Here is a 115,343-nt window from a genome sequence, read left to right on the forward strand (position 1 = left end):
AAAGAAATAGTACCGTTATGTGTTTCTACAATATTTTTTACCATAGCCAACCCAAGTCCCATACCACTTGTTTTGGTTGTAAATTTTGGCTCGAATACTTTATCTTTGTTTTCTTCGGCTACACCTGTACCATTATCGGCAACTGTAATAACCACATTACCATTACTTTTAGCCACATGAACTACAATTTTTGGTGTTCGGTTATCTGGCATGGCCTGAATAGCATTTTTAACCAGATTTGTAACCACACGTATAAGCTGTGTCCTGTCGAATTTAGCTATAATTTCTTCTGCATCGAAGGTAAACTCAATATAATACTCGTTAAAAATATCTAGTGCTAGCTTAATAATTTCAACCACATTAAGCGTTTCATTTTGTTGCGCTGGCATTTTTGCAAAATTTGAAAACGCCGATGCAATAGAACTCATGGTATCAATTTGCTGAATTAAGGTTTTACTATACTCATCGAGTTTAGAATGGATGTTTTCGTCCTCTGGATTAAACTTACGCTGAAAGTTTTGCACCGTTAGTCGCATGGGTGTTAACGGGTTTTTAATTTCGTGAGCAACCTGTTTTGCCATTTCTCTCCAGGCTTGTTCACGCTCGCTTTTTGCTAGTTGTATGGCACTTTCCTCTAACTCATCAATCATACTATTATACGAGGTTACAAGTGCCGAAATCTCTTCGCTAGTATCATCTACATTTATGCGTTCGTTTCGCTTTTCTAGTCGTGTAGTATTAATAATATCGCTAATAATCTTTAGGGACTTTGTTATATATTTTGATAACCAAAAGGCAATTGCTATGGCGGTTAGCAGGACCACCATAAATGCAAATACTAAACGTTTTAAAAACTCTTCGAGCTCTTTATCTAGAAAATCGTCTTTTTCTAAATACGGTATGTTTAATATGGCGACCGCTTTAGATTTATTATCGGTAATATAGGTGTATGATGACTGAAAGGTTTCTCCGTTTTCCTTATGAATATCCACATGCCTATGTTGTGCTATTTCTGAAGCATTATTAAAGGCTATATTTTGGGTTAAAGCATTCATTATTTCGGCAGAGATACATTTATCTACAAGCTCGGTTTGCAGCCCTGGTTTGGATGATATTAAAAGACCACCATCTAAATCGTACAAATTAATTTGTAGCTTATGTATATCTGCAATATTGTAAATTTCGTCCTTAAAAATTAAAGGAACGTTTTCTGTTTTAACTTCCCAGGTATTTTGGCGCCCGTTTAAATAGCGTTTTATATGGGTTTGTACATTTTCTTCTTTACGCTCTAAACGGCCTTCATGATAATCTTTACTTTGCTCGTTATACTGGTAAATAGCTACCGCCGAAATAAGTACAGATGCAAATATAACTAGCAGTATCATTGCTAAAAAGATGCGTGTACGTAAGGATAAGTTTTTTAATTTCATTGGTTTAAATATAGCAATAATCAAACCAAACAGTATAACGCTTGTTTAAAAAACTAGTTTTGGTTGTTAGTTGCGTTAGGGATTGCAACGGATAGCCCACAGCCCGACGTAGGAGGTGCGAGGACTTGTAGTGGAAAGCCCGACCCTTGGGGTAACGCCCAAATTAATTTAAGCTTCGGGATTTTTGTCTCTTATGTTCTTGTAGACTTTAAAACCTAACATAATTAGTACGCCAAGAATAAATATACCTACAACACCCCAAATCCAGTTTATGGCACTTTTTAAAATAACTAAAAAGATAACGGCAAATAAAATGAACGTAGCACCCTCGTTCCAGATGCGCATAAAACTAGATGTTTTGTTTACCACACCGTTTTGTAATTGCTTGAAATAGTGATGCGTTTTTAGATGGTAAATAAACAATAACACTATAAAGCCCAATTTTACTTGCATCCATGGTTGATAGGCTAAATATGGATTAATTGCAAATAGAGCTAAACCAAAAACCAAGGCTAAAATTGCCGATGGCCATGTAATGATAAACCACAGGCGTTTTGCCATGAGTTTTAGTTGTTTTCCTAAAATTTCTTTTTCGGGTGATGGCTTATGAAAGGCTTCTATTTGGTAAACAAACAAACGCGGAATATAAAATAAACCGGCAAACCAAGTGATTACAAAAATAAGATGAAAGGCCTTTATGTATTGGTAGTATTCCATAATATACGTGGTTTAAGATATTGGTTCGCTTTCTGGATTTAAATTCTTGATAATTTCTCCATTTAAAAAATAAGCTGTTACTATTGTAGCTAATACATCGGAAATTGGAAAAGCTATCCACACACCTAATTCGCCATAAAACATAGGTAAGATAAAAATTAGTGGAATAAAGAAGAAACCTTGTCTTAATAAAGTTAGCAATAAGGCTTGTTTTGCTTTACCAATAGCCTGAAAATAAGCTGCACCAATAAGTTGTAGTGCAATTATTGGTGTAGCCGCAAATACCCATCGCATGGCTGGAGGGGTTTGTAACATGACCTCGGCATTATCTGTAAAAAGCCGAGTTATAGCTTCGGGAAACACCATTAATAAAATAAAAACTAAAGTGGCTAAACCCGCTGCGTATTTAATGGCGGTATAAATACTTTCTTTAACTCTGGCATATTTAAACGCACCATAATTAAACCCTGCAATGGGTAAAAACCCTTGTGTAATGCCATAAACCGGAAACAAGGCAAACATTAACATACGCCCTACAATGGCATACGCGGTAACCGATGTTTCGCCACCAAGGTTGAACAAAATATTGTTCATAAACAAGTACGTAATACTCACTACGGCTTGTCTTGCTAAGGTTACAAAACCTAATGATGCGATTTCTAAAACGATTGGTTTTTGGAGTCCGAAATGGTGTTTTTTAATTTTTAACTCGGAGTTTTTAGATAAGAAAAACCAAAAAATAAAAGCAAAACAAAATACATAAGCTAAGGTAGTTGCCCAAGCAGCTCCTGCCATTCCTAAATCTAAAAGGTTTATAAATATATAATCTAAAAGCAGGTTGCTCACCGATGGAATCATCATGGCATACATGGCAAATTTTGGTTTTCCTTCTGCTCGAATTACCGTATTTCCCATCATGGATAGTGCTAAAAAGGGCACGCCATAGAGCACAATAGTATAATATATTTTGGCGGGCTCTAAAATATTGCCTTTTCCGCCAAAAGCAGGTAAAATACCATCTATAAACCACAACCCTGCAATAACCATAGAAATGGTTAACACTAGGGTTAATGTAATTTGATTACCAAAAGTTTTTAACGCTTTATCTGGATTGTTAGCACCTAAAGCTCTAGAGATTATTGAAGAACCACCGACACCGATAGACATACCTAAGGCTGCAATAAAAAAAGAAACTGGCAACACCACGTTAATAGCCGCAATAGCTGTTGAGCCTATCCATTGCCCAACAAAAATAGTGTCTACTAAAATGTTTAGAGACATGACTAAAATACCAATAGATGCAGGAATGGCTTGCTTAACTAAAAGTTTGCTTATGGGTAAAGTTCCTAAATCTTGTGATGCTGTTTTAGCCATTAAACGGTTAGCGATTTTTTAACAGGCGTCCATTCTTCAGCGATATTAGCAATAACCTGAGCAAAATCTTCACGATCGTTTAAGCAGGGAATAACGGTAAAATCTTTTCCGCCAACCTCATGGAATAACTCTTCGCCCTCCATGGCAATCTCCTCTAAAGTTTCTAAACAATCGCTAACAAATGCTGGAGTTACAATAGCCATTTTTTTAATACCTGCTTTCCCTAATCGCTCTATGGTACGATCGGTATAAGGTTGCAACCAAGGATCGAAACCTAGTCTAGATTGAAAAGATGTTGAATATGTGCCATTTTTCATGCCTAATGCTTTAGCCACATTAACCGTGGTAATTTCACATTGGTGTCGGTAACAAAACTCGTGTTGCTTACTTCCTTTTTTAAAGCAGCATTTACCATCCATTTTACAATTACCATTAGTAATATCACTTTTTCGAATATGGCGTTCTGGAACCCCATGATAACTAAAAAGGATATGTTCGTAATCTAGACCTTCTAGTTTTTCTGCTATACTTTTTGAAAGTACTTTTATATAATCTTCACGATGATAAAAAGCTGGCGTTCGGGTTATTTTTACTCCTGGAAAATGCTCTGAAACCAACTCATCGACCTTAACATCTATAGTTTCGGTTGTGGCCATGGCAAATTGCGGATATAACGGAATGGTTTTTATTTCTGTACAGCCTTTATCAACTAATTCTTGAAATCCTTTTTTTATGGTCATGCTACCATAACGCATGGCTAATGCAACAGGCATTTCTAGTTTTTCTTGAACTTTATCTTGAAGTTTTTCGGATAATACAATTAGTGGAGAACCCTCGTCCCACCATATTTTTTTGTAAGCTGCCGCCGATTGTTTTGGTCGTGTATTTAAAATAATACCTTTTACTAAAAGGGTTCTTGCCCATAACGGTACATCAATTACACGCTTGTCCATTAAAAACTCACCTAAATACTTTTTTACATCTTTAGGACTTGGACTATCAGGCGATCCAAGATTTACTAATAAGATTCCTTTTTTCATATTGCAAAAATACGATAGAAATAGCAATGAAAATGTATAGTATAAAATATTTTAACTGTTATACTATAAGTAAAAATTATAAATCCTAACTTTAGTATTACAAAATCTTATTTATCGTTCTGATGATATAACTTTGGGCGTTCCTCGTTATAATCTAAATCTTGAAAAATACCGCAAGACACATTTGTTCTTGCTAAAGATTTAGTAATTTCCATGTGCTTGGATAGCGCTTCAATTTCTGGACTTAGGTATTTCATAGTATTAAGGGCATTTGTTTTTATCTTAGTCTAAGATAAGAGAAAAAGCTTACAATAAAAAATCACCCCAATGACATCACGTATTTTTTAGGTGTTGTTCCATACTTCTTTTTAAATGCAGCAATAAAGTGACTAGATGTACTATAACCCACCTTAAGCCCAACTTCGTTTACATTATCGTTTCCAGCTTCCAATAATTTTCGTGCTACTTCCATTTTATAATCTAATAAAAAACTAAAAACCGAGTCGCCATATATTTGTTTAAAACCTTCCTTTAGCTTTTTAAGACTCAAACCTATTTCATCTGCTAGTTCCTGCAAACTTGGTGGTTCTGCCATACGAGAAATAACAATTTCTTTGGCTTTTCTAATTTTTATAACATTGGTTTCGTCTACTAAAAACGGGCATTGCTCAACATCGGCATCTTCGCTTCTATTAAAATATAAACTTAACAGCTCGTATGCCTTTCCTTTAAAATATAATGATTTTATAGACTGGTTAAGATTGTAATTTATGAGCTGATTTAACACTATAGCCATAGAGGGCGAAATCACACCATCTTTATAGTACTTTTTATCCTTATTATCATCACTTAAAAAAGTAATATAATCGGCTTCTTGCGAAAATAAGCCATGAAATTTCTTAATAGAAATTAATATAGAAACCATCCATGAATTAGCATTTAACTCCAAATGAATTGGAAGATCGCGTTGTGGGTTGTATAACAGCAAAGAGTTTTCTTCAAGAATATTTAAGCGATAGCGCCCTTCGTTAAATACAAACTGACTTGAGCCTTTTACACAAAAGTGAAATTGAATATACTCGCTATCTATTTCTTTAGCAAGAGATTGCGTTTGGCTATTATCATTTTTATATGTTAATACCAAAACACCATCATCAACCGTGGTTTCGTTAAAAGTACTTTTAGCGACACTTTTATCGTTATTTATTTCTTGATTCATATTCATTTTATTTAGATTGATTCTAAATTAAAGAGCAAAAACACCCCTGTTTCACTACAAAAATATGATATTTATCATGTTTTACTAAAAAACAACGTTAAAAAACCACAATCGATACTAAAAGTTCTTTAAGCGTTACTTTTTAACAATACATCGCTATATTTTTGCTTCACATTTTCAGGTACAGCAATGCAGAAATATAATATAAGTAAAAGTAGCTCCTTTTATGCTATTGGTTTAAGTTACAAAAAAGCCGATGCAGATATAAGAGGTCATTTTAGTTTAGACGAAGACTCTAAGCTTTCATTGCTTAAACAAGCAAAGGAAAATGGTATTGAAAGTTTAGTAGTTACTTCTACCTGCAACAGAACCGAAATTTACGGTTTTGCGCAACACCCTTTTCAACTTATTAAATTGCTTTGCGATAATACGCGTGGTACCGTTGAAGAATTTCAAAATGTCGCTTACGTTTATAAAAATAAAGAAGCCATATCGCACATGTTTCGCGTAGGTTCTGGTTTGGACAGTCAAATTCTTGGTGACTTCGAAATTATTAGCCAGTTAAAAATTAGCGCAAAATTATCTAGAAAACACGGTTTACTAAACCATTTTACAGAGCGCTTAGTTAATGCTGTAATACAAGCCAGCAAACGTATTAAAACAGAAACCGCTATATCATCGGGTGCAACCTCGGTATCTTTTGCCTCTGTGCAATATATTTTTAAAAATGTTGAAAATGTTTCAGAAAAAAACATTCTATTATTCGGAACAGGAAAAATAGGAAGAAACACTTGCGAAAACTTAGTAAAACACACCAAAAACGAGCACATTACTTTAATAAACAGAACTAAGGACAAGGCAGAACAAGTTGCCGGAAAATTTAATTTGTTAGTTAAAGATTATGCCAACTTACAAGAAGAAGTAAGCTCGTCTGATATTTTAATAGTAGCCACCGGTGCACAACGCCCTACTATTGATAAACACATTATACAAACAAAAAAACCGCTTTTAATTTTAGATTTATCTATTCCAAAGAATGTTAACGAAAACGTTCAAGAATTAGATAATGTATCCTTGGTGCATTTAGATCATTTATCTCAAATTACCGATGAAACTTTAGAAGCTAGAAAGGCACATATTCCTTCAGCGGAAGCGATTATAGAAGAAGTTAAAGCAGAATTTAATGGCTGGTTAGAAACTAGAAAATTTGCACCTACCATTAAAGCTTTAAAACATAAATTATCAGATTTCGCAAGTGCAGAATTAAATACACAACGCAAAAAAAATGCTGATTTTAATGAAGCGCAAGCCGAATTAATTAGCAATAATATCATTCAAAAAATCACCAATCATTTTGCACATCATTTAAAAGATGATGATGTCTCTACTGATGAAAGCCTGGAACTTATTAAAAAAGTATTCCAATTAGAACCGTCTACAAAAAATGTCTAAAACCATAAGAATTGGTACTCGCGATAGTGAATTAGCACTATGGCAAGCCAACATTGTTAAAAAATTACTTGAAGAAGCTGGCCATAAAACCGAACTCGTACCTGTAAAATCTACAGGCGATTTAGTTTTAGACAAACCCCTTTACGAGCTTGGAATTACTGGTATTTTTACAAGAACACTAGATATCGCTATGTTAAACCACGACATCGATATTGCTGTGCATTCTTTAAAAGATGTGCCAACAATTTTACCAAAAGGCATTATACAAGCTGCTGTTTTAAAACGTGGCAATGTTAACGACACCTTGGTTTTTAAAGACAATGAGGAGTTTTTAGGAGCAAAAGAAGCCGTTATTGCTACCGGTAGTTTACGCCGCCGTGCGCAATGGCTAAACCGTTTTCCAACGCACACTATTACCGATTTACGTGGTAATGTAAATTCCCGTTTACAAAAATTGGAAGATAACGACTGGAATGGTGCTATTTTTGCCGCTGCAGGTATTGGCAGAATTGGAATACGACCAGAAGAAGCTATTAATTTAGATTGGATGATTCCTGCTCCTGCACAAGGCGCAATTATGATTACGGCTTTAGATGAGGACGATTTTGTTAAAGAAGCCTGTGCCGCATTAAACCACGAAGAGACCGAAATTTGCACCACTATAGAGCGCGAATTTCTAAATAAACTAGAAGGTGGCTGTACAGCTCCTATTGGTGCATTAGCATACATTAAAGATGAAGAAATTAACTTTAAAGGTGTATTGTTAAGTCCAGACGGAACCAAAAGAATAGACGTTACCCGAGTTAAAAAACTAGGCGAACATCATGACATGGCTCAATACTGTGCCGATTTTGTAATTGAGCGTGGTGGTAAACGCTTAATGGATAACATTAAAAATTCAGACAGAAAAACAAACGTATATTCTACAAAGAGCTTTACCGAAGACCAACGTTTACTGTTTCATGAAAAAGTAGTTGCAGAAAGTTCAGATTTTATCAAAATAAGCCTAAATCGTATTGCGCCACGTTTATTAAAAAATGAAATCGAAAACGTAGTGATTACCAGCAAAAACGCGGTAGAATCTTTAACTACAAACTATTCGGCCATAGAGTTACAATTTAAAAATATTTACTGTGTGGGCCGCAAAACAAAACGTTTGGTCGAAAATAAAATAGGTAAGGTTAAGCATACCGAAAAGAATGCAAAAAAACTTGCCGAATATTTAGTAGATTATATTGAAGGTACCGAGGTAACTTACTTCTGTAGCGATTTAAGGTTAGACGATTTACCTAATATTCTTGAAGAAAACAACATTAAAGTTAACGAAATAGAAGCGTATCAAACCAAATACGATGGTGTAAAAGTTAACGACTTGGTAGAATCTGCTATGTTTTACAGTCCATCAACCGTTGAAAGTTTTGTTAAAGCTAATAATATAGAGGTTATTGCATTTTGTATTGGCGAAACCACAGCCAAAGAGGCTAAAAAACATTTTAAAGATGTTAGGGTTGCCAAAGTACCAACTGTAGAAAGTGTAATTGAATTAGTAAACGAACATTATATATAATGGTTACTAGTTGTTGGTTGTTGGTTAGTAGTCTTACCACAAACCTAAAACAACTAATAACCAACAACCAACAACTAGTAACGAACAACTAGCAACCATGTTAAAAAACGATTTATTTTTACGAGCATTAAAAGGAGAAACAGTTAATCGTCCACCCGTATGGATGATGCGTCAAGCAGGTCGTTACCTTCCAGAATTCATGGAAATAAAGGCTAAATACGATTTCTTTACACGTTGCCAAACGCCAGAGTTAGCAAGCGAAATTACAGTACAACCTATCCGTCGTTACGGCATGGATGCTGCCATTTTATTCAGCGATATTTTGGTAATACCTCAAGCCATGAATATTGAGGTACAAATGAAACCAAATTTTGGTCCGTATTTACCAAACCCTATTCGCTCTCAAAAAGATGTCGATAATGTTATTGTTCCAGATGTAACCGTAGCTCTAGATTACGTTTACCAAGCCATAAAAGCAACCAAAGAAAAACTTAACGACGAAATTCCGTTAATAGGTTTTGCAGGCTCACCATGGACCATTTTATGCTACTGCGTACAAGGTCAAGGCAGCAAAAATTTCGATAAAGCCAAAGAGTTTTGCTTTACAAACCCAATTGCAGCACACCAATTATTACAAAAAATTACAGATACAACTATAGCTTACCTTAAAGAAAAAGTAAAAGCAGGATGTAACGCTGTGCAAGTATTCGATTCTTGGGGCGGTATGCTGTCACCAGTCGATTATCAAGAATTCTCATGGCAATATATCCAACAAATTATCGATGCCCTAAAAGACGATGCTCCGGTAATCGCCTTTGGAAAAGGCTGTTGGTTCGCACTTGGCGAAATGGCCAAATCTGGTGCATCTGCCTTGGGAGTAGACTGGACCTGTTCTGCGCGTAATGCACGTTATTTAACCGGTGGAAACATTACATTACAAGGTAATTTCGACCCAACACGTTTATTTTCTCCACCAGCAGAAATTAAAAAACAAGTACACCAAATGATAACCGATTTTGGTAAAGATAAATACATTGTAAACCTTGGCCATGGTATTTTACCAAACATTCCGTTGGATAATGCCAAAGCGTTTATCGATGCCGTAAAAGAATACGGAAACTAAAATATTTTGGGCGTTACCTACTTTTTATGTAACATTAGGTTTTAAACATCTAATTATCGTTGTAAAAAAGTAGGTCGGGCTTTCGGCAGTCGCTTTTTTGTGTTGCATATGTGCAACAACACAAAAAGAGCTCCAACAAATGCCTTTATCCCTAACGCAAATGTTATACATTAAAACCATGATCAGGGCAAATAATTGTGTAAAAACAGATAATCATGCCAAACAAATTTAAACAGTTAACAAAAAAATACAACTTATTAAAAAAAGGTTGGACACCCCAACAAAACCTATTTTACGGGTTTTTTACATATATACTTCTAGGGTTTATATTATTATGCTTACCCATCTCTCAAAAAGGAGAAGCTACTATCCTAGACCACCTTTTTATATCCACCTCGGCAGTATCAACAACAGGGTTGGCGACTATTTCTATTTTCGATACTTATAATGTTTTTGGTCAGTTTGTTATCATGGTATTAATCCAGCTTGGAGGTATTGGTTACTTAACCTTTACCACCTTCATGTTGTTATCTACTACCAGAAAAATGACCCTTTGGCATAAAAAAATATTATCTACAGAATTTACACTTCCAAAAACTATAAAAATTAAAGACTTTCTAAAATCTGTAATTCTCTTTACACTTATTATGGAGTTTATAGGCGCCGTCTTGTTCTTTATAGCATTTAATTCAAAGGGTATGCCTATACTTGAAGCACTTTGGTCTTCAATTTTTCATAGTATAAGCACCTTTTGCACCGCAGGTTTCAGCTTATTTAATAATGGATTTACAGACTATGTAGACAATCATTTTATAAATTTCACCATTTCCATGTTAGCTATTTGTGGGTCATTAGGATTTATAGTTATAACAGACTTTGGTTTATTAATAAAAGATAAAACACATAAACTAAGTTTCACAACAAAAATAATTTTTTACGGATTTTTAATTCTACTAACGTTTGGTACATTATTCTTTTACTTTTTTGAGCCTTCAATAATAGAACTACCAGCAGAATCCCGTTTTCTAGCATCATTTTTTCAAACCATGACAGCTATGACAACCGTTGGTTTTAACACGGTAGATTTTGGAGCGTTTTCTCAAGCCATGATGCTTATTTGCATTTTCTTAATGTACATTGGAGCCTCGCCATCTGGTACAGCTGGAGGAATAAAAATAACAACCTTAACAGCCGTATTTGCCATTTTAAAAAGTCAACTAAAGGGAAGTAAACACATTACGTTCTTAGGACGCGTTATTCCCTACGAACGGTTATATACAGCCATGTCTGCATTTATTTTTTATACCATAATTATCTTACTTGGTACATTCCTAATTACTATTACAAACGACCTTAAATTTGAAAACATCCTATTTGAAGTAGCTTCTGCTCTCGGAACAGTAGGAATTAGCACAGGCATAACAGCCGAAATAAATACATTTGGACAAATTGTTATTATCTTTCTCATGTTTATTGGCCGCTTAGGTGTACTTACCTTTGGTTTAGCACTTTGGTCTAGAAACTTAAAAAACGACAAAGAACCCGCTTTAGTAGATGATATAGCAGTTTAGTTATGGTTAAAAACATCATTTCAGGAATTAAAGCATACTTCGGTGCTTTCAGTCTAATTTCAAAATTAAAACTCTGGAAATATTTTGCTATTCCTATGCTAATTAGCCTAATAACCGCAATTGCTGTTTTTGGTTCAGCTTACGGCTTATCGGATAATATTGGCGCATTCATATCAAAAATCTGGATTTGGGATTGGGGTAAAGAAACATTTTCATCTATTAGTAATTTTATTGGTGGCTTAATTATCGTGGTTATTGGGCTCATTCTTTTTAAACACATCATTATGGCATTATCAGCGCCATTTATGAGTCCCGTTTCCGAAAAAATTGAAGCTAATTTTACAGGTAATCCACCACATTCACATAGAAATACAAGCTTTTCAGAACAATTATGGCGAGGTATTCGAATAAACATAAGGAACCTGGTTAAAGAACTATTGTTTACCATTCCTATTCTACTTTTAAAATTTATTCCTGTAGTTAATATATTTTCAACCATTTTACTCTTTATGCTACAAGCATATTATGCCGGTTTTGGTAATATGGATTATACGTTAGAGCGTCATTATAACTATAAGGATAGCCTACAATTTGTTAGCAAGCACAAAGGTTTAGCAATAGGTAACGGTATTGTTTTTATCCTGTTTTTATTAATTCCGGTAATTGGTGTAATTTTAGTGCTACCCTTATCGGTAACAGCAGCTTCAACAAAAACGGTAGAAGCACTTCAAATTAAAAACAAACCCATACATGCAGCTTAATTTTGCATTTTATCGCATTACACCTATTCACCAAAAAGATGGATGGTCTTTATGCAACTTTGCTGTGGCTAACGAAGACCGATTAAAACGCTATTTCCCAAAAACTTTAGAACAGAATTTAACACCCGATTTATCAAATATTTTTGTTGCTAAAAAAGCAAAACATTTTGAATCCGAAGAAGAATTTTTATTCACTATTAAGGAAATTGAAACCCATAAATTAATTGGTTTAGTGTATATTAAAGAAGTTAATTGGACTACCAAACAAGGCGAATTCGCGTATTGCATCGACTACAATTTTGAAGGTAAAAGCATAATCACCGAAGCTGTAAAACAGTTATCAGATCACGCCTTTGAGAACTTAGGGTTACAAACGCTTCAAATTATAGCGCATAAAAGTAATATAGGTAGTTTAAAAGTTGCCAAAAACAACAATTTTACACATATTAAAACATTAAAAAACGAACACACACCTCCAGGAGAACAACCTTTAGATATGGAGTTGTATGAGCTTTATAAAGAGATTGAATAAATGAAAGTAAGACCTGCGAGGTTTCCAAAACCTTGTAGGTCTCTTATCTAAAAAGTAAAAATGATTTAGTAACGAAAACCTGCGGAGTTTATTCGACCTGCGAGGTTTACAAAACCTTGTAGGTCTCATATCTAAAAACACATTTACCAAGCATACTAAAACCCTATAGATTAAAAGTTACAATGAAACTCGAAATATTAGAAAAAGGTAATTATTATCACATCTTTAATCGAGGTGTAAATGGCGAAACCATTTTTAAAAGTGATGATAATAAAATTTATTTTTTAAATCTCGTTCAAAAACACTTAGACCATAAAGCAGCTATTTTAGCCTACTGCTTAATGGATAATCATTTTCATTTCTTATTAGAAATTATTTCCGAAACTAAGGTAGCACATCAATCTATTTCGAACCTGTTCAACGCCTATGCAAAAGCTTTTAATAAACAACAAAATAGAACAGGAAGTTTGTTCGAAAAACATTTCCGAAGAAAAAAAATAGATACCGAAGCTTATTTAAAAAATGTTATTCTATACATTCATACAAATCCTCAGCTTCATAAAATTAGTAATAATTACAAAAACTACGAGTTTTCATCATTTCGCATTTACAATAATAACACCTTAAAAAATATAGTATCCATTGATAAATCTTATGTCATTCAACAGTTTAATGACTTAAATAATTTTATTTTTGCTCATAATGAATATTTATCGTTACCTGATAATAATTTAGGCACAGACCTACAAGGTTTTAAAAACCTCGCAGGTCAAGAAACTTTTACCAAAAACGAGAAGCAAAACCAGCAAGATCTAAAAGACCTTGAAGGATTGAAAGGCAAACAATCAATGAAAGATAAATTCTACCAATACATACAAAACTTACAAGACAGCATAACCTCAAAACTAGAAGCTATTGATGGCAAAGCTAAATTTCAAGAAGACATTTGGAAACGACCAGAAGGTGGTGGCGGCCGCACGCGTGTTATTGAAAACGGTAATGTTTTTGAAAAAGGAGGCGTTAACATTTCTGGTGTTCATGGTAAATTACCAGACAGCATGCAAAAATATTTTGGCGTAGAAGATGCCGATTTTTTTGCCTGCGGATTAAGTTTGGTTTTGCATCCTAAAAACCCAATGGTGCCAACCGTACATGCCAATTGGCGTTATTTTGAAATGTATGATAAAACAGGAAACATTGTAGACCAATGGTTTGGCGGTGGACAAGATTTAACGCCATATTACTTGTTTGAAGACGATGCTAAACACTTTCACCAAACCTGTAAAACAGCTTGCGATAAGCATAATCCAGAATTCTACCCAAAATACAAAGCACGTTGCGACGAATATTTTTATAATGCACACCGAAATGAAGGCCGAGGTTTAGGCGGTTTATTTTTCGATTATTGTAAAGCTACCGATGATATGAGTATGCAAAACTGGTACAATTTTGTAACCGAAGTTGGTAATAGTTTCCTAGAAGCTTATGTTCCTATTGTTGAAAAACGCAAAGATTTACCATATACAGATGCCCAACGCAATTGGCAAGAAATTCGTCGCGGACGCTATGTAGAGTTTAATTTAGTACACGATAAAGGCACGCTTTTTGGCTTAAAAACTAACGGACGTATAGAAAGTATTTTAATGAGTTTACCACCGCATGTACAATGGGTTTACGACCACCATCCGGAAGCTGGGAGCGAAGAAGAAAAACTTATTAAAGTATTACAAAATCCCATAAACTGGGTTTAAAAACATTATTATGGACTGTTACTGCGGAAGTTTAAAAACCTACTCGAATTGCTGCCAAAAGGCTCATATAAACATAACTGATGCCAAAACCGCAGAGCAACTTATGCGCTCTAGATATGCGGCTTTTGTTAAAGCCGATGGCGATTATTTAATGGCAAGTCATCATGCTTCTACCCGACCAATAAAAGAAAAAGCGTCGATTGTAAAATGGGCAAAATATGTAGAATGGATAAAGCTAGAAGTTCTAGAAACAACAAAAGGCACCGAAACCGATACCCAAGGTACCGTAACCTTTCAAGCGTATTTTTATGAGAAAGGCAAAGTGGAAATCATTTACGAAAAATCGGCTTTTGTAAAAGAAAACAATACTTGGTTTTATTTAGGTTTGAGTAAATAACTACTTCCAAACAATCACCTCTTTAGACACCTCTTTAAACGCATTATAAGCATGAAATAATCGTGCCTTTAAAAGAAGTTTTCGGCCATCAACTTGTCGTGTAAACACCATTTTATTTCTACCCAAAAATTTTGTCCAATGCTTCTTAAAAACGAGTGCATTTTCCTTCTTGTTGCCAAAAATTTCAGGAACAGGATAAAAATTTTCAACATTAAGTCGTTTTCTAAAAAAACTGGTCTTTATAATTAAATATCGAGGCGAATCTACAGGAGCTAACATTTCGGTTAATGCACTAGAAAACAAAGCACTCTCATAATTATTAGCTCCAACTAGCATACATACCACATCTCCTTTATCTAAGCGTGCTGAAACAACTTCAATATTTTGAATATTAGTATTTAAAAGCTTCAACTCATACATGGTATTAAGTATGGCTAAACCTATTTTTTTAATCTTTTTATGCAAGTATCCATAACGTAAATACAACGACACCGCTTTGTATAATTTTAAACCAAAACGAAAAACAAAAGCCCCCATAAACGCATAAATAAAATACGTTAACCCGCGACTAATTATAAGTTGCAGACCTTCTAGAATAAACTCAAAATAAAACCACAATATGGTTAGCGATAATTCGGCAACAAAAAACCGTACAACATCAAAAAAGTAAATTTGCTTTTGGGCTTCATAAGGTTTCTCATCTAGATAAAGCCATTTAACTTGTTTAGTTAATTTTGTACCGCTCCCAATGGAGCTTGCCCATTGCTTTGTTATTAATGGTCTTTGTCGAGATTTCTGTAAAGTTTCAGCATTTAGACTATCAATAGCTTCTACCGTTAGGTTTTCAGGTAAATTAAGACGATCAAAACCATTAGATATATAAGGAATTGAGGTGTATGTAATACCAACAAAGGCCTCAAAACGTCGTTTTAATATATCAACTTCTCGTCCGCCATCTGTTACCGTAGGGTCTACACAAGCTAAATGCCAAATGTTTCCTGTTTTATTAGGTTTGCTAGCATCTTTTCTAATCGCTCTACCTCGCATTTGGTTTGATGACACAAAAGACCCCACAAAAGAAGCTAAAATTAAACTGTTAATTGAAGGTGCATCCCAACCTTCGCCTAACAACGATTTTGTTCCTATTAAAACTTTTATTGTACCATTCTCAAAAAGCTGCGTAAGTATTTCGACTATCGATTTTTCGGGTTTACCTTTAGTCGTTACTTCCAAAAATTCGTGATCACTAACTAGAGTAGAAAACGAAAAATTATCCATATTCCCTATCGCTTCAAAAGCCTTTAAAATAGAAGTGTGAATTATAACCAAACTACCCGTTAAAACAGCTAATTCGTTGTTATGAGAACAATATGTTTTTACATATTTAAAAATAGGTAAAACACCAATTTTATTAATGGTTTCAATAGCTTGTTTAGAGGTGTTTAAAAACTCTTTCCGTATATAATCGGTTAAAATGACACAACTTAAATTTTCTCCCAAAGATTCCCTTTCGGACGCCACAATTTTTACAATACTTTTAAGCTTGCTTGGGCTATACGCCAAAGATTTATAAAGCAATTGCTCGCCAACAAAATTCACTTGGTTACGCTCTAAAACATTAAGTCTTCTTAGTTTTTTTTCGAGCGTTACAAGATAATCTTCGTGAGTTATCAAAGTTTCTCTATCTGTTACTAAAAGGTTTTGAAGCAGAATTTCCAACCATTCTAAATTGAGTTTTGGAAACCGAATGGTTTCATTTTTATTAAAACCCAGAATTTCTAAGGTTTCTGCTTCTATGTAAACTCCACAGGCATTCAAAAAAATTAAAATGGATGAGAAGTAGGTTGTATTTGTGTAAATTTCATCTAAATGAATCTTTGGATTCTTATAAAACCTATGATTTTTAAGAAGCGCTATAAACGATTCATCATGCAATACATCGTCTTGAAATTTCGAGATTTTTTGTCGGTAGTCAACAATGAAATTAATTTCTAAATCGTTGGGTTTCGAAAAATACACAAAATCTTGATGCGGACATAAATCGTTTTCTTTTACCAAATCGGGTACCGCAATTTCATCGTCTACCTCGCCACACAATGTAAAGTATTTGGCAAGCTCACTTCGGCTACTATCGTAAGGCGGTGTTGCAGTTAGTGCCACTACAAAAAACGAATTACGGTTTTTTAAAGCCATCAAACATTTCCACCAAGCACTTTTTAAATGGTGTGCTTCATCTAAAACTACGGTTTCAATATTATGGGTTTCGAAAAATTTAAAATAATCTTCTTCATCTTCAAAAGACTTATAAAGCGCATGAAGTGATTGGTAGGTTGAAAATGTAATAGCACTAGGCGATTTTATGTTAAAGGAACAAGCGTCGAAACCATTGTTTTTAGTAAAAAACTCCTGCAACCTGTTTTCCCACTGATTTCGTATAGTTAGCGTAGGTGCTAATATCAATGTCTTTTTGCCTAATCGCCTTAAAATTTCGATTCCTAAAATGGTTTTTCCCGATCCTGGAGGCGCAATAACATGAAAATGGTGGTCTAAAACATGACTATCAAAATTTTTTAATAGGGTTTCCTGATAACTTCGCCAAGGGAACTTAAATTCTAAAACACTTAGGGATTCTAGCAATACAAAATGAGTTTTAATGATTAACTTTGTATTTGATAAAAGTAAACATTATCAGAACAATTTTACATTAAAACTATGTTTCCATTACGAAGAAATAGAAGATTAAGAACCAACGCAGCCATTCGCGCTTTAGTTCGTGAAACCGTTATAACACCAAACGATTTTTTAGTGCCGCTTTTTGTGGTTGAAGGCAAAGGCATAAAAGATGAAATCCCATCGATGCCAAATTACTTTCGCTATAGTTTAGATTTGCTTGAAGGCGAAGTTAAAGAACTTTGGAGTTTGGGTTTAAAATCGGTGTTACTTTTTGTAAAAGTGCCAGATAATTTAAAAGACAACCAAGGTAAAGAAGCCTTAAACCCTAACGGATTAATGCAACGCGCTATTAAAACCGTTAAAAATGTGTGCCCAGACATGTTGGTAATGACCGATATAGCTTTAGATCCATATTCGGCTTACGGACACGATGGTATTATTGAAAACGGACAAATTATAAACGATGAAACCGCTGAGTTTTTAGCAGAAATGAGTGTTTCTCATGCGACCGCTGGAGCCGATTTTGTGGCACCAAGCGATATGATGGATGGTCGTATTCTTAGCATTCGCGAAGCTCTAGAAGATGAAGGTTTTATTAATACCGGCATTATGAGTTATTCTGCAAAATACGCATCGGCTTTTTACGGACCATTTCGCGATGCTTTAGACTCTGCTCCTGTTGATTTAGTAGATATTCCGAAGGATAAAAAAACCTACCAAATGGATTTTGGTAACCGTTTTGAAGCGATTAAAGAAACCGAAATGGATATTGACGAAGGTGCCGATATTGTTATGGTAAAACCAGGTCTTTCTTATTTGGATATTTTAAGAGACATTAAAAACGAGGTCGATGTTCCTGTGGCTGTATATCAAGTTTCTGGAGAATATGCCATGATAAAAGCAGCAGCCGAAAAAGGTTGGCTAAACCACAACCAAGTTATGATGGAAACCACTATGGCATTTAAACGTGCTGGTGCAGATATTATAGCAAGCTACTTTGCTAAGGATGTTGTAAAATTATTATCGTAAATTAGCCATTAACAAAATAAACCTATGAGCGCATTACTTTTTTGGGCAACCATTTCTATTTTCTTTTCTTTTTTATGTTCCATCCTCGAAGCTGTTTTATTAAGCGTTACTCCAACCTTTATAAACGTTAAAAAACAAGAAGGAAAGGACTATGCTCTAACTTTAGAGTCCTTAAAAAAAGATGTAGACAAACCGCTAATAGCCATACTTACGCTAAACACTATTGCACATACTTTAGGTGCAATGATGGTTGGTATTGAAGCCGAAAGCTTACCTTATAAAATTGAACTTTGGGGTATAAATACTGTAGGTGTAGTATCGGCAATCATGACATTTTTAATATTAGTAGCCTCAGAGATTGTACCAAAAACCATTGGCGCAACCTACTGGAAACAATTAGCAAACTTCACCTCTAAAGCGCTTACAGTATTGATTTTTCCTTTAAAATGGACAGGAATTTTATGGCTATTGCAATTAACTACAAAATTAATTGGCGGTAAAGGTCATGGTAGCGTTTTAAGTAGAGAAGGGTTTATGGTAATGACCGATATGGCTCATGAAGAAGGTGTTTTTCAAGAAAACGAAAGTAAAATCATTAAAAACCTTTTAACCTTTAAAGAAATATTTTCGAAAAATATCATGACACCAAGAACCGTTATGAAAACCGAAAACGAATCGACTACAGTTGAAGATTTTTTTAATAGAAACTTAAACCTTCGCTTTTCTAGAATTCCAGTATTTTCTGAAACCGAAGACAACATAAAAGGCCTAGTTTTAAAAGACGAAATTTTTAAAGAAATGGCTTTAGGTAATGGTAATAAAAAATTAGCAGACCTTAAAAGAGATATTATTATTGTAAATCGTGATTTAGCCATCCCTACACTTTTTGAAAAACTTGTAGAAAGCAGAAACCACATGGCCCTGGTAGTCGATGAATATGGGTCGGTAAGTGGTTTAGTAACCATGGAAGATGTTATTGAAACGCTTTTAGGATTAGAGATTATGGATGAGAGCGATAATGTTTCAGACCTACAACATTTAGCAAGAAAAAGCTGGGAAGCACGTGCTAAAAAACTAGGTATTATTGAAGAAGATAAAGCTTCAGAGTAATGTAATATTCATATTTAAACCAACATGAATGTTGCAATTAACCATTTAAAATAAAACAATTCAGATGGAAAGCTGCATCATTAAATCACCTTTAGGATTCACTAAAATAATTGGTGATGTTGATGGCATTTCATCTGTTACCGTGCTCAATTCCGAAGAAAAAATTACAGATATTATTCCCGTAGAATTAGAGGATTGTGCAATTCAGCTCCAAGAATATTTTACGGGCCAGCGCAAACAATTCAACCTTAAATTAAATGCTAGCGGCACAGATTTCCAAAAACGCGTTTGGAGCACTCTAGAGCAAATTCCCTACGGAAAAACAACCTCTTATTTAGAATTATCAAAACAATTGGGCGATGTTAAAGCTATTCGCGCTGTGGCCAATGCTAATGGTAAAAATCCATTATGGATTATCGTGCCGTGTCATCGTGTAATAGGCAGCAACGGCTCACTTACAGGTTATGCAGGCGGTTTGCACCGTAAAAAATGGTTGCTAGAACACGAAAGTCCCTATAAACAACAAAGTTTGTTTTAAGTTTTGGGCGTTACCACAAGGGTCGCGCTATACGTTACTAGTTTTGGCTCAAAGCGGCCGCTCGCCAAAAGCTAACCACTACTATCGCTAACGCACCTATTTGCCAACATCAAGTTTTACCAAAAAAACAAAGTATACTTTTTAAAGATTCCCTATATTTAGTACATTAAAAACGTTTTAAAAACATGAAATTTATAAAAAAGCTATTTAAGTGGCTTATGGCTCTATTGGCCATTATCATAATTGCATTATACATTTTCGATTACGAATATATCCTTAGAGGTGTAAAAGTTGTCTATTTTACAGGACATAAAACGGCCTTTATAGATGACTATCCGTACTTTGAAAACGACACCATAAAAAAAGGCGACACGGTAGATGAATGGCCAATACATAAAAACTATAACAGCGTACAACCAACCGAAAAACTGAGTACAGTAAATAAAGATTGGGGAACCATAGCTTATGTAATTATTAAAAACGATAGTATTTGGTTCGAAACATATTACGATGGTTTTAATGCCGCATCAAAAACCAATTCGTTTTCAATGGCAAAAAGTATAACCTCTGCCCTTTTAGGAAAAGCCATTATGGATGGTTATATAAAAAACCTAGACCAGCCACTTAGCGATTTTTATCCGCAATATAATTACGCCAAAACCACCGTTGGCGATCTATCATCCATGGCCTCTGGTCTGGATTGGGTAGAGCATTACACGAGTCCGTTTTCGGTTACCGCAAGGGCCAATTACGATGACGATTTAGCCGAAACCATTTTAAACCAGAAAGTAGTAAAAACACCAGGAGAATCTTTTGAATATTTAAGCGGAAGCACACAACTTTTAGGTATGGTATTAAAAAAAGCAACTGGTAAAACGCTATCCAATTACCTATCCGAAAGTTTTTGGAAACCTATGGGAGCCGCAAACGATGCGTATTGGCAGGTAGACGATGAAGATAACCAATTAGCAAAAGCCTTTTGCTGTATAGCAAGTAACGCAAGAGATTTTGCACGCTTTGGAAAATTATATAAGGACAATGGAAAATGGAATGGTAAACAGCTTTTAGATTCCGCTTTTGTTAAAAAAAGTATTACACCGCGCTTTAAAGAAAGTCCAGAATATGGCTATGGCTGGTGGTTAAAAAATGTTGGAGACAAACATTTTTTTATGATGCGCGGGCATTTAGGACAATACGTCATTGTGGAGCCCGAAGACAATGTAATAATTGTGCGTTTAGGACATAAAAAATCGCCAGACCAAGGCATTGGTAAATTTACAAACGATATTACGGTGTATATTGAAGAAGCCTATAAAATGATGAATAAATAAATTATCGCTTTCGCGGAAATTAAAGATGATTAGTAAATTAAACCTCGAAAACATATTATTTCTGGACATTGAAACGGTTCCTGAAACGCAGTATTTTTCAGATTTAGATGACACCAAACAAGCCCTTTGGGAGCAAAAATCGAGATACCAAAGAAAAGAAGATTATACAGCCGAAGAGTTTTATGATCGTGCTGGAATTTGGGCAGAATTTGGCCTTATAGTTTGTATTTCGGTGGGTTATTTTACGTTTCAGGGTGAAAACAGAATATTTAGAGTCACTTCCTTTTATGGCGATGAAGTAAAAATATTGAAGGACTTTAAAAATCTTATTATTTCTCATTTTAGTCAAACCAAACATTTACTTTGCGCGCACAACGGTAAGGAATTCGACTTTCCTTATATTGCAAGGCGCATGATTATTAACGGTATTGAACTACCTTACAAACTCAATTTATTTGGCAAAAAACCTTGGGAAGTACCACATTTAGACACCTTAGAATTGTGGAAATTTGGCGATTATAAAACCTATACCTCTTTAAAATTATTAACCAATGTTTTAGGAATTCCATCGCCTAAAGACGATATTGATGGCAGTGAAGTGTATCGGGTGTTTTATGAAGAAAAGGAAATCGATAGAATAATTATCTATTGCGAAAAAGACACGATTGCCGTTGCCCAAATATTTTTACGCTTAAGAGGCGATTCCATTTTAACCGACGACGAAATTATACATATTTAAATGGCTGAAACTCCTATATTACAAATTAAAAATCTTACTATTTCGTTTGGAAACAACGAAGTAATTCATGGCATTTCTTATAATTTAAATAAGAATGAAATACTCGGAATAGTAGGCGAATCCGGATCGGGTAAATCGGTGTCATCCTTAGCTATATTAGGTATTCTTCCTAAAAAAATATCAAAAATAAATTTTGGCAACATACTTTATAATAACGATGATTTAACAACACTTTCGCCAAAATTATTTCAAAACATAAGAGGTAATAAAATTGCCATGATTTTTCAGGAACCTATGAGTTCGTTAAATCCATCGATGACTTGCGGGAAACAAGTTGAAGAAATCCTATTACAGCACACCAACTTATCTAAAAAAGAAGCAAAAAACGAAACGCTTTTACTTTTTGAAAAAGTTAAACTCCCCAATGCAGCCATTACACATCAAAAATACCCGCATGAAATATCTGGCGGACAAAAACAACGTGTTATGATTGCTATAGCCATTGCCTGCAAACCCGATATTTTAATTGCCGACGAGCCTACAACAGCACTGGATGTTACGGTACAAAAGGACATTATTAGCCTGCTAAAAGAATTACAAGCCGAAACAAAAATGAGCATTATTTTTATAACGCACGATTTGGCTTTAATATCTGAAATTGCACACAATGTTTTGGTTATGTATAAAGGTAATATTGTTGAACAAGGCCATGTATCTGATATTTTTAATAACCCACAGCACAACTACACCAAGGCCTTAATAAACTCTAGACCAACTTTAGATACTCGACTTAAAACACTACCAACTATTCAAGATTTTTTAGATGATACCATTTCAACAGAAATTGTAACTACGGCACAACGTAAAAAAAATCATGAAAAACTATATGCAAAACCACCACTTTTAGAGGTTATTAATGTTGAAAAAGAATATATTTCTAAATCGGGTTGGTTTTCTAAACCTCAGCATTTTAAAGCCGTAAACAATGTAAGTTTTAAACTTTACGAAGGCGAAACACTTGGCTTGGTGGGCGAATCGGGTTGCGGAAAATCAACCTTAGGTAACGCCATACTGCAACTAGATAAAGCTACTGCCGGTGCCATATTATATAAAGGTGTGGATATTACTAAGTTGTCAAAATCTAAAATTAGAACGCTTAGAAAAGACATTCAAATTATATTTCAAGATCCGTATTCCTCTTTAAATCCTAGAATTCCGGTTGGCGAAGCCATTTTAGAACCCATGATAGTTCATAAACTATATAATTCTGATAGTGAACGAAAACAAAAAGTAATTGAAATTTTAAACCGCGTAGGTTTATCTGAAGATTATTATAACCGCTATCCTCACGAATTTTCTGGCGGACAAAGGCAACGTATTGGTATTGCTAGAACTATAGCTTTACAACCCAAATTAATTGTTTGCGACGAGTCGGTTTCTGCTTTGGATATATCGGTTCAAGCACAGGTTTTAAACCTTTTAAATGAGCTAAAAGAAGATTTTGGTTTTACTTATATATTTATTTCTCACGATTTAGCCGTAGTTAAATATATGTCTGACCAATTACTGGTAATGAACAAGGGTAAAATTGAAGAATTGGATGACGCCGATACTATTTATAGCAATCCGAAAAAAGAGTACACAAAAAAATTAATTCATGCTATTCCAAAAGGATTATAGCATGAATATCTTTTTTGTTAAATAAACCAAACTCCTAAAAAACTGAATATTATGTTTCAGAGTTTCCTTGAATTTGCTTTCGTCATTAGTAGGTAATTCAGGTAGATTTGTTGCAAAATTCATAAGCGGTTAGTTTAAGGTAGATTTGGGGAAATCTTTATATTAAATTGGTTTCATTGGGCTCTACAAATATAGCACAGATTTTCAATATATCGTTAAAAAACACAATTAATCGATGAAACGCACTTAATTTTAACATTTAAGCGATTTTACCCGCAATAAAGACTTTGCCTAAATATCCATTTCTGGAATCTCACCTTCAATAATCAAGGTGCCTTCGGTAGCATTTTTAATAGTTTCCACGCTTACTCCCGGCGCACGTTCTAAAAGTTTAAAACCTTGATCTGTTACTTCTAAAACTGCAAGGTTAGTTACAATACGTTTTACACAACCAACACCAGTTAATGGTAAACTACATGCTTTAAGCAGTTTAGATTCGCCACGCTTATTGGTATGCATCATAGCCACAATTATATTCTCTGCACTGGCCACTAAATCCATGGCACCTCCCATACCTTTAACCATTCGCCCAGGAATTTTCCAATTGGCTATATCGCCATTTTCAGCCACTTCCATAGCACCTAAAATGGTTAAATCTACATGCTTACCACGTATCATTGAAAAACTAAGTGCCGAATCGAAAAAACTAGCACCTGGAAGCGTTGTTATGCTTTGTTTTCCAGCGTTAATAATATCGGCATCTTCTTCGCCTTCAAAAGGAAACGGTCCCATACCTAAAACCCCATTTTCACTTTGAAATTCAACTTCTATATCATCTCTCACATAATTAGCAACAAGTGTTGGAATGCCAATACCAAGATTAACGTAAAAGCCATCTTGTACTTCTTTTGCTATGCGTTTTGCTATTCCGTTTTTATCTAACATCTATTTAAGTTATAAGTTAATACATATTTAAAGTTATAAGTTACTCACTCTATGGTAAGCTTAACTTTAAGTAATTTTTGGTCTTACAGTACGTTGTTCAATTCGTTTTTCGAAAACTTCACCTTTAAAAATGCGTTGCACAAATATCCCTGGAATATGAATTTGATTAGGGTCCAATTCGCCCAAAGGCACCATTTCTTCAACCTCAGCAACCGTAATTTTTGCTGCACCACACATGTTAGGATTAAAATTTCTAGCAGTTCCTTTAAAAATTAAGTTACCAGCAGCATCGCCTTTCCAGGCTTTTACAAAAGCAAAATCGGCTTTAAAAGCATGCTCTAAAACGTACATTTTACCATCAAATTCTCGTGTTTCCTTACCTTCGGCAACTTCAGTACCATATCCTGCAGGTGTATAAATAGCAGGAAATCCGGCTTGTGCTGCTCTACAACGCTCGGCTAAAGTACCTTGCGGAATCAACTCAACATCCAACTCACCAGACAACATTTGACGCTCAAACTCATCATTTTCACCAACGTAAGAGGACACCATTTTTTTTATTTGTCTTTTTTGAAGCAACAGCCCTAATCCAAAATTATCGACCCCAGCGTTATTGGAAATACAGGTTAATCCTTTTACACCAAGTTTAACTAATTGTGCAATGGCATTTTCTGGAATTCCACTTAGCCCGAAACCGCCAAACATAAATGTCATATTATCAGATACGCCTTTTAAGGCATCTTGTACATTTGCTACTTTTTTATTAATCATTATATTCAGTTTTTGCAATATAAATTTACGAATAATTGAATGATAAGTGGAAATTAATAACAAATAAAAAAACCATCCTTTTCAGAATGGTTTATACTCTATAATTTTATAAGGTTTAGATATTATCCAAAATCTAAATCTTCTGGTGTATTTTCATCTTGATCTTCATCGGCATCAGAGGTACTTTCATGCTTAGAACAATCTACATTAATTGATAAGTTTTCAGGTTTTTTAAAATCTTCTTTAGAAATATCTAGTGCTTCATCTTCATAACAACTTTTCATATAAACACCCCAAATTGGTAATGCCATTGCTGCACCTTGACCGTAAGTTATCGATTTAAAATGCGCTGCTCTATCCTCGGCACCAACCCAAACTCCTGTAACTAAATTAGGTACCATACCCATAAACCAGCCATCACTTTGGTTTTGTGTAGTTCCTGTTTTACCTGCAATAGGGTTTGTTAATTCGTAAGGATATCCGGTAATAACCTCCTTGTATTCTTGCCTGTTTCTAGCCCAACTATGTCTTAATCGTGCACCCGAACCAATCTGTGTTACGCCTTCCATAAGCTTTACAGCCACATACGTTGTTTCTTCACTTAATACATCGCGCGTTTCTGGTTTAAACTGGTATAAAATAGTTCCATTTTTATCTTCAATACTAGTAACCATAACAGGCTTTGTATAAACCCCTTGGTTTGCAAAGGTTGAATATGCGCCTACCATCTCGTATACACTAATATCTGGTGTTCCTAAGGCAATGGATGGCACCGGAAGCATTTCGGACTCAATACCTAGTTTTTTAGCCAAATCGACAACCGTTTGCGGCCCTACTTTATCTATTAACTGCGCTGTTACTGTATTTACAGAGTTTGCTAAGGCATTTTTTAAAGTTCTTGTTCCGCCGTAATCACTGTCGCCATTAGAATTTTTTGGACACCACTCTTCTGGGTTTCCAAATTTATTAGCCTCTATACAAAACGGTACATCTGGAAATTCATCGCAAGGCGAATAATGCAATTGATCGATGGCTGCGGTGTAAACAAAAGGCTTAAACGTAGACCCAACTTGACGCTTTCCTTGTTTTACCATGTCGTATTGAAAATGCCTGTAGTTAATACCACCAACCCATGCTTTTACGTGTCCGGTTTGCGGATTCATAGACATCATACCTGTTCTTAAAAAGGATTTGTAATAACGCATAGAGTCAATAGGCTTCATGAGCGTATCTACTTCTGATGCTTTACCGTCTTTCCATTCAAAAACCGTCATTTTTACTGGCTTATTAAACGACTTGATAATCTCATCGTTAGATTTTTTTAAATCGTATTTCATGTGCCTCCAACGCTCAGATTGTTTCATTCCGCGTTTTAACAAGGCATCAATTTCCTCTTTTTCTAAATCTAAAAAAGGCGCTGTTGGATTTCTTTGCGGTGTGTTTTGGTTAAAAAATTCGGCTTGTAGCTTTGGCATGTGTTGCTGTACAGCATTTTCAGCGTAGGTTTGCATACGTGAATCGATAGTTGTATAGATTTTTAGTCCATCGTTATACAAGTTCCATTTTGTGCCATCTGGCTTTGGATTGTTTTTAATCCAGTCTTTCATAAAACCATCTAAATACCCCCTAAAATAAGTAGCAATACCCTCGCGATGCGATTCTGGAGAATAGTTTAAATCTAGTTCGGTTTTTTGAAGTGAATCTTTTACAGCTTCGGTAATAAAATCGTATTTATACATTTGTGCCAACACCACATTACGTCTGTTTTTAACGCCTACAGGATTACGCTCTGGCCTTGGATTATATAAGGACGAATTTTTAAACATCCCTACCAACATAGCAGATTCTTTAATACTTAAATCTTTAGGCTCTTTACCAAAATAAATACGTGCTGCACTACGAATACCATCGGCATTGTTACCAAAATCGTAGATATTAAAATATTGCGCAATTATTTCTTCTTTAGTGTATTGACGCTCTAAACGCGTTGCAATAATCCACTCCTTAATTTTTTGAGAAATTCTACCAAAAGTACTTCTAGAAGCCACTCCTGTAAATAATTGTTTTGCTAATTGCTGAGACACGGTACTTGCACCACCACCGCCACCTAAAGTAACAATAGCACGTAACGTACCTCGAGCATCGATACCAGAATGTTCATGAAAACGAACATCTTCGGTTGCTATAAGCGCATCGACTAAATGTTGAGGAAATTCTGAATAGTTAACTGGCGTTCTATTATCGTTTAAATAGAATTTACCTAGTGTTTGCCCATCCGAAGAAATAATTTCGGTAGCTAAATGTGTTTTAGGATTTTCTAAAACCGTGTGATCTGGTAAATCCCCGAAAATAGAGGTTAGAAAAAAAATCAGGAAAAGAGAAATAACACCTCCTAAAAATACGATCCAAAACCAACGGACATATTTTGAAAAATCTTGAACTGCTTTAGTTTCTTTTTTTGCTTTTGCCATTTACTATGTATTAAAAAACACTTAGCCTAAACCAAGTGAGACCATTTTATTTTGCATTATTATGTTCTACCCTAAACCCTATATCTGTAATACCATCCAGCTCCACAACACCATTTACCTTTCCGTTTTCGCGCATAGCATGCTGAATGTTTACCGTATAAGTGCCCGATTCTTGAAAAACCACACCTTCCTTATACCACAACTTATTTTCTTTAATATCGGTATAACCTTCGCCTAAAAGTTTACCACTTGGTTCGGCCATCCTATACTCTAAAGTGTCTTTTATTGTTTTACCATGCGGAAAAACCATTTCGACAATTAAAAAAATATTGTTGAATTTATAAGCATTAGTATTTCTTAAATTAACAAATAAATTATGCTTGTTTATAGAATCTGGAGGGGTAACCTTAAAACTTATAATAGAATCTTTATGCCATGCATTAGGAACCGATTTGTATTTATCATACACCCCATTAGAATCACAAGACACTGTTACAATAGTAACTATTAATAAAAATAATACAACTTTATTTTGCAGCATTATTATTGTTTTGAGGTTTTTTCCTGTTGTTTTTTCTGCGTTTGTTTTGACCTTGACCACCTTGACCTTGATTTTTTACATTAGGCTTGTTAGGGTTTGGCTTTTGGTTATTTTGGTTTCTATTTGATGCCGCATTTTTATTGTTTGAAGCACCTTTGGCATTAGAAGGCTTTTTATTACCCTGATTACCTTTCCTTCTATTATTTTTACGTTTATTATTGCCTTTTGGACTATCAAAACGTGTTAAACTATCTTGACCAACAACGTTTTCAAAAACCTCTTTAGTATCCACCTCTACAAGCTCAGAAGCATATTCTTCAAGACTAGCTACTTTTTTCTTTTGCTTATTTAGCTCAATAATTTCGTTTGCTTGATCGGTTGTAATTTTGTGCCAATTCATCCACTCACCTTCATAGGCATACCATAAGTGGCCCTTAAAAATGTCTGTTTTTTGGCAAACTGCAGTTCCCTTTTGGGTGTATAACTTGGTATCGTTTTTAGGAAAGCTTTTTAAGGCATCTAAATACGTGTCTAGCTCATAATTTAAACAGCATTTTAATTTACCACACTGTCCTGCTAACTTTTGAGGGTTTAACGATAATTGCTGATAACGAGCCGCCGATGTACTTACCGAACGAAAATCTGTTAACCACGTAGAACAACATAACTCGCGGCCACAAGAACCAATACCACCAAGTCTTGCAGCTTCTTGACGAAACCCCACTTGTTTCATTTCAATACGGGTTCTAAACTCGCGTGCAAAAACTTTAATTAACTCTCTAAAATCAACACGCTCTTCTGCAGTGTAATAAAACGTCGCTTTACTAGCATCGCCTTGAAATTCGATATCCGAAATTTTCATTTGAAGTTTCAAATCGATTGCAAATTGACGTGCTCTAACCTTCATAGGTTCTTCCTTGTCTCTTGCTGCCGACCAAATATCTATATCTTTCTGACTTGCTTTGCGGTAAATTTTTAGAACTTCTTCCGGGTTTTCCGAAATGTTTTTACGTTTCATTTGAACGCGCACCAATTCCCCCGTAAGGGTAACCATACCAATATCATGACCAGATTTGGCTTGTGTAGCAACAATATCGCCAATACTTAAGGTTAAATTTTCTGTGTTTTTGTAGTACTCTTTTCTGCCGTTTTTGTAACGTACCTCAACCCAATTATATGGTTTTTCTCCGTTAGGTAAAGACATGTTTGCCAACCAATCAAAAACGGTTAACTTATTACAACTGTCTGTACCACAAGTACCATTATTTTTGCAGCCTTTTGGAGAGCCGTCTTTAGTTGAGCAACTTGCGCAAGCCATATTTTATATATATTGATTCCGTATAGAAAAGTATCTAGCGGAAGATGGTTCGTAACTATTCTTTTTTTAATTTCATCTTACAGCATAGCAACCTGTAAATACCTGATAATGAAATTTTAAGAAGCCCACATATAACTGCTATAATAAAAAAGGCTTCAAGATGTAAATATAAGATTATTCTAAGAGACTATAAAGCAATGGGTTTTTTAATTTTTTTTCAATTAAAGTTCACATCATAATTAAGCTTATTAGATGTTGTATCAAGTTGTTTTTTAGATTTAAAAATATTAGAAAACAGTAATTTACTCCAACCTATTTTCTTACTAAACTCATTAAAACTTTCTTCTTTCCAATTAAAATTTTCTTTCCAAAAACTAGTAGGAGACACATAACAAAAGGTATAATCGAATATAAAACTAGCTTCGTTTTTATGTGCTAATTCAGTAATTGATTTAGGCGCCAACAAGGTTATTTTATTAGACTTACAATGTTTCGAAATGCCTTGTATTATTTCGGAATAGCTATCCTTTAAACTCGAAATATCAAAATTATTATATTCTGTATTGCCTATTTTTTGAATGGGGCGCACTTGAAGAATATCGAAACTATCGCCATCAAAATAACTAAAAAAGTCTTTTAACTCATGAAAATTATCCTTATTAAACGTATAATTTATACGCACTTTAAAATCGTATTGTTTTTTAAGTTTTTTAAAGGCATTAAAAGCAGCATGAAACTTGTCGTAATCTGCTTTTTTCATGAAGCTTTCGTAAGATTCCCTTTTAACGCCATGAAGCGAAATGGTAAACTCGTTTAAGCCGGCTTTTAAAAGTTCCACTATTTTCGTTTCGGTAAGTAAATTAGCATTTGTAGTAAGCGATATATATGGCACTTTATAAACTTTACCTAATGCTATTAATTCTGGTAATTTCTTGTACAATGTAGGTTCTGTACCACAACCAACTTGTAATTTTAAAGCACGGCTAAAAACGGTTTCGGCAACACGTTTAATTTCTTCCTCTTTAAACTGGCCTTTTAACTTTTTAACATATTCTTTATCTGTAAAATAACACATTTTACAACGTAAATTACATGCCAAAACAGGATCTAAATTTACCGCTAAATACCTTTTATTCAACTTATGTAAAATATACAACCCCAGAAATTTCACCCTATGGTTTTTTATTTTCTTATTAAGTTTTAAAAGTTTATATATATCCATTAAATTATTTTCTGCGCTTCAAAAGTATACAATTAATCGGTTTTACATAGTAACTGATTGTTCATTATATATAAAACATAACCCTTTACCCACTATTAAACTCCAAAAAACCAAAAAAATTATACAGCTTTATAAAACCACAAAACACCCAACACTAAAAAAGGCTCCAAAATTTTGGAGCCTTTTTTCTATTTTTTAAAACTTTCAAAAATGTTTCGCAAGTCTTTTTTATACGGTAAGTGGTCGGCACGACCCTTTTTAAATATATCGTTACTATTGCCCTGACCTTTTCGTAAAGCCTTTTGCTCCTCGTACGGTAAAGCATGTATTTCTTTGCACGTTGTAGAGCAGCAATTATTCATCTCTTCCTTACATTTATCGCACTGTATAAACAGCAAATGGCAAGCATCGTTAGCACAATTAGTATGCACATCAAAAGCATCGCCACATTGGTGGCATTGCGCAATTACATCATCGCTAATACGTTCGGCGCGTCTTTCGTCAAAAACAAAATTCTGCCCCATAAACTTATTTTCTAAGTCTTTATCTTTCACCTGGCGTGTGTATTCAATAATACCACCTTCTAACTGAAACACATTTTTAAACCCTTTGTGTTTAAAATATGCACTTGCCTTTTCACAACGAATACCGCCAGTACAATACATAACCAAATTCTTATCTTCCTTATGGTCTTTTAAATCGTCCTCAATAATATCTAACGATTCTCTAAAAGTATCCACATCTGGCGTTACCGCATTTTTAAAATGCCCTATTTCGCTCTCATAATGGTTTCGCATATCCACCAAAACGGTGTTATCGTCTTCAATAAGCTCGTTAAACTTTTCAGCATCAACATGCACGCCTTTGTTAGTCACATCAAAAGCGTCGTCATTTAAACCATCGGCAACAATTTTATTACGCACCTTAACTTTTAATTTTAAAAACGACATGTTATCTTGCTCAATAGCAATGTTTAAACGAATGCCTTTTAAAAAATCAATAGTATCTAAATGTGTTTTAAACTCATTAAATCGGTCTGCTGGCAATGAAAGTTGACCATTTATGCCCTCTTGAGCCACATAAATACGTCCTAAAACGTCTAAACTGTTCCAAGTAATAAATAGTTGATCTCTAAATTCCTGAGGATTTGTAATTTTGGCGTATTGGTAAAAAGACAGTGTTAATCGATCCTTTCCGGCTTTTTCGATTAACTCAGCTCTTTCCTTCGCGCTTAATGTATTGTACAGTTGCATGCTATACTAAATTTTAAGTTAAAGAATATTTTAAGCTGCAAAAATACAATTAATATACAATTACACAATTTTAAAAATTTGGGCGCTCCCTAAAGGTCGGGCTATACATTGCAAGTCCTCGCACTTCCTTCGTCAGGCTGTGGGCTTTCCATTACTATCCCTAGCGCAACTATCAGCCAGGGTTATAGTTTTAAAACCAAACACACATCTGCTTAACAACAAAAAAGCACCTAAAATAGTTGTTTTAGGTGCCTTTTATCGAGTTTAGAGTTAGTCGTTATTTCAAAAACTCATTTGGTAAATTTGATAGCAATATCTTTTCCCTTTTTATTACTAGATGCATAAGATTAAAAAAGGTTGCGTAAAACCAAAAAATATTTTTTTCACCTCATAAAATCAAGTATTTACCACTACATTTAAGGCTGTTGAAAACTATTATTGTAACATGAAAAAAGATATAGTACTTTAGCATACAATTTTTCAGAAAAAACAAAGAAAATGAGCAGCGATAAAGAAAAAGAAGCAAAATTAAAAGCATTAAAATTAACTTTAGATAAATTAGATAAAGCCTACGGAAAAGGAACCGTAATGAAAATGAGCGATTCTGCAATAGTAGATGTAGAAGCCATTCCTTCAGGTTCATTAGGTTTAGATATTGCCTTAGGCGTTGGCGGTTATCCACGCGGTAGAGTCATTGAAATTTACGGACCAGAATCTTCTGGTAAAACAACCCTAACCTTACACGCCATTGCCGAAGCACAAAAAGCAGGAGGTATTGCCGCATTTATTGATGCAGAGCATGCTTTCGATCGTTTTTATGCCGAAAAATTGGGTGTCGATATCGATAACCTTATTATCTCGCAACCAGATAATGGCGAGCAAGCCTTAGAAATTGCCGATAATTTAATTCGTTCTGGCGCTATCGATATTGTAGTAATAGATTCTGTGGCTGCCCTAACACCAAAAAGTGAAATTGAAGGCGAAATGGGAGACTCTAAAATGGGACTTCACGCGCGTTTAATGTCGCAAGCCTTACGTAAACTAACAGCCTCAATTAGCAAAACCAATTGTACGGTAATCTTTATTAACCAATTACGTGAAAAAATTGGTGTTATGTTTGGTAACCCAGAAACAACAACTGGTGGTAACGCCCTAAAATTCTATGCTTCAGTACGTTTAGATATTAGACGCTCTACTCAAATAAAAAGCACAGACGGTAACGTTATGGGTAACAAAACCCGTGTAAAAGTGGTTAAAAACAAAGTAGCACCTCCATTTAGATTAGCAGAATTCGACATTATGTATGGCGAAGGCGTATCTAAAGTTGGCGAAATTCTAGATTTAGCCGTAGAGCAAGAAATAATAAAGAAAAGCGGTTCTTGGTTTAGTTACGACGAAACCAAATTAGGCCAAGGTAGAGATGCTGTAAAAGCATTGATAAAAGACAATCCAGAACTTATGGACGAGCTTGAAGCCAAGGTTAGAAAGTTTATAGAAGAACAAGAATAAAAAATTTAAAATCCCGTTAATTCGGGATTTTTTAGTTTAAAAGCCTTTCCACTTAGCATTAAAACATTAAAAAAGTATTAACTTTAATACCATTAGTGCTCTACAAAAACAAATAAACATATTTTTTACGCAACCAATCTGTTTGTTTTGCATCTTAATAGTGCAAACATGTAGATAACCCTAAAATTTATTTTGCGATGAAAAAATTACTTGTACTTTGTTTAACACTTATACTGTGTGCCTCTTGTAGTATTGATGATGACGGTACGCGTTATAGTTTTGAAATTTTACCTGTAGAAAGCGTGGATATACCAGACGAATTTGAGTTAGGCGAAATTTATCCAATAACAGTAACCTACTTAAATCCATCATCGTGCCATAGCTTTAAAGAGTTTTATTATTTAAAAGAAAATAACGAAAGAACAGTAGCACCAATTACATATGTTTTTGATGAAAACAACTGTGAAACTTTTGAAAATGAAGAAGTAGAAGCTACTTTTAATTTTAAAGTAACCAGTAACGGTTCGTATATTTTTAAGTTTTGGCAAGGTGAAGATGCCGATGGCGAATCGCAATATTTAACCATAGAAGTGCCCGTTGTAGAGTAAGTATTAATTAATACATGTTTAAATTGAGTTTAAACCAACTCATAGAAGATTGTAAGAATGATAATACTAAAGCACAAGGCGAATTATATAAACTCTATTCGGGTAAATTATTCGCTATATGCTTAAAGTATTCGCGTAACTATGCCGAAGCGCAAGATAATTTGCAAGACGCATTTTTAACAATTTTTAAAAAAATTGAACAGTATAAAAACAAGGGCTCTTTTGAGGGTTGGATAAAACGCATTACCGTAAACACCGTGTTACAGCGTTACCGAAACGAAAAGGTTTTTGATATTATAAACGAAAACACCATTGAAGATGTAGAAGTTGAAGTGGATGAAGACGAACTCTCCATTGACTATCTTCTAAAAATCATTCAAGAATTACCAGATAGGTACCGGTTAATTTTTAACCTGTATGTTCTAGATGGCTATTCGCATAAAGACATTGCTAAAATGCTAGATATAAACATAGGCACATCAAAATCTAACTTAGCGCGAGCAAGACAAATTTTGAAAAAAACGATTGAAGATTATAAAACAACACAACGTTCACAATCCTTATAAATGAGCGATAAAAAACATATAGACCGATTATTTCAGGAAGGATTTAAAGATTTTGAAGCCGCACCTAACGATGCCGTTTGGAAAAACATTGAAGCAAAACTGAACGAAAAGAAGAAAAAACGACGCGTTATTCCTGTTTGGTGGCGTTATGCTGGTGTTGCTGCACTATTAGCGTTATTAATTACGGCGGGAGCGCTCTTTTTTAATAATACAGACGCAAACAACAGTAATCAAGTTGTAGATACCAAAACCAATACCCCAGAACATCTTGAGGTAAAGGACAACAACCAACCTATTAGCAACACCGTTAAAACTCCTGTTATCGCTTCAAACGAAGACGACCAAAACAACACGAATAGTAGCACAGAAGTATCAAAACAAGAATCTAATACAATTAGCAATTCAGCAAATGCTTCAAACAACATAGCCAGTTCTAATAATGCGCCTTTAAATAGCAATAAGCAAAAATCGGCTAACAAAACAAATGCTAAATCACTTTATAACACAACAACAATAGCAAGCTCTAATAATAATAATAACAAAAAGAGTAGAGTTGCAAATACGGTTTCAGAAGAAAAAAGAAAGGCCAACAACCTTCAAAATTCAACGGAAAACTCAACACAAGTTGCTAATACTTCCGTGGCAAATAACACGACTACTAATTTAAAAAAGGAAACCACTTTAGTAAACAAGGAAAAAGCAACTAGGCTTATTGAAGAAGCTTCCCAAAAGGAAACAGCTGTTGCAAAGGCTAATGATAATACAGCAGTAAACGAAGCTGAAAAAGATTCAAAAACAGAAGCAACCCCAGAAGAGAATAAACGCTCTATCGAGGAAGCCTTAAATAACACCGAGGACATTGCAAATAACAACGAAACACCTACCAACAGATGGCGCGTAGCACCAAATGCTGCTCCGGTTTATTTTAATACCTTAAACGAAGGCTCATCTATAGACCCGCAGTTTAATTCAAATTCTAAAACGGGCGAAATTAATATGAGTTATGGTATTTCTGCAAGTTATGCTGTAAACAAAAAACTAAGCGTTCGTTCTGGAATTAACCGTGTTAATTTAGGTTACAACACCAACAATGTTGTTGTGTTTCAATCGGTTGGTTTTAGTTCTAAAAGTAGTGCGTTACAAAATGTAAGTGCTCGTGGCAATTCTAGTAATGCCGATGTTGCACTTATAAGTTCAGAAAATTTAAATGCCAATACTCCAGATTCGTTTGCGGCCTCTAATGCTTCTATAAATCAAGCTTTAGGTTATATTGAAATCCCACTGGAAATTCAATATACGCTTTCCAATAAAAAACTTGGTGTTAATGTTATTGGTGGTTTTAGTTCGTTCTTTTTAAATAACAACGAGATTTATTCCGAAGAACAAAACGGCACCAGAACCTATCTTGGTGAAGCCAACAACATAAATAATATAAGCTATAGTGCCAATTTAGGAATGGGTTTAAATTATAAGGTTACTAAAACATTCGATTTGAATTTAGAGCCTATTTTTAAATATCAATTCAACACATTTAACAATACTTCCGGTAACTTTTCACCATTTTTTATTGGTGTATACACCGGATTCTCTATTAAGTTCTAGGTTTTTGGTTAGATCTAGGTATGGGTTTCCATTTAAGCTCGGAAATTCATATCAAAAAAGGAAACTGCTCGTCCCCTCGAGCAGTTTTTTTATTTTTAGAAGTATTGTATTAAAAACTATTTACTTTCAAAAGCTTCTAGCTGATTTAAGATTATAGTCCTAGATTTTTCATTTAAACCTTTAGTATCTTCAATCTTTAAACCTTGGGTAGGAATAAATTTATGGATTTTAACGCGCATACGTCCTGGACTTCCGCTAAAAAAAGTATACGAAAAACGTTTTTTATTATCGGCAAAAGCAATAGGCACAATAGGAATTTGGTGGTTAATAGCTAACCTAAAGGCGCCATCTTTAAAGCTATCTAACATAACATGCTCTTCTGGCACACCGCCCTCTGGAAATATACAGATACTAAGCCCCGATTTTAAACGGCGTTGTGCTCTTAAAAACACCGCTTGCCTACTCTTTGGCGAACTTCTATCTACCAAAATACAGGTGCGTTTATAAAAGAAACCAAATAGCGGAATTTTGGCCAATTCTGCTTTACCAACAAACACAAAAGGATTTTTAACTGCCACCAACATAAGCATAATATCTGCCATCGAGGTATGGTTAGCAATAAACATATAACTCTTATTTTTATCTGGCACTTCGTCGCGCTTAATACTATAGGCAAACCCCATACCTACTAAAATAAACTTTGCCCATAACCTAGCAATCCTAAAAAAGTAAGGATACCAAGATTCTTTAGCGATTGATACTAAAAGAATTGGAAAAAGTAAAAGAATAGGCAAGGCTACTAGTATATAAAACCAAATACGATAAAGTAGCCAGAAAATATATTTAAATAGTTTCATAAGCTTCAAAAATACATAATTGTATTGAGCTATTTTATTAAAACGTTTACCTTTGCTCTTGGTAAAACAAAATTGAATACTAATTAAAGAAATTCCTTCATTATAAGGAATGAAAATATGGCAAGAATACTAACAGGCATACAAAGTACAGGAACACCGCATTTAGGAAACATTTTAGGGGCCATTATGCCAGCAATTGAAATGGCTAAAAATCCAGAAAATGAGTCGTATTTATTTATTGCAAATATGCATACTTTAACACAAATTAAAGATGCAAAAACCTTACGCGAAAACACATACTCTACCGCAGCAACGTGGTTAGCATTTGGTTTAGACATAGAAAAAACGGTGTTTTACAGACAAAGCGACATCCCTCAGGTAACCGAACTGTCTTGGTATTTAAGCTGCTTTTTTCCTTACCAACGCCTAACATTAGCGCACAGTTTTAAGGACAAAGCCGATAGATTAGAGGATGTTAATTCTGGGTTGTTTACCTACCCAATGCTTATGGCTGCCGATATATTATTATACGATGCCGAAATAATACCTGTTGGAAAAGATCAAGAACAGCATTTAGAAATGACTCGCGATGTGGCCTCGCGTTTTCATGCTAAAGTTGGCGAAACCTTTGTTTTACCAAAAGCTTCGGTGCAAGAAAACATTATGCTAATTCCTGGTACTAATGGCGGAAAAATGAGCAAAAGCCAAAACAATACCATTAATATATTTTTAAACGATAAAAAGCTACGCAAGCAAATTATGTCTATTGAAACCGATAGCACACCGCTTGAAGATCCTAAAGACTGGAGCACCTGCAACTGTTTTGGTATTTATAAATTATTAGCCAATGAAGCACAAATTGCCGAAATGAAAGCTAATTACGAAAATGGTGGTTACGGCTACGGCCATGCTAAACAAGCCTTATTTGAGTTGATTGTTGAAACGTTTGCCAAACCTCGCGAGCGCTATAATTATTACATGAATAACTTAGAGGAAATTGACAAAGCACTTTTAGTTGGTGCCGAAAAAGCCAAATTAATAGCTAATGATGTTTTGGCTAGAGTTCGCGAAAAAGTTGGCTATTAATAATGGTATCGGCATTGAATAATTGTAAGTACCTGCTCCCCTTTATTTCCTGAAACTTTATAGACAAGTCTATGTTCATGTGTTATCCTTCTTGACCAATAGCCACTTAAATTTTCCTTTAAAGGTTCAGGCGTTCCGATTCCATCAAACGGAGTTCTTTGTGTATTTTTAATCAGTCTTGTTAATTTATTGAATATTTTTCTATCTGTACTTTGCCAATAACAAAAATCCTCAAAAGCATTACTCGAGAAAAAAACATTCATTAAATATCAACTTTTTTCAATTCATTTTTTTCAACTTCAGCCAAAGATTCTTCTAATCTTTTACGATTAGCCTCAGTAGCAGTTAAATAATTAGTTTCAATTAAAGAATTATATTCACTAAGAGGCATTATTACAACTGCCTCATCATTCTCAGAATTTCTTGGTATTAATAAAGTTTCACAAGATTCAGAAACTAAATCTAGAAAATACTTCATTCTATTTCTTAGTGATGTAGATGTTATCGTTTTCATTTTATAAGGTTTTATGTAAAGGGTGCAAAAGATATACCAAATGTACATTATTATGTACATTGTTATTAAACAGGTTTATATTAATAATCTATTAATCCACCTCGAAACAATAGTTAAAATTGATACAACGCCCTTAAATAACCTCAAACAATTTCCCAGGAAGCGGTCTTACAACGCCTTTAAGCTCCATATTTAAAAGGGTTCCAGAGACTTTAAAAATAGGCAAATTACAGTTTAATGCAATGCTATCTAACTGTTGTTTATCGTTTTCCTTTAAGTAATTATAAATCACTTTTTCGGTGGCATCTAGCTCGACAAATAGTTGCTTTTGTATAACGGGCTGTTTCTCACTTTCCAATTCCCAACCCAAAATATAAGGCACATCCAAAGGCGTAGTAAGCATATGCGCTTTTTGGTGCTTAATTAAATTATTACACCCTATACTTTGGCTATCGGTAGTACGACCCGGAACAGCAAACACATCGCGGTTATACGAGTGCGCAATATCTGCGGAAACCAAACTACCACCTTTTTCGGCCGATTCTATAACAATTGTCGCTTCGCTTAAGCCAGCAATAACTCTATTTCGCTTTAAAAAATTATTCTTATCAAAGGTATCTGTACTCCAAAAGTCGGAGAAAAACCCACCGTTTTTTTCCATATCAACCATATACTTTTTATGCACTTTCGGGTAAATTTGATTTAGTCCATGCGCTAAACAGGCTACCGTTTGCAACTTATGCTTCATAGCCGCTTTGTGTGCCGTAATATCCGTACCATAAGCAAAACCCGAAACAATTATAGGATTATATACGGCTAATTGCTCCACCAAATTTTCGCAAAAGGCTATACCACTAGTAGTAATCTTTCTGGCACCGACTATGCTAATAATAGGTTGGTTTTTTAAATCTATATTTCCGGTCTGGAACAACAAAATAGGGCTATCAATGCAGTGCTTTAGCTTTTCAGGGTAGTTAGCCTCGTTAAAATAAGACACCTCAATATTATTTTCCTTTATAAACCGAATCTCTTTTTCGGCTTCCTTTACATGGTGAGGCTTAAACAAATCGCTAATAGTAACGCTTCCTATACCATCTATTTTAAGTAAGTTTTGCGATTTCTCTTTTAAAACCGCCTCGGCAGAACCACAATGCGAAATCAGTCGTTTAGCAGTAATATCGCCAATATTTGGCACATGTTGCAAGGCTAAAGTATAAAGCAAATCATTTTCTGTCATGCTATCTTATTGATTTTAAAACTACAATAAAAGAATTTTTACTTTGTTAATAAAAAGTTCGCCCTAAATTTTAATACAAACTACTTTTTTATAACTTTGTTTTTATGCAATTAGAAACCTACATAAGCGACTTACTATATAGATATGAGTGCGTTACCATTCCTGAGTTTGGTGCCTTTTTAACGCAGCAAGTATCTGCAAGCATTAATGATGCTACAAATACCTTTCATGCACCTAAAAAAGTGGTGTCATTTAACGAGCAAATTCAGCAAAACGATGGTTTATTGGCACATTATATTGCCGATGTAGAAAAAATCCCTTTCGAGGCAGCAAACAAAAAAATTGCAAAACGTGTTAAACTTTTAAAGTCTTATTTAACACAAGGCGAAACGCTTACTTTTAAAAACATAGGCGAAATCGTTTTTAATAAAGAAGGTAAAATTTTATTTGAGCCTACGTATCATTTAAATTATTTAACCGATTCTTTTGGACTTTCTCAATTTGTAGCACCTGCCGTAACACGCGAGGTTTACAAAGAAGAAGCCGAAGCCATAGAAAAAGTAATTCCTATTGGTGTAACACCAGAAAAGCGCAAGTCTAAATCGTATTTAAAATATGCTGCAGTCGCTTTAATAGCCTTAACTTTAGGTGGTTTTGGAGCTTCTAATTATTATGTAGGCCAAATTGAGCAACATAACCAAATTGCACAAAGACAAGCCACACAGCAGTTAGATACTAAAATACAACAAGCCACTTTTAACCTAAACCCGTTACCAGCAATTACCTTAAACGTTACCAAACAAACAGGTAATTACCATATTGTAGCAGGTGCTTTTAGAGTTGAAGAAAACTGCGATACCCGAGTAAAACAACTAAAAGCCGATGGTTTTAGTGCCCGAAAAATTGGCACAAACAAATACGGTTTACACCAAGTTGCCTATGCAAGCTACGAAAGTAGACTAGATGCTTTACAAGCACTTCGAGACATTAAAAAATCGCATAACAGAGACGCTTGGTTACTAGTACAAAAACTAGACTAGTTTACAATATCCTTTTTCTTTACTGTAAATTCAAACAATAAATGCTATTAGTTTGTAACTTTGCCGCATTATAAAAATCTACAATGCAAGCAAAAACACCCGAACAATCTAAAACAACCATGACAGATTTGGTTTTACCCAGTGAAACCAACCCACTAAACAACCTTTTTGGTGGCGAATTATTAGCGCGTATGGATCGTGCGGCTAGTATTGCTGCGCGTCGTCATTCCAGACGCATTGTAGTAACCGCATCTGTAAACCACGTGGCGTTTAATCGTGCTGTACCTTTAGGAAGCGTTGTAACTGTAGAAGCTAAAGTATCGCGTGGGTTTAACACCTCTATGGAAGTTTTTATTGATGTTTGGATGGAAGATCGCGAATCTGGAGCCCGAACAAAAGCCAACGAAGCCATTTATACCTTTGTGGCTGTCGATGAAACCGGACGCCCAGTAAAAGTACCCCAAGTAAAACCAGAAACCGAACTTGAAATAGAGCGTTTTGAGGCCGCTTTACGCCGAAAACAACTTAGTCTATTACTTGCAGGAAAAATAAAGCCTAACGAAGCTACAGAGTTAAAAGCGCTGTTCGATTAGCGTTTTTTTCTGCTATTAGTAATTTAGATATATTTAAAGCATGGGTTTTGTGTATGAAACGAGGCGTATAAAAAAGCGCTAACTTTTCAGATTAAACACGAGCCAAATTTAAAAATTTGGCAGTCTGCACAAACACACAAAAACCTTTCGAAAAGCCTGTAATAGCAATATTTTATTTACATCATTGGCAACTGACTTTTTTGCCGTAATTAGCTCTGTCAACCTTTTCTTTATACCTTTTTAGTCCAGCAATTTGTTCCGCTGTTTTATTATTAGTAGATTCCAATTTTTCTACAAATGATTTAGGTAATTTCAAATGATTATTCATTGGATGAAGTCCTGTAATATTTGGATTTCTAGAGTAATTAGTTTTCTTGTGGCTAATTTTATAATCGTTCGTGATAATTTCTAAAATCTTTGGAATTTTATTCTTAAAATCTTTTGCAGAGGAAAAAGTCATATCATCAACGAATGAAGTAAAAGTCGCATTGTTTTCTTTTGCAAATTCTTGTAATATATCTCCAGTTTTGATGAAAACTAAATTAGCCAAAGTTGAAGAAGTTGGTGCTCCTTGTGGAATTCTGCCTTTATAGGTTGTTAACTTTGTTAGAAGGCTTGAAACTTCTGGCGAAAACCCTTGACTTACGAACATTTTGAAAACAGATTTGTTCGTTATAGATGGAAAAAAATCTTTTAAATCGGTTGTGAATTTATATCTTTTTCCCTGGTGTTGCTTAGCGTTTGCGACGTTATCTTTCCCTTTTACAGCACCAAACGCATAACTTGGCATTTCAATTTGGCTCAGAATGTTTCTGTGTATTCTAGTCTGAATTATTTTCAGTCTTTTTGTACTTGGATTTATTACCCTTTTTTTAGGCTCTCCTTTTGCATCCAATTTTGGTTTATCAAACTTATCTTTTTTAATTTCAATTTTCTCCCTGTAAAAATTGTCGATATTATTGAGAATTGAATTTATCTCTTTGATATCCACTTTTAAAGTATAAGCTAAATGTTTTGGTGTGTTAATCATTGAGTAGTAAAAAATTGATTTATCAATGATTTTACAGAAGGTGCAATTATATTGAAAGCATCTTCTTTTTCCGGACTAATATCATCACTATCTATTGATAGGAAAAATAGAATAGGCAAAGGTGTTTCTAATTTATTCGAAATCGTTTTTAAAGTCGAAAGGTTCGGTTCCTTGTTGTTATTCTCAATCTGTGATAAATAAGCTTGAGTAATATCGCAGAGTTCCGCAAATTGGTTTTGTTTTAAACCTTTTTGTTTTCTAATTGATTTTATTGCTAATCCTAAATCCATATGTTATGTATTTGAAAAAATTTATGGGGTGTCAGGTCAGAAAATGTTCGGGAAATCATCAAAACTGGTAATCACTCTGTTGAGTAAATCAATTCCTTTGAAAACTAAACTCCAATCTATAGGCTTATTATCGCTTTCTTTTTTAGAGTTTTCTAAATATCTAATTGCATTAGATAAATGAACTTTTTCTTCGTCTGAGAATGAACAACGGTTCTCAGAAAGGATAGTTCTTATACCAAGTATAAGACCATCAACGTGTTGATAATTGTGCTTTTTACGCATATCTTTTATGTATTTAATTAAAGGCAATATCGCCTTGCTACATTTGCAATACGCTTGTAATTAAATCCAATATGCGTTGTTCACATTATCACCCCAAAATTATTCCTTGCTACTTATAATAAATGCGTCATAATGACTTTTTAGCAAGTTATCAGTTTTATTCATTTCAAGTTGACTTAAAGCGTTTTTAGGGGTTTTCCTAAATGCATCTTTACAGCTTTCCTTGTTGAATGACTTCGAGTTTTCAGCGTTTGCTTAAACCGAGTTTCAACGTCGTTCTCTTTATAGAGCGCTACGTGTCGTCGCCAATAGAACCATAATTGGTTGTGTAACTTAATACACTTTAGTAGTTTGGATATTAATTACTACAATTTTCAATACTCTTTCAAAGAACTTAGGATGCAAAGATAAAAGTTATTTTGGATTCTCCAAAGAAAATCGTAAAAAATATTACTGTGAGTATATAAAAAGTATTAAATAATATTCTTTAGGAAATAAAAAGTTGGTGATTTATTACAATTTTCAGCTTGTGTACAACACGTTATACAACAACCTCTATGTTTTATTTCACAAAAAAACACCGTTAATTAACGCCTTTTAAATGTGGAGTTTTATGTCACGTAAATGTTTTACTAAAAATCCTAATAGCTAAGGCGTTTTAAATAATAGGTGTAGCTTTTAATCGTGAGATTCCTGCTTTCGCAGGAATGTGTGAGTTACATTTTATAAATCCAACTCGCAGGATTCTCGGTTGCAGTACCTTTAGATAGCGTAAAACTTAATATTGTTTCACCGTTTGATGGGTTTGTAAACACCTCGCCAATAACCTGCTTGGTTTTAACCTTATCCCCTTTTTTAACATACACTTGCGATAAGTTTCGGTAAAGTGTCAGGTAATTTCCGTGGCGAATCATGACTATAGGGTTCACGTTTTTCATTTTAAGAATCTCGCTTACTTCGCCATCAAAAACCGCTCTGGCTTTTGCGCCTTTTTCGGTAGCAATACGCACACCGTTACTATTTATGGTTAACGATCTATCAATAGGATGCGGTTGTTTACCATAACCTAAACGCACAAACCCTTTTTCGACTGGCCAAGGTAATTTTCCTTTATTCGAAATAAAGTTAGAGGCTAGCACCTCTTCTTCAGCTGTTAAAGCAAAACTTTTAGAACTGGTGGTTTTCCCCGCTTTTTTGTTAGATTTTGCAATAGCCGCTTTAATAATACGGTCTATTTCTCTATCAATTTTATCGGCTTCGCGTTGCTTTTGTTTAATTTCGGCAACATACCTAGACATGTTCTTTTTTAAGGCCGCCATAACCACTTCGTGCTGTTTACGTTCGGCTTCTAAGGATTTTTGAACCACTCTGTTTTCGGCAATTAATTTCTTTTTATCCTCTTGTTGCTTTAATAAACTCGCATTAATATCTTGCAGCTCCAGCGTTTTAGCCTTTATAATCTCGCCTTGTTGCTTCTGGTGGTCCGAGTATTGCTTTATGTACTGCAAGCGCTTATAAGCTTGCTTAAAATCGTTACTAGACAGCAAAAACATAATACGACTCTGTTGGTTTTTGCTTTTATAAGACTTCACAATCATAGCAGCATAATCTTCCTTTAACTGCTTTAGCTCGTCTCTTAAATTAGATATTTTATTTTGGTTTGTGTTTATCTCTCGTGTAAGTAAATTGGCTTGCTGGTTGGTTACCTTTATTAAATTAGAAAGCACACTAATTTTATGGTTAAAATCTTCAATTAAACTAAGCTCGGACTTTGTTTTAGATTTAGTCTGGTTGCGTAACTCGTTAATTTTTTCAATTTCTCTGCGCAGCTCTTGTCGGCGAGATTCTAGTTGCTTCTGCTTATCGCTTTGCGAAAAACTAAAACTACTGCACAACAAAAACCCTAAAATAAAAATAAGCCGGTATGTACTTTTACTCACTTTCATTTATAGCTCAATTTCTTCAAAACCCGAAGGTATTTTAAACGGAAAACGTAACGCCTCGTTTAAAGACACACTTTTCATTTCTAATTCTATAAGCATTTCCTCGTTCGCCTCAACAGCAATTACTTTTATTAACTCCGGAATAATTTGACTATCCACATCTTGATACTTTAAATAATCGATTTGTAAATGCCTAAATTCCTTGGGTTGCGATATTTGCTGCGATTTTACCTTAAAGTTCGATGCGTTTAATAAAAAGAAAATCTCGAATAACGCTCGCTGATTTTTTGGCTGAACAATATAAGCTTCTTGGTCTACACTGGTTGTGTAATCGCTAGCGTTTAAATTGTATAAGGTTTCGCCTAACAGTAAATTCTCAACCTTATTAAAATCCAACTCGGTGCCCAGTAAATCGCTTAAATATTTGTAATCGCCATCAAAATACGTTTTATCCAACTTATTGTAAAAGCTCACTTTTTCTGGAGTTACCAAAGCGCGTATAACAGAAAACGGCGCGTTTATCCATATGGATTCGCCCTTTTTGGCTCTAAAAGTAACCGTGTGCGACTGCGATTTTCCCTTTTGTGTATAGCTTATTTTTAGTCTAGATTGCAAAGTTTTAAAAGTGGCAACTTGTTTAGCGTTTTCCTTTATAACTTGTCGTGTAGATAAATTTAAATTAGCCTCACCACCTCTTACTGTTTTTGCAGATTTACAATTAAACAGTAGTATAGTACATAAGCCTAAAATAATTTTTGAAGTTGTTTGCATTAATTTTGGGGATGTATTTGTTTTGCCTTATCACTAAACGCTTTTGCTTTTGTTGTATTGTTTAGTAAGGTATAAGCTTTACTAAGTTGCTTGTAAAAATCGGCTTCCATTTTGCTGTCTTCAACAATATAATCTACTCCAGTTTCTAAAGCTTCAATAGCATCTTTAGGTTGGTTTAAGGCGTTTAAAGCCACACCATTTATAAGGTAAATAACCGGTTGCGAAGGGTAGCTTTCCAGCGCTACGCTACTTTTTATTTTAGCCTGCTCAAACTTTTCTAAATCGATATATAACAGCATCACATTTTGCAGAATCTTAAAATTATTTGGTTCTAGTTTTAAAGCTTCTTCAAAATGTTCTAAAGCTTTTACCTTATTGTTTTTTGCTAAATAATATTGTCCTAACTCCTCTACAGATTTACTAGTATCGGCATCGCTAACCAAAGCTGTAGCCTCAACCAAATCGCTTTCGTACTCCGGATTTTCTTTAACAAAACTCACAAAATCTCTAAGCACTTTTAATTTCGCTTCGGGCTTAATTTTAGTGCTTTTAACCACTAATTTCATGCTTTCAATAGCCTGTTCAGCATCGTTATCATCTAAATAAAACTTGTATAATGCCAAATGCACTAATTGCGAATTGGGGTTAACCTTTAAAAGTTCTTTAGCCGTTTCAAAAGCCTTTTCTTTTTCGTTATTTTCACTATACCTAAAAATAAGTGCTAAATAATTCGATTCCTTTTCGGGGTTATTTTCAACGCGCGATTCTAAATTTTCTATTTGGTCCTCTTTACGTCCTGTAGCTTGGTAAATTCGATTTCGCATAACGTCTCGACTTATCGAAACGCCAAATTCGGCATCTAAAGCATCTAAAATTTCTAGCGCATTATCATACTTTTTTGTTTGCATGTAAAGCGATGCTAAATCCTCTTTGTAATCCGGATGAAATCGCACCAACTGCTTTACCGTTTTAATGGCTAAATCGTACTCGTTTTGCGAGGCATAATAGCCGTAAAGCTCGTCTAAAAACCATTCGTTATCTGGGTCTTTATCCACCGCTTTTTTTAAGGCATCTTCAGCTTCACCAAAATTTTTAAGCTTTATGTAACTTTTACCCAACTCAAAATATAACACAGGCACCGAATTATCCATGTCAATACACTTCTGCAAAGCTTCGGCAGCTCTATCATAATTCTCAATACCTTTTTGCTTCAACGCTTCGTAAAATAACTCCTGAAACGCATCTTCGTTATTCCCTAAATCGTCATCGGGCGTTTTATTAAAATCTACCTGCGCATAGTTTATCTGCGGAAGCAATAGCATTCCGAAGAGAAAAAATAATATGTAGATTTTTTGTTTCATTATTTTCAATATTTGGGCGCCTGCCTGCCGGCAGGCAGGTTACCTTTTACTCATGCCTACAAGGTTAAAACCTTGGGCGTTACCTAAAGGTCGGGCTTTCACAAGTCGCTCTCTGCGAGGAGCTCCAACAGTTGCTCAATCCCTAACGCGGGTCAGTCTGCAGTTGGCAGTCTTCAGTTATTGGTCAAATACTATTTGCTAACATCGTGTTATGAGATTCCTGCCTTCGCAGGAATTTATTCTAACACCGAATAATCACCAATACTTATGCTAGTAAATTCGCCATTATACTTAACGTTATTACCAATCATAGCATTGTTTAACTTAGCGTTTTTAATTTCAGAATCCGTTTGAATCAAGCTGTTTTCAATAGTACAATTTTCAATAACTGTGCCATTTCCAACCGATACAAAAGGTCCAATAGTTGTGTTTTTAAGCACCACATTTTCACCAATAAAACACGGCTCAATAATTTTAGAATTTTCAAGTTTAGCCGAATCTGCTACTAATGTTTCCTCGCCATCGGCCTTTAAAAACCCTAACATACGTTGGTTAGTTTCTATGGTTATGGCTTTGTTTCCGCAGTCCATCCACTCATCAACCGTTCCTGTTTTAAATACTTTACCTTCGGCCATCATGCGTTTAATACCATCGTTAATTTGGTATTCGCCACCATTCATAATGTTTTCATCAAGGATTTCTTGTAGTTTTCCTTTTAAAACAGCCACATCTTTAAAGTAATAAATGCCTATTACTGCTTGATCGGACACAAAAGTTTCTGGTTTTTCAACCAACTCCACAATCTCTTGGTTAGCATTTAACTTAACCACACCGTAAGCTTCTGGGTTATCCACTTGTTTTGTCCAAATAACGCTATCGGCCGTTGGGTCTAAATCGAACTCTGCTCTAATTAAGGTATCGGCATAAGCAATTACTGCAGGACCCGACAAAGATGGTTTTGCACACATAATAGCATGACCTGTTCCAAGTGGTTTATCCTGGCGGTAAATAGAAGCTTTAGCGCCTAAATCTGTTGCCAATTTTTCCAGACTAGCAACAACCTCGTCTCCAAACCATGCCGGATCACCTAAAACAAACGCTATTTCCTCTATAGGTTGTTTTAAAACCTTGGCGATATCCTTTACCAATCTGTGAACAATAGGTTGTCCAGCAACTGGAATTAATGGTTTTGGTACAGTTAAACTATGTGGGCGCAATCGAGATCCTCGACCTGCCATTGGTACTATTATTTTCATATCACATGCCCCGCTTGACGGGGTATCTTTTAATGTTAAACTTTATTTTCTTAATTTATTGTAATTTAAATTCCAGTTAATACTCAAATCCGACCAACTAGGATTCATATCTTCAATTAATTTAATTTTCCAATCTCGTTTCCATTTCTTGAATTGTCTTTCTCGTTTTTCAGTTTCATTGCCGTTATCAAACTCTTCAAAATACATCTATTTATCACAATTATACTTCGCGGTAAATGATTTAGGATAAACCTTTAATTTATGCTCTTTTACTCTTTCTTCAATACTGTCTGTAAAACCAATGTATAATACGCCATTAGGCTTATTTGACATTATGTAGACATACCAATATTTCATTATTATCGACTTAGAGGTTCCTGCCTCCGCAGGAACTATTTGACTCCCGTACTCCCAAAACCACCTTCACCTCTAGCCGTTTCAGAAAGTACTTCTACTTCATCCCATACGGCACGTTCATGTTTTGCAATGACTAATTGAGCAATACGTTCGCCGTTTTCTACGGTAAAGTTTTCATGTGATAAGTTAATTAAAATCACACCAACTTCACCTCTATAATCTGCATCGACTGTTCCCGGAGCATTAAGCACTGTAATGCCCTTTTTAGCCGCTAAACCACTTCTAGGACGCACTTGTGCTTCAATACCAACAGGAAGCTCTAAAAACAAGCCTGTAGGTACTATTTTGCGTTCCATGGGTTGTAATGTGATGCTTTCGGTAAGGTTGGCACGTAAATCCATACCTGCCGAAGCCATCGTTTCATAAAGCGGTAAATCGTGATTAGATTTATTTATAATTTTAATTTGCATGTTATCGTTTTAAAAGTTGTTTAATGACTTTCTGTTCAGCAAAATATACTATCGCCAAAAATACAATTAACATAGAAATTCCAACAATATATTGGCCTCTAAATTGATAAAAAGATACTAAAGACAGTGCTATGGATAGCCCTAAATACATAGCAATTTTATTAATGTTGTATGGAATAGGATAATATTTTCTACCAAAATAATACGACAATAACATCATAGACGCATAGGCTGCTAAAGTGGCTATAGCCGAACCTTTATAACTTAATATAGGTATTAACCAAAAGTTTAATACTAAGGTTAACACAGCGCCGAAAATAGATATATAGGCGCCAAACTTAGTTCTATCGGTAACTTTATACCAAACAGAAAGGTTATGATAAATACCTAAGCAAAAATTGGCTATTAAAATTACCGGAACAATCCACATGGCTTCCCAATACTCTTGATTGCCAATAAAAATAACTTTTAACACATCGGCAAAAACCACAACTGCCAGTAAAATAACAGATCCAAAAATGACAAAATACTCTAGTATAATGGCGTAATTTTTTTGTGGGTTTTCTGTTTTAGCATGACTAAAAAAGAAAGGCTCTACACCCAAACGATAAGCGGTAGCAAATAGCATCATAAACAACGCGAGCTTATAACACGCCGAATACATACCTATTTCTGTTTTGGCAATAGCTTCGGGTAATAATTTGTCTAATAAAATACGATCGAAACTTTCGTTTATGGAAAAGGCAACACCGGCAATTAAAACCGGAAAAGCGTACTGCATCATCTGTTTCCAAAGCACCTTGTTGAAAGTAAATTTAACCTTAAAGTAGAAAGGCATCATTAATACTAAAGTTACTGCACTGGCTACTAAATTGGCTATAAATATATAATTAACTTGATAGTTGGGTTTGTACAACGGCTCTAGTACAGCGTACTCTGATGCCAAATCTTTTAACCATAGCAGTAAAAACAGGTTTAAGCCTAAATTTATAACCACGTTTAGTATTTTAACAATAGCATACTTCATGGGTTTTGCATTGGCTCTTAACCATGCAAATGGAATAATTACCAAAGCATCTAATAACAGAATCCAAACCACTAGCTGGATGTATTCTACTTTAATATCTACAAAGTTGGAGATTTGGTTTTGAAACAGTAAAGCAAGAACAAAAAACCCAAAAGATGTTATGATTAGCGATATGGTAGAGGTGCCAATAACCTTTGCTTTATCGTCTTCCTTATTAAAAAACCTGAAAAATGCCGTTTCCATACCATAAGCTAAAATGACATTAAAGATTACGAAATAGGAAAATATTAAGGATACATCGCCATAATCGGCAACCGATTTTAGCACACTTTCATCGGTATGAAGGCGAACCAACAAGAAACTCAACATTCTGGGTAAGACCGTAGCTAACCCGTAAATAAATGTTTGTTTGAATAAAGATTTTAATCCGCTCAAAAAAAAATTGCTTATTTATAAGGTTAAAAATAGGGCTTTTAAACCAAAAAAACCTAACTCGTTAAAGTTAGGTTTTAGATTTTGTTAAGATTCCTGTCTTAGCAGGAATGTATTAATTATTTAAAGCTTCTGCACCACCAACAATCTCAAGGATTTCGTTAGTAATAGCAGCTTGACGTGCTTTGTTATAAGTTAATTTAAGTTGGTCTCTTAACTCGGTAGCATTATCGGTTGCTTTATGCATTGCCGTCATACGTGCACCGTGTTCAGAAGCAAAAGAATCTCTAAGCGCTTTGTACAATTGTGTTTTTAAAGACTTAGGTATTAACTCTTCTACAATTTCTAATTTTGATGGCTCAAAAATGTAATCTGCATTTACAACAACCTCACCTTCTACAGGTACGATTGGTAAAAATTGCTCGGTCATTACTATTTGAGTGGCAGCATTTTTGAATTTGTTATAAACTATTTCAATTTTATCAAACTCTCCAGCAACAAACGTCTCCATTAAACTTTCTGCAATTTCGGCAACATTTTCAAAACTTAAATTATCGAAAATCTCACTTTTATTGGCAATTACATTATTGGTTTTCTTAAAAGCATCGTTTGCTTTTTTACCAATAGCGAAATAAGAAACTTCTTGGTTTGCATAAGTTTCAGACGTTAATCTGTTAACTTCTTTTATAATGTTTGAATTAAATGCACCCGCTAAACCTCTATTAGAAGTAATTGCAACTATAAGTACTTTTTTTAATTCGCGTTGTTCAGAATATGCACTTCCAGAATCTGCATCTAAAGTTGCACTTAAACTTTGTAAAAGTTCGGTTAACTTATCAGCATAAGGACGCATTGCGGTAATAGCATCTTGCGCTTTCTTTAACTTTGCAGCCGATACCATTTTCATGGCACTGGTAATCTGCATCGTTGAAGATACCGATGATATTCTGTTACGTATTTCTTTAAGATTCGCCATTCTTTATTTTTATAAAGACTCTTAGCTACTTAGACTGCCATTTGAACAGGCTACACTTAGAGTGACATTAATTTTACACTTTAAATTTAAAGTTATGAGTTAGAAACGCTCTAAACTCATAACTTTAAACTCTCACTTTTTATGCTCTATATTTACCTGATAAATCTTTTGCTACAGCTGTTAATGTATCTGTAACTTCATCAGTTAATTTACCTGCTTTTAAAGTTGCTAAAACATCACTATGTTTAGCTTTTAAGAATTCGATAAAATCGCGTTCAAATTCTTTTACTTTCTCTACAGGAACATCTTTTAATAAGTTTTTAGATCCTGCGTAAATTATTGCAACTTGATCTTCAACAGTAAATGGATCGTTTTGAGCTTGTTTTAAGATCTCTACGTTACGCTTACCTTTATTAATTACGTTTAAAGTAACGGCATCTAAATCTGAACCAAACTTAGCGAAAGCTTCTAACTCACGGAATTGTGCTTGATCTAATTTTAAAGTACCAGATACTTTTTTCATTGATTTAATCTGAGCGTTACCACCAACACGAGATACAGAAATACCTACGTTAATTGCTGGACGTACACCAGAGTTAAATAAATCTCCATCTAAGAAAATCTGACCATCCGTAATAGAAATTACGTTTGTTGGAATATATGCCGAAACGTCTCCCGCTTGAGTTTCAATAATTGGTAAAGCTGTTAATGAACCACCACCTTTAACGATTGGCTTAAGCGACTCTGGTAAATCGTTCATTTCTTTAGCAATTGCATCGTTATTAATAACTTTTGCAGAACGTTCTAATAATCTTGAGTGTAAATAAAATACATCCCCAGGATATGCCTCACGTCCTGGTGGACGACGTAATAATAAAGATACCTCACGGTAAGCAACGGCTTGTTTTGATAAATCATCAAATACAATTAATGCTGGACGACCAGTATCTCTAAAATACTCTCCAATAGAAGCTCCTGTAAATGGTGCATAAACTTGCATTGCAGCAGGATCTGATGCATTTGCAGCTACTATAGTAGTATAAGCTAATGCGCCTTTTTCTTCTAATGTTTTAGCAATAAGTGCTACTGTTGAGGCTTTTTGACCTACAGCAACATATATACAATATACAGGCTCACCTGCATCGTAAAATTCTTTTTGATTAATAATGGTATCAATACAAACCGCTGTTTTACCAGTTTGTCTATCTCCAATTACCAACTCACGTTGACCTCTACCCACTGGAATCATAGCATCAATTGCTTTAATACCTGTTTGTAAAGGCTCGGTTACTGGCTCTCTATAGATAACACCAGGCGCTTTACGCTCTAATGGCATTTCGTAAGTTTCGCCTGTTATTGGTCCTTTACCATCAATAGGGTTACCTAAAGTATCAACAACACGACCAACAATACCTTCTCCAACTTTAATAGATGCAATACGAGAGGTACGTTTTACAGTAGATCCTTCTCTTACTCCAACAGAAGTACCTAACAATACGATACCTACGTTATCCTCTTCTAGGTTAAGTACAATACCTTCTAATCCGCCTTCGAATTCTACTAACTCACCATATTGCGCGTTAGCTAATCCGTAAGCACGAACAATACCGTCACCTACAGTTAATACAGTTCCTACTTCATCTAATGAAGCGCTAGCCTCAAAACCTGAAAGTTGTTTTTTTAAGATTGCTGATATTTCAGCTGGTTTTACTTCTGCCATCTTATTGTTTATTTAGACCTAAAAGATCTTAGTTTAATGTAAATTCTTGTTTTAACTTATTTAGCTGATTTGCAACACTTGCGTTGTATTGTGTATCACCTATGCGTAAAATGAAACCACCTAAAATGTTTTCATCTATAATATTTTCTACCTCAACATCTTTACCTGTAAGTTCTTTAGCTTTTGCTAAAACCTTCTTTTTTAAATCTGCTGTTAATTCTACTGCTGTAGTAACTGTTGCAATTTGAATACCTTTAGATTCATCAAATAACTGATTGTATTTTGAAGCTACATGCTGTAAAATAGAAATTCTGTTATTTGTACTTAATGTATTAATTAAATCTAAAGTGCTTTTATCAGACGATTTAAACACCTCTAATAAAACAGCTTTTTTATCTGAAGACGTTATCACAGGACTTTGAAGCATGTCGTTCAATTCTTTATTTCCTGCAACGGTATCAGCAATTAGCTTCATATCTGTGTTAACAACATCTGTTGTTTTTAGATCTGTAGCTAAACTTAATAATGCCTTTGCGTAACGTATTGCTGCTCTTGCTCCCGCCATTATAACTTAGTTTAATGATTTTTCACCCAACATCGTTTCAACCAATTGTAATTGCTTGTCTTTGTTAGATAATTCTGTACGCACTACTTTTTCCGCAATTTCTACTGATAAGTTAGCTACTTGCGATTTTAAATCTGCAATGGCTGCTTTCTTTTCAGATTCTATACTTGCTTGAGCTTGTGCTACTAATTTATTAGCAGTATCGTTAGCTTCAGTTTTAGCATCTTCGATAATCTTATTTTTCATATCGCGTGCTTCTTTAAGCATTTCCTCACGCTCTGCTCTAGCTTCTTTTAATAACCTTTGGTTATCTGCCTGAAGATTTTGCATTTCTAATTTTGCATTTTCAGCAGATTTTAAAGCATTTGCAATTCCTCCTTCTCTTTCATCAAGAGCATTAAGAATTGGTTTCCAAGCAAATTTTCTCATTAATAAAATAATAATTAATAAGATAACCGCTTGCATTACGAATAAGCCTACCGAAAAATCATTTAATAAAGTTTCCATACTATATAGATTACTTAACTTTTTTTGTTTAATTTTTTTTAAAACAGCTTCTGCAACCAACCGTTGCAGAATACTGTTTTATTTGTTTTTTAGGAAATTCTTATTTCCCTAAGATTAATGCACCGAATGCTAAACCTTCTAATAAGGCACCGATGATGATCATCGCAGTTTGAATTTTTCCAGCTGCTTCTGGTTGTCTAGCAATACCTTCCATTGCTTTTCCACCAATTTGACCTAATCCGATTCCTCCTCCGATTACGATTAATCCTGCTCCAATTAAATTGTACATAATAATTGTTTTTATAAATATTAATTAAACAAATTCTTGTTAGTGATGGTCATGTTCTTCAACTGCCATTCCTATAAATAACGATGATAACATCGTGAAAATAAACGCTTGTAAAAAGGCTACCAATATTTCGATAACCGATATAAATAATGCTAACACTAAAGACATACCTGTTGAAAGTGCTGGTCCAAAATCTTGCTTTAAAGTAATCATTAATGCTATTAAACTCATTACAACAAAGTGACCTGCCGTCATGTTTGCAAATAAACGCACTAATAAAGAGAAAGGCTTAATTAATACAAAACCAACCAACTCTATAACGGCAAGTATTGGTCTTAGTATTACTGGAACACCAGGCATCCATAAGGTGTGCGCCCAAAAATCTTTACTACCACTAAATAAATATATAACAGCCGTAAAAAGTGCTAAACAAACGGTTACTGCTATTTGTCCTGTAACGTTAAAACCTAGCGGTGTTAACCCTAATAAATTTAATATCCAGATAAAGAAAAATACGGTAAGTAAGAACCCCATAAATTTTCTGTATTTTTTATCGCCAATGTTTGGCTTAGCAATATCGTCTCTAACATAAATTACTAAAGGCTCTAAAACACGACCAAACCCAGTTGGTATTGGTCCTTTTTTGTAGCTTCTAGCCAAAGCAACAAATCCTAAAAACATTAACAAACCAGCTAATAACATACCAAATACACTTTTAGTAATAGAAAGATCTAAAACCTTGTGTGCGTTTGTTGCGTGATGGTCTTCATCGAAACTAACAGATGTTGCTCCGCTTTCTAACTCATATATTTTGCTGTGAATTTTTGTTAACTTAACACCACCTTTTTCTACAATTACATGACCTGCATCGTCGTGATGAAATGCAGAAGACATAAATGTTTTTAAACCTTCGCTTGTCCAAACAATAACAGGAAGTGGAAAACTGTAATGTGTTCCAGAAGCATTATTTGTAAATAAATGAAAATCGTGAGAATCCTTTAAGTGATGTGAAATGTATTCTTTAATTTCATCGGGGGTATCGATGGTGTTGCCTTGCGGGTTTTTGTCGCCGTTTGCAAAACCGTTAAAAGAAACTAAGAATAGTACTAGAAATTTTATAAACTTGATAGATTTTTTTGCCACCATTACGTCTTTACTAAATAATGAAATTTATGCTCTGTAAAATTTGTGCAAATGTACACAATAATTCATAATTGCAAACTCTTTTTTATATTAGTTTTTAATCCTTAAAAAACGACTAACTATTTATCGTTTAATAGTTTCCCTACAACAACCGCCTCAGCTATTAAAAACAAAAACAATGGCACAACCAAATTTATGCGTTCTGCCTGCGATAACACGACTTCATGAAATACACTTTTTTGGAAAATTAAAACAAATGCACCAATTTTTAAACACATCATCATAAGGTAAGCATAGCCTGCTTGGTTGGGTAATTTACTATAAACACCCTCCACTGTGGCATAGACCAAAACCGCACTTACCGCAAAAAACAGGTAAATATTTAGCAGAGAATAGGTTAAATTAAGATCTACTACGGCACTATGAACACCATAACCAAAGGCAAATAATAGCATAAACAATACCGCTACTAAAACTATTCGTTTAATCATTAAGAATTTTTATTGGTTATTTTAATAACTTGTTTTATTACCGAATAAATGGCAAAAAACACCGCCAGAAGAGATACTATTTTATAATAAAGTTGATTTTCGTTACCTAGTTTAACATCTAACCATGCACCCAGTTTACTACCTAAATAAATGGTTAAACCCATTTGAATAGCTATGGAAGAAAACCTAATATAAGGGTTAAGCTGTTTTCCCTGTTTTTGGTTTTCCTTCTGGTAGTTTTCCTTGTTGGCCATTATTTATATCTTTTCCTGCGCCTTTCATAACGCAAGTTACGTTAAACGTTGCTCCGGGTTCTACTGCTAATTTTCCTGCCACAACCTCGCCATCAATATGCGCAGAAGCTTTTAAGGTTAAGGTGCCAGATAATACTAATTTTCCGGAAAACTTGCCTTCAAAATAAGCATCGGTACCAGTTAAAGTACCTTCTATTACACCCGATTTACCAACAACCACTTTACCCGCAGTTTTAATATTTCCTTCAATACTGCCATCTATCCTTAAATCGCCTTGGCTTGTAAAGTCGCCAACCAATTGAGTACCTTTAGATATTATATTTTGACTTCCGTTGCTTTCTGTCATTTGTTTTACTTTTTTACTATCAGAGAACATAATGTGATTTAGGTTTAATTATTGTCGATATTCAAATAATCATCCAAATTTTTATGAATTTGTATAATTTGATAATTTGTAGATGATACTACAAAATAAGGGGTGTTAATTTTATATTGATCCTCTTCCGTTAGAAGCTGATTAAATGTTTGCGCTACTTGCTCGGTTTTTATACCATGTATTACCACAAATTTAGTGTCGGGATTATAAACATCTACCGATGCACTTAATTTATAATATTTTACATTGCCTAAAACCTCATCTAGCGTTTCTTTAAACCCAGAAATTGTTTCTTTTGGTGCGTTTTTAAATTGAAACACAACCTTATAGTTTTCTGGAATACTATCGCTTGCTTTAACAAATGCTTTACTTTCTAACTTTGGAAATATATTAGACTCTATATTTTGAGCCTGCTTACCTTCGGGTGTATTAGCATAGGTAATGGCTAAGTAATTTACGCCTTTTTTATAAGCCTCGAAACCATATAATCGACCAGAAGCTGTAGCTTTTAAAAGTTCGAATTTTGGTACCATAGCATCACCGTCAAAGGTTTTAATATACTCTTCGCTTTTAGAAATTACATCGGCGTATTCTTGATTTTCATGCTGAATGTACAAGGCTTCATACAAACTCTCCGGACTATTTTCATCGCGATCTGTAATTAACTCTGGATTTTTTAAAATCGTTGCGTATCTAGAATCGGGGTACGTATCAATAATTTGGTTTTTTGCAATTGCTGCCTCGGCATTTTCACCTAACAATTCATAAATTTTATATAAATTATATTTTGAAGGCAATATTAATCGTTCTTCAGGATTACTTTTTAATAGATCTTGAAATTTACTTTTTGCTAAACTATACTCTTTAAATTTTTCTTTATAGATCAATCCTAATTGATAATAGGCATAATTACGATCTTTAGAAATGCTATCTATTTCTTTTTCTGCTGAAGGAATTTTAGAAATATAAAACTGAGGGTCGAAACGTTCTTCATCTGAAGCAATATCGGCAATACTAACATTAGCGTTATTGGTTATATTATTTGATGCTCCTTTACTAGACCATCTCCAATTATCTTCTAACGGTCTGTCTCCCCAATACCTATTAAACTCATTTTTACCATACGATATGGTTGTTGGATTGTAAAAATAAAAAAGAGTTGATTCCTCTTTATTACCTACCCGATTAACTTGTACACCTCCAGGACTGCCTGCTGTTGCAAGCCCACTATTTCTATTGGCTGCTTCTAATTTTTCCTTTTCTTCTTCTGCCTTAATTTTTAAATCTTCAACAAAAGCCTCAAAATAAGTTAACCTTTCGGCTTCCGATAAATTTACTAAATGCAAAATACTATCGTTGGTTTTAGCTATGGCTTCGTAATAAATAACATCTTCTAAATTATCTCGTTTACGCTTTATAACACGGTAAGGTTTGGAGTTTAAAACTAAGTTGCTCATGGTGCTATCGTAATACTGACCTGCCTTGGCATATACCGAAGCATCAAAATTTATATCACCTAGTGTTTCGAAGCTTTTGGCTTTTAGTAGTTTATCGCGCGTGTCTGTGCGTAAAGATTTATTATAGTATGCAACAGCCAACGAGTCTGAACCATTTTGTAAATGGTATGCAGCTATTTGGTGGTAAATTTTATCTAAATATGGGCGATTTTCTCGGTTTTCTTCAAGCTCGGTTAGTAGTTCGGTTAATTCAAGCTTATCGCCATTTTCAAAATCGAAGTTTTTTATTTTTTCTAAATGTGCCGAAATTAAATAGATTCTTGGTGTTCTTCTGTTTAGTTCTATCACTTTATCGAAAGCAATATTAGCACTATCCTTATACCCTAACTGATTATATAACTGCCCTTGAATGAAACGGTACCGACCGCGCTCGTCGTTATTTTTTGTAGCTGTTGCAGCAATTTCTAATTGGGTAATAGCTGTGTCAATAACTTTTGTGTTAAGGAACGCTTGCGCTAAAATAGAACTAGCATCAGCTAAATCTTGCCCCTTTAAATCTTCTTGCTTTAAAAGACGCTTTAAGTTCTCGATAGCCAACTCGTTATTATCAAGTCTAATATTTGCTTTTTCTCGCCAAACTTTAGCTTGATTAATTTTATCGCTGGCAGGATATTTATATAAAATATAGTTTAAAGCTTCCAAAGCTGGTACGAAACGCTGATCGAAATATCGCGCTTTACCTAAAAGTAAGTAAGCTTCATCCATTTGCGGATTATGCTCCTTACCATCAATATTCATACTGTGTTTTTGAATAGCTTTTACTGCCTTTTCTTCGGCCCTAGAAAAATTTTCGTTTTTAGATTGCCCAGGAAGCACAATATCTTCAAAAATCTGCATGCGTTCTATGGGTAAAACCTCCCAATAGTTATCGAAATAGGCGTCGTTAAGTGCTTGCCTACCTTCTTCTAAAGCAATGTAACCGTTATAAAGCGCATTAAACTCTGCGGTAAGCGCATGAAAGTTTCTATTAATAAATTTATCTTTCTTTCTAGAACAACTAAATGCAATAAAAACAGTTAAAATAAGTAATAATATGGCTTTAGTAGGTGTTTTCAACGCTGGCATTTTTAGTCTAGATAATAACTATAAAGTCTTGCTATTATTATATATAGCGTGGTAAAAATAAGCATCTTTTTGGATTTAGCTATATATTGACACATAAAATGGTTGCGCAAAAACACGAATACCCTAAGTTAGGGCCTTAAAAAAGTTACTTTACATTTGAAAACCACCAATAACATTGGCCATAAATAATCTTGAAAATCTAGTATAAAAACTTATAGGACTTCGCTCCCCGAGAAATGAGCTTCCAACTCTTTTAAAGTCGCTGCGTTTGTTTCTAAATCTTTAACAATTTCGCCTTTTTCAAGCACAACAATACGCTCGCAAACATCGGTAACATGTAACAAATCATGACTAGAAACTAATACTGTTACACCTTGCTTTTCGGCGAGTTCTTTTATAATCGTTTTAAGCCTTATTTGCGTTGTAGGATCTAGATTTGCAAATGGCTCATCTAAAATAATAACTTCTGGATTGCCTATTAAAGCCGCAACTATTCCTGCCTTTTTCTGATTACCTTTGCTAAGGTCGCGCAAGTATTTTTTTTGTCCTAAAATTTCGCCATGAAAAAAATCTTTAAACTGTGCCACCAAAGCATCTACATCGGCTTTATTTTGTCCGCGTAATTCGCCAATAAAATAAAAATATTCTTCGGGCGTTAAGTAGCCTATTAAAAAGGTTTCGTCTATAAAAGCAGCAGTAAACGGCTTCCAATCTTCACTTTTATCCACCTGTACGTCGTTAATTTTAATGTGTCCAGTAGTTGGCTGGATTAAATCCAACAACAAACTAAAATAAGTGGTTTTTCCGGCACCATTATTTCCTACTAAACCAAAGCTTTGCCCCTTAGGAATATCTAAAGCATCTATACTTAACACTTGATTTCCGTTATATTTTTTTGATAAATTAGACGTTGTTATCATGATATTTAGTTTTTAAAACTTATTAGTTATCTTGATTGAAAGCATCAATCATTTTATATTTTGAATCTGTATATTTCTTAGTAATTAATTTCATTATTTTATGATGGAAAACAATACCAACCACACCTAAAATTATTAAAACCAAGCACGCTATTTCAAAACCTGTTAAAAAATATACTACAGCAAAAATTGCCATTGGTAAAAGCAATATAGGAATTCCTATTAGCCATTGTACTGCTCCAGTACCTTGGTAATTAAACGCCGCTTTTTCATTAAGGTTTATTTTTTTACGATTAAAGGAACCGCCTAATAAAATAACATGTGTATTTACACCTATATTATAAATAGCAGCCGCTAAATGCGCAAATAATACCTTCCAACCAAAATACACGTACGGAATGCCTAAAACGAATAAGATTAATACGCTTAAAGCCATTAAAGTGAATTTTGATTTTAAATATTGCTCGTATTTTAGGTTTTGGGTCATTAATAGTCCGTAATAACTACTATCCCAGGCAGGAACAAACTGGCCAAAATTCATTAAAAAAATACCAGAAGAAAAGACACCAACAAATATGTAAGACGGTGTCATGCTTAAAAATTGTGGATTAACGTAAAATACCAACCCATATAAAAGCCCAAAAACAACCATCCAAACTGTAGACTTAGTCCGTTTGTTTCGCCAAATTAATTTTAAATCCAATTGCAAAAACGGGGCAATATCTCCAAAGTTTTTAGTCCAATCCAAATTAGAAGCACTTACTTCCTTAATTTTTGTTTTTAATCCGCTATCTAAAAACAGGTTTTGTTTTAGTAATTTAAAATTGATCACATAACAAGCAAACAGAATTAATATGGGTACACAAATAAAAAGGGATTGATTGTAAATAGCATTAAAACCATTGCCAATAATTTCGTTAAAGGACACCAGATTAAAATAATTTAAGCCATACAACCCTCCTGCTAAAACTAAAATTGGCAGAAAGGACAACTCTCTTTCAGCAGAAAAACTTTCTATAATAAAATTTAAAAAATTAATAATAAGTACCACTATAATTAAAGCTAGCACCCACCCTAAAACTTGGCTTACGGGATAACCCTCAACTATTAAAGTAACACCAAACGGGATAATGGCAAATAAAGGCAGGGCATTAAAAAATGAAAACACCGATTTTCTTAACACATAATTTACAATCTTACTTCGTTTTATTGGAAGAATTAGTAAAGGCATAACGCTCATTACAGGTAGTTTTTGAAAGAAAAAACGAATTACCAAATCGCCTAAAACCCAATAAAAAAGAAAACTATTTACAATTAATAAAGGATCGCTGTCCGGAAAAAGCTTTTTAAGCGCAGGAAAAAGGCCAATACCCATCATTAAAAATACAGCTATTAAATACAGGCTTAAAAAGCCCATAAATATTTTAATACCTAAAGTTTTACCAAAGCTAGCCGACCTAAAAAAGGATTTCCATTCTAAACTTAAAAAACGCTTTATCATTTTTGGTGGTTTTAGTTTTTATAAATGTAAGTGTATCTATATATAAAATTGTTACAGACTTAAATTAATATTTTAATATAACACGCTTTAAGAAGGCTAGATTTTTGAACTAAAAGATAAACAAGCTTCACTTTTTATTGAAAAAAACACTTTTTATTTAAAGGCTTCCTTATTTTTGTTGAAAACAATTACCTATGTCATCATTTCATAAACTTTCAGTAAAAAATATAACAAGAGAAACAGATAAAGCGATTAGCATATCCTTTAATCTTCCTGATAATTTAAAGGAGGCTTTTACCTTTAAAGCAGGCCAATACATTACTCTAAAAACTGAAATAGATGGCAATGAAATACGCAGAGACTATTCACTGTGTGTATCTCCAAAAAGCGGCGAAATAAAAGTGGCTATTAAGGAGGTTAAAGAAGGTACTTTTTCGGCTTATGCCAATAACACTTTAAAAGTTGGCGATTCTATTGAAGTTGCTCCACCAAAAGGTCGATTTGTTTTTGAGCCAAACGACTCTAAAACTAAAAACATAGCCTTATTTGCAGCTGGGAGTGGTATTACACCCATTTTAAGTATTATTAAATGTGCTTTAGAAGAAGAAGTAAACAGCAAGGTTATTTTAGTTTACGGTAATAAAACAACCAAAGACACCATGTTTCTTAATGAGCTGCTAGAATTACAGCATGCGCATAAAGATCGTTTCTCTATTCAATTTGTATTTAGCCAGCAAGATGAAGACGATGCCATTTTTGGTAGAATTGAAAAAAGCACGGTTAATTATGTTATGAAAAACAAACATAAACATATTGAGGTTGATGCGTTTTACCTTTGTGGACCAGAAGCGATGATTCATACTGTAAAAGATGTACTAACAGAACACGATATTGATGAAAATCGCATTCATTTTGAACTTTTTAAAGCCGCAAAACCAGCAGAAGTTCAAGAAGAAATTACCTCAGCTAAAGGAAACACAAAAATTACGGTAACTGTTGACGATGAAACCACAACGTTTGATATGTCGCAAAAACAAACCATTCTTGAAGCTGCTTTAGATGAAGATTTAGATGCGCCTTATTCCTGCCAAGGTGGTATTTGCAGTAGCTGTTTAGCCCGTATTACCGAAGGTAACGCTACCATGAGACAAAACAATATTTTAACTGAAAGCGAAGTTGCCGAAGGTTTAATTTTAACGTGTCAAGCACATCCAACAACACCAACTATTACTGTCGATTTTGATGATGTTTAAACGCATCATCTATTAATCCAAAAAGTGCTTTAATTAGGATTGCTCCATGCTTTTAAAGTACGGAGACGATTTTTTCAACAACTGTTTTGGGCAAAATACTTCCGGCCGCTTCTTTATAATCACCAGGGTATTTGTTACCGTAAACCGAAGTTGGGATTAATGGATATTTCGCACCGTCGGCTAACAAAGCATACTCTTTAGGTTGATTAAAAGGTGCAAAACCAGCAAAAGGATGGGTAACACCCCAAATTGTAACGACCTTAACACCTAACATTGCTGCTATATGTGCATTTCCAGAATCCATAGAAAGCATGACATCTAAATTGGAAATAACATCCAATTCTTCATCAAGGGATAATTTACCTGCAAGATTGGTTGTATTATCAAAACTATTTTGGAAACCGTTAAGTATTTCAGACTCATATTTTCCGCCTCCAAACAAAATAATATTATGGTCTTTCGATAGCTTTTCTATTACCAATTCCATTAAGTTTAAAGGATACATTTTCCCTTCATGTGCTGCAAAAGGAGCAATTCCTACACTCTTTTTTAAAGGGTCTTTAATAAACTTTTTTAACTCGGGATTTAAGTCTATTTTTTTTGGAAAACTAGGTTTGCTTAAGTCTATTTTATACCCCAACGCGCCAAAAACATCGGCATAGCGTTGATGGGTTGTTTTAAGCTGTTTATTTAACTTTTTTGATGTTAAAAGTCGCTTTTCTTTTCGGCCTTTATCAATTGAAATGAAGCGTTTACAGGTAATAAAGTTTTTAAGAATTTTACTTCGCAGTACATTATGTAAATCGGCCACTACATAAAACTGTTTTTCATTTAAGGCTTTACCTAATTTATAGAGTCCAAAAACACCTTTATGCTCTCCTTTTACATCGGCCGAAAACACCTCAACACGATCTAAATCTCTAAAAAAAGGTATAAAAAACCCACGCGTTAATACGGTTACTTTAAGTTCGGGATGCTGTTGGGTTAAAGCTCTTAAAACGGGAACCGCCATAGCCACGTCTCCCATTGCCGAGAGACGAATAACTAGCATGTTTTTTTGTGGTTTTGGCATCTCAGCAATTGGGATGAGATTCCTGCCTACACAGGAATTTTATTTTTGCGAACGAAGTACCGGGTTTAGTTCATCGTCGTTGTACATTTTCATTTGCTTATACACTTTCATATACTTATCTCCTGCTTCAATATCGCTTAAAAGCGTATCAATTGCTGTTGATAAATCTACCCGTTGTTCTAACAAAATATCTAGCTTTTTCTGGCAAGCTGCTTTGTGTTCCGCGGAAGCGTCATTACGAGTTGCTTCCTCATTCATGTGATATACTTTTAATGCCAAAATAGATAACCTATCGACTCCCCAAGCTGGACTTTCGGTATTTATAGTTGCGTCTGGTTTTACCGTTACGTCTTTATATTTTTCTAGAAAATAGCTGTCAATATATTCCACCATATCAGTTCTATCTTGGTTTGAAGCATCAATTTTACGTTTTAATGTTAATGCTGCAACAGGATCTATTTGCGGATCGCGAATAATGTCTTCATAATGCCATTGCACCGTATCTATCCAACATTTTCTGTATAGTAAATGCTCTAATAAATCGCTTTCTGGATAAGGGTTTTCAAAAGGTTGATCTACGGTATTAATAATATGGTATTTCTCAATGACGTCTTGAAAAATTTTGTTAGCTTTATTTGTAAACATATTTAGTAAATTTTATGCTGCGAAATTACGTAATTTATCTAAGATTCTTAAATTTAAAAAATCGCCAAAATGGGTTGTTATTAAAGTTTTAATTGTGTTTCATTAACTTTACTATCAAAATCTAGATTTTCACTTATGACAATTCATAATTTATCACTTACCAACTCGGTTTTAAACACCTTTATTTCTCAAATAAGGTCCATTGATATTCAAAAGGATAGCATGCGTTTTAGAAGAAATATTGAGCGCATTGGAGAAATTTTGGGCTACGAAATGAGTAAAACTTTAAGTTTTAATACTGAAACAATTGAAACACCTCTAGGGCAAAACAACATAGACCTACCAACCAACAATATTGTATTGTGTTCTATTTTACGAGCCGGTGTACCGCTGCACAACGGATTACTTAATTATTTTGATAATGCTGAAAACGCTTTTATTTCGGCATACAGACACCACAAACACAACCCTGAAAGTTTTGAAATTATTGTAGAGTATTTAGCTTGCCCAAATTTAGAAGGTAAAACACTTATTCTTGCCGACCCTATGTTAGCTACAGGACAATCGATGTTAGCGACTTTTGAAGCTTTAAAGCCTTTTGGAACACCTAAAGACATTCATTTAATTAGTGTTATTGGGGCGCAAGAAGGTGTAGATTTTGTATCGCAACATTTTGATAAAAACACACATTTATGGATTGCTACTGTTGATGACACCTTAAACGACAAAGGTTACATTGTTCCTGGACTTGGAGACGCTGGCGATTTAGCTTTTGGCGAAAAACTACAGCAATAGCAGGACAAAAGGAAGCACAATTAACACACCTAAAAAGAGTTCCTTAAACCATTTGTCGGGTATAATTTCTATATAATTGGCTATTATTACCGCCAAAGGTGCAAACAAAAATAAAAACTCGCTCCCATTTTTTTCTGGAGCTATTATTACTACAATAAACCCTATTATTGCAGCTAAAATGATGGTTTTAAACGATACCCTAAATGCTTTTTTCTGCTTTTTTATATTGCTTAAATAAAACACAGAAGACCATATACCAAAGGATAGCAAGACTGTAATAGCAATTAAATATGACGCAGAATTATAATTACTAAAATCGTAACTTATTTCTGGAGACCAGTTAATGAGGTAAAAATAATTATCGAACAACACTATTGATGCACTACAACTAATAACCAAAACGGTAAGCACCCCCAAAAACGGGATTAACCAATGCCGAATATTATTATCGGTATATAGCACAAGTGACAGCAATATTATTGGAAAAAACAGAATAGACCAGAAATAAAAAAGCGCAGCTATTGCAATCCAAAATGCGGCATCAAAAAGTTTTTTCTTAATATTTCTAGGCGAACGCATACTCACTATGCGTCTTAACCCAAGTAAAACAAAAAAGTTTGAAAATAAAATATTACTGCTATTTGTTGTTTGCGTTATAAATAACAAAAAGAGACTAAACAAAAGGACTTCGTAACTGTTTCTGTTTGTTAATTGGTTTTTGTTAGTAATAAAATTTAAGAGCAAAATACAGGCATATACCACACAAATTAGTAGCGTTTGTTTTAATATATAACTACCGTTTAATGCATCGTTTACGGTGTAAAGTCTAGCATTTACAAAAGCTAAAAGCACTATAAAAAAAACAACAACAAAATATATTGGTTTAGATTTATTAAAAAAGCTTGTAATCATTAACTGTTTTTGTATTTTTGCTACGTAAATATACTAACTAAAAAATGGTTGGTAAATAATAAACAAACACAAAATGAAAGATTTCTTTAACGCAATACAAGATTTATTTGTTAATGTTCTTTTTGCTCCTATGGATGCTATAAGAGCATTAGAACTAGAAAATTGGTTTGCTGCAAATACAATTTCTTGGATTTTTATTATTATTTGTATTGTAGCTATGGTTTACTGGATGTTACAACTTAAAATATTTAGTGACAACAATGAAGAAGATAAAAGTATATCTTCTCATTCTTTCCTATAAATCGAATCCAATATCTTTACGATAATACATCTTATCAAAATGTAGTTTTTCTATACTTTGGTAAGATTTTTTTATGGCCTCTTGGTATGTGTTACCATACGAGGTTATAGCCATTACACGCCCACCAGAAGTTACTATTTTTCCATCTTTAATTTGCGCTCCTGCATGAAATGGAATAGAATCTTCTATAGTTTCTACCCCTGTAATTTCCTTGCCTTTTTCGTAAGCTTCAGGATAACCACCAGATACCGTCATTATTGTTGTGGCAGCACGCTCATCAATTTCAATGTCAATGTTGTTTAAAGTACCATGAGCCATGGCTTGTAAAATATCAACAAAATCATTTTTTAATCGTGGTAAAACAACTTCGGTTTCTGGGTCGCCCATACGTACATTGTACTCAATAACTTTAGGGTCGTCTCCAACTTTTATAAGTCCTATAAACACAAAACCAACATAAGGCAATTTATCCTTTTTAAAACCAGCAATTGTAGGTTTTACAATGCGCTCTTCAATTTTATTAAGAAACTCATCGGTAGCAAAAGGTACCGGAGAAACAGCTCCCATACCACCAGTATTTAATCCTGTATCGCCTTCGCCAATACGCTTATAATCTTTAGCTGTTGGTAAAATTTTATAATGCTCGCCATCGGTTAACACAAAACAACTTAACTCGATACCATCTAAAAACTCTTCAATAACTACTTTTGTGCTTGCCTCACCAAATTTGGCATCAACAAGCATACTTTTTAATTCAGCTTTAGCTTCATTAATATCATTTAAAATAACAACACCTTTACCTGCTGCTAATCCATCGGCCTTTAAAACATAAGGCGCATTTAAAGTCTCTAAAAATGCATAACCCTTTTCAACGGTTTCTTTAGTAAAACTTTCGTAAGCTGCAGTTGGTATATTATGGCGATATAAAAACTCTTTTGCAAACTCTTTACTTCCTTCTAACTCGGCAGCAGCCTTTTGTGGTCCAATAACAGAAACATGTTTAATGGCATCATCGTTTAAAAAGAAATCATGAACACCTTGCACTAGCGGGTCTTCTGGCCCAACAACCACTAAATCTATATGATTACTAAGAACTAGTTCCTTTATAGCCGGAAAATCTGTTACACCAATATTTACGTTTGTTGCTATTTCATTAGTCCCAGAATTTCCTGGTGCTACAAATAGTTTATCGCATTTTGGACTTTGAGCAATTTTCCAAGCAAATGTATGTTCTCTTCCTCCAGAACCAAGTATTAATATATTCATAATATAAGTTGTTTGCGCAAAAATAAAATTAATGCTTCTATTTCACGAATATTTTTTATTTACTTTACATAAAATTCTAACTTTAAATAATTGTGTTGCTAAAAGTGTACTTCGCTAAAGCATTTATAATTATTTTTGACTTTCGGGCATTATTAAATAATTCGGTATTCTTTTTAACTTGAATGTATTCGACTTTTCATTACAATTAAATGGCTTTCCTATAAAGGAGGCTAAACATGTATTAAAATCAATTCAAGATATAAACGAAAAAGATTATGCGGCACATATTGAGAGTAAAAAGCAAGATATAGTTACATTTCACCTTAAAAACAACCCGTATTATAGGTCGTTTATAAAAGATACAGACACCTCTAATTGGAACAACATTCCTGTTTTAACAAAACAAGATTTACAACAACCTTTAGAGGACCGACTTACAAAGCATTATACCAAGTTTGATATTTATATTAATAAAACATCAGGGTCGTCTGGAACGCCTTTTGTTTTTGCTAAAGATAAATTTAGTCATGCCTTAACTTGGGCTATTATTCAAAACCGTTTTGGTTGGTATAATTTAGATTTTAACACCTCTAAACAAGCTCGTTTTTATGGTATTCCTTTAGATAAAAAAGGGTATTACAAAGAACGTTTTAAGGATAAACTTAGTAGTAGATTTCGGTTTTCGGTATTCGATTTAAGCGAGTCGGCTTTCGAAAAACACCTTCAAAAATTTAAAAAAACCCCTTTCGAATATCTTAATGGGTATACAAGTTCAATTGTGCAATTTGCCAAATTTCTTAAACTTAAAAACCTGGTTTTAAAAACCATTTGCCCAACATTAAAAGTCTGTGTTGTTACCTCCGAAATGTTATTTGAAGACGATAGAAAACTCATGGAAACTCAATTTGGAGTGCCAATAATTAACGAATATGGCGCTTCGGAACTAGATTTAATTGCCTTTGAAAACCCCAACGGAAACTGGCAAGTTAATAGCGAATCTCTTTATGTTGAAATTCTTGATGATAATAATTCTGTTTTGCCTTACGGCGAAGAAGGCCGCATTGTAATAACATCGCTTTACAATAAAGCACACCCATTTATTAGATATGATATTGGCGATGTTGGGATCCTATCAAAAAACAGCACGACTAAAACACCTATTCTTGAAAAACTAGTAGGGCGAACAAATGATATTGCTATTTTAGCAAGCGGAAAAAAGGCCGCTGGATTAACATTTTATTACATTACAAAAAGTATTATTGAAGATGATGGCAATGTAAAAGAGTTTATAATTGAACAACATAAACTTAATTCTTTTAAGATTCTTTATGTAAGCTCCAAACCCCTTTTGGAAGAAAAAATTAAAATGATAACCACCCAAATGGAAAATTACCTTGAAAAAGGACTCCATTTAACCTTTGAAAGGCAAGATCAATTAGTTAGATCAAAAAGTGGTAAATTGAAGCAGTTTACATCCTACTTAAACCAAAATATATGAATGTTACTATAGTTGCAGGTGCCAGACCAAACTTTATGAAAATCGCGCCTATTATTGAAGCTATTAAAAACAAGAAAAATAAAGGCTTTAATATTAATTATAGACTTGTACATACGGGGCAACATTACGATAAAAACTTAAGTGGCACCTTTTTTGAAGAATTAAACATACCGCTACCCGACAGTAATTTAGAAGTAAAAAGCGGTACTCAAGCAGAACAAACTGCAGCCATAATGATTGGTTTTGAAAACGAACTCGTGGTAAACAAGTGCGATTTAGTAATGGTTGTTGGCGATGTTACCTCAACTATGGCTTGTACAATAGTTGCTAAAAAAGCAGGCATTAAAGTAGCCCATGTTGAGGCAGGAATTCGGTCGGGGGATATGCTAATGCCCGAAGAAATTAATAGAATTGTTACTGATAGTTTAACCGATTATTTTTTTACAACGTCCACTTATGCGAATAAAAACCTAAGCGCATTAGGTGTTCCAGACTCCAAAGTGTTTTTTGTTGGAAACGTTATGATTGATACGCTGTTAAAAAATAAGAGTAGATTTACAAAACCAAACCTTTGGGATGAATTTAATTTATCTGAAAAGAAGTATATGGTTATGACGCTTCATAGACCTAGCAATGTTGATGAAGAACGGCAATTAAAAAGGCTAATTACACAAATTGTAACTTTAGGAAAAGATTATCCTATTATTTTCCCGGTGCACCCTAGAACTAAAAAGCTTTTAAGCAATCTTAATTTAAAGTTTAATAACTTGCACTATGTAAATCCATTAGGGTATTTAGAATTTAATTATTTGGTTAAAAATGCTATGGCGGTTATAACAGATTCTGGCGGTATTACCGAAGAAACCACTGTTATGAATGTGCCGTGTATAACTTTGCGAGATAGCACGGAACGCCCAGAAACTTGCGATATTGGAACAAATATTTTAGTTGGTAGCGACCCAAAAGAAATAAAAAATGCTTTTAATATTCTATTCTCTGGAACATGGAAACAAGGCGTAACCCCCGATTTATGGGATGGTAATGCCGCAAAGCGCATAGTGCACCATCTAGTATCAATTTAAAGCTGAGATGAAAGACCTACTTATCATAACAAACTATTATCCTCCAGAAACGGGAGCTGCATCAAATCGTATCTTTCATTTATCTCAAGGCTTACAAAAATACAATTTTAATGTATCCGTTTTAACACCCTTACCAAATTACCCTAAAGGCAGGGTGTTTGAGGGCTATAGGGGCCGATTTAAGCAGACTTCTATTGAAAACGATATAACCATCCATAGACTGTGGATTTACGCTAGTAACTCTAAAAACAAACTACTGCGCCTTATAGCCATGTTATCTTATAGCTTAAGTTTGATTTGGTTTTTTATTTGGAACAAAATTCCTAAAACGGTAATTATACAGTCGCCACCTTTACTTGTGGCTTTTACATCTGTTCTATTTTTACGCTCTAAAAAAAGAAAACTCATTTTAAATGTTAGCGATTTATGGCCACTTGCTGCATTAGAGTTAGGTGCCTTAAAAAAGAACTTTGGCTATAAAATACTAGAAAAAATAGAGCGTTTTAATTATAGACATGCCGACTTAATTCTAGGACAAAGTGATGAGATACTAGCTCATGTAAGCTCTATATACAAACATAAAAACAGCTTACTATACCGCAACTACCCCTATTTTAAAGCACCTTTACCAACTTACAAAACACAAACTTCAGATAAACTAAAAATAGTATATGCGGGCTTACTAGGTATTGCCCAAGGTATTTTAAAGCTATGTAAAGAACTTGACTACTCTAAAATTCAATTTCATATTTATGGCGCCGGAGCGGAACAACTTGCCATTCAATACTTAATAAAAAACAACACAGAACTTGATATTATTTATCATGGCGAAGTTTCTAGGCAAAAACTGCATAGCGTTTTAACGCAATACGACGTAACCATAATTCCCTTACTTAATAGAATTTATGGTTCAGTACCGTCTAAAATATTTGAATATGCACGCTTAGGAATGCCTATGCTTTATTTTGGTGGAGGTGAAGGTGAAACTGTAATTAATAAATATGAACTTGGTTGGGTAGCTAACGCTAGTGATTATACTGAGTTAAATACAGTAATATCGAATTTAGATAAAACCAAATTAGCTCTAGAAAACAGAATTAAAATACAAAAGACAGCCTTAAACTGTTTTGATTTTAATAAACAGTTAAAACAATTAATTGAAATTATTTAGTAAGCTTTCTCTTCGCCTTTAATAGCGTTGGTAAATGTTTGGATAGCGATTTTAATATCTAATAACAACGACCAGTTTTCAATATAAAAGATATCGTACTTTACACGGTTAATAATATCTTTATCCGTCTCTATCTCACCTCTAAACCCACTAACTTGAGCCAAACCTGTAATACCCGGTTTTACAAAATGACGCACCATAAACTTATCTATACGTTGTGCGTACATATTGGTATGACTTACCATGTGTGGTCTTGGTCCAACAACCGACATATCACCAAATAACACATTAAAAAATTGAGGTAATTCATCTATACTTGTTTTTCTAATAAAGGCTCCCATTTTGGTAATTCTTAAATCACCTTTAGTTGCTTGAGATAAATGTGCATTCTTATTAGGCGTCATAGACCTAAACTTATAACAATCAAACTCTTTGTAATTAAAACCATTTCTAGACTGTTTAAAAAACACAGGCCCTTTAGATTCTAACTTAATTAATAAAGCTATAATTGGTGTTAACCACGATAGTACAAAAACGATAATGAACAACGAAAACAAAATATCAAAAAGCCTTTTAACAATCTTATTTACAGATTCTTGAAGTGGTATGGCGCGAAGAGACAAAATTGGTATATAATCATAGTACTCATACTTGAGTTTTTTAGAATATATCTCTTTATTATCTGGTATAAACTTAAGTTCTCGTAAATTATTATCAGCAAAATCAATTAACCTATTAATTTGCTTATTAGATAATTCTGAAACAGAAAAATAAATTTCATCAATACTATTCTCTATTATATAATTAAAGCAATTATCTAAAGAGAAGTCTTTATCCTTAACACTAAATTTAGCTTTAAACTTATACCCATAATCTAACCTCGTATTAAATGTTTTAATAAGTTGTCTAGCTTTATCATTACTTCCAATTACAATAACCTTTCTATTATTACCTCTTAAAACTGTTCTATATTTTTTTAACAGAAAAGTGGCAAAAAATTTAAATATAGAAATTAATAAAAAAACACATAATAAATAGTTTCCTAAAGCTAACCGACTAACATTTGGTTGTTTAAAAAACCCAATAAATGCGTAAAGTACTATAGTAAAAAGTATTATTTGCTTAAATAAAAGTGGAACGATTTGAATTATGCGAGTATGTCTTTGCACTTCATAAAAATGATTTTTAAGCGCAAGTATAACCCATGAAGCTGAAATGTACAAACAAAAAATATAAGTGTCTTTTATATTTATATCATAATAAAAAACAGTCATATTTATTATGACTAAATCTACAAAACCAAATAAAGGCTTAATTAGGCTAGAATATCTTCCTTTTTTATAATCCACTTATTTTTTTATATGTTCTTTAAAATTTTTATGTTCGCTCTTAAATAGCTCTTCTTGGGATAAAGACTTAAAATATTCAAAAGTTATTTTCATGCCTTCACCTCTATTAACTTTAGGTTCCCAATTTAGTACTTTTTTTGCTAATGTAATATCAGGTTGTCTTTGCAAAGGATCATCTTGGGGTAAATTTTTATAAATAACTTTTTGTTTTGTTCCGGTAAGCGATATTATCTCCTCTGCGAAGTCTTTTATTGTAATTTCGTTTGGGTTACCAATATTTACTGGATTTGAATAATCGCTTAATAATAGTCTGTAAATTCCTTCTACTTGATCGTCTACATAACAAAAAGATCGTGTTTGAAGTCCATCTCCAAAAACAGTTAAATTCTCTCCTCTTAGGGCTTGTCCTAAAAAAGCTGGAATAACGCGTCCGTCATTTAGGCGCATTCTAGGGCCATAAGTGTTAAATATACGTGCAATTCGTGTTTCTAAACCATGAAATCTATGGTATGCCATAGTTATAGATTCTTGAAAGCGTTTGGCTTCATCATAAACTCCTCTTGGCCCAATAGTATTAACGTTTCCGTAATAATCTTCTGTTTGTGGGTGTACTAAGGGGTCTCCATAAACTTCGGATGTTGAAGCAATAAGCATACGTGCTTTTTTAGCTTTGGCTAACCCTAAAAGATTATGTGTACCCAAAGCACCAACTTTTAAAGTTTGAATTGGTATTTTTAAATAATCGATTGGGCTTGCGGGTGATGCAAAATGTAAAATGTAATCTAAATTAGCTTCTATGTTTATAAAATTTGTTACATCATGTTTTACAAGTTGAAAATTTGATAATTGCAATAAATGCTCAATGTTTTTTTTATCTCCGGTAATAAAATTATCCATTCCAATAACATAAAAACCTTCTTTAATAAATCGATCACAGAGGTGCGATCCTAAAAAGCCTGCTGCTCCAGTTATTAGTATTTTTTTCATTTAAAAAATTTGGTTTTTATATTTAAAAAACTTCTGGATAAATAAGCCTCTTTTTCTTTAGTTTTTAACAAAAATAGGCATGTCATAAATATAAAAGTGTTTACTGGAAAGTAAAAAAAATTTCCTGCAAAAAACATCATGGTAGTAACTGTAAAAAAATAAATTTTACTAACCCGACTATCACAACACTCCCTATAAATATTAACCATTATCACTCCATAAATAATAAGCCCAAAAAGTCCAAAAAATAAAAAAACATCTACAAACTCTAATTCGCAACGAAATATACTTAAATCTTTACAGCCAAAAATAACATTAAAATTTGTAGTTGATATATCACTAAAAACCTTAATTAAATGCTTATCTCTTATTGAAGCTAATGCTGTTAACAAACCTTCTTGCTCAATAATTCTTTTAAATATTGGTGTGTTCAAAAATAAAAATAAAACAAACAATGTAGCTACTAGTAAAAAGATTATTTTTTTTATCACATGTTTTTTATCAATAAAAAGTAAGTAACCTAGAAAAAAAACAAAAATGCCTAAAATTAAAACCTTTACGCCAATCATTAAACATGAAAATAGTGTTATTAAAAACAGTATTGTTTTTTTTTGATAAATAAGAACAGCCAAAAACGACATATACATATATGGTGATTGCATTTGGTTTAACATTAAGCCATTAAACCCAAATCGATTTTCATTATAGGTTAAGAATAAATTATTGTTTGATATAAAAGCATAAATAATTAGTAAAAAATTAAAAACTACAAATATATCTATTAAAGGAAATAATATTGAACAAAGTTGATTTGTTAAATTTTTTGTTTTAATTATTATAAATACGGCAATTACAAAAAAGAAAAACAAATAACGTATTAAATAGTTTAGAAAATCTTCGCTATAAGGTTTTACAACGGTAAAAATAACAACTAATAAACCAGCGATTATAATTAGTTTTATTAGTTGTTGTTTTACCAATTTAAAGTTAAAGAAGCACAATAAACCAGAGAGCAACACAAAAACTAACTTACTAAACCTATTTAATTTTATAGTGGCAACGTCTGCATTATTAATATTAATTTTATCTAAGAAATCGAATAAAATTGTAGCTAAAAAAAAACCAATTACTAAATATATGCTGCTTTTTTTTGTTGTGATTTCCATGGCTACTAACTATTACTTATAACCTATACACAAAACTAATATAGCCTATAATAAGCAAATTTAATTTTATGCTTTTAGTCTTTTTTATTTGATAGTTTTTAAAAGGTACGATTCATATTGCTTATTAATAATATCCCAACTATATTTTGTGTTAATTTTTTCAATATTTAAATAACAAAAATCTTCCTTTCGCACAAAATAGCTATCGTCATCAAATATAACTTGAAGGTCTCCTGCTTTATGAAAATACTTACACTCTTTATTTAAAATACTTTTGTTAAAGATATTATCATGAGCAATAATAAGGCTTTTTGATGCCATTGCTTCTAATAATGATGGGTTAGTGCCACCAACTGAATGACCGTGGCAATAATACCTAGAATAGTATCTTAAATTATCTAGATGGTTTTGATTGTAGATAGCTCCTAAAAATTTAATCCTAGAGTCGGTTTTATATTTTTCTTTTAAATAGGACCCAAATTTATTTATTTTACCTATTACTAAAAACGGAGTTGCGCTTTTAGAATTGTGAAATCCATCTAAAATAGTTTCAATATTATTTTCTGGCTCCATACGAGCAATTAGCATAGAGTAATTATGTTTTGTTAAGTTATACTCTAATAAAATAGCTTCATTTGGATTATTAAACACTTTTGCACCATAGGCTATAAACTCTGATGTTTTATTATATGTTTTTTGCAAATAGTTTTGTATACCTATAGAATCTGAAATTAAAAAATCGCTATATTTTGCGCCCCACAATTCGGCTCTTTTTAAAAAGAATCTAGTTTTCTTAGAATATTTAGAGCGTTTCCATTCCAACCCATCCATGTTGGTAACAATAACACTTGTTTTAGGAAACATAAAACTCCAAATAGAGCTACTAGTATATCCTAACTGGAGAATAATATCAAAGTTTTCTTTTCTACATGTTAAAATACAGTTTAAATCGTATATAAATTGCCCTGCTGTACCTATTTTATATTCGGGATCGTACTCATGTAGTATTTTTACACCATTCCAGGTTTTCTCCTGGTAAGGATGGTTATGCGAATTAAACACATAAACATCATGTCCATTTTCTGCTAAATATTTTGAAAAATACTCTGCAAATTGCTCAAAACCACCATGGTTATTTGGTACACCTCTTGTACCCAAAATTGCGATTCTCATTTAGTTATTTTTTTTACAATCACTTTTTTCAATGTATATGTACCTCCAATACCTCCTAACCTAAATAACATAGAGTCATTTAAATTTTCAATATCTAATGGAATATATAGTTTATTTAGTCCTTTATGCACACTTTTTGTTATTTTTTTGTCTTCTCCGTATCTCCATCCGTTTACTGATTCTCCAATTATAGAGTAAAAAAGTTCAAAATTTGTATTTATTGTTGAATTAAACTCAAAGTAAACTATAGCTTTATTCCCCTTTAGACCTTCTAATTTTCTTAAGTACAAGTTTGTAATCGGGGTTGTGTTTTCAGAAAACTTTATACTATCACAAGTTTTGGTTACTCCTTCTTTTTCTTGAAATTGAAGCCACCACCCACTAAAACACTTACTTTCAAATATCGTATTAGTAGATTTTTCAAATACTTCTTTAATGTAATTATTGTCTATAGAAAATTCCAAATTATTACCTCTTTTATCTTCAATATACCTTTCTACGAACGATTCAATAACTATATCATACTTACTTTTAGCAAGTTGTTTTTGTAAAGCACTCATACGTATACCTCCGTTTACAAAATTAGAGTGTGCAAAATAGTTAGTAAGGTATGGAACCATTTCAATAAAATAAGAGTCTCGATAAACCAAAGCTTTTAAACCTTTAATATTCTTGTTGCAATCGCATTGAAAGCCATCTTTATCTTTTTTCACATTGTTGGTACAAGCTTTTAAATCAATTTTTGGTATGGCATGTTGTAAATCGGGTTTTCCAATAATTCCTCCAGACGAATCATAATTAGAGTTTTCTAAATAAAATCGATCAAGAGTATAAAGTTTAGGGTCTATTTTATTTGGAAAATCTTTTTGAATAGTTTTAGCTAATTCATATTGCGCATAGTTGGCTCCTAAGGCAGTCCAGTGTGTTCCTAATGGAGAATATAGAGGCATTTTTGCATTTTCTTTTTCTTTTAATAGCAAACCTTTAACATCAATAACTTGTACCGTTGTATTTAGTTTTAAATGTTTTATTAATCTATCATAATTAGATAAAGAATCTCTTTTAATAACATACCATGGTAATTTATCTGAATAAATAGTGTGTTTATTAGGGCAAATCATAAAATAGTATTTTATGCCTTTATTACGAAACCAATTACTTTTGGTTTGGATATAACTAGCATAATTTTCTATTTCGGACGTAGTCATTGGATTAGAGTCTCGAAAATCTTCGATGGGGTTTCCGTATCCTTTATTTAAAAACAGCCATCTATCTTTTCCTAATACTATATTGTCTGAAGGAGAATCATAAATAGAATATTTTAAATTACTGTAAAATTTCAAAAAAGAATCTCTAAAACCGTAATGGTCTTTATAATACTTATCAAAATCATTAAAATAAATACCTAAGCTATCTATACTATTTGGTAGAACCGGTAAAACGGCGAGTTCTCTCTTTTCTTCAACACTAACTTTTTTATCTTTTTGTATGATTCCAAAAACAAATGGAACAAAAATGAGTAATAAAAAAACTACTATTGTTATTTTATGATATATTGCTTTCATACTAAAATCTAAAATATATAAATGGGTTGTACGTAGATGATGCCACTTTAGAAATAACCAATATTAATGAAGCTACTATTAATAGTACACGAGAAACCCCCCAAAAAACTTCGTTAAATTGAAACATATTTTCAATTTTTTTTCGAATAGGAATTGCAAATATTATAGCTAAAATAAAAACAAAAATAGCCTCATTGGATACAATGGTTTTAAATTCAAAAAGGTCAATTGAATATTTTTTAAAATTAAACATATTAAAAAGGTATTTAAAAGAGGACGATAAATCTTGCGCCCTAAAAAACACCCAAGCTACTACTACTATAATTAAGGTATAACAGTGAGATAATACAACCTTAGCTTTTAAAAATGTTTTGACCTTTTGAATCCTTTCTAAAGAAATAAACAAACCATGAAATAAGCCCCAAAAAATAAAATTCCAGCTTGCTCCATGCCAAAAGCCTGTTAGAAAGAAAACAACAATTAAATTAAAAATAAGTCTTTTTTTACCTAGCCTGTTACCACCTAAAGGTATATACAAATAATCTCTAAACCAAGATGATAGAGATATATGCCACCTTCTCCAAAATTCTTGAACAGACTTAGATATATAGGGATGGTTAAAATTTTCTTCAAATTTGAACCCAAACATTTTACCTAAACCTATTGCCATATCAGAATAGCCTGAAAAATCATAATATATCTGAAAACTATAACATAATATCCCAATCCAACTTAAGGGCATAGACAAATCATTGGAATCTATTGCAAAAACCTGGTCTGCTATATACCCCAAAGGGTTTGCTATTACCATTTTTTTTACCAAACCAATAGTAAACCTATAAATACCGTTGCTAAATTTTTCGAAAGAGTGCTCTCTTGTATTTAATTGTAAATTAATATCGCTGTATCTAACAATTGGTCCTGCAATTAACTGTGGAAAAAGGGATATGTATAAGCCCAAATTTATTATCTTTTTTTGAGAAGGGACTTCTTGTCGATAAACGTCTACCAAATAAGAAATAGATTGAAAAGTAAAAAACGATATTCCTAATGGTAAATGTATGGGGGTTGTATTAATATCTAAATTAAAAAAATCGTTAATAATAGATACTAAAAATGCAGTATATTTAAAATAAAATATTAGAGATAAATTAAATACTACTGCAACAAACAGTAATAGTCTTCTTTTATTATTTTTTTTATCTCTTCCAATTAATAAGCCGAAAAAATAATTAAAAACAATTGATATAATCATTAAAAGAAGATACAGGCCTTCTCCCCAAGCATAGAAAAGTAAGCTAAAAACTAGTAGCGTTATATTTCTAAAAAAAGTGTTTGCATAATAATATAAAAGTAAAACTAAGGGAAGAAAAAGGAAAAGAAAAGTTGGAGATGTAAATACCATTATTTAAAAGTATTAATTTAATTAAAATTATTTAAAATGAACTCAAGCCCTGTCGTTGTTTTGCCTTAAAAAACAACTAAATAAGGTAAAGGAAACTACTCCCCAATGTCTGCCAAACATAGATTCTGTAATAAAACTTATTAAAAATATTCCAAAAATAAATTTAATTTCAAAACCTGGACTATTTAAGCCATAGAAAAATAGTAGCACTAGTACTAACAACCCTAATACTCCAACTTGAAGCATAGTGTCTAAATATTGATTATGCGCGTTATATTCATGCTTTAAACCTACTTTAAAATCATTTATTCTATATCGTTGGAGTAGTTTGTTTTTATAATCTCCAATTCCATGACCCAATATTGGAGCTTCTTTAATTTCTTCTAAAGCATTTTTCCATTTAATTAATCTAATAGACTGGTTGGAAAAATTTAAATGTTTATGCTCTTCACTAGGGTTTAATACAGACATTACTCTATATTTTAATATAGGATTTGTAAAAATAACTCCAAGAGCGATACTTAAAAAAAGTAGTGTTATAGTTACACCTTTTACCCTATCTTTATTAGTTTTAGGCATTATAAAATTAACATAACCAATAAACAATAAAATAAAAACTCCTAAACCTGATCTTGAAGATAATAGTAAAACAAACAACAGGTAGTAAAAACTAAAAAACCAAAACAGTTTGTTACTTAGTTTGTTGTTTTCCTTTAATTTTAATAAAAATACAAAGGCAACGTTAACAAAAAGTGTTAAGTAAATAGGCTGTATGTCTATAATTTGTGTTAAGCCTTCGTAGGTAAATAACCAGTATTCTATAAAAACTTTTTCGTGATCTAGTCCAAATAAATTTTCTAGCCTAGCTTGAAAAAAATCTATTAAAGAGTATCCCTTTAAATGATTATTGATTATAGCATTAATTAATAAAAAAGTAAACAAAATGGCAACCCAATACACGTATACTTTTCTTATTTTTAGTTGGTTTTCTAGACTTAATTTTGGTAAACAAAAAAAGCTAATGGGTAAAAAGATAAAAGCTACATGCCTAATTGTATATTTTAATGCTGTAGACGTATCTGTGCTATATAAAACAGATAATAATACCAAAACAAAGTAGCCAATAAAGTATACGTAATAGCTTTTAAAATTAAATATCCCTTTTAAGTCTTTTAATTGTTTATTCTCAATAATAAAAAAATTAATTTGAGAAAAAACAAACAATATTATTAGGGTAATAGAACTTATATTACTTTTAAAAAAAATGCCTAGTAAGGACATTACTATTAATAAAACACTAAGGTTATTAGGTTTAAAAGCATTACTAAGTTTGGTTCCCATAATGTTTTACAAATTTTTAATTATTTGGCTTGCGGGATATTGCCAATTAAACTTGTACTTTATAGTTTTTAGAGCATTATCTTTAGTTATTTTTTTTTCTTGAGTACTTAATTTTAAAATATAATCTATTTTTTCACTTAAAGATTGACTATTGTTAGAGTCAAACAAAAACCCGTTTTCATTATCTATAATTACTTCTTTATTTGGTTCTAGATTAGAACATAAAACGATTGATGGATAACTTAGTGCCGTTAATAAAACCCCACTTTGATATATTTTTTTATAAGGTATAACTACTAGATCTGAAATTTTAAAAAACATATCCTTTTCACTATCTGTAATAAAACGCGTATGGAGTATCACTTTATCTAATAGGTTGTATTGATTTATTAAATCTTGGTATTTACCAAAATCGTCCTTCCAAACTTTACCAGCAATAATTAGCTTAGTTTTATTGTTATTTAGTAAATGAAAAGCTTTAATAAGTACGTCTAGCCCCTTAACTTCTTTAATTTGCCCAAAAAACAGTATATATTTATAATCTTTTGATAAGTTTAAAACTGAAAAAGCTTCTTGACTACTAATATTAGAATTAACTTGATCTATGTAACCACCATGCCTTATAGTAATAATTTTATTCTCGTTTAAATTTTCTTTCAACAATTCTTTTCTCGAGAATTCATTATGTACTAATACTTTAGTTGTTATATTTTTTAAAATTAATAGTTTTATTTTTTGATTGTCTGAGTTAGCAAAACCAGAAACATCATGTGCGATTAAATATATTCGAAATCTAAAAAGTTTTGCTATAATATAAATAAGCACGTCTTTAATTTCATAAGAAAAGGAATGTAATAATACTGTTTTTATACCTCTTTTTTTTGTGTTAATAAAAGCTTTAAAATGCCCTAAAAAAAAATAGATAATTTTATCTAGTTTGGTTTCGTTAGCCTTCTTTTTATTGAATACTTTTTTGTTATACACTTTAGTGTTTAAACTATTTGTCGTTTCAAAATTTGAAAAAATAGAAACATCAACATTATTGCATAATTCATTAGCTAAAGAAATGTCATAAAAGTCCATTCCGCTTTTATTACCAACATGATCTATAATTGCTATTTTATTCATAAACTTTATCTAAATATTTTCTATACTCCAACCCTAAAAATATACAAACCAAAAATACACTTAATAAATTAAATGAGTTTTCTGATAAGAGTGAAATAAATAACTGAGATAAAAATATCTTTGAAATTAAATTAAATTCTAATTTTTTCATTACCAACATAAACGGTGCAACCCATAAAAAATAACCAACTACGCCTATCTGTCCTAAAATGGCGCCAAAATATGTATCGCCAATTTTCACCTCTTGAATGCCGTACAAATAGGCTTGATTTCCGGTTCTAGCAAGGCCTACACCAAATATACTAATGTGTTCCAACGAAGCCATTAAACCTTCTAAATGTTCTCTTGCACCATGGTGCCAAGTTGCTATTAAAAACATGCTATACATAATCCCCCCTACAATTATATATTTTATAGTTTTAGATATTTTATTTGTAACCAAAATGGCAAGTATTATTAATTGTAGCCAAGCTCCTTTACAAAAGGTAAAGCTAGAAGCTATTAAAAAAACAATAATCAGCCCTTTACGCCACCTAATATTGACCAATTCCTTGTCGTATATTAGTAATGCAATAATAAAAGTTAAAACATGTCCTAAATTTATGGGGTCTAGCAGCGTAGAGGTCATTCTTTTTATTCCTCCAAACATCGGTTCTATAAAAAAATCGGGGTAATTATAAAAATCCTTATAGGTTTTATTATAGATAGGGATATTTTTTATTTCAAAATAATTAGTAACATCCAAATAGTGCCAAATGTTGAAGGTTATTTCAATAAAACCAAAAACTACAACTATTAAAGCTAGATAAAAAACATATTTTTTAATAGTGTTTTCAGATTTTTTTGTGGCTAAATTTAATCCAACTAAAAACAAAATGTATGGTACTACCATCTGTCTAATAGATGCCACAATAGCCATAATGGTAGCATCAGTAAGAAGGGCTGTTATAAACAAATAAGCTAAAAACAGAAAAAAAGAGAACGTAAAAACGTTAACTTTAACCGAAAACTTTAAAGAAACAAAAAGAATTCCTATAATAATTAAGTCCTTTAAAAATAGGATATTAATATCTGGATTAAAGAAATTATAAAATAATGCTAAAATAAAAGAGCAGAAAAAGCACCAAAGAATTGATGCCTTTAAAAGTGTGTATCTAGCTACAAGAATTCGCATTTATTTACTTGAAAATATATCTAAGTTAAGTTTAGATTTATTTTTAATGCTTTTTTGATTTATTAAGGCTTTTTCTTGTTCTAGATTATTTAAGATTCTAAAACTTTTTGTTTTTAATTCATCAAGATCTAGTCCTTTACTAGAAATTACATAGTTGTCTACTTCTTTATATATTTCAAGTAGCATGCCTTCAAACTTACCTTGATAGGTCATGACTAATACTGGTACACTATTAGACAGGGCAGCAATAGAATAATGCATTCTACCGGTAATAACAATTTTGGAATTATAGGCTACATGTTTTAATGTTGCTGCATTAATATGTTTTTTGTTTTCAAAAAAGAATACTCGAGAAGGCAAATTTATCTTGTTATAAATTAGTTTAGAAATTTCATAGTCGCTATACTTACCAAAAGTATTCTCTCTAACGTCATGCGGCACTAGAATAACGTTGTACGATGTGGTACTAATTAAAAATTTAATATAATCTATAAAATATGTTAATAAACTCTCACCATATTTTTCATAATGAATTGGATTTATATTAATTGATAAATATTCGCCCTGTTTCTCGAAAGATATAAAATCTTTATAGTGTTCTGGAGACTTTGGTTTTAATAAAAAGGCAATATCCATAGTTAATGTAGCCTTTGGGTATATTTTACTTATACGCTCGTAGGATTTTAGATCTCTAATATTAAGTTTAAAATTATTACTAGTAACTTTTTGTAATTCTTTAGTTACAGATGGATGAATAGCTTTATTAAAGCTAGAACCCGTAACAATAACTTTGGTTCCTATATCTGATAGAAGCCTACCTAATAAAATTCTTTTAGAGCTTTGTACTGAAGAATAGTGACCATCCAAAATATCGGCACCAATAATTACAAAGTATTTATATTGTTTGGCTAGTTTTAATACTTTAAACAAATTAAATGGATTAGCAAACTTAGATTTAATAACAATTTCTTCGCTAAAGCCTTCGTACTGGTTTAGTCTTTCGTTCCAAGATTCTTTTTCAAACGAAAGAATATCAGTATTTAAACCTGCATCCAATTTAACATTTTGTATTACAGAAATTATCATAGCTTCGTCTCCAATACTTCCAAATTCATCTGGCGGTAGTACTAAAACTTTATCAATAACTTCATTTTTATTAATGCTCTTTTTTTTCCATAAACGTACTAGTATCTCATTAAGAATACTAATAATATATCTTTTAAGTCTATTTTTCATCTTTTTTTAAAAAATTAAAAATTATGTATACACATGAAATTAACATAATCAAATTACTTACTAAATCAGATATAGCTGTACCATAATAGCTATACTTTGGGGTTACAATATAGTTAACAATTAGGTTACAAATAATTGCCAAAAATAAAGTAAATACAATACTGTTAGATTTTTTAATTTGAGTTAAAAATGAAACCCAAAAACCGTATAAACTAAAAAGTAACATAGATCCTCCTATTAATAAAAACAATTTATAATCAAACTTTTGATTAACAAAAGGATAAATATATGATGAAATAGCATAAAGAAACGTTATTGCAATTGCTGTAATACATAAGCTTGCAATGGACGAAAAAGCAAGGTTTTTTCTTACCTCAGAATACTTTTTATTAAAGTAATACTCACTTGTTAAATGTGCATATTTTGCAGAAATAACAGATACGGGCATGATTGTAATCATTAAATACTTAAAAGTAAAATTAAAAAATCCTACCTCTGCAATAGGTTGATAGTATGACAATTGTATAATATTAATTTGCTGTATACACAACATCCCAAATGAGGCTACCATTAAGGATAATGAACTAAATAGTGTCTTTTTAATGCCGTTTAAATTAATCTTATAAAATAGATAGCTAAAATTATAACCTAAATATTTTGTCTTAAAGTAAGCTAATGTAAAAGTTAATAATGATGACAGAAGAATTGAGAAAACAATTAATTTCTTGATTTCAATAATATCCTGAAATAAAAGCAAGGTTAATAAAACAATAACCCATCGAGATGTTTCTGTAAAAAATATCATCCATCCATACTCGCTTAAACCTCTTAGTACGTATGCATAAAAATAAATAAGAACATTACTAAATATAGCTATGCAAAGTAAAGCTACATCTGTAAAACTATAAGTAATATTATAAAATTGATATATTAAAAGAGGGATAAAAACAGGTTGAATAATTAGAATTGTTTTTAAACAATTATTAATTATTTGCTTTACTCTATTAACATTGTGCTTATTATAATAAGCCATTTGTAAACTAACCAAACTAGGTATACCAAAATGAGATAAAATGGTTAATAATAGTATTGAATTTGATAATACGCCATAAAAGCCCTGTATTTCGTTTCCGTATTTTTTTTGTAGGTAAAAAATAATTATAGAACTGCTTAAAACTCCAAAAAACTTAATTCCAAAGTACTTAAACAAATTTAAAAAAACCTTAACTTTCAAATTTACAGATTTTTATGATTATCTAAGGCTTGTTTTAAACTTTCTCTCCAATTTGGAATTTCGATATTTAGCATTTTTCTAATTTTAGACTTATCTAAAACGCTATAGGCTGGTCTTTTGGCAAGGGTTGGAAACTCGCTTGTGGTAATAGCATTTATCTTTATAGGTGTCCTGTTTTCTTCAAAAATAGCTTTAGCAAAATCAAACCAACTTATACTACCTATATTGCTATAATGATATACACCATAATCTACAGATTTAGAGGTAATAGTATGCACTATTAACTTTGCTAAGTCTTTAGCGTAAGTAGGTGTACCAAATTGATCACTAACAACACTTAATTCGTTTTTTGTTTCTGCTAATTTTAACATGGTTTTCATAAAATTATTGCCATGTTCGGAGTATAGCCATGAAGTTCTAAATATAAAATATTTAGTTAAAATCTGTTCAATTTCTTGCTCTCCTTTTAGTTTAGTTTCACCATATACACTAATTGGAAGAGCAGGGTCTGTCTCTAAATATGGTGTTTTTCCTTTTCCATCAAAAACAAAGTCTGTGGATACATGAATTAAGGTAATGTTATGCTTTAAACAAGCAAGTGCAAGATTTTTAGATCCTTCTGTATTTATTTTTATAGCTTTTTCTGATTCTTTTTCTGCTTTATCGACTGCCGTATAGGCTGCACAATTTATACAATATTGAATGTCATTACTTGCTGTATTAAAAAAGTTATTTAGTTGGTTTAAGTTGGTAATATCTAAATCTAAAAAATCGGTAAAAATAAAGTTTAAATTTACATAATCTATAGCTAAATCTTTAATACAACTTGCTAGTTGGCCATTTCCTCCTGTTATTAAAATATTAATCATTGCTATAGGTTTTCAAGGGTTGGCAGTATTTTATCTTTTTCGGAAATTATAAGGTCGTCATTTTTTAATATCCAGTCTATATTCAAATTATAATCTGAATACAAAATGCCTCCTTCTGAGGCTTTATTATAAAAATTATCACACTTATAAGAAAACAGTGCGGTTTCGCTTAACACAACAAACCCATGCGCAAACCCCCTGGGAACAAAGAGTTGTTTTTTATTTTCTCCCGTTAATTCTACAGACACATATTGCCCATACGTTACTGAACTTTCTCTAATATCAACAGCAACATCTAACACTCTACCCTTTATAACTCTAACTAACTTAGCTTGGGCATGTTCACCACGTTGAAAATGTAGTCCTCGTAAAACACCTCTAGACGAAAAAGATTCATTGTCTTGAACAAAAGTAACTTTATTTCCTACTAATTGATTAAATGCTTTTTGGTTATAACTTTCTAAAAAATAGCCTCTTTCGTCTTCAAAAACAGTAGGTTCGATTATGGCGCAGCCTTTTAATTTAGTTTCTTTTACTATCATTATTTCTTTTTCAATAGTCCTAATAAGTTTTTACCGTATCCGCTCTTCATTAAAGGTTCTGCTAAATTTTTAAATTGATTTTCATTAATAAATCCCATTTCATAAGCAGCAGCTTCTATAGCCCCTATTTTTAATCCTTGTCGTTCTTCAATTACCTCAACGAATTGTGATGCCTGCATTAATGATTGAAAGGTACCTGTATCTAACCAAGCTGTTCCTCTGTCTAGTATACTAACATTTAGTTCTCCATTATTAAGAAACACTTTATTTACGTCTGTAATCTCAAGTTCACCTCTATGACTGGGCTTTATATTCTTAGCTATTTTAACAACGGAATTATCATAAAAATAAATTCCAGGAACTGCATAATTAGATTTTGGCTTTAATGGTTTTTCTTCAATAGATATTGCTTTTCCCTCTTGATTAAACTCTACAACACCATATCTTTCGGGGTCGTGCACCCTATATGCATATATTATACCTCCTTTAGGGTCATTGTTTGCTTGTAAAAGTTTGGCTAAACCTGTACCATAAAAAATATTGTCTCCCAAAATTAAGGCTACCTTGTCATTTCCAATAAATTGCTCACCTATAATAAAAGCCTCTGCTAAACCGTTTGGAGCATCTTGTACAGCATATTCGAATTTACACCCAAACTTAGCACCATCGCCTAGTAAATCCTTAAACAAGGGTAAGTCTTTTGGTGTTGATATTATAAGAATTTCTCTAATCCCAGCATACATTAATGTTGATAACGGATAGTAAATCATTGGCTTATCATAAATAGGCATAAGTTGCTTACTTACAGATAATGTTAATGGGTGCAACCTTGTTCCGGATCCTCCGGCAAGTATAATTCCTTTCATGTTTAACGCTTTTTATTAACTATCGCTGTATTGCTTTTTATAATATGATTGATAATCTCCACTGGTAACACTATTAAGCCACTCTTTATTACTTAAATACCATTCTATAGTTTTTTCTAAACCTTGCTCAAATGTTACCGATGGTTCCCACCCTAATTCTTGTTTTATTTTATTTGCGTCTATAGCATATCTTAAATCGTGTCCAGGGCGATCTTTTACATATGTTATTAAACTTTCAGAATCGCCATTGTTTCGTTCTAGTTTTAAGTCCATTTGCTTACACAATAGCTTTACTAAATCGATATTTTTCCATTCATTAAATCCCCCTATATTATATGTTTCATGGTTTTTACCTTTATGGTATACTAGGTCTATTGCAGCAGCATGGTCTTTAACATATAACCAATCTCTAGTGTAATTCCCGTCTCCGTAAACTGGTAAAGGTTTATTTTGAATTATATTGTTTATAAAGAGAGGTATTAGTTTTTCTGGAAATTGGTTTTGACCATAATTATTAGAACAATTAGTAATAACATAAGGTAAATCATATGTTTCACCATAAGCACGTACGAAATGATCGGAACTAGCTTTAGAAGCCGAATATGGCGAATTAGGGTCATAAGAAGTAGTTTCTGTAAACAAACCTGTTTCTCCTAATGTACCATAAACCTCATCGGTACTTACATGATAAAACCGTTTGCCTTGTAAGTTACCTTTCCATGATTCATTACATGCATTTAAGAGGTTCATAGTTCCTATAACATTGGTTTTTACAAATGCCAAAGGATCTTTTATAGATCGATCAACGTGAGACTCCGCAGCCAAATGAATTACGCCATCAAAATTATAGCTTTTAAATAGAGAATTAATAAATTTTTGATCTGTTATATCTCCTTTTACAAAATTATAATTTGTTTTGTTTTCAATATCCTTTAAATTCTCTAAGTTGCCGGCATATGTAAGTGCGTCTAAATTATATATATTATAATTTGGATACTTATTTACAAAAAGCCTTACAACGTGGGCACCTATAAAACCTGCACCTCCTGTAATTAAAATGTTCATATTTATTTTTTATTAATTTTTTGATCTTGCTCTGATAAATATTTGCCCATACCGTAAAGTATAAAACCAAAAAATGTAATTAAGAAAAATAAAATTGGTAGTCTAACTTTCATTTTATCTCTCCAATCAGTCATATCATAACCTGCATCAGGAAATTCGGAAACTACATTTACAATATTTTCATTTTTAACCAAACCTACATTAATTTCTCTTTTTAATGCTTCTAATTTTGTTTTTTTAGATAATAATTCAGACTCATCAACTATTAACTTATTTTGATCGCTATTACCCATATATAAATTTGTGCCCGATCCCACAACTGCTTGTTTCTTAGATTCGTTTTTACGGATTTTTAGATACTCAGATGCTAACGAGTCTATTTCTTTTTTTTCAATCTCTATAGTTTCCTTTTGGGTTATAAAATTTCGCAATTCAACATTTTTGAGTTCGTTTAAATAATCGTTGTTCGAAATTGCTTTTGAAAAACTTTTGTTTAATTTTTGAAAAATAAACTTATCTGTAGAAGCTACTCCTACTTGATGTCTTTTAAAACTGTAATAATCCAAAGACTCAATGTAGTCATCATAAGAATACTCTTCTCTACTTAAAGAATCTAGTCCTTTTTTAAAAGCAACAAACATCCTAATTCGATCGTTCTCATCAATATCAGGCCTCATATAAATACCTTTAATTGAAGCAGCATCTTTCACACTAATGTTTAACTTTCTAGCTAATTCTATAGAATCTTTATCGACATAAGCTAATTGATGTAGATACTTTAAGTTTTCGTAAACTTGATGAGCAGAACCGAAATTAGTTTCAATATAAGCATTTGCACCATAAACCTCATCAGTGCTACTATCTATGAAAAAACCTAAAATAAGCCCTATAATCCCGGATATCGCATACCACTTAATTCTTTTGTAAACATGAATTAATAGAACCAAAATTAGTTTATAAATATTATTAAAAATAGATAGAATAAAGTCAAAAAGTCTTTGAAATAAATTCCCTACCATATTAAACAATTGTCCTAAATCAACTTCTTCCAACTGCTTAGGTTGTTGTAAATCTTTACTCATTTTCTTAAATAATTAATTTAATATTTGTTCTAATATTGTTCTTGTTATTAAGTAGGTTGGTTTAACTCCCGAAGTCCCCAAACCACCCGAAGCTAATGTTGCCCCTGTTTCTAAAGGGTTATCACTAGCATAATACGCGTATCTTACCTTTACATCTGCGCTTATACTACCACGTACTTTTGATGCAGCTTGAATGGCTTTTTGGTAGTGTGCTCCTTCCATTTCTAGACCAATTACATTCCATGTAGAATTGTAAAAGAATTTTAAAATGTCTTTATTTTGAAGCGATGTACCTAAAACGGTTATCATCGAGCCTTCGTAAACATTGACACCTTGCCCTTCTAAATCTTCTCGCTTTAATTCATTTTTAAAAGGGTAATTATCGGCTGTACCTTCAAATATATGCGCAGACGGAATCATAATATCCCCTTTACCGCCTTCTAAAATACCTGCTTTACCCATTATGGAAACCGACTCGACATTTAAATGCGTTTTTTTACCCTTTTGTTTGTAGGGTTTTAACAACTCGTCTATAGTCTCATAGGCTTGCTCTCCAAAAGCATAATCCATAACCAAAATAACTGGTTGTTGTTGCTTTAAAACAGCATCATCACTTTTAATATCCAATTTGGATGCATCAATTTTAGCAGTATCAAATATTTGTACATCAATGTTAGCTCCAGAGGTATCTTTAATATAAGTCATTCCTTTTTGCAACGCTTCCTTGGATACTTTATTACGTAAATCGCTATTATCCTTATTACTTAAGGCTTCGTAAACTTGAAAAATATCCTTTTTAGCAACTATTGGTTTTAATGCGCTTGGTGTAAAAAGCGTATTCATAACACTGTGCATATTAGCACTAATTATATGTATTGGGCGCTCTATTAAATTGTTTTTAAACAAAACATCCTTTATGGTGTCTGCCCAAATTTCGCCATGTATATGGTGTCCAATTCGTTCTCTTAAAACAGGACTAAAAGTTACGGTACGTTTGTTATTATTAACCAACTCTTCAATAGCTAGCTTCCCTAACCAATATACAATATGAAGTAAACGTTCGGGTTGTGTTGGGGTTGCAAATTGGTTGTAAACTGTTGTTAACTCATTAAAGGTTCTGCCTAAAATATTAGCTATATGAGTAATGGTTACCTCGCGTTCCTCTTGTGTAAGCTTCTTTTTGGCTAAAACTGCTTTTTCAAGTTTTATCCAATCTCGGGTTGTTGCCCCGTCTTCATTAATTAAAACACGCTTACTAATTTTATGAGATTCAACAAAAAGAAAAGTAAGGTGGGTTAATATATCGTAAATCTCAGATCGACCTCGAGTAATTTCAATATTCATTTGCTCGTCATCTATTCGATAACAATTACGACGACGTTTTTCTGGAATTATAGGCTTAAAATGCGATGTAGAGTACCCTTCATCACTAGTTAAGTTAATAAACATACATTCCTCAATGCCTTGAGGCAATCTATCTATTACATAAAGTAAGCCTTCTAATTCGGCTTTTTCATCGCCAATAGACCCGTAAATTTCTGGTCGTAAAAGCAATAAGGATTGCCTTAAAGTTTCGCCCGAAACTCCCATTGGCTTGTAAAACCCTCTATTAAACAGGTGACGCATAGTTATATACATCCGTTCAATAGCATTCGAGCTTTCTTGAGCTCGGGTTCTTGCATGATGTTTTTTATTGCTCATAATATAATTTGGTCGCGCAAATATAACACTATTTGTGTTAATTTTTATACGTTAAAATTTATCCACAATGTTGCGGTCGTTAGACAATCTAGGGATTTTATTTTGTCCTCCCAATTTCCCAATAGACTTCATATAATCTTGAAACCCATCTTTTTTAACTTTTGTAATTTTAAGCGGTTGCAAAACTTTACCTTGAATTAAATCAAAATAGTAGGTGTTTTGTTCCTGTAAAGATTCATCTATTTTTTTCGCTAAAGCGGACATGTCTTCCGGTTCATTTTCAAATTCAACAAACCATTCATGAAAAGGTAGACCTTCTTTAGGATTAATTTGAGGTGCCACAGTAAACTCCGAAACTCTAATATTAGAACCCTGTGTAGCATCCTGCATGGCTTGTTCTACTTCTTTTCCTATAACATGCTCGCCAAAAGCCGAGATAAAATGTTTAATTCTGCCTGAAACTATAACACGATAAGGTTTAGTTGACGTAAACATAACCGTATCGCCAATATTGTATGCCCATAAACCTGCATTTGTCGAGATTATCATCACATAATTAACCCCAACTTGAACATCTTTTATAGTAATGCGTTTGGGCTGCTCGTTAAAAAACTCATCGGCTTTAATAAACTCGTAAAAAATACCGGAATTAAGCTGAAGCAGCATGCCTCTTTCATCTTGCTTATCCTGAAACGCAAAAAAACCTTCACTAGCCGGATACAACTCTATACTGTCTACTTTTCGGCCAATTAAGTTTTCAAATTTACTACGGTAAGGTTCATAATTTACACCACCAAAAATGAATAAATTAAAGTTTTTAAATACATCACCTACCTTCTTTCCTGTTTTCTCTTGTAGCTTTTCAAAATACATTTGTACCCAAGATGGAATTCCAGAAATTATGGTCATGTTTTCTGGCAAAGTTTCTTCTACTATAGCATCTACCTTAGTTTCCCAATCGTCAATACAATTGGTTTCCCATGAAGGTAATCTGTTTTTTTGCAAGTATTTAGGAACATAATGCGCCACAATACCAGATAAACGCCCTAACTGAATACCATTTTGCTCATTTAAAATAGGACTACCTTGTAAAAAAATCATTTTACCATCTACAAATTTGGCATTACCCGTTTCATGAATATACAACAAAATAGCATTTCTTGCGGCTTCAACATGACTTGGCATACTCGCTTTGGTAATAGGTATATATTTTGAACCCGAAGTTGTGCCCGATGTTTTAGCAAAATATAAAGGCTTCCCTTTCCAAAGAACATCTTCCTTACCTGCAACAACCTTTTCTACATAGGGCTTTAAGGCTTCGTAATCTCGAACGGGAACACGCTTAATAAAATCGTTATGATTTTTTATACTTTTAAAATCATGATCCTTTCCAAATTCGGTACTTGCTGCTCGCGATATTAACTCTCGAAACACTTTTTCCTGTGTTTCAATTGGATTATTGGCCCATTTTTGGACCTTCTTATAAATACGCTTTGCAAAAGGTTTTGCTAAAACAGATTTTAATGATAGCATTTATTTTGAATGTGTTTTAAACCAGTTAATAACTAAATTATCGCTTTTGTTTTTAACAATTTACAAGATATAATTTTACTAGACACTAGAGTTATTCAAAATCTATAAAATTTGTTGGGTTAATTGGATACCCATCATTCCAAAGTTCGAAATGTAAATGCGGACCAGTAGATAGCTCACCCGTATTACCTGCTGTGGCAATAACCTCGCCAGATTTAACTAAATCGCCTTGCGATTTGGTTAAAGAAGCGTTGTGCTTGTAAACAGAAATAAGACCATAGCTATGCTCAATAATTATTACGTTACCGGTATTTGCGGTCCACTCTGCAAAAATAACAATACCATCGGCAGCGGCTTTTACAGGTGTGTCTTTAGCCACAACAACATCCACAGCATAGTGTTTTTCCTTAGCATTATAGGGTTCGCTAATGGTGCCACTTACAGGAGGAAATAGCACAAAATTAGTTGTGGAGGTTGCCGATTCAAATAAATTATACTTATCCTCTTTATCTACCTTTTCTCGCAGTAAAGAATCTTCTGCAATAGGTTTTAAATCCACCTCGCTGGCTTCTAGTTTAACAGCTTGAATGATAGAGTCTTTATTAAAATCTACAGTATTTACATCGCCTTTTAACACCTTTTTTATAGACTCATAATACCGGTCGTTTAATTGAATAACACGTTGTAACGAATCGGTTTTATAACTTAGTTCGGTTGCTTTCTTTTTTAGTGCTGTTGATGAGTATCCTGGTATATACTCACGAAGTGGCGTAAAAGCAATTAACAGATACGTAAGTGTAATTAAAAAAACAGCCAATAAAGACATAAACACAAATACGTTTAGTCGTGTTAATTTAAATGATAAACGCTCTTCAAAAGTGTTCTCGTTTAGTACCATTAAACGATACTTATCGAGTAATTTTCGTTTTATCTTTTTGGGTTTCTTTTTTTTGTCTGCCATGTTAAAACAAAAATAAATAAATTTATCACAAGACTTTACTATCAGTATGCTAAAGTTATGTTTAAAACGTTTTTATTGAACTTTAATTATTAACTTTGTACTTTAAAATCATTATTATGAACTTATACATGTTACCATTAGCAATAGGACCTTGGCAAATAGCATTAATTGTTCTAGCCGTTTTACTTTTATTTGGAGGTAAAAAAATACCAGAATTAATGCGCGGTTTAGGTAGCGGAATTAAAGAATTTAAAGACGCTAGTAAAGAAGAAGAAACTACCGAAGATAAAAAAGGATAATTTTAAAATTATCTTAAAGTAAAAAACCAGCCCGAAAGGCTGGTTTTTTTTTATTACATAGCGCAATGCTATTCTATTTTTACAGATTTTATTACAGACTCTAGTTCTAGCATATAATTTCTTTTCTCTACCGAAGGTGCAAAAATAAAACCTTCAACAACAACCCATCTTTTATTTACCTTGTCTTCAATCATATAATTAATAAATGGTCCGCCCATAAAATCGTTAGTTAATTCCCATAAGCCTTTAGTTACTAAAGCTGGTTTATTATCTACAATAGTTTCACCAAAAAATGGTGTGTAAGCCGACTCGGTTACCATAAACGAACTCACAGTCTCGCCATTAGCTTTTACAGTGCCATCCAATCGGCCTTTAAAATAGGCTTGTCCTATAGAGTCTCGAATCTTAATTATTTGGCTAACAGTACTATCATTTCTTGTAAGCGCATCAAAAGGCAATTCGTAAAGCATTATATGCGAATGCCCTGTCGTAATGTCCTTTCTAAACCAAAAGAAATTATCTTCTTGTTTTGCCTGCTCATAAATTGACGAAAACTTTAGTGTTAACCCCAATTTTTCTTTAATAGTATTAAATTTATGTGGCGATTTGGCCATTTGGCGTTGTCTTTCATCTAACTCCGAGTTTCTAAATGTTTCAATAATTTTGGCTTCATTCTCCTTAACCACAGCAATAATTTCTTCTTTGGTTTTACCAGAAACTACAATTACTTTTTGCGGTTTTGCATACACATTTTCGGTAAACGTTATTCCCGCAGGTTTATTCGTTTCAACCTTTAAAACCGTTCTGTTTTTAGTAACAAAGCCGGAAAAAACAGATGGCGGAATTTGGCTAATGGTAAACATAGGCTCATCTTGGGGCAACCCATAAATTGGCTGTGCAAGTACTTGCCTTATGACTTCGCCCACACGGCCGACCCAATATTCGTTTTCTGTAACTACAGATACATTGTTAATAGCTCCAGAAGCATCGGGTAAAAACTTTTCAGCCTTTTCTTTTTTATCTACACAAGACATTAAAAGTGTAAACGTAAATAATGAAAATAGAAAATATCGCATAATATTTTTATGTTTAGTTAGGGTTTAACTCTTTGCAATTTTAAGAATCATTCCTGGTTTTAATTTAGTACCACTAATACCGTTCCAATCTTTAATATTTTGAACAGAAACACCAGAAAATTTTTGAGAAATGCTCCATAACGAGTCGCCATCCTTAACCATATAGTTTATAAAATCGCCTTTTATGGGTACAGGTTTTACTGTCGCTTTCGCGGAAGACGTCGCGTTTACATGAGATGTACGAGGAAAAATGGTTAATCGTTGTCCTATTTTTAAGTTATTGCTTCGTAAGCCATTCCATCTTTTTATTTCGCTAACCCTTACGCCATACATTCTTGAAATTTTACCCAAATAATCTCCAGATTTTACACGGTAGATGGTGTTTTTTTGTGATTCAATAAACTGAGGCATCTGCTTTTCGCGTTTATCCAATTCTGCCTTGGCATAAGCATATATTCTTTCTTCGTTATTAACGAAAGTACCTACCACACTTCGTGGCAATCTCAACACATAATTTTCATCCTTTATAAATGGGATAATATCTAACTTATACGATGGATTTAAAAACTGTAGTTGCTCAATTGGCGTTCCAACAGCTTCCGAAACCTGATCGAGTGTTATTTGCTGCTTTACTAAAACGGTATCGGTTTCAAAATAAGCAAATTCAGGTTTATAATTTTTAAAACCATGCTCTTTAGCATATTCAAAAATATACATATTGGCTAAAAAGGCAGGCAAATATCCAGCGGTTTCCCTTGGTAAATTATGGCGTATATTCCAATAATTTCGGTAACCTCCAGAACGACGAATGGCTTTACCAACATTACCCGGACCAGAATTATAGGCCGCAAGCGCTAAATCCCAATCGCCAAAAATTTTATATAATCTCGATAAATATTTTGCAGCAGCTTCGGTCGATTTTATAGGGTCGCTACGCTCATCAACATAACTACTTACATCCAGCCCATACTCCTTACCGGTTCCGTACATAAATTGCCATAAACCTGTAGCCCCAACTCTAGATCTTGCTCTAGGTTTTAATGCCGATTCTACTATCGCTAAATATTTAATTTCTAAAGGAATGTTATGCTTATCTAGCTCACCTTCGAACATAGGAAAATAAAAGGCACTTAAGGTTAATAGGTTTTGTATAGAGTTACGCCTGTGTTTTAAATACGATTTTATTACATTTTCTAGAGATGGATTGTACTCTACATTAAAAGGTGTTCTGGCATCTAGCTCTTTTAAGCGTGCCTTAAGCGTATCGGTATGTAGTTCTGGATAATCAACGGGTTTGTAATCGAGCTCTGTAACGGTTTTATAAATAGTGTCGAATAAGCGATTGCTATACAACTCATCAAACCAAGCTTGGTCTAACTTTAAAACTTCTTCATTGTCTTTTAAATTTGCTATAGATGTACTATCTACAGTAGCTTCAATAGTTTTTTGAGTATAAGTATTATCTTCTACAACAGCACTTTTAAGAACTACCGTAGGCCCAGAAATGGTGTCTGGAATAACAGTATTTTGAACAACTAAAGTATCTTTAACCTTAGTATTTTGAATAGAAATCGTGTCTTGCGTTTGCGAAAAACAAGATGGTAAACTTAAAATATATAGTACTACAAAAAATCGAAAAGCCATAAAATCTATTCATTAATGAATGATGTTATGGCTAAAATCGTATTTATTTTACTAAGAACAAAATATATTAAGACCTGTAAAGCTTTAAAACTGTTGCAGGCCTATTATTTTTATTCTAATATAGCAGCAATTCCAGGAAGTGTTTTTCCTTCTAAGCTTTCTAGCATAGCGCCACCACCAGTACTTACGTAACTCACTTTGTTTTCGAAACCAAATTGCTTAACTGCAGCAACCGAGTCTCCTCCACCAACAAGTGAAAACGCTCCGTTTTTAGTAGCTTCGGCAATCGAGTTTCCTAATTCGATTGTACCTTGAGCAAAATTTTCCATTTCAAAAACACCTAATGGTCCATTCCAAAGGATGGTTTTACATTGCATAACCACATCGTGAAATTGTGCTCTAGATTTTGGTCCAGCATCTACACCTTCCCAACCATCAGGAATGGCGTTAATATCAACAATTTGTGTATTAGCGTCGTTACTAAAATCGTCGGCAGCTATAGTATCAATAGGAATATGAACTTGAACATTTTTGTCTTTGGCGTGTTGTAAAATCTCTAGAGCTAATCCCATTTTATCATCCTCACAAATAGAATTACCAATTTTTCCACCTTGTGCTTTAACAAACGTAAATGCCATACCACCACCAATAATTAGGTGATCTACTTTATCAAGAATGTTTTCTATAATGGTGATTTTAGAAGATACTTTTGCACCACCCAAAATAGCTAAAACAGGCTTTTCTCCTGTTTCCATTACTTTATTAATACTTTCAATTTCTTGAGCTAACAAACTACCAAAACATTTTTTACCTTCAAAAAATTGAGCTACAATTGTTGTAGAAGCATGCGCTCTATGAGCAGTACCAAAAGCATCATTTACGTAAACATCTCCTAGTTTAGATAATTTTTCAGCAAAGTCTTTATCTCCAGCAGTTTCTTCTTTGTAAAAACGTAAGTTTTCTAGTAATAAAACTTCTCCTGGTTGTAAATTTGCAGCTGCTTCTTCGGCTTTAGATCCTATACAATCTGTAACAAACTTAACTTCAACCCCCAAAATATCCGATACTTTAGCCGCAATATGTTTTAATGAGAACTCGTCTTGAAATCCTTTTGGACGCCCTAAATGCGACATTAAAATACAGCTTCCGCCATCTTCTAAAATTTTAATAATTGTAGGTTTTGCAGATACAATTCTAGTTGCATCGGTTACCTCAAACTTTTCGTTTAATGGCACGTTAAAATCCACACGGATTAAAGCTTTTTTGTTTTCGAAATTAAAATCGTTAAGCGTTTTCATGTATATATATATTTATTTTTTAACTATTTGAAACACAAATGTAACTAATTAAAAAGCGATAAAAAATGACTTTTTTCACGAAAACGATGTAGCTTATAAATTAAAATAAAAACGGTGCGAATACAAGACAGATTCGTCCCGTTTTAATCATTAGTTATTTAACCAATTTATTCTAAGAAGCTTCTTTAAGCTTTGTTTTAGTCTTTTTAACAACCTTAGGTTTAACTACTTTTAATGTTTTCTTTTCGGTTTTTGGTGTTACCGCCTTTTTAACTTTAACCTGCTTAGTTGACTTGTTTTTTTTAGCCTTGACTTTAGTGCTTTTTTTCTTCTTAGTCTTTAATTCTACCTTGGATTTCCCTTTTGTTGTTTTAACTTTTGGTTTTTTATTAGCCTCTAGTTTTCCAGCCTTTTGGGCTTTCTCCTTTTTAATTTTAGCCTTTGCTTTAACATCCTTTGACTTCGCTTTTTTATCAGCTTTTTTCTTAACCTTCAATTTAGCAGCTTTAATCTTAGCAAGTTTTTTTGCTTTATCCTTTTTTGCTTTTGCTTCTGCTTTTTTCTTAGCCTTTAGTTTTGCAGCCTTAATCTTAGCGGCCTTTTGGGCTTTTTCCTTTTTAATTTTAGCCTTTGCTTTAACAGCCTTTGACTTCGCTTTTTTATCAGCTCTTTTCTTAGCCTTCAATTTAGCAGCTTTAATCTTAGCAAGTTTTTTTGCTTTATCCTTTTTTGCTTTTGCTTCTGCTTTTTTCTTAGCCTTTAGTTTTGCAGCCTTAATCTTAGCGGCCTTTTGGGCTTTTTCCTTTTTAATTTTAGCCTTTGCTTTAACAGCCTTTGACTTCGCTTTTTTATCAGCTTTTTTCTTAGCCTTCAATTTAGCAGCTTTAATCTTAGCAAGTTTTTTTGCTTTATCTTTTTTTGCTTTTGCTTCTGCCTTTGCTTTGGCGCCCTTTTTCTTCTTTTTAGATTTAGCTTTTTTACTAGATTTTACTACAACTTTCTCTGTCTTTTGTTCTAAAACTAAGTCTTTTTTGTTTTTTTTACTCATGATCAATTTTTATTAATATGTTTTTAATGTTATCCCAATGTTAATTTAATGTTAACAAAAATAGAAATAAATATCGTTTTCCAATGTTAAATCTTACCAGCTGCAAAAAGCTTAACATTAAAATTATTCTTTATCCCTATCAAATAACACAACTAACAACTATAAATCAACACCTTACAAGATTCTATTTCAATTGAAACCCTTGAAGAAATTAATAACATGTTTTATAGCCCTTTAAAAACTAAGACAACATCTTTTCTATTTGGAAACAAAAACTTAGAAAAACAAAAAGTATATTTGTTCGATGCTTTTTAAAGATATTTTAGGACAAGATCATATAAAAAACCACCTCACACAGAGTGTTGATAATGGCAGATTACCACATGCCCAATTGTTTGTAGGTAACGAAGGCTCGGGCACTTTACCTATGGCGCTAGCTTATGCACAGTACATTTTGTGCTCGAATACTGGTGGGGAAAACACTAACGGAAACGACGCTTGTAATTTAAAGTTTAAAAACTTTTCGCATCCCGATTTGCATTTTGCTTTTCCAGTTACTACCAGCGATAAGGTGAAAAGCAAACCGGTGTCTAGTTTTTACATGGAAGAGTGGCGCCAGCTTTTAGAGCAGCAGCCTTATGGCAACCTTTTTGATTGGTATAAATTACTTGGTGTAGACAACAAACAGGGACAAATTGGGGTTGAAGAAGCGCATGAAATTGTAAAATCGCTTACCCTAAAAGCCTACGAGGGTGGCTATAAAGTGATGCTTATTTGGATGGCCGAAAAAATGAATACCGCTTGTGCTAATAAGCTTTTAAAACTGATTGAAGAGCCACCAAATAAAACTATATTTTTACTTATTGCCGAAGACGAAGAGCAAATTATAAACACCATTAGATCGCGTTGCCAGATTTTACATTTTCCGCCGTTGGCAGAAGACGTTATTAAAACCGCTTTAATTAAAGAATACAACCTTAATGCGAGTGAAGCAACAAAAATAGCGCACCAATCTAACGGAAATTACAATAAAGCTTGCGATTTGGTATACCAAGACACCGAAGATTCTCAATTTGAAACTTGGTTTATTTTCTGGATTCGTAGCGCCTTTAAGGCCAAAGGAAATAAGGCAGCCATACACGATTTAATTTCTTGGAGTGAAGATATTGCTCGAACAGGTCGAGAAACACAAAAGCAGTTTTTAAACTTTTGTATAGACTTTTTTCGACAAGCCTTATTAATGAATTATAACGCTACAGATTTGGTGTATTTTGAGCCTAAAACCGAGAAATTTAAGCTTGAAAATTTTGCACCGTTTGTACACGGTAATAACATTATGGACATTAGCAACGAACTACAAGATGCCATTTACCATATTGAGCGAAACGGAAATTCTAAAATTATTTTAACAGACTTATCTATTAAACTTACACGTTTACTCCATAAGAAAGCCGACTAAATAAAAAAACCTCTGCTAAATTCGATTTAACAGAGATTAATTATTTGTTTATCAATTAGTTATAAAATTATTCCTTTTTATATTGTGCATTTAAAGCATCTAATATAGTTTGCGTTAAATCGCTTTGCTCTGCACCATACATTACTGTTGCTGCCGCATCACTTGTACCTAATATATAGTTGTAACCATTGGTTTTTCCGTAGTCTTTTACAAAGTCTTTTACATGAACAATAACCGAGTCGATTTCCGCTTGAAACTCCTGAGTTAACTTTTGTTGCTCCATTTGCATTTGCTGTTGCAATTGTTGTTGCTTTTGTTGAAGCCCAGTCATTAATTCTTCAGCTTTCTTTCTATTCGTTCTCGCTAAACGTTGCGCTTCTGCTTGTCCCTTTTGTGCTTCTGCTTGAAAAGCTTGACTAATACTATCTGCTCTTTTTCTAAAAGCATCATCTTTTACTTGAAAAGCTGCTTCTACATCTTTCTTTTCTTGATAATCGTTAATTAACGTTCCGTTATCTATAAAAGCAATTTTATTTGGTTTTTCACAAGATGCAAATACAAGCATCGCTAAGGCAACATAAATTATGTTTTTCATTTTTTTATTTTAATTAGTTAATTGTTGGTGAAATTTATATCCGAACAAATGTAATAAAGTAGCTTTTAAATTAAAGCGAATTTATTTTCAATTTAACATATAAGGATTCTTTATGATAAAAAGAGATTAAAATAAGAAGTCTCTATTAAATTTAAAGTCAAATAAAGCGTTTTAAGCGCTTATTAGAAAAACGACTAGTGTTTGGATGTTTATATGCGTCACAATAAAGCTTAGTCGCTAAAAACAAGTTTTAGCTATTTTTTATGACATAAATTAGAGACGAAGCTTCTTTTGAGCCTATCGCTTTTAAATTTGAACGTAAGCCAATCCAAAAACCTTTAACCGCATTCATGCTTCCTGTTTTATATTTTTCTGAAAGCATACTCACATAAAAGGAATCAAACCACATGGGTTTTATTTTATTTACTTTAAAAGATTGTTTTGAAACTAAATTTGAAATCGATGTTTTATTAAAATGCCAAAGATGCCTAGGTACATCATAAGCAGCCCAAAACGATTTATAATATTGTGCATCGAAACTTTTATAATTTGGAACCGCAATAATTAAGGTTCCATTTGCTTTTAATAGTTTTTTAAAAGTAGCAATCTGCTCGTCTAAATTTGGCAAATGTTCCAGCACATGCCAAAGCGTAATAACATCGAAACTGTTTGGTTCGAACTTTAAAAGTTGTCCTGTATTAAAAACAGATCCGTTTGTTTTTTTATTTGCAATTTCTCTTGCTTGTTGGTTTGGTTCAATTCCAGAAACGATCCAGTTATTTTGTTGCGCAGTTTTTAAAAAATCGCCAGTACCACATCCAATGTCCAAAAGTTTTTTGCCTTCGGAAGAACACGAATTGATTAAATTTAATTTCTTTTTTAAAGAAAACGATCTAACTAAATGATATGCTTTTTCGAATAGATTTCTTTTAGAATCTGTATGCGAAATATAATCTTCGCTTTCATAATAATTAGATAATTTATCAGAAGACGGTTGTGGAGTTGTTTCCAAAAAACCATATTCTAAATTCTGAATAAGCTCAAATACTTCTCCTGAAACAGAGTGATCTTTTACTTTTAAATTTTCTTTAGCCACGAATACACGAATGGATTAATAAGTATTTTTTAATTATAAATCGAACTTTAGTGAACTTAGTTTACCTCCTTACCTGGGTTCCTGTTTCTGTTTGAATAATAAAAAAACAGCTTTAAATTTTAAACGTTCCACGTGGAACGTTTAAAAAAAATAATTTATTTAATATACAGTAACGAAAACATTATGATTAAGATTCCTGTTTTCACAGGAATTTAGCGCCCCATATAAACCAACAACACAGAAATATCGTTGGGAGAAACCCCACTAATTCTTGATGCCTGCGATACCGTTGCTGGCTGAATTTTTTTAAGTTTCTCTCGCGCTTCAAAACTCATAGATTTAATTTGCGAGTAATCAAAATTCTCAGGTATTTTTACATACTCTAGCCTCGTTAATTTGTCTGCATTGTTTTTTTCTTTAGCAATATACCCTGCATATTTAACTTGAATTTCAGCCTGCTCTATCACTTCCCTATCCAAATTATTTTCTTGAATATAAGCCTCAACAGTATCTACTTTTCTAATATCATCCATTTCAATATTAGGTCTAGCGAACACTTTAAAAAGCTTTCCAGATTGTTTAACAACAGCAGAATTTTTAGATTCTAAAATAGGATTTATAACTTCTGGCTTCACACTTTGGTTCTCAAAAAAGCTGACAAATTTTTCGGCAGCATCGTGTTTCTCCTCCATACGTTTCAAACGTTTCTCGGAAGCTAATCCCAATTCGAAACCTTTTGGTGTTAATCGAATATCTGCATTATCTTGTCTTAACAGCGTTCTGTATTCCGCTCTAGATGTAAACATACGATATGGTTCTTCAGTACCTTTTGTAATTAAATCGTCTACCAAAACACCTATATAAGCTTCATCCCTTTTCAAAGTAAAAGGGTCTTTTTCTTGAACTTTTAAAGCCGCATTTATTCCTGCCATTAACCCTTGAGAAGCCGCTTCTTCGTATCCCGTAGTTCCATTAATTTGACCGGCAAAATATAAACCTTCAACCAACTTAGTTTCTAAAGTATGCTTCAATTGTGTAGGTGGAAAATAATCGTATTCAATAGCATAACCAGGTCTAAAAAACTTCACGTTTTCAAAACCCACAACAGATCGTAATGCTTTAAACTGAACATCTTCTGGCAAGGAAGTTGAAAACCCATTTACATAAACCTCGCAAGTATTCCAACCTTCGGGTTCGATAAATAACTGATGGCTATCCTTATCTGCAAAACGATTAATCTTATCCTCAATAGACGGACAATAACGCGGTCCTAAACTTTTAATCCTCCCATTAAACATTGGCGATCTATCAAAGCCTTCACGGAGCAAATCATGCACCTCAAGACTTGTATAAGTCATATAACAAGAACGCTGTTTTTCTAAAGGTTTTGTAATATCTAAATACGAGAATTTTTCAGGATTAGCATCACCAGGTTGTTCTACCATTTTAGAATAATCTAAACTTCTACCATCCACTCGAGGCGGTGTTCCTGTTTTCATTCTACCAGAATCGAAACCTAATTGAACCAACTGTTCTGTAATTCCTGTAGCCGCTCTTTCACCTGCTCTACCACCACCAAAGTTTTTATCGCCTATATGAATTAAGCCATTTAAAAAAGTACCATTAGTTAAGACTACAGACTTTGCTTTTATAGTAATTCCTAAAGATGTTTTTACACCAACAACTTTATGGTTTTCTACTAACAATCCAGAAACCATATCCTGATAAAAATCAAGATTAGGAGTTCCCTCAAGAAGCATTCTCCAGTCTTCAGCAAAACGCATTCTATCACTTTGAACCCTTGGACTCCACATTGCAGGACCCTTAGATTTGTTAAGCATTTTAAATTGTATAGCAGATGTGTCTGATACAATTCCGCTATAACCACCAAGCGCATCAATCTCTCTTACAATTTGCCCTTTGGCAATTCCGCCCATAGCAGGGTTGCAAGACATCTGTGCAATGTTTTGTAAGTTCATTGTAATAAGCAGCGTTTTGCTACCCATATTAGCAGCAGACGCAGCAGCTTCACTTCCTGCATGTCCTGCTCCAACAACTATAACATCGTAAACTTCGTTAAACATGATTCCTCTTTTATATAATCATTAAAACAAACATGTTCCACGTGGAACACATCCATAAATTAAGTTTGCAAATATACTCTGAATTATTTATTTAGCAGCTAATCGTTCAAGATACAGGTTCTCCTTTTCCCGCATAACCTTGGCCTCTGCTTCCGTTTTATCTTTATACCCACAATAGTGAAGCACACCATGAATAATAACTCGCATTAATTCTTCATTAAAAGAAACTCCAAAATCCTTGGCATTATCTACCACCCGTTCTACAGAGATAAAAATATCGCCTTGTATAATTTTTCCGACTGAGTAATCAAAGCTAATAATATCCGTTAAAGTATCATGATCAAGAAATTCTACATTTAATTTATGCAAATATTCATCGTCACAAAACACATAATTTATTTCCTCCAACTTATATTCTTCAGCTGAAATAGTATCTATAATCCAATTAAAAATTGGCGCTTCAGATTCTAATTTAAAATCCGTTTCGTAATTAAAATTAATCATTTTCTTTTTTGAAATATTCTTGAACCTTCTTTTTATAAACTTGCTGCAAAGGTAAAGCTTGTCGGTTTAATATTTCGGTAGTTTGAAAATATTGTTTTGCTGTAGGGATTTGATTGTTAGAATTGTTGTCGAAATTATTTTTATTAGTTTCCGATTCCCGTTTATTATCTTCACCTTGTTGAAAGGTTGCTTTTTCTAACTTCAATAATTGATGTTTTAAAGCCATCATTTTTTGCAGTGTTTGCTGCGTAAAACCCTTGTTTAATAATTCCAATTCTATATCCTCCATTTTTCTGAGTAGGGCATCTCCGTTTCCGCTTTTGCCTTCCTTAGCCAACCGCTCCTGCAACGCCTGCCTTAATTGTTGTTGCTTTTGGTAAATTTCAAAAAGAAGTCCGTTTTCATCCTCGCCATTACCTTCGCCATCACCTCCATTTTGCTCACCGTCTTCACCCTTGTCTTTATCTTTACCCTTGCCTTCTTTTCCCTTATCGCCTTCCTTACCTTTGTCGCCCTCTTTCTCACCTTCTTTTTCACCCTTCCTTTCCCCTTCGCCATCTTTCTTGCCATCACCTTCCTTTGGAGAACCTTTTTCGCCTTTCTTCATTCCTTCTTCCATCATCTTATTAAGCTCTTCCTGACTCATAATAATATCCGGTAATTGCATATCACCTTGTCCGCCTTTTCCACCAGACATACTCATGCTTTCCTCCATATTATCCAAAACATCGCTTAAAAAATTAGCCAAATTATTAGCAGCCGTAACCACAAATTGCTGATTAGATACACCCTGATATAATTGGTTTTCGGCCAATAACGCCAGAGCCTTATCAATGTTATAATACACTTCTGTAATTTCTTTATTTACTTCTTCAGATAGTTTTGGCTGACGAAGCGATAACGCAAACAAACTATCATCCACATGTTCAAAATGTTCTCTTAAATTTTGCTGCTTTTTTAAATAAGACGCAAACTTGTTATTGTTAGACTCGATGCTTTTAAATTGAACCATAACAGCTTCTTGATCGAAAGAGAACAATACTAAGTTGTCTAGAATCTGACGAAGCATTTCGGCATCCTCCTGAATTTGATCGTCACTACCACCTTGCATAGCACTTTGCATTTGCTGGCTCATTTGTTTCATTTTTTGAGCCGCCTTTTTCTGGCTTTTTTTAGCTTTTTCAGAATTTGAATCTTTCTTTTCTGAAGGCTCATTCTTTTCTTCTGAACCGTCTTTATTCTCTTGTTCCTCTTCTTTTTTATCTGCTTCTTTTTCCTCTAAAGCATCCGAAGCTTTTTGTTGTTCATCTTCAACTTCTTGTTCATCCAATTTATCCCTAGGAATCTCAATTGGCTTCTTCAAGTCTTTAGATTCTTTTTCCAAATCTTCAAGTTGCTTTTTATAATCGTCAAACTTTTTGTTTAACTCGTCCTGATTTTCCTTCGTGTTTTCCTCTTCAGATTTTTCCGACAACTGTTCTTGCTCCTCGGCTAACTTTAATAAATCATCATTAAGTTTTTCTAACTTCTTTTCAACATAAAAACGTTTAGTTAATTCTAACAGTTGCTCTAAACTTCGTTTTTTAGTTTTATTCTGTTTTGCGAGCTCATCCAGTTTCTTAATTAAATCTTCATTATTTATTTTTTCGTGAAGCTTTTCAATTTCATCAAGTAACTTTTCATCTTGCTTTAGTTTCTCTTCGTTTTCCTTTAAGCGCTCTTTTAAATCCTCTTTAAATTGATCTTCCTTTTGCTCATCTTTTTGAAACTCCTCTAAATTATCCTTTAACTTCTTGTTAAAATTTTGCATCATTTGATCCTGTTCTTTTTGACGCTTAAAAAAGTTTTCTAGTTTCTTTTTATCATTAAAATTTAACTCCGATTTTTCTTTTTGGGTATTGGTTAATTCTTGAAGTTTCTTTTCTTGTTCATCAAACTTAGTTAAGGACTTATTTAAATCTTTAATAGTTTCACCTTGCTCCTTTAAATTCTTATCGGCTTCCTCTGCTTCGGTACGCTTGCGGTATGAAAATACGCTACTTTTAACGCTTTTAAATTTATTTACCCTGTCATTATCAAAGACTTGAAAGTACAATTCATAAGCTACACCTTCAGAAATTTCCAAATTATTAGGGAATGCACTAATAAAATCGGAAATATTTGAACTAGATACAGGAATTGCCTCCATTTGTTTATTAGCTTCATTCTCTACAGGATAATAAACCAATTGCAATTTACTAAACCCATAATCGTCGCTAATCTGCCCATAGAAATACAAGGATTGCAAATCCAAACTATCTTTTTCAACCTTAATATCTATTTCTGGGTATTCATCTTTAACCACATCAATATTAAACGCTAAATTCTCGTAATTAGGTAAGTCTTTATTACTTGTGCTAAGTGTGTAGTCAAAATTTGAATATAAACGCTTAGAAGCCTCAAAAACCCCTTTAGATATTGAAACAAACGGTATAGTGTCTTTGGCGAACAACTGTACGTTATCGGTAGATTTTGTTTGTAGCAGCCATTTTATTTGTGTGCCTTCAGGAACCAAAGCATTACCTGTACTTTTTAAAACCTCATCTTGTTTTTTGGTATAACTCGGATAATCCAAAACCATTTTAAAACTTAAAAGCGATGGTGTTTCAACCACATCTATGGTGTATGGTTTAGAGGTAACATCGTTAGCCATTAACTGAAACGTAATGGCTTCCCTAGGTTGTGTAAACACATACTCGAATTCTCCAATAGCTTTTTGCTGTAAAAAATAAGTTTCGTTGTTGTAACTAATTTGCGCACTTTCTGGAGTAACATCGCCAGCCGTTTTAACAAGCAATTTAAAATCGGTATTTTCAATAGCCTGTAAATTTTCATTAACTACAAAAAACTGAAAAGGCGCAGGTGGCTCATAAGCCGTTTTATAATGTACTACTCGGTTATAACTTTCGCTAAACCAATTAAAATTTCCCGTAAAAAAAGTAAGCAATAAAATAACCACCGGAATAGCGGCATATTTTAAATACCCTAAATTCTTTTTAAAATTAACGGCTAATTTAAAAGGCACTGGTTTAAGTTCGGAAGCTTTTTGCTCGATGCTTGCTAATAATAATTCCGATTTGGAATCGGCCTCATTAAGTTGTAGCACATTTAATAATTTATCGTTTACCTCCGGAAAATGAGTGCCAATAATTTTGGAAGCCGCATGATAATCTATTCCCTTTTGTAATTTAAATAATTTTGCCAACGGAATAAAAATAAACTTAACAAGTAAGCCAAATTCCACAGCTATAAATAACCAAAACAAAACTGTTCGTGCCGTGGTACTTAACCACAACACATGCTCAAGAAATAGAGTAAACAAAAAATAAAGTAATCCTATGGCAAAAAACAGAATGACACCTTTAAGCAATTCGTTAATATAATAGCGCTTAATAAAGGCTTCCAGCTTGTTTTGTATGGTATTAAAATTACTCATGGTTTGGGGTAAAACATTGTCTATTATTGTGTTTCAACTTACTAAACTACAATTTTATTTTTTACGGCATTTATAATTATGTGTTAATAAAGGACTTCTGGCTAAAAAAACAAAAAACTTCTGTGTTCGGGCTTCTGTCTTCTTTCTTAATACATATCTTTGCCACAAATTTACAAAACATGACCAAAAACGTTCGTGTGCGTTTTGCACCTAGCCCAACAGGACCATTACATATAGGCGGAGTTCGTACCGCTTTATTCAATTATTTATTTGCCAAAAAACATAACGGAACCTTTATTTTAAGAATTGAGGATACCGACCAAAACAGATATGTTGAAGGCGCAGAACAATACATTATTGATGCCTTAAACTGGTGTGAAATGCCTTTTGATGAAGGTCCAGGAACCAACGAAAAATTTGGTCCATACCGCCAAAGCGAGCGTAAACCACTTTATAAAGCTTACGCTGAAGAGCTAATAAATTCTGGAAACGCATATTATGCTTTTGATACTGCCGAAGCACTAGATGCTCATAGAAAAGACCATGAAGCTAAAGGCAAAACCTTTATTTACAATTGGCATAACAGATTAAAATTAAGCAATTCTTTATCGCTTAGCGCGGAAGAAGTAAACGCTAAATTAGATGCTGGTGAAGACTACGTAATTCGTTTTAAAAGTCCGCAAGATGAAACCTTACATTTAACCGATATTATTCGTGGCGATATTAAAATTGACACCAATATTTTAGATGATAAAGTATTGTTTAAAAGTGATGGTATGCCAACGTACCATTTAGCCAATATTGTGGACGACCATTTAATGGAAATTTCGCATGTTATTCGTGGTGAAGAATGGTTACCAAGTTTGGCACTGCACTTTCAATTATACCAAGCATTTGGTTGGGACGCGCCAGAATTTGCTCATTTACCGCTTATATTAAAACCTACAGGAAAAGGAAAATTAAGCAAGCGTGATGGCGACAAATTAGGTTTCCCGGTGTTTCCTTTACAATGGACAGACCCTAAAACAAACGATATTTCTAGAGGTTATAAAGAGGATGGTTATTTTGCCGATGCCATGGTAAATTTCCTTGCTTTCTTGGGGTGGAATCCTGGAACAGAACAAGAAATTTTTACATTAGAAGAATTGGTTGCTGCCTTCGATTTGAAAAAAGTAAACAAGTCTGGTGCACGTTTCGATCCGGATAAAATAAAATGGTTTAACCACCATTACATGCAAGAGCAAAATAATTATGAATTAGCTGAAGCTTTTAAAAATTATAACTCTGAATTAGAAGAAACCGACATTAACTACATTGAAATGGTAGTCGCTTTAATAAAAGAACGCGCAACCTTTGTTTCCGATTTTTGGGATTTAAGTCATTTCTTTTTTGTTGCTCCTACAGCGTACGATGAAAAAGCCTCTAAAAAAGCTTTAAAAGAAGGTACAGATACTATTATGAACCAGCTAATAGCCATTTTAAACGCTAATACCGATTTTACTGTAGAAACACTTACCACAGAAATAAAAGGCTGGATAACAAGCAACGACATTGGCTTTGGTAAAGTAATGATGCCTTTACGATTAGCCCTTGTTGGTGCCTTACAAGGTCCAGATGTGTTTGATATTATGTACATGATTGGTAAAGCGGAGACTGTTAAACGGATTGAAAGAATCATACAAACACTCTAAATTAAAAAGAAACAAGTTGATGCTTTTAATAATTGCCCATAACTAATCAAAAACATAAAGAAGAAAGAGTTCAACAAATAGCATGTTTATCCTATTTGTTGAACTCTATTATGAAGATGGTGAATAAGGTAACTTTGTGAAAAACACCCTGAAAACAGATCTTTATTTCCGTTAAATACGTCAACGGAATTAACTTACCCCGCCTGCGTTTACTTTTTCGTATAAGTTGTTATTTATAACATCTTCAACCTTTATTCAGAAACCCCAAATCCGGCGACCCTCATCACGAGACCCCTCTTTTTGGTGCTCGTAAAATACGATTAATAAAAGCCAATATAATTATTAAAACGATAACATAGCCCCAAACAATAACATAGACATATTTCCTTTAAAACGCGAATCGCCTCCCGCAGTATCCAGATTTTCGTTTTCCAGTTTTTTTAGTATGTTAGTTGCCCCGTAAATATAATGGGCTCTTAGCTTTACAAATTTAAAACCGGCTGTAATACCAACGGCTCCGTTTAGGTTAAATTGCGAGATATTAGCAATCTCTTCAGCTAATAAATTATCGTAATTATTAATAAAATAACCTTCTTGGGTAGTATCCTCAAATTCTAATCGACCATTATATTGCAACATAGGACCAACATCTAAGGTCACATAACTACCTGCTAATTTTATATGCATCATTAACGCTAATTGCGCCGCAAAAAGTTTATAATCCACAAACTCGTTATTGCTGCTAGAAGCTGTTGGCCTACCCAAAATACTAACTGTACTTTCCGAAAACTGCATGCCATAACTCATGTTGTACCACTTAAAAGGAATATCGACCGTGGCACTTAAACCACCTATAAAACCATCGCCTTCTTTAGTTATAAAATTATCTGTAGCTAACTTCACTTTTGTAATACCACCAAAAAACCCAATACCATTAACAATATCATATTGGCCATGTTGAGAAAAACTTTTTGTAACAAAACATATAGAGAATGCTACTAATAGGAACAGTTGTATTTTTTTCATGCTATTTTAGAGATATGTGAGCAAATATAACTTAATTTAGTAATTCTTATTTTTTTAACCATTTTAATAAAAACATTATGAGCTTCGCATTTATTCCTTTTATAGTTATTGGACTATTTATCTTAATCTCGTCCTTTTTTGTAGTTAAACAACAAACCGCTGCCATTATAGAACGCTTTGGAAAGTTTCAAAGTATACGCCAATCGGGTTTACAAATAAAAATTCCTTTGGTAGACAAAATTGCTGGTCGTTTAAGTTTAAAAATTCAACAATTAGATGTTATAATAGAAACTAAAACTTTAGACGACGTATTTGTAAGACTAAAAGTTTCGGTACAATATCGTGTTTTAAGTCAAAAAGTATATGATGCTTTTTACAAATTAGATTATCCGCACGATCAAATTACAAGTTATGTATTTGATGTAGTACGTGCCGAAGTTCCAAAAATGAAATTAGATGATGTTTTTGTTAAGAAAGACGATATCGCATTAGCAGTAAAAGCAGAACTTAATGATGCCATGCTTGATTATGGATTTGATATTATTAAAACTTTAGTAACCGATATCGATCCAGATGCCCAAGTAAAAGAGGCTATGAATAGAATTAATGCTTCTGAACGTGAAAAAATTGCAGCACAATTTGAAGGAGATGCCGCTCGTATTTTAATAGTTGAGAAAGCAAAAGCTGAGGCTGAAAGCAAACGTTTACAAGGACAAGGTATTGCAGACCAACGTCGTGAGATTGCGCGTGGTTTAGAGGAGTCTGTAGAGGTTTTAAACCGTGTTGGCATAAACAGTCAAGAAGCTTCTGCTTTAATCGTTGTAACGCAGCATTATGACACCTTACAATCGTTAGGTGAAGAAACAAACAGTAATTTAATTTTACTACCTAATGCGCCACAAGCCGGAAGCAACATGCTAAATGATATGGTGGCAAGTTTTGCAGCAAGTAACCAAATTGGTGAGGCTATGAAAGAAGCCAGAGAAAAGAAAAAAGAATAAATTAATACCTTTGGGTTTGGTTGAATGTTAAGTGCTTCAGCTAAACCCAAATTTTAATTTTTAGTGCTTATTTTTATCGTAATTCTGTATTAACTCTTTTAGCGTGTCTCTATAATTTTCTAAAGATTTATTATCTATCGAGGCTTCCATATTGCCTTGTGGCAAGGTACTTCTTCCTTCATCTAAATATTTTTGAAGCTCAGGATATTGCTCTTCAATAACTCTAGTAAGTGTTGATATTTCGCTAAGAATATTTGCATTTTCAGTTTTCATAAGTGTTATATTTTTCTTACGAAAATATAGTGAAAAGAAAATAATTATTCTCTTAAAGAAGTATTAAATTATTTAAAAGGATGCCTTTCCTCCCATTTTTGAATAGGATTCATATACTTTACAATAGCCTTTAAAACCGTGTTGGCAATAAAGCTATTGGTGTGATTTAAATAGATATGCATATCGTATGGTTTTGCACCAATAGAACTTTTAATTTCCATGGCTGTTCTTGCATATACAATACGCTTAAATTGATTTTCTATACCGAAAAAAGCCATATTAAACAGCATATTTAAATACATTTGATACGCTTGCTGAAGCGTTTTATTATAACCCAAAAAATAGGTTTCTAACACGGTATCGTTAAGAATAAGCGAATAAAAACCAACTAACTCTTCATTTAAAAAAACCCCAAAAACTTTAAAACGCTCTTTTAAATGTACTTTTAGTTGATAAAAATGGTTTTCTGGAAGTTTAAACGAATTAACACCTGCATTATCCGACACCGTTTCATATAAACTAAAAATAGCTTTAGAATTCGTGTTTAAATAATCACTATCAAGTTCTCTGTAGTTTAAATCAGCTGCTTTTTTTCTAGCAGTATTATAACGCCTTTTGTATTTCTTATTAAAAGCAGAAATATATTCATTAGTCGTTTTCCAAGTTTCACTTTTAAAAACCATATTAGGTTGCACCTGTACTTTGTATAAATTATTAGATTTAAAAAAGTGAGTGGCTTCATGAATTTTATCATTCTCGAAATAATCTTTAAAAACAATTATTCTTATTTTTTTATTGAATTTAGTTTTAATTTCAAGGGTTAAAGCTTTTAAAGCGCGTTCTAATTCATTTAAAAATTCATTTTGCGACATTTTAAGTGGATTAAAATACATACCATGTTGCCCAGTATGTAAAAGGTTTCCAACAACTAAGGCATTTCCTTTTACAATTTTAGAAACCAATTGCTTACCAACTTCTTTTATTTTGTTCGAACTGCTTTTTCTAAAAATATCATCGGCATACATTTCCACACGTTGTACAATAGCAATACCTACCAATTCATCATGCTTAAAAACGCCAACGTAATACCCCGTAATGTTACATGGCATAGAGGTTTCAAGACCCTTTAAAAAACCCGTTTTTAAAAAAACATCGCTAACAGGAAGCGCATCCCAAGTTTTGGGAAGTACATCTACTCCATTATATATTTTATGCTGTATCACACCAAAATTAAAAAAGACCGAAGTTAATTACCTCAGTCTTTACATGTATTAAAACATTACATTAATATTATTTCCATCCGCAAACAATAGCTCCCATTACACCTAACGTTACAATCCAATAGCCACTATTTATAAAAATGTATTTAGCACCTTTACGTTCAAATAAAGCATTAGTGCCTATTATGGGTAGTGCCACAAAAATTCCAGCCATTGTACCATGTAAAGCGCCGTGTTTAAAAGTTCTAAAAGCATCGCCATAATCGGCCATAAACGCAGTATACGATGGTAATGCTTTACTAGCGTCGCCACCTATTAAGCTTAAAGCACCCGTTTGATGAATACTCATTTGCATCATGGTCATAGCTAATAAAAAGGCAAAAATAAAGGCTAGAATAAAAATCTTAGCCATATTAGCACCTTTTAATTGCTCTTCGGTTAAACCTGCTGCTTGCATCCAAGCGTTTCCAAA

107 protein-coding genes and 1 pseudogene (2 of these 108 running past the window's edge) are annotated in these 115,343 nt (G+C 33.2%); 32 read left to right on the forward strand and 76 right to left on the reverse strand.

All coding sequences use genetic code 11. The features are described 5' to 3' along the window. The 6 genes from BMY96_RS03505 to BMY96_RS03525 form a co-directional block, all read right to left on the reverse strand. Positions 1-1,430: the 5' portion of a sensor histidine kinase gene (locus tag BMY96_RS03505; RefSeq protein WP_092849153.1), read on the reverse strand. 58 nt of this gene lie to the left of the window's left edge; the window shows 1,430 of its 1,488 coding nt (coding positions 1-1,430); it begins with the start codon at positions 1,428-1,430; the stop codon falls past the left edge of the window. A gap of 168 nt (positions 1,431-1,598) precedes the next feature. Continuing rightward, positions 1,599-2,147, reverse strand: coding sequence for a CopD family protein (locus BMY96_RS03510; RefSeq protein ID WP_092849156.1), 549 nt, complete (start codon positions 2,145-2,147; stop codon positions 1,599-1,601). A 12-nt stretch (positions 2,148-2,159) separates the two neighbouring features. Continuing rightward, positions 2,160-3,521 carry an MATE family efflux transporter gene (locus tag BMY96_RS03515; protein ID WP_092849159.1) on the reverse strand — a complete coding sequence of 454 codons (1,362 nt, stop codon included), beginning with the start codon at positions 3,519-3,521 and terminating at the stop codon, positions 2,160-2,162. Next, a complete protein-coding gene (gene hemH, locus BMY96_RS03520; protein WP_092849162.1) occupies positions 3,521-4,561 on the reverse strand; it encodes a ferrochelatase in 1,041 nt (346 codons plus the stop codon). The genes BMY96_RS03515 and hemH overlap by 1 nt, the downstream gene beginning before the upstream one ends. 107 nt (positions 4,562-4,668) lie before the next feature. Continuing rightward, on the reverse strand, positions 4,669-4,818 hold the full coding sequence (locus BMY96_RS15930; RefSeq protein WP_175473504.1) for a hypothetical protein: 150 nt from the start codon (positions 4,816-4,818) through the stop codon (positions 4,669-4,671). 62 nt (positions 4,819-4,880) lie between these two features. Continuing rightward, positions 4,881-5,780 (reverse strand): helix-turn-helix transcriptional regulator, encoded by a 900-nt coding sequence (locus tag BMY96_RS03525; RefSeq protein WP_092849164.1) that lies wholly within the window; start codon positions 5,778-5,780, stop codon positions 4,881-4,883. A gap of 189 nt (positions 5,781-5,969) precedes the next feature. On the opposite strand from BMY96_RS03525, the gene hemA reads away from it, so the two are divergent. From hemA to BMY96_RS03565, 9 genes and pseudogenes are all read left to right on the forward strand, one after another. Next, on the forward strand, positions 5,970-7,232 hold the full coding sequence (gene hemA / locus BMY96_RS03530) for a glutamyl-tRNA reductase (RefSeq protein ID WP_092849166.1): 1,263 nt from the start codon (positions 5,970-5,972) through the stop codon (positions 7,230-7,232). Continuing rightward, the gene (hemC, locus tag BMY96_RS03535) at positions 7,225-8,799 is read left to right on the forward strand and encodes a hydroxymethylbilane synthase (RefSeq protein WP_092849169.1); all 1,575 of its coding nucleotides are present in this window, start codon (positions 7,225-7,227) and stop codon (positions 8,797-8,799) included. Before hemA ends, hemC begins: the two co-directional genes overlap by 8 nt. A gap of 97 nt (positions 8,800-8,896) precedes the next feature. Beyond that, positions 8,897-9,922, forward strand: a complete 1,026-nt coding sequence (gene hemE / locus BMY96_RS03540) for a uroporphyrinogen decarboxylase (RefSeq protein WP_092849171.1) — start codon at positions 8,897-8,899, stop codon at positions 9,920-9,922. 215 nt (positions 9,923-10,137) lie between these two features. Continuing rightward, positions 10,138-11,493, forward strand: a complete 1,356-nt coding sequence (locus tag BMY96_RS03545) for a TrkH family potassium uptake protein (protein WP_092849173.1) — start codon at positions 10,138-10,140, stop codon at positions 11,491-11,493. Between the two features lie 2 nt (positions 11,494-11,495). Further along, positions 11,496-12,254, forward strand: coding sequence for an EI24 domain-containing protein (locus tag BMY96_RS03550; protein ID WP_092849176.1), 759 nt, complete (start codon positions 11,496-11,498; stop codon positions 12,252-12,254). Then, a complete protein-coding gene (locus BMY96_RS03555) occupies positions 12,244-12,786 on the forward strand; it encodes a GNAT family N-acetyltransferase (protein WP_092849178.1) in 543 nt (180 codons plus the stop codon). Before BMY96_RS03550 ends, BMY96_RS03555 begins: the two co-directional genes overlap by 11 nt. Before the next feature lie 182 nt (positions 12,787-12,968). Beyond that, positions 12,969-13,319, forward strand: a pseudogene (locus BMY96_RS16100) (transposase); the annotation flags it as partial. 315 nt (positions 13,320-13,634) lie between these two features. After that, positions 13,635-14,537: an oxygen-dependent coproporphyrinogen oxidase gene (gene hemF, locus BMY96_RS16105; protein WP_175473513.1), complete on the forward strand. Its 903-nt coding sequence runs from the start codon at positions 13,635-13,637 to the stop codon at positions 14,535-14,537. A 10-nt stretch (positions 14,538-14,547) separates the two neighbouring features. Beyond that, complete coding sequence (locus BMY96_RS03565) at positions 14,548-14,934, forward strand: YchJ family protein (protein WP_092849182.1); 387 nt, start codon at positions 14,548-14,550, stop codon at positions 14,932-14,934. Here the strand turns inward: BMY96_RS03565 and BMY96_RS03570 are convergent, their stop codons facing one another. Continuing rightward, entirely contained in the window at positions 14,935-17,571 is a 2,637-nt protein-coding gene (locus BMY96_RS03570) for a DEAD/DEAH box helicase family protein (protein ID WP_139205208.1), read from the reverse strand. Between the two features lie 75 nt (positions 17,572-17,646). Here BMY96_RS03570 and hemB point away from each other — a divergent pair, with 75 nt between their 5' ends. The 6 genes from hemB to BMY96_RS03600 all read left to right on the forward strand — a co-directional run bounded on the left by hemB (position 17,647) and on the right by BMY96_RS03600 (position 24,034). Further along, positions 17,647-18,636: a porphobilinogen synthase gene (gene hemB, locus BMY96_RS03575; RefSeq protein WP_092849187.1), complete on the forward strand. Its 990-nt coding sequence runs from the start codon at positions 17,647-17,649 to the stop codon at positions 18,634-18,636. A 24-nt stretch (positions 18,637-18,660) separates the two neighbouring features. Next, the gene (locus BMY96_RS03580) at positions 18,661-19,746 is read left to right on the forward strand and encodes a CNNM domain-containing protein (protein ID WP_092849189.1); all 1,086 of its coding nucleotides are present in this window, start codon (positions 18,661-18,663) and stop codon (positions 19,744-19,746) included. Positions 19,747-19,810: 64 nt separating this feature from the next. Further along, positions 19,811-20,284, forward strand: a complete 474-nt coding sequence (locus tag BMY96_RS03585; protein ID WP_092849192.1) for a methylated-DNA--[protein]-cysteine S-methyltransferase — start codon at positions 19,811-19,813, stop codon at positions 20,282-20,284. A 185-nt stretch (positions 20,285-20,469) separates the two neighbouring features. Next, positions 20,470-21,615, forward strand: coding sequence for a serine hydrolase domain-containing protein (locus BMY96_RS03590; RefSeq protein ID WP_092849195.1), 1,146 nt, complete (start codon positions 20,470-20,472; stop codon positions 21,613-21,615). 25 nt (positions 21,616-21,640) lie between these two features. After that, positions 21,641-22,354 (forward strand): 3'-5' exonuclease, encoded by a 714-nt coding sequence (locus tag BMY96_RS03595; RefSeq protein WP_092849197.1) that lies wholly within the window; start codon positions 21,641-21,643, stop codon positions 22,352-22,354. Beyond that, a complete protein-coding gene (locus tag BMY96_RS03600) occupies positions 22,355-24,034 on the forward strand; it encodes an ABC transporter ATP-binding protein (RefSeq protein WP_092849199.1) in 1,680 nt (559 codons plus the stop codon). It abuts the gene before it with no gap. A 291-nt stretch (positions 24,035-24,325) separates the two neighbouring features. Here the strand turns inward: BMY96_RS03600 and BMY96_RS03605 are convergent, their stop codons facing one another. The 7 genes from BMY96_RS03605 to trhO all read right to left on the reverse strand — a co-directional run bounded on the left by BMY96_RS03605 (position 24,326) and on the right by trhO (position 32,555). After that, on the reverse strand, positions 24,326-24,979 hold the full coding sequence (locus BMY96_RS03605; protein WP_092849202.1) for a 3-oxoacid CoA-transferase subunit B: 654 nt from the start codon (positions 24,977-24,979) through the stop codon (positions 24,326-24,328). Between the two features lie 66 nt (positions 24,980-25,045). After that, complete coding sequence (locus tag BMY96_RS03610; protein ID WP_092849204.1) at positions 25,046-25,750, reverse strand: CoA transferase subunit A; 705 nt, start codon at positions 25,748-25,750, stop codon at positions 25,046-25,048. 122 nt (positions 25,751-25,872) lie between these two features. Continuing rightward, positions 25,873-28,221 (reverse strand): penicillin-binding protein 1A, encoded by a 2,349-nt coding sequence (locus BMY96_RS03615; RefSeq protein WP_092849206.1) that lies wholly within the window; start codon positions 28,219-28,221, stop codon positions 25,873-25,875. Between the two features lie 46 nt (positions 28,222-28,267). Continuing rightward, positions 28,268-28,762: a gliding motility lipoprotein GldH gene (locus BMY96_RS03620; protein WP_092849211.1), complete on the reverse strand. Its 495-nt coding sequence runs from the start codon at positions 28,760-28,762 to the stop codon at positions 28,268-28,270. Beyond that, a complete protein-coding gene (locus tag BMY96_RS03625; protein WP_092849214.1) occupies positions 28,749-30,080 on the reverse strand; it encodes a PSP1 domain-containing protein in 1,332 nt (443 codons plus the stop codon). The genes BMY96_RS03620 and BMY96_RS03625 overlap by 14 nt, the downstream gene beginning before the upstream one ends. 217 nt (positions 30,081-30,297) lie before the next feature. Next, positions 30,298-31,218, reverse strand: coding sequence for a radical SAM protein (locus BMY96_RS03630; protein ID WP_245750531.1), 921 nt, complete (start codon positions 31,216-31,218; stop codon positions 30,298-30,300). A gap of 272 nt (positions 31,219-31,490) precedes the next feature. Beyond that, positions 31,491-32,555 (reverse strand): oxygen-dependent tRNA uridine(34) hydroxylase TrhO, encoded by a 1,065-nt coding sequence (trhO, locus tag BMY96_RS03635; RefSeq protein WP_092849219.1) that lies wholly within the window; start codon positions 32,553-32,555, stop codon positions 31,491-31,493. Positions 32,556-33,053: 498 nt separating this feature from the next. On the opposite strand from trhO, the gene recA reads away from it, so the two are divergent. From recA to BMY96_RS03655, 4 genes are all read left to right on the forward strand, one after another. Further along, positions 33,054-34,064, forward strand: coding sequence for a recombinase RecA (gene recA, locus BMY96_RS03640; RefSeq protein ID WP_092849221.1), 1,011 nt, complete (start codon positions 33,054-33,056; stop codon positions 34,062-34,064). 197 nt (positions 34,065-34,261) lie between these two features. After that, entirely contained in the window at positions 34,262-34,672 is a 411-nt protein-coding gene (locus BMY96_RS03645; RefSeq protein WP_092849224.1) for a hypothetical protein, read from the forward strand. 23 nt (positions 34,673-34,695) lie between these two features. After that, positions 34,696-35,238 carry an RNA polymerase sigma factor gene (locus tag BMY96_RS03650; protein WP_092849862.1) on the forward strand — a complete coding sequence of 181 codons (543 nt, stop codon included), beginning with the start codon at positions 34,696-34,698 and terminating at the stop codon, positions 35,236-35,238. Next, entirely contained in the window at positions 35,239-36,840 is a 1,602-nt protein-coding gene (locus BMY96_RS03655; RefSeq protein WP_092849226.1) for a hypothetical protein, read from the forward strand. 116 nt (positions 36,841-36,956) lie between these two features. Here BMY96_RS03655 and BMY96_RS03660 read toward each other — a convergent pair whose 3' ends face one another. Continuing rightward, the gene (locus BMY96_RS03660) at positions 36,957-37,697 is read right to left on the reverse strand and encodes a lysophospholipid acyltransferase family protein (protein WP_092849228.1); all 741 of its coding nucleotides are present in this window, start codon (positions 37,695-37,697) and stop codon (positions 36,957-36,959) included. A 117-nt stretch (positions 37,698-37,814) separates the two neighbouring features. On the opposite strand from BMY96_RS03660, the gene trpS reads away from it, so the two are divergent. After that, a complete protein-coding gene (trpS, locus tag BMY96_RS03665) occupies positions 37,815-38,783 on the forward strand; it encodes a tryptophan--tRNA ligase (protein ID WP_092849230.1) in 969 nt (322 codons plus the stop codon). Here the strand turns inward: trpS and BMY96_RS03670 are convergent. The 3 genes from BMY96_RS03670 to dprA all read right to left on the reverse strand — a co-directional run bounded on the left by BMY96_RS03670 (position 38,780) and on the right by dprA (position 40,534). Continuing rightward, on the reverse strand, positions 38,780-39,046 hold the full coding sequence (locus BMY96_RS03670) for a Txe/YoeB family addiction module toxin (RefSeq protein WP_092849232.1): 267 nt from the start codon (positions 39,044-39,046) through the stop codon (positions 38,780-38,782). The two genes, trpS and BMY96_RS03670, sit on opposite strands and share 4 nt — an antisense overlap. Continuing rightward, positions 39,046-39,297, reverse strand: a complete 252-nt coding sequence (locus tag BMY96_RS03675) for a type II toxin-antitoxin system Phd/YefM family antitoxin (protein WP_175473505.1) — start codon at positions 39,295-39,297, stop codon at positions 39,046-39,048. Before BMY96_RS03675 ends, BMY96_RS03670 begins: the two co-directional genes overlap by 1 nt. 133 nt (positions 39,298-39,430) lie before the next feature. Then, positions 39,431-40,534: a DNA-processing protein DprA gene (gene dprA, locus BMY96_RS03680; RefSeq protein WP_092849237.1), complete on the reverse strand. Its 1,104-nt coding sequence runs from the start codon at positions 40,532-40,534 to the stop codon at positions 39,431-39,433. 104 nt (positions 40,535-40,638) lie between these two features. Here dprA and BMY96_RS03685 point away from each other — a divergent pair, with 104 nt between their 5' ends. Next, positions 40,639-41,574 carry an HU domain-containing protein gene (locus BMY96_RS03685; protein WP_092849240.1) on the forward strand — a complete coding sequence of 312 codons (936 nt, stop codon included), beginning with the start codon at positions 40,639-40,641 and terminating at the stop codon, positions 41,572-41,574. A gap of 83 nt (positions 41,575-41,657) precedes the next feature. Then, positions 41,658-42,167: an acyl-CoA thioesterase gene (locus BMY96_RS03690; RefSeq protein ID WP_092849243.1), complete on the forward strand. Its 510-nt coding sequence runs from the start codon at positions 41,658-41,660 to the stop codon at positions 42,165-42,167. 181 nt (positions 42,168-42,348) lie between these two features. Here BMY96_RS03690 and BMY96_RS03695 read toward each other — a convergent pair whose 3' ends face one another. From BMY96_RS03695 to BMY96_RS03800, 23 genes are all read right to left on the reverse strand, one after another. Next, positions 42,349-43,197, reverse strand: a complete 849-nt coding sequence (locus tag BMY96_RS03695) for a reverse transcriptase family protein (protein WP_092849245.1) — start codon at positions 43,195-43,197, stop codon at positions 42,349-42,351. Next, on the reverse strand, positions 43,194-43,487 hold the full coding sequence (locus BMY96_RS03700; protein ID WP_092849247.1) for a helix-turn-helix domain-containing protein: 294 nt from the start codon (positions 43,485-43,487) through the stop codon (positions 43,194-43,196). The genes BMY96_RS03695 and BMY96_RS03700 overlap by 4 nt, the downstream gene beginning before the upstream one ends. Positions 43,488-43,523: 36 nt before the next feature. Continuing rightward, a complete protein-coding gene (locus BMY96_RS03705) occupies positions 43,524-43,769 on the reverse strand; it encodes a hypothetical protein (protein WP_139205209.1) in 246 nt (81 codons plus the stop codon). A gap of 716 nt (positions 43,770-44,485) precedes the next feature. Further along, on the reverse strand, positions 44,486-45,715 hold the full coding sequence (locus BMY96_RS03710) for a murein hydrolase activator EnvC family protein (protein ID WP_092849252.1): 1,230 nt from the start codon (positions 45,713-45,715) through the stop codon (positions 44,486-44,488). Continuing rightward, on the reverse strand, positions 45,716-46,483 hold the full coding sequence (gene lolB1 / locus BMY96_RS03715) for a lipoprotein insertase outer membrane protein LolB1 (protein WP_092849255.1): 768 nt from the start codon (positions 46,481-46,483) through the stop codon (positions 45,716-45,718). Next, positions 46,483-47,844, reverse strand: a complete 1,362-nt coding sequence (locus tag BMY96_RS03720; protein WP_092849258.1) for a tetratricopeptide repeat protein — start codon at positions 47,842-47,844, stop codon at positions 46,483-46,485. The genes lolB1 and BMY96_RS03720 overlap by 1 nt, the downstream gene beginning before the upstream one ends. 236 nt (positions 47,845-48,080) lie before the next feature. Further along, entirely contained in the window at positions 48,081-49,100 is a 1,020-nt protein-coding gene (locus BMY96_RS03725) for a sugar phosphate nucleotidyltransferase (protein ID WP_092849260.1), read from the reverse strand. 42 nt (positions 49,101-49,142) lie between these two features. Further along, complete coding sequence (locus BMY96_RS16185) at positions 49,143-49,307, reverse strand: GIY-YIG nuclease family protein (protein ID WP_349267197.1); 165 nt, start codon at positions 49,305-49,307, stop codon at positions 49,143-49,145. Continuing rightward, complete coding sequence (locus tag BMY96_RS16190; RefSeq protein ID WP_349267198.1) at positions 49,308-49,457, reverse strand: GIY-YIG nuclease family protein; 150 nt, start codon at positions 49,455-49,457, stop codon at positions 49,308-49,310. Between the two features lie 35 nt (positions 49,458-49,492). Continuing rightward, positions 49,493-49,927 carry a dUTP diphosphatase gene (dut, locus tag BMY96_RS03735; RefSeq protein WP_092849263.1) on the reverse strand — a complete coding sequence of 145 codons (435 nt, stop codon included), beginning with the start codon at positions 49,925-49,927 and terminating at the stop codon, positions 49,493-49,495. A 1-nt stretch (position 49,928) separates the two neighbouring features. Then, positions 49,929-51,389, reverse strand: coding sequence for an oligosaccharide flippase family protein (locus tag BMY96_RS03740; protein ID WP_092849265.1), 1,461 nt, complete (start codon positions 51,387-51,389; stop codon positions 49,929-49,931). A gap of 112 nt (positions 51,390-51,501) precedes the next feature. Further along, entirely contained in the window at positions 51,502-52,362 is an 861-nt protein-coding gene (atpG, locus tag BMY96_RS03745; protein WP_092849267.1) for an ATP synthase F1 subunit gamma, read from the reverse strand. A gap of 139 nt (positions 52,363-52,501) precedes the next feature. Beyond that, positions 52,502-54,082: a F0F1 ATP synthase subunit alpha gene (gene atpA, locus BMY96_RS03750; RefSeq protein ID WP_092849270.1), complete on the reverse strand. Its 1,581-nt coding sequence runs from the start codon at positions 54,080-54,082 to the stop codon at positions 52,502-52,504. A gap of 28 nt (positions 54,083-54,110) precedes the next feature. Then, complete coding sequence (atpH, locus tag BMY96_RS03755; protein ID WP_092849274.1) at positions 54,111-54,647, reverse strand: ATP synthase F1 subunit delta; 537 nt, start codon at positions 54,645-54,647, stop codon at positions 54,111-54,113. Between the two features lie 6 nt (positions 54,648-54,653). Then, on the reverse strand, positions 54,654-55,154 hold the full coding sequence (locus tag BMY96_RS03760; protein WP_092849864.1) for a F0F1 ATP synthase subunit B: 501 nt from the start codon (positions 55,152-55,154) through the stop codon (positions 54,654-54,656). Positions 55,155-55,254: 100 nt separating this feature from the next. Beyond that, the gene (atpE, locus tag BMY96_RS03765; protein ID WP_004569351.1) at positions 55,255-55,443 is read right to left on the reverse strand and encodes an ATP synthase F0 subunit C; all 189 of its coding nucleotides are present in this window, start codon (positions 55,441-55,443) and stop codon (positions 55,255-55,257) included. A 39-nt stretch (positions 55,444-55,482) separates the two neighbouring features. Next, positions 55,483-56,589, reverse strand: coding sequence for a F0F1 ATP synthase subunit A (gene atpB, locus BMY96_RS03770; protein ID WP_092849277.1), 1,107 nt, complete (start codon positions 56,587-56,589; stop codon positions 55,483-55,485). 116 nt (positions 56,590-56,705) lie between these two features. Next, entirely contained in the window at positions 56,706-57,077 is a 372-nt protein-coding gene (locus BMY96_RS03775; RefSeq protein WP_092849280.1) for a DUF6168 family protein, read from the reverse strand. Then, positions 57,077-57,331, reverse strand: a complete 255-nt coding sequence (locus BMY96_RS16145; protein ID WP_092849283.1) for an AtpZ/AtpI family protein — start codon at positions 57,329-57,331, stop codon at positions 57,077-57,079. Before BMY96_RS16145 ends, BMY96_RS03775 begins: the two co-directional genes overlap by 1 nt. Further along, positions 57,276-57,707 (reverse strand): bactofilin family protein, encoded by a 432-nt coding sequence (locus BMY96_RS03785; protein WP_092849285.1) that lies wholly within the window; start codon positions 57,705-57,707, stop codon positions 57,276-57,278. The genes BMY96_RS16145 and BMY96_RS03785 overlap by 56 nt, the downstream gene beginning before the upstream one ends. A 14-nt stretch (positions 57,708-57,721) precedes the next feature. Further along, a complete protein-coding gene (gene porW, locus BMY96_RS03790; RefSeq protein WP_092849866.1) occupies positions 57,722-60,280 on the reverse strand; it encodes a type IX secretion system periplasmic lipoprotein PorW/SprE in 2,559 nt (852 codons plus the stop codon). Positions 60,281-60,501: 221 nt separating this feature from the next. Beyond that, positions 60,502-61,209: an ABC transporter ATP-binding protein gene (locus tag BMY96_RS03795; RefSeq protein ID WP_092849287.1), complete on the reverse strand. Its 708-nt coding sequence runs from the start codon at positions 61,207-61,209 to the stop codon at positions 60,502-60,504. Between the two features lie 22 nt (positions 61,210-61,231). Next, positions 61,232-62,710, reverse strand: a complete 1,479-nt coding sequence (locus tag BMY96_RS03800) for a DUF5687 family protein (protein ID WP_092849289.1) — start codon at positions 62,708-62,710, stop codon at positions 61,232-61,234. 194 nt (positions 62,711-62,904) lie between these two features. Here BMY96_RS03800 and BMY96_RS03805 point away from each other — a divergent pair, with 194 nt between their 5' ends. After that, the gene (locus tag BMY96_RS03805; protein WP_092849292.1) at positions 62,905-63,963 is read left to right on the forward strand and encodes a ferredoxin--NADP reductase; all 1,059 of its coding nucleotides are present in this window, start codon (positions 62,905-62,907) and stop codon (positions 63,961-63,963) included. Positions 63,964-64,015: 52 nt separating this feature from the next. Here the strand turns inward: BMY96_RS03805 and BMY96_RS03810 are convergent, their stop codons facing one another. After that, the gene (locus BMY96_RS03810) at positions 64,016-65,014 is read right to left on the reverse strand and encodes a glycosyltransferase family 9 protein (RefSeq protein WP_245750533.1); all 999 of its coding nucleotides are present in this window, start codon (positions 65,012-65,014) and stop codon (positions 64,016-64,018) included. 60 nt (positions 65,015-65,074) lie between these two features. Continuing rightward, the gene (locus BMY96_RS03815) at positions 65,075-65,680 is read right to left on the reverse strand and encodes a DUF4254 domain-containing protein (protein ID WP_092849296.1); all 606 of its coding nucleotides are present in this window, start codon (positions 65,678-65,680) and stop codon (positions 65,075-65,077) included. A gap of 135 nt (positions 65,681-65,815) precedes the next feature. Between BMY96_RS03815 and upp the strand changes: the two genes are divergently transcribed. Continuing rightward, the gene (upp, locus tag BMY96_RS03820) at positions 65,816-66,475 is read left to right on the forward strand and encodes a uracil phosphoribosyltransferase (RefSeq protein WP_092849298.1); all 660 of its coding nucleotides are present in this window, start codon (positions 65,816-65,818) and stop codon (positions 66,473-66,475) included. Here the strand turns inward: upp and BMY96_RS03825 are convergent. Then, positions 66,464-67,387 (reverse strand): DUF6427 family protein, encoded by a 924-nt coding sequence (locus BMY96_RS03825; protein ID WP_092849301.1) that lies wholly within the window; start codon positions 67,385-67,387, stop codon positions 66,464-66,466. The genes upp and BMY96_RS03825 overlap by 12 nt on opposite strands. A gap of 73 nt (positions 67,388-67,460) precedes the next feature. Here BMY96_RS03825 and BMY96_RS03830 point away from each other — a divergent pair, with 73 nt between their 5' ends. Further along, entirely contained in the window at positions 67,461-67,688 is a 228-nt protein-coding gene (locus BMY96_RS03830) for a DUF6341 family protein (protein ID WP_092849304.1), read from the forward strand. Here the strand turns inward: BMY96_RS03830 and purD are convergent. After that, entirely contained in the window at positions 67,683-68,954 is a 1,272-nt protein-coding gene (gene purD / locus BMY96_RS03835) for a phosphoribosylamine--glycine ligase (RefSeq protein WP_092849307.1), read from the reverse strand. The genes BMY96_RS03830 and purD overlap by 6 nt on opposite strands. Before the next feature lie 178 nt (positions 68,955-69,132). Here purD and BMY96_RS03840 point away from each other — a divergent pair, with 178 nt between their 5' ends. From BMY96_RS03840 to BMY96_RS03850, 3 genes are read left to right on the forward strand one after another with little or no spacing between them, the layout of a single operon-like run. Next, a complete protein-coding gene (locus tag BMY96_RS03840) occupies positions 69,133-70,452 on the forward strand; it encodes a phenylacetate--CoA ligase family protein (RefSeq protein WP_092849310.1) in 1,320 nt (439 codons plus the stop codon). Further along, complete coding sequence (gene wecB / locus BMY96_RS03845; protein WP_092849313.1) at positions 70,449-71,534, forward strand: non-hydrolyzing UDP-N-acetylglucosamine 2-epimerase; 1,086 nt, start codon at positions 70,449-70,451, stop codon at positions 71,532-71,534. The genes BMY96_RS03840 and wecB overlap by 4 nt, the downstream gene beginning before the upstream one ends. Positions 71,535-71,541: 7 nt before the next feature. Then, the gene (locus tag BMY96_RS03850) at positions 71,542-72,705 is read left to right on the forward strand and encodes a glycosyltransferase family 4 protein (protein WP_092849316.1); all 1,164 of its coding nucleotides are present in this window, start codon (positions 71,542-71,544) and stop codon (positions 72,703-72,705) included. Here BMY96_RS03850 and BMY96_RS03855 read toward each other — a convergent pair. The 18 genes from BMY96_RS03855 to BMY96_RS03945 all read right to left on the reverse strand — a co-directional run bounded on the left by BMY96_RS03855 (position 72,702) and on the right by BMY96_RS03945 (position 95,082). Next, on the reverse strand, positions 72,702-74,054 hold the full coding sequence (locus tag BMY96_RS03855) for an undecaprenyl-phosphate glucose phosphotransferase (protein ID WP_092849319.1): 1,353 nt from the start codon (positions 74,052-74,054) through the stop codon (positions 72,702-72,704). The two genes, BMY96_RS03850 and BMY96_RS03855, sit on opposite strands and share 4 nt — an antisense overlap. Next, positions 74,055-75,041, reverse strand: a complete 987-nt coding sequence (locus BMY96_RS03860) for a UDP-glucuronic acid decarboxylase family protein (protein ID WP_092849322.1) — start codon at positions 75,039-75,041, stop codon at positions 74,055-74,057. Positions 75,042-76,291: 1,250 nt separating this feature from the next. Then, a complete protein-coding gene (locus BMY96_RS03870) occupies positions 76,292-77,380 on the reverse strand; it encodes a DUF1972 domain-containing protein (RefSeq protein WP_092849328.1) in 1,089 nt (362 codons plus the stop codon). Beyond that, complete coding sequence (locus BMY96_RS03875) at positions 77,377-78,945, reverse strand: alginate O-acetyltransferase AlgX-related protein (RefSeq protein WP_092849330.1); 1,569 nt, start codon at positions 78,943-78,945, stop codon at positions 77,377-77,379. Before BMY96_RS03875 ends, BMY96_RS03870 begins: the two co-directional genes overlap by 4 nt. A gap of 1 nt (position 78,946) precedes the next feature. Further along, positions 78,947-80,350 carry an MBOAT family O-acyltransferase gene (locus BMY96_RS03880; protein WP_092849333.1) on the reverse strand — a complete coding sequence of 468 codons (1,404 nt, stop codon included), beginning with the start codon at positions 80,348-80,350 and terminating at the stop codon, positions 78,947-78,949. Positions 80,351-80,392: 42 nt separating this feature from the next. Next, positions 80,393-81,691: an O-antigen ligase family protein gene (locus BMY96_RS03885; protein ID WP_092849336.1), complete on the reverse strand. Its 1,299-nt coding sequence runs from the start codon at positions 81,689-81,691 to the stop codon at positions 80,393-80,395. Positions 81,692-81,697: 6 nt separating this feature from the next. Further along, on the reverse strand, positions 81,698-82,819 hold the full coding sequence (locus BMY96_RS03890; RefSeq protein WP_092849339.1) for a glycosyltransferase family 4 protein: 1,122 nt from the start codon (positions 82,817-82,819) through the stop codon (positions 81,698-81,700). Further along, positions 82,812-83,993, reverse strand: a complete 1,182-nt coding sequence (locus tag BMY96_RS03895) for a hypothetical protein (protein ID WP_092849342.1) — start codon at positions 83,991-83,993, stop codon at positions 82,812-82,814. The genes BMY96_RS03890 and BMY96_RS03895 overlap by 8 nt, the downstream gene beginning before the upstream one ends. Then, positions 83,994-85,229, reverse strand: a complete 1,236-nt coding sequence (locus tag BMY96_RS03900; RefSeq protein WP_092849345.1) for a polysaccharide pyruvyl transferase family protein — start codon at positions 85,227-85,229, stop codon at positions 83,994-83,996. Further along, positions 85,219-86,463: a lipopolysaccharide biosynthesis protein gene (locus tag BMY96_RS03905; RefSeq protein WP_092849346.1), complete on the reverse strand. Its 1,245-nt coding sequence runs from the start codon at positions 86,461-86,463 to the stop codon at positions 85,219-85,221. Before BMY96_RS03905 ends, BMY96_RS03900 begins: the two co-directional genes overlap by 11 nt. A 2-nt stretch (positions 86,464-86,465) precedes the next feature. Further along, the gene (rfbD, locus tag BMY96_RS03910; protein ID WP_092849348.1) at positions 86,466-87,332 is read right to left on the reverse strand and encodes a dTDP-4-dehydrorhamnose reductase; all 867 of its coding nucleotides are present in this window, start codon (positions 87,330-87,332) and stop codon (positions 86,466-86,468) included. Positions 87,333-87,334: 2 nt separating this feature from the next. Continuing rightward, the gene (gene rfbC, locus BMY96_RS03915) at positions 87,335-87,874 is read right to left on the reverse strand and encodes a dTDP-4-dehydrorhamnose 3,5-epimerase (protein ID WP_092849350.1); all 540 of its coding nucleotides are present in this window, start codon (positions 87,872-87,874) and stop codon (positions 87,335-87,337) included. Beyond that, positions 87,874-88,740 (reverse strand): glucose-1-phosphate thymidylyltransferase RfbA, encoded by an 867-nt coding sequence (gene rfbA, locus BMY96_RS03920; RefSeq protein ID WP_092849352.1) that lies wholly within the window; start codon positions 88,738-88,740, stop codon positions 87,874-87,876. The genes rfbC and rfbA overlap by 1 nt, the downstream gene beginning before the upstream one ends. A gap of 15 nt (positions 88,741-88,755) precedes the next feature. Beyond that, a complete protein-coding gene (gene rfbB, locus BMY96_RS03925; RefSeq protein WP_092849355.1) occupies positions 88,756-89,805 on the reverse strand; it encodes a dTDP-glucose 4,6-dehydratase in 1,050 nt (349 codons plus the stop codon). Between the two features lie 2 nt (positions 89,806-89,807). Then, positions 89,808-90,887 carry a hypothetical protein gene (locus tag BMY96_RS03930; RefSeq protein WP_092849357.1) on the reverse strand — a complete coding sequence of 360 codons (1,080 nt, stop codon included), beginning with the start codon at positions 90,885-90,887 and terminating at the stop codon, positions 89,808-89,810. Between the two features lie 12 nt (positions 90,888-90,899). Next, positions 90,900-92,588 (reverse strand): DUF6909 family protein, encoded by a 1,689-nt coding sequence (locus BMY96_RS03935; protein WP_092849359.1) that lies wholly within the window; start codon positions 92,586-92,588, stop codon positions 90,900-90,902. Between the two features lie 51 nt (positions 92,589-92,639). After that, the gene (locus BMY96_RS03940; RefSeq protein ID WP_092849361.1) at positions 92,640-94,121 is read right to left on the reverse strand and encodes a GH3 auxin-responsive promoter family protein; all 1,482 of its coding nucleotides are present in this window, start codon (positions 94,119-94,121) and stop codon (positions 92,640-92,642) included. 91 nt (positions 94,122-94,212) lie between these two features. Further along, positions 94,213-95,082, reverse strand: coding sequence for a M23 family metallopeptidase (locus BMY96_RS03945; RefSeq protein ID WP_092849364.1), 870 nt, complete (start codon positions 95,080-95,082; stop codon positions 94,213-94,215). Positions 95,083-95,198: 116 nt separating this feature from the next. Between BMY96_RS03945 and BMY96_RS03950 the strand changes: the two genes are divergently transcribed. Then, the gene (locus BMY96_RS03950; protein ID WP_092849366.1) at positions 95,199-95,381 is read left to right on the forward strand and encodes a twin-arginine translocase TatA/TatE family subunit; all 183 of its coding nucleotides are present in this window, start codon (positions 95,199-95,201) and stop codon (positions 95,379-95,381) included. A 68-nt stretch (positions 95,382-95,449) separates the two neighbouring features. On the opposite strand, the gene BMY96_RS03955 is transcribed toward BMY96_RS03950, so the two are convergent. The 4 genes from BMY96_RS03955 to BMY96_RS03970 all read right to left on the reverse strand — a co-directional run bounded on the left by BMY96_RS03955 (position 95,450) and on the right by BMY96_RS03970 (position 100,447). Then, a complete protein-coding gene (locus BMY96_RS03955; RefSeq protein ID WP_092849368.1) occupies positions 95,450-96,457 on the reverse strand; it encodes a DUF4837 family protein in 1,008 nt (335 codons plus the stop codon). Between the two features lie 24 nt (positions 96,458-96,481). Beyond that, a complete protein-coding gene (locus BMY96_RS03960) occupies positions 96,482-98,101 on the reverse strand; it encodes a LysM peptidoglycan-binding domain-containing protein (RefSeq protein ID WP_092849370.1) in 1,620 nt (539 codons plus the stop codon). A 110-nt stretch (positions 98,102-98,211) separates the two neighbouring features. Next, positions 98,212-99,399, reverse strand: a complete 1,188-nt coding sequence (locus tag BMY96_RS03965) for a phosphoglycerate kinase (RefSeq protein WP_092849373.1) — start codon at positions 99,397-99,399, stop codon at positions 98,212-98,214. 172 nt (positions 99,400-99,571) lie between these two features. Continuing rightward, positions 99,572-100,447, reverse strand: a complete 876-nt coding sequence (locus BMY96_RS03970; protein ID WP_092849375.1) for a hypothetical protein — start codon at positions 100,445-100,447, stop codon at positions 99,572-99,574. A gap of 304 nt (positions 100,448-100,751) precedes the next feature. On the opposite strand from BMY96_RS03970, the gene BMY96_RS03975 reads away from it, so the two are divergent. Continuing rightward, positions 100,752-101,906: a DNA polymerase III subunit gene (locus tag BMY96_RS03975; protein ID WP_092849377.1), complete on the forward strand. Its 1,155-nt coding sequence runs from the start codon at positions 100,752-100,754 to the stop codon at positions 101,904-101,906. Positions 101,907-101,973: 67 nt separating this feature from the next. Here the strand turns inward: BMY96_RS03975 and BMY96_RS03980 are convergent, their stop codons facing one another. The 5 genes from BMY96_RS03980 to BMY96_RS04000 form a co-directional block, all read right to left on the reverse strand. After that, entirely contained in the window at positions 101,974-102,501 is a 528-nt protein-coding gene (locus BMY96_RS03980; RefSeq protein ID WP_092849379.1) for an OmpH/Skp family outer membrane protein, read from the reverse strand. A gap of 250 nt (positions 102,502-102,751) precedes the next feature. Continuing rightward, entirely contained in the window at positions 102,752-103,597 is an 846-nt protein-coding gene (locus tag BMY96_RS03985; protein WP_245750535.1) for a class I SAM-dependent methyltransferase, read from the reverse strand. Positions 103,598-103,809: 212 nt separating this feature from the next. Continuing rightward, a complete protein-coding gene (gene mnmG, locus BMY96_RS03990) occupies positions 103,810-105,681 on the reverse strand; it encodes a tRNA uridine-5-carboxymethylaminomethyl(34) synthesis enzyme MnmG (protein ID WP_092849385.1) in 1,872 nt (623 codons plus the stop codon). An 87-nt stretch (positions 105,682-105,768) separates the two neighbouring features. After that, positions 105,769-106,185, reverse strand: coding sequence for an rRNA maturation RNase YbeY (gene ybeY, locus BMY96_RS03995; RefSeq protein ID WP_092849388.1), 417 nt, complete (start codon positions 106,183-106,185; stop codon positions 105,769-105,771). After that, entirely contained in the window at positions 106,178-109,660 is a 3,483-nt protein-coding gene (locus BMY96_RS04000) for a DUF4175 family protein (protein WP_092849391.1), read from the reverse strand. The genes ybeY and BMY96_RS04000 overlap by 8 nt, the downstream gene beginning before the upstream one ends. A 179-nt stretch (positions 109,661-109,839) precedes the next feature. On the opposite strand from BMY96_RS04000, the gene gltX reads away from it, so the two are divergent. Continuing rightward, a complete protein-coding gene (gltX, locus tag BMY96_RS04005; protein WP_092849394.1) occupies positions 109,840-111,351 on the forward strand; it encodes a glutamate--tRNA ligase in 1,512 nt (503 codons plus the stop codon). A 342-nt stretch (positions 111,352-111,693) separates the two neighbouring features. Here the strand turns inward: gltX and BMY96_RS04010 are convergent, their stop codons facing one another. Beyond that, positions 111,694-112,377: a hypothetical protein gene (locus BMY96_RS04010; protein WP_092849397.1), complete on the reverse strand. Its 684-nt coding sequence runs from the start codon at positions 112,375-112,377 to the stop codon at positions 111,694-111,696. A gap of 77 nt (positions 112,378-112,454) precedes the next feature. Between BMY96_RS04010 and BMY96_RS04015 the strand changes: the two genes are divergently transcribed. After that, complete coding sequence (locus BMY96_RS04015) at positions 112,455-113,378, forward strand: SPFH domain-containing protein (protein ID WP_092849400.1); 924 nt, start codon at positions 112,455-112,457, stop codon at positions 113,376-113,378. Positions 113,379-113,438: 60 nt separating this feature from the next. Here the strand turns inward: BMY96_RS04015 and BMY96_RS04020 are convergent, their stop codons facing one another. From BMY96_RS04020 to BMY96_RS04030, 3 genes are all read right to left on the reverse strand, one after another. Beyond that, positions 113,439-113,651 carry a hypothetical protein gene (locus tag BMY96_RS04020; RefSeq protein ID WP_092849403.1) on the reverse strand — a complete coding sequence of 71 codons (213 nt, stop codon included), beginning with the start codon at positions 113,649-113,651 and terminating at the stop codon, positions 113,439-113,441. A 68-nt stretch (positions 113,652-113,719) separates the two neighbouring features. Then, positions 113,720-114,874, reverse strand: coding sequence for a GNAT family N-acetyltransferase (locus tag BMY96_RS04025; protein ID WP_092849407.1), 1,155 nt, complete (start codon positions 114,872-114,874; stop codon positions 113,720-113,722). A gap of 67 nt (positions 114,875-114,941) precedes the next feature. Then, positions 114,942-115,343 carry the 3' portion of a DUF1761 domain-containing protein gene (locus BMY96_RS04030; protein ID WP_092849410.1) on the reverse strand. The gene runs 84 nt beyond the window's last position, so 402 of the gene's 486 nt are visible here — the last part of the coding sequence; its start codon lies beyond the right edge, outside the window — the gene reads right to left on this strand; its stop codon occupies positions 114,942-114,944.

The sequence above is a fragment of the Algibacter pectinivorans genome, from assembly GCF_900112595.1.
Taxonomy (GTDB): domain Bacteria; phylum Bacteroidota; class Bacteroidia; order Flavobacteriales; family Flavobacteriaceae; genus Algibacter_B; species Algibacter_B pectinivorans.

Coding starts and splice junctions, on each gene's coding strand:
- BMY96_RS16185 (WP_349267197.1), bottom strand. CDS start 49,307: ATGTATTTTGAAGAGTTTGATAACGGCAATGAAACTGAAAAACGAGAA.
- BMY96_RS03785 (WP_092849285.1), bottom strand. CDS start 57,707: ATGTTCTCTGATAGTAAAAAAGTAAAACAAATGACAGAAAGCAACGGA.
- hemB (WP_092849187.1), top strand. CDS start 17,647: ATGTTTCCATTACGAAGAAATAGAAGATTAAGAACCAACGCAGCCATT.
- atpE (WP_004569351.1), bottom strand. CDS start 55,443: ATGTACAATTTAATTGGAGCAGGATTAATCGTAATCGGAGGAGGAATC.
- BMY96_RS03555 (WP_092849178.1), top strand. CDS start 12,244: ATGCAGCTTAATTTTGCATTTTATCGCATTACACCTATTCACCAAAAA.
- BMY96_RS15930 (WP_175473504.1), bottom strand. CDS start 4,818: ATGAAATACCTAAGTCCAGAAATTGAAGCGCTATCCAAGCACATGGAA.
- BMY96_RS03580 (WP_092849189.1), top strand. CDS start 18,661: ATGAGCGCATTACTTTTTTGGGCAACCATTTCTATTTTCTTTTCTTTT.
- BMY96_RS03805 (WP_092849292.1), top strand. CDS start 62,905: ATGTCATCATTTCATAAACTTTCAGTAAAAAATATAACAAGAGAAACA.
- BMY96_RS04000 (WP_092849391.1), bottom strand. CDS start 109,660: ATGAGTAATTTTAATACCATACAAAACAAGCTGGAAGCCTTTATTAAG.
- hemA (WP_092849166.1), top strand. CDS start 5,970: ATGCAGAAATATAATATAAGTAAAAGTAGCTCCTTTTATGCTATTGGT.
- hemC (WP_092849169.1), top strand. CDS start 7,225: ATGTCTAAAACCATAAGAATTGGTACTCGCGATAGTGAATTAGCACTA.
- BMY96_RS03585 (WP_092849192.1), top strand. CDS start 19,811: ATGGAAAGCTGCATCATTAAATCACCTTTAGGATTCACTAAAATAATT.
- BMY96_RS03795 (WP_092849287.1), bottom strand. CDS start 61,209: ATGATAACAACGTCTAATTTATCAAAAAAATATAACGGAAATCAAGTG.
- mnmG (WP_092849385.1), bottom strand. CDS start 105,681: ATGTTTAACGAAGTTTACGATGTTATAGTTGTTGGAGCAGGACATGCA.
- atpB (WP_092849277.1), bottom strand. CDS start 56,589: ATGGTGGCAAAAAAATCTATCAAGTTTATAAAATTTCTAGTACTATTC.
- BMY96_RS03970 (WP_092849375.1), bottom strand. CDS start 100,447: ATGAGTAAAAAAAACAAAAAAGACTTAGTTTTAGAACAAAAGACAGAG.
- BMY96_RS03685 (WP_092849240.1), top strand. CDS start 40,639: ATGCAATTAGAAACCTACATAAGCGACTTACTATATAGATATGAGTGC.
- BMY96_RS03980 (WP_092849379.1), bottom strand. CDS start 102,501: ATGAAAAACATAATTTATGTTGCCTTAGCGATGCTTGTATTTGCATCT.
- BMY96_RS03625 (WP_092849214.1), bottom strand. CDS start 30,080: ATGGCTTGCGCAAGTTGCTCAACTAAAGACGGCTCTCCAAAAGGCTGC.
- upp (WP_092849298.1), top strand. CDS start 65,816: ATGACAATTCATAATTTATCACTTACCAACTCGGTTTTAAACACCTTT.
- atpA (WP_092849270.1), bottom strand. CDS start 54,082: ATGGCAGAAGTAAAACCAGCTGAAATATCAGCAATCTTAAAAAAACAA.
- BMY96_RS03545 (WP_092849173.1), top strand. CDS start 10,138: ATGCCAAACAAATTTAAACAGTTAACAAAAAAATACAACTTATTAAAA.
- BMY96_RS03800 (WP_092849289.1), bottom strand. CDS start 62,710: ATGATAAAGCGTTTTTTAAGTTTAGAATGGAAATCCTTTTTTAGGTCG.
- BMY96_RS03965 (WP_092849373.1), bottom strand. CDS start 99,399: ATGAAAACGCTTAACGATTTTAATTTCGAAAACAAAAAAGCTTTAATC.
- BMY96_RS03565 (WP_092849182.1), top strand. CDS start 14,548: ATGGACTGTTACTGCGGAAGTTTAAAAACCTACTCGAATTGCTGCCAA.
- BMY96_RS04010 (WP_092849397.1), bottom strand. CDS start 112,377: ATGAAAAAAATACAACTGTTCCTATTAGTAGCATTCTCTATATGTTTT.
- BMY96_RS03720 (WP_092849258.1), bottom strand. CDS start 47,844: ATGAAACAAAAAATCTACATATTATTTTTTCTCTTCGGAATGCTATTG.
- purD (WP_092849307.1), bottom strand. CDS start 68,954: ATGAATATATTAATACTTGGTTCTGGAGGAAGAGAACATACATTTGCT.
- BMY96_RS03510 (WP_092849156.1), bottom strand. CDS start 2,147: ATGGAATACTACCAATACATAAAGGCCTTTCATCTTATTTTTGTAATC.
- BMY96_RS03760 (WP_092849864.1), bottom strand. CDS start 55,154: ATGGAAACTTTATTAAATGATTTTTCGGTAGGCTTATTCGTAATGCAA.
- BMY96_RS03830 (WP_092849304.1), top strand. CDS start 67,461: ATGAAAGATTTCTTTAACGCAATACAAGATTTATTTGTTAATGTTCTT.
- BMY96_RS03550 (WP_092849176.1), top strand. CDS start 11,496: ATGGTTAAAAACATCATTTCAGGAATTAAAGCATACTTCGGTGCTTTC.
- ybeY (WP_092849388.1), bottom strand. CDS start 106,185: ATGATTAATTTTAATTACGAAACGGATTTTAAATTAGAATCTGAAGCG.
- recA (WP_092849221.1), top strand. CDS start 33,054: ATGAGCAGCGATAAAGAAAAAGAAGCAAAATTAAAAGCATTAAAATTA.
- hemH (WP_092849162.1), bottom strand. CDS start 4,561: ATGAAAAAAGGAATCTTATTAGTAAATCTTGGATCGCCTGATAGTCCA.
- BMY96_RS03885 (WP_092849336.1), bottom strand. CDS start 81,691: ATGGGAACCAAACTTAGTAATGCTTTTAAACCTAATAACCTTAGTGTT.
- BMY96_RS03645 (WP_092849224.1), top strand. CDS start 34,262: ATGAAAAAATTACTTGTACTTTGTTTAACACTTATACTGTGTGCCTCT.
- trhO (WP_092849219.1), bottom strand. CDS start 32,555: ATGCAACTGTACAATACATTAAGCGCGAAGGAAAGAGCTGAGTTAATC.
- BMY96_RS03525 (WP_092849164.1), bottom strand. CDS start 5,780: ATGAATCAAGAAATAAATAACGATAAAAGTGTCGCTAAAAGTACTTTT.
- BMY96_RS03610 (WP_092849204.1), bottom strand. CDS start 25,750: ATGATTAATAAAAAAGTAGCAAATGTACAAGATGCCTTAAAAGGCGTA.
- BMY96_RS03660 (WP_092849228.1), bottom strand. CDS start 37,697: ATGAAACTATTTAAATATATTTTCTGGCTACTTTATCGTATTTGGTTT.
- BMY96_RS03940 (WP_092849361.1), bottom strand. CDS start 94,121: ATGCTATCATTAAAATCTGTTTTAGCAAAACCTTTTGCAAAGCGTATT.
- BMY96_RS03590 (WP_092849195.1), top strand. CDS start 20,470: ATGAAATTTATAAAAAAGCTATTTAAGTGGCTTATGGCTCTATTGGCC.
- BMY96_RS03815 (WP_092849296.1), bottom strand. CDS start 65,680: ATGTTTACAAATAAAGCTAACAAAATTTTTCAAGACGTCATTGAGAAA.
- BMY96_RS03515 (WP_092849159.1), bottom strand. CDS start 3,521: ATGGCTAAAACAGCATCACAAGATTTAGGAACTTTACCCATAAGCAAA.
- BMY96_RS03695 (WP_092849245.1), bottom strand. CDS start 43,197: ATGATTAACACACCAAAACATTTAGCTTATACTTTAAAAGTGGATATC.
- BMY96_RS03850 (WP_092849316.1), top strand. CDS start 71,542: ATGAAAGACCTACTTATCATAACAAACTATTATCCTCCAGAAACGGGA.
- BMY96_RS03935 (WP_092849359.1), bottom strand. CDS start 92,588: ATGAGCAATAAAAAACATCATGCAAGAACCCGAGCTCAAGAAAGCTCG.
- BMY96_RS03870 (WP_092849328.1), bottom strand. CDS start 77,380: ATGAGAATCGCAATTTTGGGTACAAGAGGTGTACCAAATAACCATGGT.
- gltX (WP_092849394.1), top strand. CDS start 109,840: ATGACCAAAAACGTTCGTGTGCGTTTTGCACCTAGCCCAACAGGACCA.
- BMY96_RS03595 (WP_092849197.1), top strand. CDS start 21,641: ATGATTAGTAAATTAAACCTCGAAAACATATTATTTCTGGACATTGAA.
- BMY96_RS03710 (WP_092849252.1), bottom strand. CDS start 45,715: ATGAAAGTGAGTAAAAGTACATACCGGCTTATTTTTATTTTAGGGTTT.
- BMY96_RS03960 (WP_092849370.1), bottom strand. CDS start 98,101: ATGGCTTTTCGATTTTTTGTAGTACTATATATTTTAAGTTTACCATCT.
- BMY96_RS03620 (WP_092849211.1), bottom strand. CDS start 28,762: ATGCTGCAAAATAAAGTTGTATTATTTTTATTAATAGTTACTATTGTA.
- rfbD (WP_092849348.1), bottom strand. CDS start 87,332: ATGATTAATATTTTAATAACAGGAGGAAATGGCCAACTAGCAAGTTGT.
- BMY96_RS03655 (WP_092849226.1), top strand. CDS start 35,239: ATGAGCGATAAAAAACATATAGACCGATTATTTCAGGAAGGATTTAAA.
- BMY96_RS03810 (WP_245750533.1), bottom strand. CDS start 65,014: ATGCTAGTTATTCGTCTCTCGGCAATGGGAGACGTGGCTATGGCGGTT.
- rfbB (WP_092849355.1), bottom strand. CDS start 89,805: ATGAACATTTTAATTACAGGAGGTGCAGGTTTTATAGGTGCCCACGTT.
- atpG (WP_092849267.1), bottom strand. CDS start 52,362: ATGGCGAATCTTAAAGAAATACGTAACAGAATATCATCGGTATCTTCA.
- BMY96_RS03895 (WP_092849342.1), bottom strand. CDS start 83,993: ATGCGAATTCTTGTAGCTAGATACACACTTTTAAAGGCATCAATTCTT.
- lolB1 (WP_092849255.1), bottom strand. CDS start 46,483: ATGCAAACAACTTCAAAAATTATTTTAGGCTTATGTACTATACTACTG.
- BMY96_RS03700 (WP_092849247.1), bottom strand. CDS start 43,487: ATGGATTTAGGATTAGCAATAAAATCAATTAGAAAACAAAAAGGTTTA.
- hemE (WP_092849171.1), top strand. CDS start 8,897: ATGTTAAAAAACGATTTATTTTTACGAGCATTAAAAGGAGAAACAGTT.
- trpS (WP_092849230.1), top strand. CDS start 37,815: ATGGCAAGAATACTAACAGGCATACAAAGTACAGGAACACCGCATTTA.
- rfbA (WP_092849352.1), bottom strand. CDS start 88,740: ATGAAAGGAATTATACTTGCCGGAGGATCCGGAACAAGGTTGCACCCA.
- wecB (WP_092849313.1), top strand. CDS start 70,449: ATGAATGTTACTATAGTTGCAGGTGCCAGACCAAACTTTATGAAAATC.
- BMY96_RS04020 (WP_092849403.1), bottom strand. CDS start 113,651: ATGAAAACTGAAAATGCAAATATTCTTAGCGAAATATCAACACTTACT.
- BMY96_RS03890 (WP_092849339.1), bottom strand. CDS start 82,819: ATGAATAAAATAGCAATTATAGATCATGTTGGTAATAAAAGCGGAATG.
- hemF (WP_175473513.1), top strand. CDS start 13,635: ATGAAAGATAAATTCTACCAATACATACAAAACTTACAAGACAGCATA.
- BMY96_RS03670 (WP_092849232.1), bottom strand. CDS start 39,046: ATGAATGTTTTTTTCTCGAGTAATGCTTTTGAGGATTTTTGTTATTGG.
- BMY96_RS03675 (WP_175473505.1), bottom strand. CDS start 39,297: ATGAAAACGATAACATCTACATCACTAAGAAATAGAATGAAGTATTTT.
- BMY96_RS03605 (WP_092849202.1), bottom strand. CDS start 24,979: ATGTTAGATAAAAACGGAATAGCAAAACGCATAGCAAAAGAAGTACAA.
- BMY96_RS03860 (WP_092849322.1), bottom strand. CDS start 75,041: ATGAAAAAAATACTAATAACTGGAGCAGCAGGCTTTTTAGGATCGCAC.
- BMY96_RS03875 (WP_092849330.1), bottom strand. CDS start 78,945: ATGAAAGCAATATATCATAAAATAACAATAGTAGTTTTTTTATTACTC.
- BMY96_RS03725 (WP_092849260.1), bottom strand. CDS start 49,100: ATGAAAATAATAGTACCAATGGCAGGTCGAGGATCTCGATTGCGCCCA.
- BMY96_RS03880 (WP_092849333.1), bottom strand. CDS start 80,350: ATGGTATTTACATCTCCAACTTTTCTTTTCCTTTTTCTTCCCTTAGTT.
- BMY96_RS03975 (WP_092849377.1), top strand. CDS start 100,752: ATGCTTTTTAAAGATATTTTAGGACAAGATCATATAAAAAACCACCTC.
- BMY96_RS03955 (WP_092849368.1), bottom strand. CDS start 96,457: ATGCGATATTTTCTATTTTCATTATTTACGTTTACACTTTTAATGTCT.
- atpH (WP_092849274.1), bottom strand. CDS start 54,647: ATGGCGGGAGCAAGAGCAGCAATACGTTACGCAAAGGCATTATTAAGT.
- BMY96_RS03825 (WP_092849301.1), bottom strand. CDS start 67,387: ATGATTACAAGCTTTTTTAATAAATCTAAACCAATATATTTTGTTGTT.
- BMY96_RS03950 (WP_092849366.1), top strand. CDS start 95,199: ATGAACTTATACATGTTACCATTAGCAATAGGACCTTGGCAAATAGCA.
- BMY96_RS03930 (WP_092849357.1), bottom strand. CDS start 90,887: ATGAGTAAAGATTTACAACAACCTAAGCAGTTGGAAGAAGTTGATTTA.
- rfbC (WP_092849350.1), bottom strand. CDS start 87,874: ATGATAGTAAAAGAAACTAAATTAAAAGGCTGCGCCATAATCGAACCT.
- BMY96_RS16190 (WP_349267198.1), bottom strand. CDS start 49,457: ATGAAATATTGGTATGTCTACATAATGTCAAATAAGCCTAATGGCGTA.
- dut (WP_092849263.1), bottom strand. CDS start 49,927: ATGCAAATTAAAATTATAAATAAATCTAATCACGATTTACCGCTTTAT.
- BMY96_RS03900 (WP_092849345.1), bottom strand. CDS start 85,229: ATGAAAAATAGACTTAAAAGATATATTATTAGTATTCTTAATGAGATA.
- BMY96_RS03615 (WP_092849206.1), bottom strand. CDS start 28,221: ATGGCAAAAGCAAAAAAAGAAACTAAAGCAGTTCAAGATTTTTCAAAA.
- BMY96_RS03600 (WP_092849199.1), top strand. CDS start 22,355: ATGGCTGAAACTCCTATATTACAAATTAAAAATCTTACTATTTCGTTT.
- BMY96_RS03945 (WP_092849364.1), bottom strand. CDS start 95,082: ATGGCAGACAAAAAAAAGAAACCCAAAAAGATAAAACGAAAATTACTC.
- BMY96_RS03705 (WP_139205209.1), bottom strand. CDS start 43,769: ATGCGTAAAAAGCACAATTATCAACACGTTGATGGTCTTATACTTGGT.
- BMY96_RS03690 (WP_092849243.1), top strand. CDS start 41,658: ATGCAAGCAAAAACACCCGAACAATCTAAAACAACCATGACAGATTTG.
- BMY96_RS04015 (WP_092849400.1), top strand. CDS start 112,455: ATGAGCTTCGCATTTATTCCTTTTATAGTTATTGGACTATTTATCTTA.
- dprA (WP_092849237.1), bottom strand. CDS start 40,534: ATGACAGAAAATGATTTGCTTTATACTTTAGCCTTGCAACATGTGCCA.
- BMY96_RS16145 (WP_092849283.1), bottom strand. CDS start 57,331: ATGGCCAACAAGGAAAACTACCAGAAGGAAAACCAAAAACAGGGAAAA.
- BMY96_RS03775 (WP_092849280.1), bottom strand. CDS start 57,077: ATGATTAAACGAATAGTTTTAGTAGCGGTATTGTTTATGCTATTATTT.